This is a genomic window from Streptomyces sp. 17_S59, from assembly GCF_056930295.1.
In genome coordinates this window covers 3,694,736-3,807,950 of sequence record NZ_JBXOWD010000001.1, presented here as the reverse complement: position 1 = coordinate 3,807,950, position 113,215 = coordinate 3,694,736, and the positions used below count along the sequence as shown (strand labels likewise).

Genomic DNA, 113,215 nt, shown 5'->3' with positions numbered 1-113,215 from the left:
CCCGCAGGCACCCCGGCGCGCCGCCTTGCACGATGGCCGCAGGGCCGCGCGGCCGACGGAGCCCGGATCGCCGGCAGCAGCGCGCGGTCCGGCAACCACCGCACCGCCAGACCCCAGGGCAGGACGTGTCATGACCCTCAGTCTCGATCAGCTGAGCCGCTGCACCGTCGCCGTCGACCTCGGAGCGGCCAGGACCCGCGTCTACCTCAAGGACACCGGCCTGATCGTCGACGAACCGAGCCTCGCCGCCGTCAACACCAAGAACGGCTCGCTGATCGCGGTCGGCTCGCTCGCCGAGGGCATGGCCGGCCGTACGCCGGGCCACATCAGGGTCGTACGGCCCATCTCCGGCGGCACGGTCGTCGACATCGACATGGCCCAGCGGATGCTCCGCTTCCTGGTGGGCAACAAGATCCGCCGTACCTGGCGGCGCAAGCCGATGCTGCGGGCGGCCGTGTGCCTGCCGCACGACGCCAAGCCGATCGCCCAGCGCGCGGCCATGGAGACGCTCAGCGCGCTCGGCACGCGCCGCGTGGAGCTGGTGGACACGCTCATCGCGGCCGCCGTCGGCTGCGGGCTGCCCGTCGAGCGGCCCGAGGCCACCATGATCCTTGTGTGCGGGGCCGCGTCCACGCAGGTCGCGGTCCTGTCGCTGGGCGCGATCGTGGCGGCGGAGAAGGTCCAGGTGGGCGGCGACGCCATCGACTACGCCGTCGTCCAGCACCTGCGCAGCGAGCACGAGCTGATGCTCCCCTCGCAGGGGCTGCACCCGCTGCACCTGGCCCTCTACGACCGCTCGGGGAGCAGCATGGAGACCGAGGTCCGCGGCCGGGACGTGGCCACCGGACTCTCCCGCACGGTCCTGGTCAACACCGCCCACGTCCGCGAGGCGATCCACACCCCGCTCACCGCCGTGCTGGACGCCATCGGGCGCGTCCTGCGGGAGTGCCCGCCCGATCTGGTGGCCGACCTGGCCGAGCGCGGGGTCATGCTGGCCGGCGGCAGCGCGCGGCTGCCGGGCCTGGACGTCATGATCGAGGAGGCGACGGGCATGGTCGTACAGGTCGCGGAACAGCCCGACACCTGCTCGGTCATGGGCCTGGGCGCAATGATGGAGGGAAAGATCAAGCCCATGCACCTGGACCCGCTGGCGAGTTGACCTCGGCAAACACCCGGGCCGCAATCACTTACGCTCTCTTGGGAACTTCTTTACCCTCCGCATCAGTTCTCCTCGTGCACCCCCAATGACGAGGAGAAACACACATGGCGCTCTGGGACCGGCTCAAGGAATCGGCCACGACGATGCAGGGCCAGCTGATAGCCAAGAAGAACGACCTGAAGAGCGGGGCGTTCCGTGACGCGAGCATGGCAATGTGTGCTCTGGTAGCAGCGGCTGACGGTTCGATCGACGCCTCCGAGCGGCAGCGCGTCGCCTCGCTCATCGCCACGAACGACGTCCTCCAGAACTTCCCGGCCGACGATCTTCAGGCGCGCTTCAACGACTATTGCCAGAAGCTGACGACCGATTTCGACTTCGGCAAGGTCAGCGTCATGCAGACCATCGGCAAGGTGCAGAAGAAGCCGACCGAGGCACGCGCCGTGATCCAGATCGGCATTGTCATCGGCGGCGCCGACGGCGATTTCGACAAGTCGGAGCAGGCCGTCGTCCGCGAGGTGTGCTTTGCACTCGGCATCAATCCCGCTGAGTTCGATCTCTGAAGGCTTTCGGTCTCGCACGGTGGGAGCGGGCCCCGTCGGAGCCCGCTCCCACCGCTCACGGCTTGAAAACCCGCGTATCGGACCCCATGAAGAACCTCAGGATGGTCAGCAACGCCACCACCTGCACCAGCACGTATCCCACCTGTGCCGAAAACCCTCGCATCTGGTAGATCGAAAGCAGCAGCCGGACGCGGTTGGGCCAGAAGCGCCGCTCGGAACGGAAGGTGTCCGCGTCCATCGCGAGGCCGGTGAGGGTCAGCACAAGGAGCATCAGACAGATGGCAAGGGCCACATTGCCGGGCCCTTGATCGGTGATGAGGTTGCCCAGAATGCCCAGGGCGATCAGCAGCGCATAGGCGACCACGAGCCCCAGGGCACGCTCCAGACCGCGTCGGCCCGGTAGCAGGCGCCAGAGCGCACCCAGCACCAGACCCGCACCGGCCCAGGCCAGTTCCCACGTCACGAACAGCCGCAGCATCTCCGGCATGCCGAAGGTGTTCTGCCCCGTGCGCATCCACTGCTCCGCCGACGCATTGGCCAGCCAGGCCATGATGACGCTGCCCGGGAGGCCGAAGACCAGCGCGAGAAGAGCGGCCCGGCGTGCGTTGTCCCACCACTTGGGATGAGGCCCCCAACTCAGGGCGACATCCACGACAGTGACCTTGTTGGGCAGCCACGGCTGCACCTCGTCGCCGTCGCCCGTTCCGCCCACCGGCCGCCAGCGGTGCAGCAGGCTCAGCTCCTGCTCCACATCGTGCCTGCTGACACCGTCCTTCTCACTCCCCTCCTCCATGCCGCGCAGCTTGCTCACCAGCTCCCGGTAGCGGCGAGCACGCTCGATGAGTTCACCGCGCTCCTCCTCGGTGATCGATTCATACAGCGAGAGTGCGCCCTCGCATCCCTCGAAGCGCTGCGTCAGCACCGCCCACCGCCGCCCCACCGCAAGCAGGCCGTACAGCGCGGCGATGCCCAAGGCCAGCCAGAGGCTGGCGAGCACCTGGCTGCCCGCGTACGAGCCCTGGCGATAGGCCACCACGACGGCGAAGAACACGGCGAGCAGGAAGCAGGCCAGCTTGCTCGGGTTTGCATAGGGCACCCGCTGAGCCGCGTTTCTGACGTGCAGCAGGCCCACAATGGCAAGACCCGTCAGCATCCAGGTGAGGGAGTACCAGGCCGTGGGGATCTGCGCGGTGTAGAGCATCAGGCCATCGCCCAGATCGGCCAGGCGCCGAGCGGGGCCCGGATCGGGGCTGATCAGCCAGTTGACCCGTTCCCAGCGACGCTCAACCGCCCACACCGCCCACCCCAGGAACAGGACGGTGACCGCTGCGAGCTTCACCCCGAACCCACGTAGCCTCAGCGGTTCCACCGGTGACCGGAGCAATCCGCCCTCGTGCCCCAGTCGCCAGGTCCAGAGCACCAGCCCGACGAGCCACAGCCACGCCATCGCCCCCGCCATCGCCAAGGGCACGGCAACACCGGAGGCGGGGGGGGGTGCTTGAGGAGGCCGAGCTTCGGCGACAGCCCGAAAAACGACGGCAGGGCGGCCACCAGCTCCCCGCCCACCGCCACCAACGAGGCAGCGAACAGCACCGACCTCTTCGGGCGGGCAGCGGCCGTCAGGCCCCAGCCGGCCAGGAAGCCGGTCATGACATCCCAGCGGTTCTCGTAGCCCTTCAACCACCCGGCCGGGATCAGGAGCACTCTGTCGAGCAGCAGAATCAGCACGCCCATGCCGGCACTGAGCAGGCCCCAGTGCAGCAGGGCACTGCTGCTGCGCCTCTCCGGCTCGGTGAGCTCATCGCCGACGGGCCTGCGGCGGGCCTGGAGCGCAGCCACCACGACCACCACCGAGGTGCCCAGCCACCAGGTGGTCTCCCCGGCTGCGTTGGCGGCCAGCCACGGTGTGCTGTTCGCCTTCACCCCCGTCCAGGCGCGCTGCCACGGAGGGATCACCTCCACACTCAGCCCGTGGCCCGGCCCGGCCGGATGCAGATGTCCTGCCCACAGCAGGCGCCCACTGCCGACCGCCGTAGGACGAGGAGACACCTTGTCCGCGTCCAGGCCGCCCAGAGCGATCTGGGCCGCAATTCGAGCGTGAGCTGCTGACCCAGGCTGTACATGACGAAGGGTTCCGGCCATTCCCCGCCCGGAAATCCAGTCGCCCAACACCGGCCGGAACGACTGCGGGCACCCGCCGGGCACCGTCGGCGACCTGCGCTCATGCACCGCCGCCGACCCGGTGGACCGCCGCCGAGGCGTCCAATCCGCCTGCCTTGCCAGCCCCTTGATCCCCTTGCAGATTGGGGCCGACGCCATGAAGCGGAGCGGAGCCGTGGAGGCTGGCTATGGCTGATCGGCAGTGCCCGGGCCGCACACCGGGCGAGTGGGGTCCGGGCCCCGGCCCAGGCGGCGCAGGCTTCACCTATCTGCCCGCGGAGCGCGAACTCGTCGTGATCACGGAAGCGGAACCCCACCCGGACGGCGGCGCGGCGGCCCGCAGCACCGACACCGGCACCCCCGCCCTCGACCTGTTCCTCGCCGACGAGCAGCTGACCCTCGAACCACTCTTCGCCCGCACGGAAGACCCGGCCCTGGCCCGCTTCCACCGCATACGGGGCGCAGGCCGCCGGCGGCGGCGCCAGGAGGAGCTGGCCGCCCGGCTGACCGGCCTGCCCGGCATCGCCGCCGCATACGCCAAACCCGGCGCCCTGCCCGCCACCGCGGCGGCCATGAGCCCGTACGGCCCCCACGACGACGAGCCCCGCCACCACACCCACCCCGCGGGCACCGCCCGCACCCCGGACCTCACCGGCCGCCAGGGCTGCCTCGCCCCCGCGCCGGAGGGCGTGGACGCCCGCTGGGCCTGGACGCAGCCCGGAGGCACGGGCGAGGGCGTGGGCGTCGTCGGCGTGGAGGGCGCCTGGCAGCTGGGCCACGAGGGGCTGGGGCAGAAGCTCGCGGGGCTCGTCGCCGGCACTCCCGTGGAGGACCTGGCCTGGCGCAACCACGGCACCAACGCCCTCGGCGTCGTCGTCGGCGACGCCCACGACGGCTCGGGGACCAGCGGCATCGCACCCCGCACCCTGACCGCCGCCGCGTCGTTCCGCGGCATCGGCACCGCCCGGGCCGTGCAGGCGGCAGCCGACCGGCTCGCGCCGGGCGACGTCCTGCTCGTCGCACTGCACCGGCCCGGCCCCCGCTTCGACTACTGCGAACGCGACGACCAGCGCGGCTGCATCCCGCTGGAGTGGTGGCCCGACGACTTCGCCGCCGTCCGCCACGCGACCGCCAAGGGCGTGCTCGTCGTGGCCGCCGCGGGCAACGGCGCGGAGTCCCTGGACGATGCGCTGTACAGGACGCGGCCGACCGGCTTCCCGGCCTGGTGGCGCAGCCCCTTCCACCCCGCCGGGCCCCGCTCCGGCGCGCTCCTCGTGGGCGCGGGCGCCCCGCCGCCCGGCACCCACGGCCGGGACCACGGCCCGGACCGCTCACGCCTTGCGTTCTCCAACTTCGGCACGCGGCTGAACGCACAGGGGTGGGGGCGCGAGGTCACCACCACGGGCGGTGCCTGGGACGGGCCCGGCGAACTGCGCGGCGGCGCACGGGAGGGCGCCTGGTACACGGACGTCTTCTCCGGCACGTCCGCCGCCTCGGCGGTCGTCGCCGGAGCGCTCGCGGCCGTCCAGGGCATGCTCAAGGCGGCGGGCCGCGCGCCGCTGACGCCCGAGGGGGCGGGGGAGCTGCTGCGCGGGACGGGCTCGCCGCAGCAGGACGCGCCCGGCCGCCCGGCCGCCCAGCGGATCGGCAACCGCCCGGACATCCGGGCGGCGGCCGCCCGGCTGCTGCCGTCCCCGATCGCCTCCGGCGCCGCCGAACGGCTGTGGGACGAGCTGATCCCCTACCCACCGCAGCGCTCGCCCCGGCTCCGGCTGTACGTCGCGGGGGCCTGGCGCGGACTCGACAGCCCGGACCCGGCGGTCCGCCAGGCCGTGCACACCGCCTTCGCGAGCGGGCGCGCGGGCGGTGTGCACGTCTGGTACGCGGACGACAAGGTGGTGGGGCTGGTCGTCACGGACGACTGACGGCCGGCAGGGCACCCGTGCCTGGTCGTCACGGACGACTGACGGGCCGGCAGGGGACCCGTGCCGACCGGCCGGCCCGTCACGCCGGCAGTACCGCCCCCTGGCGCACCGGGATGTCGGCCGTGGCCTTCGCGCCCCGCCCGGAGCCGTTCTCCGTCCAGGTGCCCAGCGCGATCTCCGCGGTGATGCCCGGCCCGAAGCCCGCGATGACGCCCCGCGCGTCCGGCGGCGCCCCGCCGTCGACGAAGAGCCGCTCCAGCGCGTCGAAGATGACCGCGCTCGCGATGTTGCCCCGCTCGGTGAGCGTGGCCCTGCTGTAGCGGAACATCTCCTGCTCCAGGCCCAGGTAGCGCCCCAGGTCGTCGAGGATGCGCGGGCCGCCCGCGTGCACGATGTAGAAGTCCAGCTCCGAGACGTCCCAGTCGTGGGGCTCGGCCATGTCCCGCATGGCGGGCGCCAGCATCGCCATCGTGCCGGGGACGCGCTTGTCCAGAATGAAGTGGAAACCGGTGTCCCGGACCCCGTAGGAGATCCACGCCTCCGTGTCGGGCACCAGGTGCGAGCCGTTGCGCTCGATGCGCACCCCGGTGCCCCCCTCGCCCCGCACGACGGCGGCGGCCAGGGCGTCCCCGAACAGCCCGTTGGAGAGCAGGTTGCCGACTCCGAGGTCCGTCGGCTGGTAGAGGAGCGAACAGAATTCACAGGCCACGATCAGCACGTTGGCCTGCGGGTACGCCTGGCAGAAGTCATGGGCCCGGTTGATGGCGGCGCCTCCGGCGGCACAGCCCAGCTGCGCGATCGGAAGCTGCCGGGTCTCGGGCCGGAAGTCCATGGTGTTGATGAGCCAGGCGGTCAACGACGGCATCATGAAACCGGTGCACGAGACGTACACGATCATGTCGATGTCGCGGGTGGTCAGAGCCGCGTGATCCAGCGCCCGCCGCACGACCTCGGGCACCCGCGCCTTGGCCTCCCGCTCGTAGCGGGCGTTCCGCACGGTGAATCCGGGGTGTTTGAGCGTGTCCTCGATCGGCTGCACCAGGTGCCGGGTCTGTACACCCGTATTGCCGATCAGCCGGAGGGCAAGCTCCAACTGCGGATGGTCGGCGTGCAGGGTGCGCGCCAGCTCCAGGGTCTGTTCTCTTGTGATCACGTGCTCGGGGACGGCGATGGCCGGTCTGCACAGTGTCGCCATGGCGGCCTCCCAGTCTCACCGGGCTCAAGGCCCAGGGCCGCCGAAATGGCGTGCCAGTCTATGTCCAGTGCATGCCGCATTAGGGAGCGTGCCACACATATGCCCCGATAGTTCACTCAAAATGTGGACGCTTCAACACACATAGAACAGACATCCGTCGAACGGCGCAGAAGTTGTTCAGCCATTCGGGGGAAACCCGGCTGGCGGTCACGGAACGACACCGCGGAGGCGAGGCGACAGCAGCACACGAACACGGGGCCGGCGCACGGCTCGCAGTCCGTCCGCCGACCCCGTGAATCCTGCGTCTTTGCGTGTTACATCTTTCGCGTTACGCCTTTATGCATTTTTACGCCTTGCGGCCGCAGATCACCACGGTATCGGCCCCCAGCAGGACACGCCCCGTGGGCTCGAAGCCCGCCTCGGCGAACCACTCCTCGTATTCCTTGCCCGTGTACACGAAGCCCTCGCCGGAGGCGATGGTGTGGAAGTACGCCGAGAGGTAGGCCGCGCGCTCGGGACCGGTCTCCTCGTCGTTCTGGTAGGGGGTGACGACGAAGATGCCGCCGCCCTGGGGAAGGGCCCGGGCCGCCTTGGCCAGCAGGGCGCGGATGCGATCGGCCGACCATATCTCGAGGAAATGGGCGAAGAGCACGGAATCGCAGCCGGTGGGGAATTCGTCGTTGAAGGCGTCGAGGCTCACGGCCTGCACCCGGTCGGCCAGCCCCAGCTTCTCGAGCTTCTCGTTCGCGGCCGCCGCGACCGAGGGCAGATCGGCGATCGTGACCCGCATCTCCGGCCAGCGGCCCGCGATGTTGGACGCGTTGATGGCGGTTCCGCCGCCGATGTCGAGGAGGTGCGAGTACGCCGAGAGGTCGAGCTTCCGGGTGAGTTCCTCACCGACGAGGCGGCTCACCGAGCTCATCATCGTGTGGAACGTGGTCTCCAGGTCCGGGTTCTCGGCGAGGCGCCCGTACAGCGTGGGGGCCGACCCCTCGATCTCACGCTGCAGACCCACGTTGGTGTTGTCCTCGAGCGCCTCGGAGAACCACGCCATCGCCCGGTAAATACCCTGGTGCTCCCAGGGGATGAACGCCGCGGGCGACTGGTCGAGGTTGGCGCTGAGCGGCTCCGTGAGCGCGGTGTTGTGGTAACCGGCGCCCTCCTTGCGCAGCAGGCCGATCGCGGTGCAACCGAGCAGCAGAATGCGGGTCGGCTGCTCCTTCAGGCCCAGCCGTACCGCAATGTCCTTCGCCTCCAGGCCCGGCTCCTCGGCCAGCACCGCGAAGAGCCCGAATTTCAATGCCGCGCTCAGGAACTGGAAGTGGTAGTGGGCCTTGTAGTAGGGCCGGAGCTGTACCTCGACGGGCTTCTCGGTCTGTTCCATGTCCAAGCCTCCTGAATCGTCAACGTCATGGGGGCACCGCGGGACGGCGAACGGAAATCGGTCCTGCGGAGTGAGGAGTGAGGAGCAAGAGCGCGGTGGAGGTGGTGCTATTCGACGGCGGCCGTCCTCCTCCGTGCGGCGGCCGTGATCCGGGAATCGGCACAGGCCCACTCGAAGACCCGTCCGACAAGATGTGCCGCGGGCCGGTCCCAGCACGCGCGTACCGGGACCGGACGCCGCAGACCGAGTTCCGTACGGGCCCAGCCCGGCAGCAACTCGATCGCGCCGTTCATCAGCAAGGTGACAACGGCCTTCTCGTGCAGAGTGCGGCCGAAGCCGCGCAGAAAGCACACACAGTCCAGCGCGGCCCTCGTCGCCAGCAGCTCCGGGCGCATGCGGCGCAGGTAAAGCTCGACTTCGCGGGTGCTGCGCGGCACTTCCTGGGCACCCAATTGCTCGGCGACGACAGCGATTTCGGCGTAATAGCGGTCGCACTCCGCCGGGGAGAGCGGCTCACGCGCGAATTCCTGATAGCCCGCCAGGAAGGAGCGCACTTCCGCGACGTGCACCCATGTGAGCAGCTCGGCGTCGTCGGCGCGGTACGGGCGGCCGTCCGGCGCGGTCCCGCGGACGAAGCCGTGGATCCGCTTGACGTCCGCGATCGCGTCCAGCGCGGCCCGGGTCGAGCCGAAGGTGGTCGTGGTGACGAACCTGACCGTGCGGTTGAGCCGGCCGGACGGATCGGCGCGGAAGTCGGAGTGGTCGTCCACGCCGGCCATGGCCAACGGGTGCAGCGACTGGAGCATGAGCGCCGCGAAACCGCCCGTGAGCATCCCCGCCGGATGCCCGTGGACGCGCCAGGCCACGCTGTCCGGGCCGAGCAGACCCGGGTCGCCCAACGGCCCTTCGTACCGCTCCAGATGCAGATCGTCGCCGTGTGCCGTCCCGTTGATTTCGGCCAGGATCCGAGCGCGCAGTGAGGCGAGAGGAGTCATGCGGTGAGCATGACAGAGGGTTCGACCGGCCCCCTCTGACATTTCGTCCCTCCTCCGGATCGGCGTGCGCGCATGACCCTCGTCGGCCGGCCTCGCCGTCAGCTCGCCTGGATGATCTTCAGTTCGGGGTGGGCAGTGCCGCCCTCGATGGCCGTGGACGAGATGTGCGAGACCACACGGTCGTCCACCGGGTCGTTCGCCGGGTCCTCGTGCACCACCAGGTGCTCGTAGGTGGTGGCGCGCTGGGCGGGCACCCGGCCGGCCTTGCGGATCAGGTCGATGATCTCCATCCGGTTCGAGCGGTGCTTCGCACCCGCCGAGGAGACCACGTTCTCCTCCAGCATGATCGAACCCAGATCATCCGCACCGTAGTGCAGCGACAGCTGCCCGGCCTCCTTGCCCACCGTCAGCCAGGAACCCTGGATGTGCGCCACATTGTCCAGGAACAGCCGCGCAATCGCGATCATCCGCAGGTACTCGAAGATCGTCGCCTGCGTACGGCCCTTGAGATGGTTGTTCTCCGGCTGGTACGTGTACGGAATGAACGCACGGAAGCCGCCCGTGCGGTCCTGCACATCACGGATCATCCGCAGATGCTCGATCCGCTCCGCATTGGTCTCGCCCGTGCCCATCAGCATCGTCGAGGTCGACTCCACGCCCAGCTTGTGCGCCAGCTCCATGATCTCCAGCCAGCGCTCACCCGACTCCTTCAGCGGCGCGATCGCCTTCCGCGGACGCTCCGGCAGCAGCTCCGCACCCGCACCCGCAAACGAATCCAGACCCGCAGCATGGATACGGCGGATCGCCTCCTCCGCAGAGACACCCGAGATCCGCGCCATGTGCTCCACCTCGGACGCACCCAGCGAATGAATCACCAGCTGCGGGAACTCCCGCTTGATCGCCGCAAAGTGCTCCTCGTAGTACTCCACCCCGTAGTCGGGATGATGACCACCCTGGAACATCACCTGCGTGCCACCCAGCTCCACCGTCTCCGCACACCGGCGCAGAATGTCCTCCAGCGGACGCGTCCACACCTTCTCACTCTTCGGCGGCGCATAGAACGCACAGAACTTGCACGCCGTCACACACGCGTTCGTGTAATTGATGTTCCGCTCGATGATGTACGTCGCAATGTGCTCCGTACCGGCGTAACGGCGACGGCGCACCGTGTCGGCAGCCGCACCGAGGGCGTGCAGCGGGGCGAAACGGTAAAGGTCGAGGGCTTCCTCCGGGGTGATCCGCTCACCCGCGGCAGCACGGTCCAACGCGGCCTTCGCCTCGGGGTGTTCCTCTTCGAACGTCGGCATGTCGGCTCCCTTTCCGGAGTCGTTCGGCTTCGTACTGATCACTTCTTGTCCGATTCCGTTGTGCAGTGACCCAGCAGTTGCACGCGTACATCCGGAAGGAATCCCGACTCCTCACCCCCGGCACGACGGGCGAATTCGGCGATTCCGGCGAGCTGCCGATCGCCCAGGCCGTAGTCGAGCGCCGTGGTGAAGTAGCGTTTCAGCGCCTGGGCGTCGTACGTCTCCCAGCGGGCGGCACGCTCGCACACCTCGTCCACCTCGGCGAGGCCGAGATCCCGCGCGGCGAGCAGCGCCTGGTGGACGCGGTGCACGGTCTCGGGTTCCCGCTCGAGGAATTCACGGCGCACCGCGAAGACCGCGAAGACGAAGGGCAGACCCGTCCATTCCCGCCACATCTCACCGAGGTCGTGGACTTCCAGACCGTCCCTGGGCGCCTCCAGCAGCCGCGCCTTCAGCGCGGGGTCGCCGATGATCACGCCCGCGGAGGCGCCGGACAGCATCGTCCCCAGGTCCGGAGGAGAGACGAAGTAGTCCGGCTTGACACCGATCCGCTCGGAGAACAGCAGCCGCGCCAGCCGTACCGAGGTACGGCTCGTGGAGCAGAGGGCGACGGGCTCACCGTCGAGCCGTTCCAGCGGCACTTCGCTGACGATGAGGCAGGACATCACCGGGCCGTCGCTGCCCACGGCGATACCGGGAAGGGCGACCAGATCGTCGGCGTTCCGAAGGAACTCGACGAGGCTGATCGGCCCCATGTCCAGCTCGCCGGAGGCGAGAGCGGCATTCAGGTTGTCCGGCGTGTCCGAGGTCAGATCCAGATCGAGGAGACTTCCGGTCCTGGCCAATCCCCAGAAGACAGGGAGGCAGTTCAAGAACTTGATGTGCCCGACCCGGGGCCTGCGGCGCCGGCCGTGCGTGAGGGATATGTCCTGCGCTGCTGGTGGGGACGTCATGGTGGGGGCGTGCTCCTGATTGTTCCGTACGTACGCGTGACTGCTGTCCGGGGACGAGTGCCGGCTACCGCACCGCCTTCGCCCGTCCCGGGCCCGGACGGTCAGGCGTCCGGGCCGTAAACCTCGACGAGGTCGCGCTTACGGCGCACATGGATGCAATCGCCAGGGCAGTCCTTGGCGGAATCGATCACGTCCTGCAGCAGGGTCAATGGCACGGGCGCTGCCTCGGCCGGCTTCTGACACAGCTCGTCGTCCTCGTTCTTCACGTAGGCGAGCCCGTCGATGTCCAACTCGAAGACTTCCGGGGCGTACTGGGCGCAAATGCCGTCGCCCGTGCACAATTCCTGGTCGATCCAGACTTCGAGTTCTTCTTCGTCCGTATTCATGGTCATAACTGGAGCCTGCCGATCTGGGTCCTGTGGGGTATTGGCCGCTGCAGCACCGGCATCAGCCGGTCCGCATTCACACCCGCATGGGCTGGGGCGACTCGCGCAGGGAGGCATCCGGACCCGGGAACTCACGGATGACCTCGTACCGCGTGTTCCGCTCCACAGGGCGGAAACCCGCATCCCGGATCAGATCCAGCAGATCGTCACGGGTCAGCTTGTTCGGCGTGCCGTAGTTGTCCGCGTCATGCGTGATCTTGTACTCGACGACCGAGCCGTCCATGTCGTCCGCACCGTGCTGCAACGCCAGCTGCGCCGTCTGGATCCCGTGCATCACCCAGAACACCTTCACATGCGGCACATTGTCGAACAGCAGCCGCGAGACCGCGAAGGTCTTCAGCGCCTCGACACCCGACGCCATCGTCGTCCGCGCCTGCAGCCGGTTACGGACCTTGCCGTCCTTCATGTCCACGAAGTCGTGCTGGTACCGCAGCGGAATGAAGACGTGGAAACCGCCCGTCTCGTCCTGCAGCTCACGCAGCCGCAGCACATGGTCCACCCGGTGACGCGGCTCCTCGATGTGCCCGTACAGCATCGTGCACGGACCCTTCAAACCCTTCGAATGAGCCAGGCGGTGGATCCGCGACCAGTCCTCCCAGTGGGTGTCATGGTCGACGATGTGCTGACGCACCTCCCAGTCGAAGATCTCCGCACCACCACCGGTCAGCGACTCCAGACCCGCGTCGATCAGCTCGTCGAGGATCTCGTCCGCCGGCAGACCCGAGATCTTCTCGAAGTGCTTGATCTCCGTCGCCGTGAACGCCTTCAGCGAGACGTTCGGCAACGCCTCCTTCAACGCCCGCAGCGAGCGAGGGTAGTAGCGCCACGGCAGCGACGGATGCAGACCGTTGACGATGTGCAGCTCGGTGAGACTCTCGCTCTCCATGGCCTTCGCCAGCCGCACGGCCTCCTCGATGCGCATCGTGTACGCATCCTTCTCACCCGGCTTCCGCTGGAACGAACAGTACGCACACGACGCCGTGCACACATTCGTCATGTTCAGATGCCGGTTCACATTGAAATGAACGACATCGCCGTTCTTCTGCGTCCGCACATGGTTCGCCAGACCGCCCAGCCATGCCAGGTCATCCGACTCGTAGAGAGCAATCCCGTCCTCACGGGACAGCCGCTCCCCGGCGTAGACCTTCTGCTCCAACTCCCGCTTGAGCCCGGAGTCCATCCCCCGTATTCCCCCTCGGTCAGTGCCCGTGAGCACGGCGTTCAACTGTTCGCGACCAGGTGCAGATCGTTACTGCGGGAATAGCTCGGGGAGCCGCCCCAACCGGTCACAGGTGTCTCATCCTCCCGTTAGTAGGTTTGGGGTTCTCCCTATACCGGCAACCGCTTTGCTGGTCGTACCCCCGTCACTCGCGAGAAAGGCACCCAATGCTGCCTGAAACTTCCGAATCCTCGCTTTCCATCGCATACTCGCCCTGCCCCAATGACACCTTCGTCTTCCACGCCTGGACGCACGGCCTGATCCCCGGGGCGCCGTCCCTCGACGTGCAGCTCGCGGACATCGACATCACCAACGGGCTTGCCCAGCAGGGCACGTTGGACGTGCTGAAGATTTCCTACGCCTCGCTCCCCTATGTGCTGGACGAGTACGCGCTGCTGCCGTGCGGCGGCGCCATCGGCCGGGGCTGTGGACCGCTGGTGGTGGTGAAGGAGGAGAACGAGACGCAGTCGCTCGTCGGCCGACGGGTCGCCGTGCCGAGCACCGGGTCCACGGCCTACCTGCTCTTCCGGCTGTGGGCCGCCAAGACGGTGACCGCCGCCCCGGTCGGGACCGAGGGAGGCATCGGCGAGATCGTCGTTCTCCCCTTCGACGAGATCCTGCCCGCCGTGCGTGACGGAGCGGTGGACGCGGGTCTGATCATCCACGAGGCGCGCTTCACCTATCAGGAGTACGGGCTGCGCCGCCTCGCCGACATGGGCGAGTGGTGGGAGAAGGAGACCTCGCTGCCCATCCCGCTCGGAGCGATCATCGCCAAGCGGAGCCTGGGCACGGAAACCCTCAACAAGATCGCCGACGCGGCCCGCGCATCCGTCCGGTACGCCTGGAACGCCCGGGAGGCATCGCGCTCCTACGTCCTGGAACACGCCCAGGAAATGAAGCAGGACGTCGTCGAGCAGCACATCGCCGCGTACGTGACCGAGTACACCGCCGACATCGGCGACGAGGGCTACAACGCGGCGCGGATCCTCCTCGGCCGTGCCGCAGCGGAAGGGATCGTTCCGGAAATCGCGCCCGGCGCCCTGGAGTTCCCGCCCACGGACCCGGCCGCACGGTCCTGAGTCGGCGCCCGGGCGCTCTCAGGCGGCCGAGGAGGACTGCCGGGCCACCGGCTCGGCAGACCGCGCCGGGCTCTGCTTGGGGTGCTTGACGAACCGGGGCACCACGCGGGGCGGCCAGGTGCCCACGGTGAGCATGCCGAGCGAGTGGGCCCGGGCGACGAGGGCGGCGCGGTTCGGCGCCCTGAGTTCCCTGAGCATGCGGCCCACGTGGTACTCGATGGCCTGACGGCTGAGGTAAAGCCGGGTGGCGAGCTGGAGGTTGGAAGTGCCGCTGGCGATCCCCTCAAGGATCTTCGCATCGACCGGGGACAGCAGGATCCGGCTGCGGGACGACAGCGACATGTCGGCGGCGGTGGCCGGCTCGCCGTCCGGGCAGAGGGACACGAGGTAGGCGGGGGCGTCCGGGGTGCGAAGGCTGCTGTGGATGGCCACCCCGGTGATGTCCGCGGAGAACGGCGTGTGCTGGGGACTCAGGCCGACGATGCGCTCGGTGAAGCGCGAGTGGCTGCCGGTGGAGAGGCGGACGAAGTGCCGGTCGAGGAGCCGGGGTGCGCTGGGGTGGAGCAGCTCGTAGAGATTCCGCCCGCACAGCTCCGCCGCGGTGCCGTCGAACTGGCGGAGGAAGGCGGTGTCGGCGGCCAGGATGTTGAGGTCGGCGTCCAGTCCGGCGGTGCAGGTGCGTTGGGGAGAGGTGGGCCCGCATGCGGTGTCAGCGGCCTGGGGGTGGAGCGTCATGAGGCGTTCTTCTCCTTCGTGGGGCCCGGAGTTCCGACGCATCGGCTCCGGCCCCTCACCGACGGCCACGCACACACCGCCCCGGCCAGGGGCTGCGCGTTCGTGAAACTGACTCTCCTTCATCTGCCAGCCGACCGCCAAAACGAACCGCCAAACACTTGATCCCTGCCACGCTCCGTAATCACCGGTCCGGGGCAGCTCTTGGCAGATGGGCACGCGTTGGGCACGCACGAGGGCGTAAAGATCACCGAGTTCCGCCCCGCTTGACCCGGGTGCAAGAAAAAAACCCAGGTCACACAAGATGTGACCTGGGTCTCTCCGGAGCCGCCTTCGGGATTCGAACCCGAGACCTACGCATTACGAGTGCGTTGCTCTGGCCAACTGAGCTAAGGCGGCGCGCTGCGTGAACCGAGGTTGGCATCAGCAGCGGGGATAAGTCTACACAGTTTCCAGGGGTGCTCCGCACACGGTGCTGCGCGGGGGGACGCCGCAGGTCAGGTGCACTTCCGGGAGGCCGGGGGCACGGCGGCGGTCAGGAGGTAGTCGTTGATCGCGGTGTCCACGCAGGAGCTGCCCCGGGTGTAGGCGGTGTGGCCGTCGCCCTCGTAGGTCAGGAGGCGGCCGGAGGAGAGCTGGGCGGCGAGGGAACGGGCCCAGGGGTAGGGGGTGGCCGGGTCGCGGGTGGTGCCGACGACGAGGATGGGGGCGGCCCCGGGGGCAGGGATGCGATGGGGGGTGCCGGTGGCGGCCACGGGCCAGTATGCGCAGCTCAGAGCACCCCAGGCGAAGCTGTCGCCCAGGGCGGGCGACGCCTTCCGGAAGTCGGGGAGGGCGCGGTAGACGCCCGCCGGGCTTCGGAAGGGGGCAGGGAGGTCGAGGCAGTTCACGGCCGAGTTGGCGGGCATGAGGTTGGTGTAGTGACCGTTCTCGTCCCGCTCGTAGTAGAGGTCGGAGAGCCTCAGGAGGAGCGCGCCGTCGCCGTGCTGCGCGTTCTGCAGGGCCTTGCGGAGGACCGGCCAGGCCGCCTCGTCGTACATGGCGGAAATCACACCCGTGGTGGCGAGGCTCTCCGTGAGCGGGCGGGACTTGCCGGTGGGAAGGGGACGGCGGTCGAGCTGCTGGAAGAACGACTCGAGACGGGCGTTCGCCACATCGGCGCGGCCGCCGGCCAGAGGGCAGTCGGCGTGCCGGGCGCAGTCCTGCGAGAACGCGGCGAGGGCCGTCTGGAAGCCCGCCGTCTGGTCGCGGTTGACCTGCTCGGCGCTGAGGGACGGGTCCAGCGCCCCGTCGAGGACCAGCCGGCCGACGTGGGACGGGAAGAGCCCGGCGTAGGTCGCACCGAGGAAGGTGCCGTACGAGGCGCCGACGTAGTGCAGCTTGTCGTCGCCGAGGGCGGCCCGGAGGATGTCCATGTCGCGGGCCGCCTCGATGGTGGAGACGTGGCGCAGGAGCTTGCCCGAGTGGGCCGCGCAGCCCGCCGCGAACTTCTTGTAGGCGTTGACCAGCTCGCGGACCTCCCCGGCGTCGTCCGGGGTCTGGTCGACCTGGGCGTAGGCGTCCATCTCCGCGTCGGAGAGACAGGTGACGGGCTCGCTGGCGGCCACGCCGCGCGGGTCCATCGCCACCATGTCGTACCGGGCGCGGACTGCGGCGGGGTAGCTGGTGGCCGCGTACTGCTGGAGGAAGCCGACGGCCGAGCCGCCCGGGCCGCCGGGGTTGACCAGCAGCGAGCCCAGGTGCCGGCCGGTGCTGACGGCCTTCTTGCGGGAGACGGCGAGCCGCACGTCACCGCTGCGGGGTGCCGTGTAGTCCAGCGGGGCGCGCAGGGTGGCGCACTCGAAGCCCGACCGTTTGCCGGAACAGGCGTGCCAGTTGAGCTTCTGCCCGTAGTACGGGCGGAGCGCGGCGGGCAGCGCCGTGGGCAGCGGCACCAGGGACGGCAGCGCGCCCGGCTGGAGCGAGGCGGCGTACGAACCGGGGGCGGCGCCGGGGCCGGCGCCCTCGCCCTGCGGTCTCCCCGGCCGCGCCGCGTCCGGCGCCGCGCTTCCCGGGACCGCTGCGGAGATCAGCAGGGCTGCGGCCGCGACGAGCGTGCCGGAGGTACGGAGCAGGCGGCTGGTGTCCATCGGGCGGTCCCTCTGTGTGACAGCAGGCAGCTGGGCCGGCTGGGCATAAGACATACGTAGGACTACGCGGGCATACGGAGCGTATCCGGACGGACACCTGTCTTGGCCAGCCTTACGCCTCACTAGGCCTCGTACGAGTGAGGAATCACCCAAGTTGCGGTGTGCCCGCTCCCGGTCGTACTACTCACACGGACCGCACGTCACGTCATCCCGACGTCATCCCGCGCGCAGGGCCACCGCCATCGCCTCGACCGCCAGCAGAGGCGCCACGTTCCGGTCGAGCGCCCGGCGGCAGGCGACGATCGCCTCGATGCGGCGCAGGGTGCTCTCCGGCCGCGAGGAGGAGGCCACCCGCTCCAGGCTCTCGGACACGTCGGTGTTGGCCAGGTCGACGCGCGAGCCGAGCTGTATCGCCAGCACGTCGCGGTAGAAGCCGGTCAGGTCGGACAGGGCCAGGTCGAGGCTGTCGCGCTGGGTGCGGGTCGCACGGCGCTTCTGCCGGTCCTGAAGCTCCTTCATCGCGCCCGCGGTGCCCCGGGGGAGTCGGCTCCCGGCACCGGCCCCGGCGCCGAGCGCGGCACGCAGCTCCTCGGTCTCCTTGGCGTCGATCTCCTCGGCGACCTGCTTGGCGTCCTCCGCCGCCGCGTCGATCAGCTCCTGGGCCGCCTTGAGGCAGCCGCCCAGCTCCGCCACGCGCAGCGGCACCTTGAGCACGGCCGCGCGGCGGGCGCGGGCCCGCTCGTCGGTGGCGAGGCGGCGGGCGCGGCCGATGTGCCCCTGGGTGGCGCGGGCCGACCGCACGGCCAGCTCGGGCTCGATGCCGTCCCGGCGGACGAGGACGTCGGCCACCGCGGCGGCCGACGGCGTGCTCAGGGTCAGGGACCGGCAGCGGGAGCGGATCGTGGGCAGCACGTCCTCCAGAGAGGGCGCGCACAGCAGCCACACCGTGCGGGGGGCGGGCTCCTCCACGGCCTTGAGCAGGACGTTGCCGGCGCCTTCGGTCAGCCGGTCCGCGTCCTCCAGGACGATGACCTGCCAGCGGCCGCCCGCGGGCGAGAGCTGGGCCCGGCGGACCAGGTCACGGGTCTCCTTGACGCCGATCGACAGCAGGTCCGTGCGAACGATCTCCACATCCGCATGCGTGCCCACGAGGGTGGTGTGGCAGCCGTCGCAGAAGCCGCAGCCGGGGCCGCCGCCGAGCGCCCGGTCGGGGCTGACGCACTGAAGTGCGGCGGCGAAGGCGCGGGCGGCAGTCGCCCGCCCGGAGCCCGGAGGGCCCGTGAACAGCCACGCGTGCGTCATCCGGGACGCGCCGCCCTCCGGGGCGGCACCAGCCTCCGCCTCCGCGGCCGTGACCAGCGCGTCCGCGTCGCGCGCGGCAGCGGACAGCTGCTCGATCACCCGGTCCTGGCCGACCAGGTCGTCCCACACCGCCATGGCTGTCCTCCGCGCCGCGACCGTCGTTCCCTGCGGTTACCCATTGTGGGACACGCCACTGACATCGCGGGCAGGGCCGGTCCCGCCCCTGCCCGCTGCCCCGGACATCCGCTAGGGGCGGCCGCGGCCTTCCTCGCCCTCACGGGGGCCCAGCAGGTCGTCGGCGAGCGTGGAGTCGTCCGCCCACTCCGGGCGGCGCCGCGCCTTGCGGCCACGCCGGTCCGGCTCGACGGGCGGCAGCTCGCGCGTCCGCTCCGGCTCGGGGGCGGTCTCCGGGCCCGCATCCGTGCCCTCACCGCCCTCCTCCGGCCGGAAGAGCCAGGCCGGCACCCGGTCGGCCGGGTTCTCCGGCCTGGCGGAAGGCTTCGGCCTGACGGAAGGCTTCGGCAGCACGGCCGTCTCCTCCGACTCGGAACCGGCGGCCGGACCGGCCGCGGGCCGGGGCTCCGGCTCCGACTGCGGCTCGGACTCCGGCGCGGGCTCGCTCTGCGCGGGCTTCGCCGGGTCCGCCTTCGTCAGGTCCGCCTTCTTCGACCCGACACCCCAGGTGACGCGCTGGTTCAGCGGTCCGGGCGGGGATGCGGCGGCCCATACCGGCGGCAGGACCGCCGTCTCGTCCTCGGCCCCGAGAGCGCCGGAAGCATCGGGAACACCGGCAGCCTCGGCGTCGCCGGCCTGCTCCCCGACCCGCGGCCGTTCGACGGTCGGCGCCTCCTCCGCCCCGCTCACCACGGGCTGCTCGAACGTCCGGGTCTCCTCGGCGGCGGCCGCAGGGGACGGCGTCTCGACGGTCGGCGCGTCCCCGGCCGCGGCCCCGAGGGACGGCGTCTCGACCGTCGGTGCGTCCCCGGCCGCAGCAGCGGCGGCCTCCGCCGCCATCCGCGCCCGCTCCGCTTCCAGCAGGGCCTCCTCGGCCCGGCGCTGCTTCTCCAGGCGGCGCTCCTCGGCCTCGGCGCGCAGGCGCGCCTCCTCCTCCGCCTGCTTGCGCAGCCGCTCCTGTTCGGCGGCGCGGGTGCGCTCCTCCGCCTCGCGGCGCAGGCGCTCCTCCTCGGCCTTGCGGCGCTCCTCCTCGGCCCGCTGCCGGGCCTCCTCCGCCAGGCGCTCGGCCTCGCGGCGCTTGCGCTCCTCTTCCTCCGCACGCAGCCGGGCGAGCTGTTCCTGGCGCTCGCACTCCAGCCGCTCCTCCTCGGCCTTGCGGGCGGCGGCCTCCCTGGCGGCTTCCTCGGCCTTCCGGCGGGCCTCCTCCTCGGCCGCCTTGCGCGCGGCCTCGCGGGCCTCGATCTCGGCCGCGGAGAGCGGAAGCAGCTGGTCCAGGCGGTGCCGGACCACCTTGGTGACGGCCTCCGGCTCCTGGCCCGCGTCCACGACCAGGTAGCGCGCCGGGTCCGCGGCGGCCAGGGTCAGGAAGCCGGTCCGTACGCGCTGGTGGAACTCGGCGGGCTCGGACTCCAGCCGGTCGGGTGCCTCGGTGAACCGTTCGCGCGCGGTTTCCGGCGAAACATCGAGCAGCACCGTCAGATGCGGAACGAGTCCGTCCGTGGCCCAGCGCGAGATGCGGGCGATCTCGGTCGGCGAGAGGTCGCGCCCGGCGCCCTGGTAGGCGACCGAGGAGTCGATGTACCGGTCCGTGATGACGACCGCGCCGCGCTCCAGGGCGGGCCGGACGACGGAGTCGACGTGCTCGGCGCGGTCCGCCGCGTACAGCAGGGCCTCGGCGCGGTCGGAGAGTCCGGCCGACGAGACGTCCAGCAGGATCGCGCGCAGCCGCTTGCCGATGGCCGTGGCGCCCGGCTCCCGGGTGACGACCACCTCGTGGCCCTTGGCCCGGATCCACTCGGCGATCGCCTGGACCTGCGTGGACTTGCCGGCCCCGTCACCGCCCTCGAAGGCGATGAAGAAGCCGCTGCCGCTCGGGCGCTCCGCCGGGTCGCCGCCCCGCACCACGTCCAGCAGGTCGCGGTGGAAGGGCACGCCGTGCCGGTCGTCCGTGCGCCCCAGCAGCAGCGCGCCGACGGGCAGCAGCAGCGCGCCGACGAGCATCAGGGTGAAGGAGGCACCGCCGTGCTCGAATACGAAGCTCCCGCTCTCGAGGCGGTGCGGGCCGATGATCGCGGCGAGCACCGGCGTCGCGAGGGCGCCCAGCGCGATGCTGAGCCGGACGACGGCGTGCAGGTGCTCGGTCATCCGGGCCCTGCGGCCCTCCTCGGTCTCCTGGTCGAGCAGCGAGTGGCCGGTACTGGCGGCGATTCCGGCGGACACGCCCGCCAGCAGGGCGAGCAGCAGCACGGTCGTCGGGTCGGGCACCAGGCCCGCGGCCAGCAGCGCCAGGCCGGTCACGGCGAGCGCCAGCGCGAGCAGGCGGCGCCGCGAGAAGCCGGGCAGCACCTTCCGGGCGCTGCGGATGCCGATGACGGGGCCGCCCGTCAGCGCGAGGGCAAGCAGCCCGAAGGCGACGGGGCCGCCGCCGAGGTCCACGGCCTGGAGGGTGGTGACGCCGACGGCGCCGGCGATCGCGCCCGCGACGGCCGCACAGGCCAGGACGAGCACCGGGACCGCCCCGGTACGGCCCTTGTCGTGGGCGCCGTGCACGGTCTTGGGACGGCGCAGGCCCTCCAGCGGGGAGCGCGTACGCGGCGCGTGCACGCCCTCCGGGAGCACGGGCAGCCGAAGGCGGTACAGGATCGCGACGGACGTCGCGAAGAGCCCGGCCGCCAGGTACGAGGCGAGGGCCGTCTGGTGCTGGTGGAACCAGACGATGCCGGAGCCGAACAGGTTGCCGATCAGGGTGACGACCACCAGCGCGGCCGCCGCGGCGGGCAGCCCCAGGAAGGTCGTGCGCAGCGACAGCCGGTTCAGCGCCTCGTAGTGGTCCGGCAGCGGGCGCACGGCCGCGCCCTCGGGCGGCGGGGCCGGCAGCAGGCCGGGGACGGCGCCGTCCTTGGCGACGGTCCAGACCCGCTCGGCGACGCCCATGAGGAAGGCCGTGACCAGCAGCCACGCGAGCGCCTTGCTCTCGGTCCAGTCGATCCAGGTGGGTGCGACGGCGAGCAGGGCGAACCGCACCCCGTCCGCACCGATCATGGTCCAGCGGCGGTCGAGGGGACCGCCGGGCGCGAAGAGCGAGGAGAGCGGGTCGAGCAGGATCGCCCCGAAGAGCAGCGTGGCGAGCAGCCGCGCGCCGACGACCGCGGCGACGGCGAAGGCCGCGCCGCGGTAACCGCCGCCGAACGCATCCGCCGCGACCGCCGCCTGGAGCGCCAGCACCATCAGGACCAGCACGGCCAGGGCGTCCCCGGCGCTGCCGGCGAACTGGGCGCTCCACAACCGCCTGAGCGGACGGAAGCGCAGCAGGGCTCGTACGGCACGCTCGCGGGAGTCCGCGGCTAGGGCGCCTGATGTGGGGGTGTTCCCCGTTGGCTGCTCGGCTCGCGTCATCCTGCCAGCCTATCCGGAGTGCCCGAATGCCGACTGTCAATACGAACATACAAACGAACAGCATGCGAAGGGGCGATGCCCCGGAACCCGGTGCACCGCCCACATTCGATCGCCCGCGCCCGACAAGGGCGCACAAACGACCGCTTCGCTACCGCTTCTGCCGGCCGGTGTCAGCCGGACGGCCGAGCGCCCGGCCGACACCGCATCGGAGCCACTCCGCCGCCGTCACTCCGTGTCCGTCGACGAATTCGCCGCCGCGGCCGTCTTCTTCGCCGCGGTGGCCTTCTTCGCCGTCGTCGTCTTCTTGGCTGTGGTCTTCTTGGCGGCCGTCTTCTTGGCAGCCGTCGTCTTCGCGGCGGTCTTCTTCGCCGGAGCCTTCTTGGCCGTGGCCTTCTTCGCCGCCGTCTTCTTTGCGGCGGTCTTCTTGGCCGGACCCTTGGCGCGCTTCTCGGCGAGCAGCTCGTAGCCGCGCTCGGGCGTGATCGTCTCGACGTCGTCGTCGCGGCGCAGCGTCGCGTTCGTCTCGCCGTCGGTGACGTACGGGCCGAAGCGGCCGTCCTTGACCACGACCGGACGCTCGCTGACCGGGTCGGTGCCCAGCTCCTTCAGCGGCGGCTTGGCGGCGGCGCGGCCGCGCTGCTTGGGCTGCGCGTAGATCGCCAGGGCCTCGTCCAGCGTGATGCTGAAGAGCTGGTCCTCGCTCTCCAGCGAGCGCGAGTCCGTGCCCTTCTTCAGGTACGGGCCGTAGCGGCCGTTCTGTGCGGTGATCTCCACGCCCTCGGCGTCCGTGCCGACGACGCGCGGCAGCGACATCAGCCTGAGCGCGTCCTCCAGCGTCACCGTGTCGAGGGACATGGACTTGAAGAGCGACGCGGTACGCGGCTTCACCGCGTTCTTGCCGGTCTTCGGGGTGCCCTCGGGAAGGATCTCGGTGACGTACGGGCCGTAGCGGCCGTCCTTGGCGACGATCTGGTGGCCGGTCTCCGGGTCCTTGCCCAGCTCGAAGTCGCCGCTGGGCTTGGCCAGCAGCTCCTCCGCGTACTCGACGGTCAGCTCGTCCGGCGCCAGGTCGTCCGGCACGTCGGCGCGCTGGTGGCCCTCCGCGTCCTTCTCGCCGCGCTCCACGTACGGGCCGTAGCGGCCGACACGCAGCACGATGCCGCTGCCGACCGGGAACGAGGACACCTCGCGGGCGTCGATCGCGCCGAGGTCGGTGACCAGCTCCTTGAGGCCGCCGAGGTGGTCGCCGTCGCCGTTGCCCGCGTCGGCGGCGCCGCCCTCCGGCCCCTCGCCGAAGTAGAACCGGCGCAGCCACGGCACGGCCTGGGCCTCGCCGCGCGCGATGCGGTCGAGGTCCTCCTCCATGGACGCGGTGAAGTCGTAGTCGACGAGCCGTCCGAAGTGCTTCTCCAGCAGGTTGACCACGGCGAAGCTCAGGAAGGACGGGACGAGCGCCGTGCCCTTCTTGAACACGTAGCCGCGGTCGAGGATCGTGCCGATGATCGACGCGTACGTCGACGGGCGGCCGATCTCCCGCTCCTCCAGCTCCTTGACCAGCGAGGCCTCGGTGTAGCGGGCCGGGGGCTTGGTGGCGTGGCCGTCGGCCGTGATCTCCTCGGCCGTCAGCGCGTCGCCCTCGGCGACCTGCGGCAGCCGGCGCTCGCGGTCGTCCAGCTCGGCGTTCGGGTCGTCGGCACCCTCGACGTAGGCCTTCATGAAGCCGTGGAAGGTGATCGTCTTGCCGGAGGCGCTGAACTCGGCGTCACGGCCGTCGCTCGCCCGACCGCCGATCTTGACGGTGACCGAGTTGCCGGTCGCGTCCTTCATCTGGGAGGCGACGGTCCGCTTCCAGATCAGCTCGTAGAGGCGGAACTGGTCGCCGGTCAGGCCCGTCTCGGCGGGGGTGCGGAAACGATCACCCGAAGGGCGGATCGCCTCGTGCGCCTCCTGGGCGTTCTTGACCTTCCCGGCGTACGTGCGCGGCTTCTCCGGCAGGTAGTCGGCGCCGTAGAGCTGGGTGACCTGCGCCCGGGCGGCGGCGACCGCCGTCTCCGAGAGCGTGGTGGAGTCCGTACGCATATAGGTGATGAAGCCGTTCTCGTACAGCTTCTGGGCCACCTGCATGGTCGCCTTCGCGCCGAAGCCCAGCTTGCGCGAGGCCTCCTGCTGGAGCGTGGTCGTACGGAACGGGGCATACGGGGAGCGGCGGTACGGCTTGGACTCCACGGACCGCACCGAGAAGGCCGCGCCCTCGAGGGCGGCGGCCAGCGACCGGGCGTTGGCCTCGTCCAGGTGCAGTACCTGAGCGCCGTCCTTGAGTACGCCGTTGGAACCGAAGTCCCGGCCCTGGGCGACGCGGCGGCCGTCGACCGCGGCCAGGCGGGCGGTGAGGCTGTTCGGGTCGGCGGCGTCACCGGCACGGCCGGTGCCGAAGGTGCCGGTGAGGTCCCAGTACTCGGCGGAGCGGAAGGCGATGCGCTCGCGCTCCCGCTCGACGACGAGTCGGGTGGCCACGGACTGCACCCGGCCGGCCGACAGCCGGGGCATGACCTTCTTCCAGAGGACCGGCGAGACCTCGTAGCCGTAGAGGCGGTCGAGGATGCGGCGGGTCTCCTGGGCGTCGACGAGCTTCTTGTTCAGCTCGCGCGGGCTGGCCACGGCGGCCTGGATCGCATCCTTGGTGATCTCGTGGAAGACCATCCGGCGGACCGGGACCTTGGGCTTGAGGACCTCCTGGAGGTGCCAGGCGATGGCCTCGCCCTCGCGGTCCTCATCGGTGGCGAGGAAGAGCTCGTCGGACTCCGCCAGCAGCTCCTTGAGCTTCTTGACCTGCTCCTTCTTGTCGGTGTTCACGACATAGATGGGCTGGAAGTCCGCCTCGACGTTGACGCCGAGCCGGGCCCAGGGCTCGCCCTTGTACTTGGCCGGGACCTCGGCGGCCCCGTTCGGCAGGTCACGGATGTGCCCGACGCTCGCCTCGACGACGTATCCGGGGCCGAGGTAGCCCTTGATCGTCTTCGCCTTGGCAGGCGACTCGACGATGACGAGTCGGCGGCCGCCCTGTGCGGTCTCGCTGGTCGGGGACAACTTCGCTCTTCTTCCGGTCGACACTCGGTTGTGGGCGTTTCGGTGTGGGCGTTGCGTGACGCTGCGGAGTGTGACGGTACATCCCGCCCCCGTGTCAAACGGAAAAAGCCCGCAACGCCACTCGAACGGTAACCCGACAAGCGTCCTGTCTGCCGCCCGGACCGTCACACACTCGTGTGACGATTTCGACACGGGCAGTCACCGCCGGGGCGGGGCCGGGACGCGAGAGGGAACGGCGGGGAGGTGAATGTGACGCGAACACGACCCCTCCTTTCCCTTCTCTCATGAGTCTCGCGCCCCTCACCGGTACGCGTGTGCAACAGGCGGTACGAACCGGCCGCCACCGGTCCGCGTCGCGGCACCTCTCCCCCGTCAGCCCGCTACGGGGATCGGGTCCGTCACGGGCGCAGGCGTCAGACGGGCGCAGACGTCAGTCCGTCACGGGCGTCAGGAAGCCCTGCTCGACGAGCAGCCGGATGGCCTCCGGCGTGCGGTCCCGCAGGAGCACCGGGTCCTCGCCGACGAGCTGGGCGATGGCGTCCAGGATCCGGCCCGCCTCGAGGCTGCCGTCGCACACCCCCGCGAAGCCCGCGCCGACCGTGTCCACCTTGGTCGCCCGGCGCATGCCGCGGTTCTGCCGCAGCACCACGTGCTCGGGGTCCTCGGCGCCCGGGAGGCCCACCTGCTCCTGCACGACCTCGTCGGCCAGCCGGAACCGCGCGCCGAGCAGCGCCGCGTCGTCGTGCGTGCGCAGGAAGTCCTGCCGCTCGAAGTGCGCCCGCACGGCCGGGCCCAGCGGCTGCTCGACCGGGTGCGGCCATTCCTCCGCGACCACCGACGGCCGGCCGGATCCCGTCTTGCGCAGCGTGATCCAGCCAAATCCGATGCCCTTGGTCCGCCGCGCCTCGAACTCCGCCAGCCAGGCGTCGTAGCGGGCCGCGTACTCCTCCGGGGCGGACCGGTGGTCGCCCGCGTCCCGCAGCCACAGCTCGGCGTACTGGGCGACGTCCTGTACCTCGCGCTGGACGATCCAGGCGTCGCAGCCGCTCGGCACCCAGGACGACAGCCGCTCCCGCCAGTCCTCGCCCTCCACGTGCTGCCAGTTGGCGAGCAGCTGGCAGTAGCCGCCGTCGTTGAGCCGGTCGGCCGACTGCTGCACGAGCGTGCGGCACAGGTCGTCGCCGCCCATGCCGCCGTCGCGGTAGGTGAGCCGGGCGCCGGGGGAGATCACGAAGGGCGGGTTGGAGACGATCAGGTCGAAGGTCTCCCCCGCGACCGGCTCGAACAGGGAGCCCTGGCGCAGGTCCGCCTCGGGCGCGCCGGACAGCGCGAGCGTGAGCCGCGCGATGTGCAGTGCGCGCGGGTTGAGGTCGGTGGCCGTGACCTTGGTGGCGTGCTGGGCGGCGTGCAGCGCCTGGATGCCGGAGCCGGTGCCCAGGTCGAGGGCGCTCGCGACGGGTGTGCGGACGGTGATCCCGGCGAGCGTGGTGGACGCGCCGCCCACCCCCAGGACCAGCTCCGAGCGGTCGACCCCGGCCGGGCCCGCGCCGCCCCCGGCGATGCCGCCGGCCCCGCCGACCGCGCAGCCGAGGTCGGAGACGATCCACCAGTCCTGCCCCTCCGGGCCGCCGTACGGGCGCACGTCCACACTCGCCCGCACCGCTCCGGCGTCCGACGCGTCGCGCACCAGCCAGCCGCCGGCCAGGCAGTCCTCGACGGGGAGCGCGGCGGCCGCCTGCCCGTACGCGACGGGCCGCTGCAGCAGGAAGAGCCGGACCAGGGTCTCCAGCGGGCTGTCGCCCCGGGTGGCGCGCAGGGCGGGGACGGTCTCGCTGCGGGCGAGCGCGGCGTAGGCGGGGGCGCCGAGCAGCTCGAGGAGCCCGTCGGCGGTGAAGGCGGCGGCCAGCAGGGCCTCGCGCAGACGGGCGGTGCGCGCGGGGTCGGCGGCGGGGAGGTGCGTCGTACTCACGGGACCATTGTCGGGGGCGCCACCGGCAAATCGCGAAAGCCCGGCGCCGCGCCCTCGCGGGGCGCGGCGCCGGGCCGTGCCAACTGGGCCGAGGACGGGGTCACTTCCCCGGAACCCCGGCGGGCATCACGCCTTGGAGGGCGAGACGGAAGTGGACTTGCAGCCGGGCTGCTTCGCCATTGCCTTGCCGACGTCGCCGGACAGCAGGTTCTTGAGCGCTTCGTCGCTCTTGCCGCGCAGCTTGAGGATGTCCCCGGCGATGCCCTTGAGGCCGTCGGAGAACTTGGCCTTGTCCCCGGTGTCCAGCCCGTCCACGCGCTGCTTGAGGGCCCCGTAGGCCCCCGAGAGGTCGTTGAGCGCCTTGACCGCGTTCTTCTGGCTGCTCTCGCCGTCCTTGACCGGCGGCGCGCCCGCGTTCTGCACGGAGGCGGCGAGCGCCTTGAAGGCGTCGGCGTTGGCCTGGAAGGCCGTCGAGTCGGTCTGCTGGATCTTCTTGGAGTCCTCTTCGTTCTGGACCGAGGCGATCGACTGGTTGGCGTCCGTGATCTTCTTCACCTGAGACTGCATCTGGTCGCAGACCGTCTTGGCCCAGGCGTCCAGTTTCTTGTTGCCGCCTTCGTCCCCGCCGCAGCCGGTCAGCGCCAGGACGAGTGCCGCCCCGCCGGACAGTGCAGCCACAAGCTTCTTGTTCACCGGATTGGTCCCTTCAATGGCTCTCGGCCCGGGAACTTACACGGCCGGGCGAAAGGAGCCAGGAGCCAAGCACCCCGTACGTACCCTTTTGAAGCCATTTGCACCAAGCTTGGCGTGGCGTTCACCGCACCTCGCGGTGATGGGGAACCTCGCTGCCGGTGCGGCCGGGGACGTACGGGGTGCGCGCGGGGTGCGCACAGGCACTCCGCGGTGAACTGCCGTCAGCTGTGCGGTCGCGTCAGGACACCACCGCCGGATCCACGGGCTTCGCGGCCGGCTCGGCATTGCCGTCGTCGCCTTCCACGGCGACCCCGCGCCGCTTGGAGACGTACACCGCCCCGACGATGACGACGATCGCCAGCGCCGCCACACCGATCCGCAGCCCCTTGTTGGCGTCGTCGCCGTACGAGAACTTCACCACCGCCGGAGCGATGAGCAGCGCCACCAGGTTCATGACCTTCAGCAGCGGGTTGATCGCGGGACCGGCGGTGTCCTTGAACGGGTCGCCGACGGTGTCGCCGATCACCGTCGCCGCGTGCGCCTCGCTCCCCTTGCCGCCGTGATGCCCGTCCTCGACCAGCTTCTTGGCGTTGTCCCAGGCGCCACCGGAGTTGGCGAGGAACACCGCCATCAGCGTGCCGGTGCCGATGGCTCCGGCCAGGTACGAGCCGAGTGCGCCGACTCCCAGCGAGAAGCCGACGGCGATCGGTGCCATCACGGCCAGCAGCCCGGGCGTGGCGAGTTCGCGCAGCGCGTCCTTGGTGCAGATGTCCACGACCCGCCCGTACTCGGGCTTCTCGCTGTAGTCCATGATCCCGGGGTGCTCGCGGAACTGCCTGCGCACCTCGTACACCACCGCACCCGCCGACCGCGAGACCGCGTTGATCGCCAGCCCGGAGAACAGGAAGACGACGGCCGCCCCGAGGATCAGCCCCACAAGGTTGTTGGGCTGGGAGATGTCCAGGCTCAGCCCCAGCTCCCCGGTCTTGGCGTGGACATCGCCCACGGCGGTGGCGATCGCGTCGCGGTACGAGCCGAAGAGCGCCGACGCGGCCAGCACCGCCGTGGCGATCGCAATGCCCTTGGTGATCGCCTTGGTGGTGTTGCCCACGGCGTCGAGTTCGGTGAGCACCTGGGCGCCCGCGCCCTCGACGTCGCCGGACATCTCGGCGATGCCCTGCGCGTTGTCGGAGACCGGGCCGAAGGTGTCCATGGCGACGATGACGCCGACGGTCGTCAGCAGGCCCGTGCCGGCGAGGGCGACGGCGAACAGCGCCAGCATGATCGACGAGCCGCCCAGCAGGAACGCCCCGTACACGCCGAGGGCGATCAGCACCGCCGAGTAGACCGCGGACTCCAGGCCGATGGAGATGCCGGCGAGGACGACGGTCGCGGGGCCGGTGAGGGAGGTCTTGCCGATGTCCCGCACGGGCCGCCGGGCGGTCTCGGTGAAGTAGCCGGTGAGCTGCTGGATGAGCGCGGCCAGCACGATGCCGATGGCGACCGCCACCAGCGCGAGGACGCGCGGGTCGCCGTCGTGGCCGCGGATGGCCTCGTCGCCGATGCCCTTCAAGTCCGCGTAGCCGGAGGGCAGATAGGTGTAGACGGCCACGGCCACCAGGGCGAGGGAGATGACGGCCGAGACGAAGAAGCCCCGGTTGATCGCGGTCATGCCGCCGCGGTCGCTGCGGCGCGGGGCCACGGCGAAGATGCCGATCATCGCGGTGAGCACGCCGATGGCGGGGACGAGCAGGGGGAACGCGAGTCCGGAGTCGCCGAAGGCGGCCTTGCCGAGGATCAGCGCGGCGACGAGCGTGACCGCGTACGACTCGAAGAGGTCGGCCGCCATGCCCGCGCAGTCGCCGACGTTGTCACCGACGTTGTCCGCGATGGTCGCGGCATTGCGCGGATCGTCCTCGGGGATGCCCTGTTCGACCTTGCCGACGAGGTCGGCGCCGACGTCCGCGGCCTTGGTGAAGATGCCGCCGCCGACCCTCATGAACATGGCCAGCAACGCCGCGCCGAAGCCGAAGCCCTCCAGCACCTTGGGCGCGTCGGCCGCGTACACCAGCACCACGCAGGAGGCGCCCAGCAGGCCGAGGCCCACCGTGAACATGCCGACAACGCCGCCTGTGCGGAAGGCGATTTTCATGGCCTTGTGCGCCACGGCCGTCCGGTCCTTTTCCGGCTCGTCCTCGGCGGGAGTCGCCTCCCGCGCCGCAGCCGCCACGCGCACATTGCTGCGCACCGCGAGCCACATGCCGATGTAGCCGGTGGCCGCGGAGAAGACGGCGCCGACCAGGAAGAAGAGGGAACGGCCCATGCGCTGCGACCAGTTGTCGGCCGGGAGCAGCATCAGCAGGAAAAAGACGGCCACGGCGAAGACGCCGAGGGTGCGCAACTGGCGGGCGAGATAGGCGTTTGCGCCTTCCTGTACCGCCGCGGCGATGCTCTTCATGCTGTCGGTTCCCTCGCCGGCCGAGAGCACCTGGCGCACCAGCACCACGGCCACCACGAGCGCTGCTGCGGCAACGGCCGCGATCACGGCAACCAGGGTGCGATTGCCGTGGGTCAGCTCTGCCGCGAGTCTTTGAGTGAAGTCCACCTGTTCAGGGGTGAGAGGCCCCGCCATTCGTCCTCCTTGACGTTTGGCACATGGGCGCGCAGCTGCCCCGCGACCGCGGAACAGCCGCCACGCTCAGGCGTCCTGAGCTCAAGATGGACGGATTGTAGGGAGCATGGCGAGATCAAAACAGAGCACGGCAAACGGAATGAGTCTGCTTAAGTGAAGGAAGGTGGAGATCGGGAATACGAATCGCGAAGATCCGTATACCGTTTTCCGCGACCTGCACCATGCATTCCCGTCGGCGGCGCCGGGCGCATATCCGCAGCCCACCCACCGCGGCTACGGCATCTGCCGCAGGACCGGCTGCTGCAGGAGGACCGGGCGGCCTACGGCTGTCCGCGATCGCCCCCGGCGGCGGCGCACGGAAGGGCTACGGCAGGACCGAAAGGCTAGGCCAGGGTGGACGTGGAGGCCGTCGGCCAGCTCATGCGGATCAGACCCCCGCTCTCGCCCGCCGTCACCTCGACGTCGTCGACCAGGCCGCTGATCACGGCGAGGCCCATGTCGTCGTCGCCCTCCTCCGCCGTACCGGAGGCAGCTGGGGGCGCCGCGGAGGCGGACGCCGCGGCGGACCCGGCCGCACGCGCGGCCGCCACCGGAACGTGGTGCGGCGCATCGTCGCCGACCTCGATGGAGAACTTCTTCTCGTCCTCGACGAGGACCACCCGCACCGGGCTGGAGATCCCATGGCTGACGTGCAGGCCGACCGCGCGGGAGCACGCCTCGCCGACCGCCAGCCGGACCTCGTCCAGCACGGCCTCGTCGACCCCGGCCCGGCGCGCCACCGCGGCCGCCACGAGCCTGGCCGTCCGCACGTGCTCGGGAAGGGCGCTGAAGAGCAGTTCGACGGTGGCCATGCCATCCCCCTCGGTGTTACGTGCCCTCTCTTCCGTCACCGGAACAGGGCGGACTCGCAGAGGGGCCGGACCCTCGGGCCCGTCACCCCCGGCGCGGCTGTGTGACTGCGACGGCGGACGGCCGGCGGACGGCGGGCCCACCGCGCCATCCGTCAGTCGGTGGCCGACACCGCGTCCTCCACCGAGGTGTGGATGGGGAACACCTTGGTCAGGCCGGTGATACGGAAAATCTTCAGGATGCGCTCCTGGTTGCAGACCAGCCGCAGCGAGCCCTCGTGGGCCCGTACGCGCTTCAGCCCGCCGACCAGGACGCCGAGCCCGGTGGAGTCGAGGAAGTCGACGCCCTCCATGTCCACGACGAGGTGATAGCTGCCGTCGTTGACAAGCTCGACCAGCTGCTCACGCAGCTTGGGCGCGGTGTACACATCAATCTCGCCACCGACCCGGACAACCGTACGGTCGCCTACGGTCTCGGTCGACAGGGACAGGTCCACGGATCCTCCAGCACCTTGCATCGAGCGGTCGCCCCCCATGGATCGGCAGCCGCGATGGCATTCAATCACTTACCGGCAGGCGTGCACGACGCCTTGGCACCATTGTCCGTCAGCCCAGTGACACACTCGATGTCGATGGCCAACGATCAACTCCCGCCGGAGGCGGGCGTACATCCCTCTCCCCGGACGGTCCTCGACCGACTCACCGCCGGGGCAGCCCGGGCTGCACGCATCACTCATACGGAGCACTTGCCCCCTCGTCCCGGACGTCATGCCCCCTGGCCCGAGAAGATCCGGCCGGAAGTGATCGACGCCATCCGGGCCGCCGGAATCGAACGGCCGTGGGCCCACCAGGCCCGCACCGCCGAGCATGCGCTGCGCGGCGAGTCGGTGGTGGTGGCCACCGGCACCGCCTCCGGCAAGTCCCTCGCCTACCTCGCCCCGGTGCTGAGCACCCTGCTGGACGGCTCAGAGGCACCCAACGGCCGCGGCACGACCGCCCTGTACCTCGCCCCCACCAAGGCCCTGGCCGCCGACCAGCGACGCGCCGTACGGGCCCTGGCCGGACCCCTCGGCAAGGGCGTCCGGCCCGCCGTCTACGACGGCGACACCCCCGTCGAGGAGCGGGAGTGGGTGCGCCAGTACGCCAATTACGCGCTCACCAACCCGGACATGCTCCACCTCTCGATCCTGCCCGGCCACGCCAGGTGGGCCTCCTTCCTGCGCGCCCTGCGCTATGTCGTCATCGACGAGTGCCACACCTACCGCGGCGTGTTCGGCTCGCACGTCGCCCAGGTGCTGCGCCGGCTGCGGCGTGTCTGCGCCCGCTACGGCTCCGACCCCGTCTTCCTCCTCGCCTCCGCCACCGCCTCCGACCCCGCCACGGCCGCGAGCCGGCTCACGGGCGTGCCCGTCGCCCAGGTCACCGAGGACGCCTCGCCGCGCGGCGAACTGGTCTTCGCCCTCTGGGAGCCCCCGCTCACCGAACTCCACGGCGAACGCGGCGCCCCCGTCCGCCGCACGGCCACCGCCGAGACCGCCGGCCTCCTCACCGACCTTGCGGTGCAGGGCGTCCGCACCGTCGCCTTCGTACGCTCCCGGCGCGGCGCCGAACTGGTGTCCCTGATCGCTCAGGAACGCCTGGCCGCGGTCGACCGCTCCCTCCCCTCCCGCGTCGCCGCCTACCGGGGCGGATACCTCCCCGAGGAGCGCCGCGCCATCGAGCGTGCCCTGCACAGCGGGGAGCTGCTGGGGCTCTCCGCCACCTCCGCCCTGGAACTGGGTGTCGACGTCGCCGGCCTCGACGCCGTCCTCCTCGCCGGCTACCCCGGCACCCGCGCCTCGCTGTGGCAGCAGGCCGGGCGCGCGGGGCGCACGGGCCGCGGCGCGCTCGCCGTACTCGTCGCCCGGGACGACCCGCTGGACACCTACCTCGTCCACCACCCCGAGGCCCTGTTCCGGCAGCCCGTGGAGTCCACCGTCCTGGACCCGGACAACCCCTACGTCCTGGCCCCCCACCTGTGCGCGGCGGCCGAGGAGCTGCCGCTCACCGAGGCCGACCTGTCGCTGTTCGGCCCTGAGGCCATGGTCGTGATCAACCAGCTGGAGGCCCGCAAGCTGCTCCGCCGCCGCGCCGCCGCCTGGCACTGGACCCGCCGCGAGCGCGCCGCCGACCTCACCGACATCCGGGGCGGCGGCGGCCGCCCCGTCCAGGTGGTGGAGGAGGGCACGGGACGGCTGCTGGGCACCGTGGACGCCTCCGCCGCCCACACCACCGTCCACGAGGGCGCCGTCCACCTGCACCAGGGCCGCACCTACCTCGTGCGGGGGCTCGACCTGGAACAGTCGGTCGCCCTGGTCGAACAGGCCGACCCGCCCTACTCCACCACTGCGCGCGACACCACGGCCGTCTCCATCCTGGAGACCACCACCGAGGTCCCCTGGGGGGAAGCCCGGCTGTGCTTCGGCTCCGTCGAGGTCACCAACCAGGTCGTCTCCTTCCTCCGCCGCAAGCTGATCACCGGTGAGGTGCTCGGCGAGTCCAAGCTGGACCTCCCGCCGCGCACCCTGCGCACCCGGGCCGTGTGGTGGACGGTCACCGAGGACCAGCTGGACGCCGCCCGCATCACCCCCGAGGCCCTCGGCGGGGCCCTGCACGCCGCCGAACACGCCTCCATCGGCATGCTCCCCCTCTTCGCCACGTGCGACCGCTGGGACATCGGGGGCGTCTCCGTCCCCCTCCACCCCGACACGCTCCTCCCGACCGTCTTCGTCTACGACGGCCACCCCGGCGGCGCCGGCTTCGCCGAGCGCGCCTTCCACACCGCCGCCCGCTGGCTCACCGCCACGCGCGAGGCGATCGCTTCCTGCGAGTGCGAATCCGGCTGCCCCTCGTGCATCCAGTCCCCCAAGTGCGGCAACGGCAACGACCCTCTCGACAAGAGCGCCGCCATCCGCCTCCTGACCCGCCTCCTGGCCGGTGCCCCGGCTGCCGAGAAGGCGGAGGACGGCACGGAGGCGGGCTAGGGGTAGGAGGGACGACGGGGGCTACCCAGGCCCCTCGGCGCCACCCGCAGCCGCACCCGGCGCGTACGCCGCTTCCGGCGGCCCGGCACGGGCCCTCACCCGAACGGCGTACGGGCCCGCCCGGGCCTCGGCCGCCACGTCGGCGACCTCGCCGCTCACCGCACAGCGCACCACCGTCGCCCGCTGGGCCGCCGCTACCTCGCGGGCGAGCGCGCATGCCCTGTCGGGGCCCAGCAGGGCGTGGTCGGCGGCCGCCAGGGCCGCCAGATCCGCCGCGCCGCCCGCGCGGTGCCGGACCACGACGGCCTGCGCCATGGCCAGCAGCGCCGCGAAGACCGCGCACAGGGCCATTGCCGCCACGGCCGCCCACACCGACGCCGAGCCGCCGTCACCCCACCGTCTCCTCCGCAAGGGCCACCGCCTCTCCGCTCAACGGCACCGCCAGCGGGCCGGGACCGGCCGCACGTGCCTCGACGCGCACCCGCACCAGGTCTCCCTCCCGGGTCAGGCCGATCCGGGCTCCCCGGGGCGCCGCGGAGCGCGCCGCGGCCACGGCCGCCCCCGGGGGATCCGAACGGGCCGCCGAGCGCGCCCCCGCCCTGGCCGCGTCCACGCACTGGATCTGCGCGGCCGCCGCCATCAGCGCCCAGAGCAGCGCCAGGGCGATGAAGGTCAGCGTCGGCAGGACCACCGCGGCCTCGGCGGTGACATAGCCGCCGTCGGAACGACAGCGCACACCGCGAGGGCTCAACAGGCCGTCAGAAGGTCGCATGGAGCGCCTTCACGATCAGCTGCTGGAGCGCGGCACTGACCGGCCCACTGGTGACCACCTTGTAGAGCACCGCTGCGAGCGCACACGCCGCAAGGGTTCCCACGGCGTACTCTGCGGTCGTCATCCCGGCCTCGCCCGCCGCTGCCCGCAACCGGGCCCGGCGCCGCGGCCACCAGGATGCCGGGGGCGGTGCTGCCGTCTCCGCCTTCATCGCGGGCCTCAGCATCACCACGGTCGTTGCTGTCCCTGTCGTCGTTGCAGCCATTGCCGCTCCCCCATCTCGACTTTTCCGTTTTTCCGTCTGTCTTGGTGCTGCTTTGTGTTGGCGCTGCTTTGTGTTGGCGCTTCTTCGTTCGCCTTTTGCGCGTTGGGCGGGGCAGCCTGATCTCGTTGTGTCACTTGTCTTGCGACGGGCGCCCCTCCGCCCTTCTCGCCCCCTTCAGCCGCCTCGCACGAGCCCGCTCGCCAACCCGATCACCACGGGCACCACGCCGACCGTCAGGAACGCGGGCAGGAAGCACAGCCCCAGCGGGGCAGTGGCCAGGACCCCCGCGCGGCGGGCCCGTATGCCCGCCGCCCTGCTCCGTTCGGCGCGCAACCGCTCGGCCAGCCTCGACATGGGCTCGACCGCCGGAACTCCCGTGGCCTGGGCCCGTTCCAGGCACCGGGCCAACCCGGCGGTGCCGGGCAGAGCGCCCAGTCGGCCCCAGGCCGTGGCCGGGTCCCCGCCGAGCCGTACTTCCGCGGCTGCCCGGGCGAGCCGTTCGCCGACCGGGCCGCCCAGCGATCCCCCGACCGCCTCGGCGGCCTCCCGGGGTCCGGCACCGGCGACGAGGCAGGCGGCCAGGAGATCCGCCGCGAGCGGGAGTTGCCGGGCCACCTCCTCCGCCGACACCTCGTCGGCGGCCCGCTCCGACTTCCGTCGCCACCGCCACACGGCGTACGTACCGACGAGCCCCAGCACGCATCCCGTGACCCCCAGGGCAAGCCCGATGAGCACGACCCCGACGACCCCCACCGCCACCAGGGGCAGTCCCACACCACCCGCCGCCCCGTGCCTCGACCGAGGCCGGGCGCCGTCGGACGGGCCTGCGGCCACACGCCCGCCGAACAGCAACGCCACCCGGTGCCGTGCCGATCTCCTCGCGCGCGCTCCCCGCCCGACGACGGTCACACACCATCCCGCGGCCACCGCCAGCACTGCTGCCCACAGGCTGTGGACAAGCGCACCGCTCACGTTCCCCTCCTTCCGTTTCCTGCAGGCCGCCCTTCGGCGGCCCGTACGATCCGGCCCGTCCATGCGATGCCCGCCGCTTCGAGAAGACCTCCGAGAGCGAGACAGCCGAGCCCTGCCGGGGTGTGCAGCAGCACCCGCAGCGGAGCTGCACCGAGCGCGCTGCCCATCGCCAGCGCGAGCACCGGAAGCAGCGCGAGCATCACGGCAGTGGACCTGGTGCCCGCCAACTGGGCTCGCAGCTCCTCCCGTTGATCCCGCTCGGCAGCCAGAGCCGCGGACACCCGCTCCAGCCCGGTGGCGAGTCCGGCGCCGCCGTCGACCGCGACCCGCCAGCAGGCGGCCACACCGTTGAGCCCTTCGGCCCCCGGAGCACTCCCGGCCCTCCGCAGCGCGTCGCCCACGTCGCCGCCGAACCGTGCGGCGGCCGGCACAGCGGACCAGCCCGGGCCCAGTTCCGCGCCGCGCAGCCCCGCCACCGCCTCTCCGGGCTGCCGACCGGCCCGCAGCTCACCCGCGACCGTGCCGCACATGTCGATCACGGCGCCTTCGCGGCGCTCCTGCTCGTTCTGCAACCGCCGGGCAGTGAGCCACCGCCGGACGAGCGGCACGGCGAGCGCCGCCGCGATCAGCGGCAGCCACGACTCGCCCAGCAACGCCACCACGCATCCGATGGGCAAGCAGGCCAACTCACTTCTCTCCAGCCCTGCACGCCGCAGGCGCCCGGCCCACTCCCCCACCCACCGAGGCAGAACCGGACCGCTTCCCATCGACCCACCACCGGCGAACAGGAGCCTGGCCCGGCGCGCTTCGGGCCCGGCCCGTACCGCCGCGCCCACAGCGGCCACTGCACAGAGCAGCGCCGCGCACCACGACACCGCCTCCGGCAGCCGCACCGGAATCGGCATCCCCGACGAGGCGATCACAACGCACCCCCGCCCCGCTCGCACAGCTCCGCCAACCGCCCCCACCCGGGTGCCCGCTCGAAGCCCCCGGCACCCCATACGGCCGCCGGTACGGTCGTCACGAACCCGGCGCTGTCGCGGTCCAGCACGTGCACCTCCGCGACGCGCCGCAGCCCCGCGGGATCGCGGACCAGGTGGATCACCAGCGACAGCCCGGCCGCGAGCTGGCTGTGCAGCGCCGCGCGATCGAGCCCCGCCGTCGATCCCAGGGCCTCCAGCCGGGCCGGCACGTCCTGGGCCGCGTTGGCGTGTACCGTGCCGCATCCGCCCTCGTGCCCCGTGTTCAAGGCGGCGAGCAGGTCGGTGACTTCGGGGCCGCGCACCTCTCCGACGACCAGGCGGTCGGGGCGCATCCGCAGCGCCTGCCGCACCAGGTCCCGGAGGGTGACCAGGCCGGTGCCCTCCTGATTCGCCGGCCTCGTCTCCAGCCGTACGACATGCGGGTGGTCCGGGCGGAGTTCGGCCGAGTCCTCGGCCAGGACGATCCGTTCGTGCGGCGCCACCAGTCCCAGGAGGCTCGACAGCAAGGTGGTCTTGCCCGAGCCCGTACCGCCACTGATCACGAACGACAGCCGGGCGTCCAGCACGGCCCGCAGCAGCCGCTGCCCGCCCGGCGGCAGCGTCCCCGCGGCCTCCAGTTCCTCCAGCGCGAAGGCACGGGGCCGCACCACGCGCAGCGACAGGCACGTCGAGCCGACGGCCACGGGCGGCAGCACCGCGTGCAGACGGGTGCCGTCCGGAAGCCGGGCATCCACCCAGGGCCGGGCATCGTCCAGCCGCCGCCCGGCGATCGCGGCAAGCCGCTGGGCGAGCCTGCGCACGGCGGCCGCGTCGGGGAAGGCGACATCCGTCAGTTCAAGCCCCGCCCCGCGGTCCACCCACACCCGGTCGGGCGCGGTCACCAGCACATCGGTGACCCGCGGCTCGGCGAGCAGCGGTTCCAGCGGGCCGGAGCCGATCAGCTCGGAACGCAACCGGGCCACGACGCCCAGCACTTCGGCGTCCCCGAGCAGTCGGCCCTCCCGGCGCAGGGCTTCGGCGACGCGGGCGGGCGTCGGCTCCGCACCGCTCTCGGCCAGCCTCAGGCGCACCGCCTCCAGCAGTGCGGCGCTCATACCGGCGCCCCCTTGCCGCCGTCGAGCGCCAGGGCCCAGAACTCCGCGCAGAACCGGGCGAGCGGACCCCGCTCGCCGCCGCCCGGCGGCCGACCGGCGTGCAGTGCGTCGGCGAGGCCTTGATCCCAGGGCAGCTCGCCGGCCAGCGGCAGGCCCAGCAGGCGGGCGATCTCGTCCCCGTCGAGGCCCGAGGCGAACGGGCCGCGGGCCACGGCACGCAGGTCGCCCAGCATCATCCCGAGCGTCGAGGCGACCCGGTGCGCCGACGCGATGGCGCGCAGCTCGGCTGGGACGACCAGCAACCCCATGTCGAGCTGTTCGAGGGCTTCCATGGCCGTCTCGTCCAGCCTGCGCGGCAGGTCCACGACGACCACTCCGCCACGCCGGCGGGCAGCGGCCAGCACGGCCCGCATGGCCTCCGGCGGGACGGCGGCGCAATCGCCCCTGTCCCAGCTCAGGACGCGCAGCGCGTGCAGTTCCGGCAGAGCCTCCTCCAGGGCGTGGCCCGCCATCCGGCCCCGGGAGTCGGCGAAGGCGGGCCACCTCAGGCCTTCAGCCCGCTCCCCGCCGAGGAGCACGTCGAGCCCGCCGCCCAGCGGGTCGCCGTCGATCAGCATGGTGCGCTGCCCCGAACGGGCCGCGCCGACCGCGAGGGCACAGGCCAGGGTGCTCGCCCCCGCGCCGCCCCGGCCACCGACCACCCCCACCGTGAGCGCCGGGCGGCCCCTGCCCTCCACGGCGTCGGCGATGCGGTCGACCAGCCAGCTCTCACCGTCGGGCAGCAGCGCCACGTTGCGGGCGCCGATCCCGACGGCCCGCCGCCAGACGCCGGGGTCGTCGAGATCCTTGCCGACGAGCACCACCCCTTCCCGGCGGAGTGCGCCGCCCAGCCGGGGCGCACAGTCGTCCCCCACGAGAATCAGCGGTGCACCCTCCCATGCCCCTCTGTGCGCGGGCGTCCCATGCGCGACCTCGGGCACGGCCCCGGCCGCGGCGCACAGCCGCAGCAGATCGTCGAGCAGCCCTTCGTCCTCCGTGACGATGAGCGGCCCGCTCCGCCTTCCGTCCCCGGAAGTGGGCCTAACCGATGTGTGGGATCCGGTCACGGTGTCCTCCCTTCTCACTACGCGCTCTCGCATCCGCGGGCATCGCGGAACTCACGAGGAATCACCGTGCAGCGAACTGGGAAATCGTGTGGATCTTGGTCAAAAACTGTGGACAACTCAACGGTTGTGAATATCCCGCTCACCTATCCCGGTGACTTCCGGAGAGCAGCCCTGTGATTACCGTGAGTAACGGCCAAGATGGGGACAGGACGCGCGCCAACGACGGCGCGGAGCGGGAGGAGGACCCGATGGCGACGCCCGAAACGTATCCGGACATGCGACGACCCCCGCCGGGGGGGAGAGCGGGGGTCGTCCCCACGGCCGACTCGGGGGGGAGGAGTCGGACCGGGTTAGACACGGTCGCGAACGATCCGTGACTTCCATGGTGTACCCGAGAGCCTTCTCAGGCAAACCCACACGCCTCAGCTTACGCCGAATGGAGGGCCCCTATGCTCGGCGGAGTGGAAAACCACTCCTTGCCTCGGACCGCCGCGTTCTTTGATCTGGACAAGACGGTCATTGCGAAGTCGAGCACACTCACCTTCAGCAAGTCGTTCTACCAAGGCGGCTTGATCAACAGGCGTGCAGTGTTGCGTACCGCCTATGCGCAGTTCGTCTTCATGGCCGGCGGCGCCGACCACGAGCAGATGGAGCGGATGCGGCAGTATCTCTCCGCCCTCTGCCGAGGTTGGAATGTCCAGCAGGTCCGCGAGATCGTCGCCGAGACCCTGCACCAACTCATCGACCCGATCATTTACGACGAGGCGGCCTCCCTCATCGAGGAGCACCACGCCGCCGGGCGGGACGTCGTCATCGTCAGCACCTCGGGGGCGGAGGTCGTCGAGCCGATCGGCGAGCTTCTGGGCGCCGACCGGGTCGTCGCCACCCGCATGGTCGTCGAGAACGGCATCTTCACCGGGGAAGTCGAGTACTACGCCTATGGCCCAACCAAGGCCGAGGCCATCCGGGAACTCGCCGCCTCCGAGGGATACGACCTGGCGCACTGCTACGCCTACAGCGACTCGGTGACCGACATCCCGATGCTGGAGTCGGTCGGCCATCCGCACGCCGTCAACCCGGACCGGGCACTGCGTCGTGAGGCTGCTGCCCGAGACTGGCCGGTTCTCTCCTTCAACCGGCCGGTCCGGCTCAAACAGCGTGTGCCGTCCCTCTCCCTGCCCTCGCTTCCCCTGCCTTCGGCCCCGGCGCTCATGGCCGCCGCGGCCCTGGGTGCCGTCGCGGCCGCCGGCCTGTTCTGGCTCGTGAATCGCCACCGCACACCGGCGTCCGCCTTGCCCAATTTTGACGGTAAAAGCAATGAACTGCGACTCGGACTTCCGCTTCCGCCACAACAGGAGTAGAAAGGACTTGACGGCCCGCGAGACCAGGGACATCCGGGAGGACGCCCTTCACGCACCAAGGCCCCACGGACCGCGCACGAACGTCGGGCACCCACGCGACGCCGACCCGTCGATTACGGGCCAGCCGCACCAGGTGACGGGCAATGCCCCCGACCTGATGGGCAAATATCGTGCACGCATGGTAACTCGGCGAACGTGCCAGCGGCGGTACCAGAGCTTTATGGGTACCGCCGCACCCCTGTCCGCAGCCTTCTTCCGGCCATCCGCGGCGGAACCGCCACGACTTCCTTCCGGTTCCGCCTTTCAGCGGCCCGGCAGGCCCGGCGGACCCACCCGGGCATGTGTCAGGCCGCGCCGCGCTGAAGCGCCTCACAGACCGCCGTGCTCTCCCGCACGCCGAGTTCCACGGCCCGGCCGCAGTGCGCAATCCAGGCCGCCATTCCCTCGGGCGTCCCCGAGGCATAGCCGTCGAGCGCCGCCGCATAAGCGGCACGCCCCAGTTCCGCGTGCCCCACCTCGGCCGGACAGATCGACTTCGGGTCGAGCCCGCTCCCCACCAGGACGATCCGCTCGGCGGCCCGGGCGACCAGGCCGTTGTGCGAGCCGAACGGGCGAAGGGCGAGCAGCTCGCCGTGCACCACGGCCGCCGTCACGAGCGCGGGCGCCTCACTGCCCGCGATCAGCAGGTCGGCCAGCCCCTCCAGACGGCCCGACATCTCGTCCGCACCAGGCAGCGGCACCTCCACGAGCGGCTCCTCCACCGGCTCGCCGGGCAGCCTCGGCCGCCCGACGGTGTCGTCCGGCCGGTCCCCGCCCGCCGCCACCAGATGCAGCCGGGCCAGCACACGCAGCGGCGACTGCCGCCACACGCTGAGCAGTTGGCCCGCCTCGGCGGTCAGCCGCAGGGCCGCACCCACCGTGCGGGGCTCGCCCTCGACACCGAAGTCGGTGCGTCGGCGCACTTCTTCGAGCGCCCAGTCGGCGCCGGCCAGCGCGGCCGAGCCCCGCGCACCGCGCAGGGCCGCCTCGGAGGTGACCTCATTGCTGCGGCGGCGCATCACCCGGTGCCCGTACACCCGGTCCACCGCCTTGCGTACGGAGTCCACGGAGTCGGCAACGCCCGGCAGGGAGCCCAGGGCGGCAAGCGGATCGGCTGTCGTACTCATGAGTAAGACACTACGCACTTCCGCTCTACACCCCTCGAAAGAGTGGTCCTCTTCACTCACCACTCTCACTCAACGCACCCTCGCACCTACTCTTGGTGAACATGAAGATCGCTTTCGTAGGGAAGGGCGGCAGCGGCAAGACCACGCTGTCCTCGCTCTTCATCCGTCACCTCGCCGCCGAGTGCACCCCCGTCATCGCCGTGGACGCGGACATCAATCAGCACCTGGGCGCGGCGCTCGGGCTCGGCGAGGCCGAGGCGGCCGCGCTGCCCGCGATGGGGGCGCAGCTGCCCTTGATCAAGGACTACCTCCGGGGCGCGAACCCGCGCATCGCCTCGGCCGAGACCATGATCAAGACGACTCCGCCGGGCGAGGGATCCAGGCTGCTGCGCGTGGGCGAGGACAACCCGATCTACGAGGCATGCGCTCGCACCGTGCCGCTGGACGACGGCGCCTCCGTGCGGCTGATGGCCACCGGGCCGTTCACCGATTCGGACCTCGGGGTCGCCTGCTACCACTCCAAAGTCGGTGCGGTGGAGCTGTGCCTGAACCACCTCGTCGACGGGCCGGGCGAATACGTCGTCGTCGACATGACGGCGGGAAGCGACTCCTTCGCCTCCGGAATGTTCACGCGTTTCGACATGACCTTTTTGATCGCCGAGCCCACCCGGAAGGGTGTCTCCGTCTACCGCCAGTACAAGGAGTACGCCCGCGACTTCGGCATCGGCCTCAAGGTCGTGGGGAACAAGGTACAGGGCCAGGACGACCTCGACTTTCTGCGTACCGAGGTCGGCGAGGATCTGCTCACCGCCGTCGGCCACTCCGACTGGGTGCGGGCCATGGAGAAGGGCCGCCCGCCCCGGTTCGAACTGCTGGAAGAGGCGAACGAGCGGGCTCTTCGCACACTGCGCGAGGCGGCGGACGGCGCGTACGAGGGGCGCGACTGGCAGCGCTACACGCGCCAGATGGTGCACTTCCACCTCAAGAACGCGGAGAGCTGGGGAAACGCGAAGACGGGTGCCGATCTGGCCGCTCAGGTCGACCCGTCGTTCGTGCTGGACGAGCGGTTGCTGGCTACTCCGCAACCCGCCTGACCGCGGGCACGTCGTTTCCCCAGATCCAGGCTCCGTTCTTCTTCGAGTCGCCGTCCTCGTCCGTGTCGTCCTCGTGGTGGCCCCTCTCGCGGGAACCCTTCTCGCGGGGGGCCTCGTCCCGTTCCCCGGTCTTCCTCCCGTGCTCGTGGGCGCGGCCCTTCCGTTGCTCCCGGGGTCCCCGCTCGTGCGGACCCTTTCCCTGGGAATCCCGTCCGTGACCGTGGAAGTCCCGCTCGTCGGGCTCCTGTTCGTGGACGTCCCACTCGGACGACGCGTCCTCGAAGGGATCGCCGTCGGCCTCTTCGTCCTCGGCCCCTTCGGACTCGTCGGGGTCGTCCGCGTCGTCGGGCTGCCCGGTCGGTTCGCTCGATGCGGCCGGGCGGTCGCCGAGGAACCGGCCCCAGCCGCCCTTCGGCGCCTCACCGACGTCCAGTTCCCGCAATTTGGCGAGCACCTCGGGATCCTGTGCGTCCAGCCAGTCCGCCAGCTGCTTGAAGGAGACGCACCGGACGTCTTCCTTTCCGCAGACCTTTTTGATGACGCTCTCGACGGCCCGCATGTACGTGCCGCCGTTCCAGGACTCGAAGTGATCGCCGATGAACAGCGGTGCGCGGTTGGTGTGGTAGGCCCGGTTGAACCCGGCCATCAGGCCGTCGCGCATCTGCCTTCCCCATGCGTCGTATGCGTCCGGGTCGCCGTCGGTGTCCCCGGACTGGTTGGCGAGGAAGTTGTAGTCCATCGACAGGGTCTCGAAGTCCTCCCCGGGCACGGGGATGTCCTGGAGGGGGAAGTCCCAGATGCCGCGGATCTTCCTCGGCCAGACCTGGCGGCCGCCCGTCGAACTCGCGTCGTAGCGGAAGCCCATGGCCTTGGCGGCCGGGACAAGATTGCGCTGGCCCTCCAGACAGGGGGCCCGCCCGCCGACCAATTCCTTGCCGTAGTCGAAGGGCAGGGGCGGCTCGTTCTTCAGCCCGGCGTTCGTCCTCCAGTGCTGCACGAAGGACCGGGCCTGCCGGATCTCGCTCTTCCACTCCTTGCCGGACCAGGTGCCGACACCGCCGTCGGGGCCGCAGAAGTGGCCGTTGAAATGGGTGCCGATCTCGCTGCCCTCGAGCCAGGCGCCACGCATCTGCTCCAGGGTGTCGCGGACGCCCCGGAGGTCGTTGAAGCCGATGTCGGACGCCCCGCGGGGGTGCTTCGGCGGCCGGTAGATACCCCTCTTCTCCTCGGGGAGCATGTAGACGCCGCTGAGGAAGTACGTCATCGCCGCGTGGTACTTCCTGCCGACCCGGCGGAAGTGCGAGAACAGCTTCTGGCCGTCCTCGCCGGCGCCGTCCCAGGAGAACACGACGAACTGCGGCGGCTTTTCACCGGGTGCCAGCCGACGGGGCCGCGGCTGCCTGGGCTGGGGGCCGGTCTCGGCGGTGGAGCCGTCGCCGATGAGCCGGGCCGGGCGCGCGGCCGTGTGCGAGTCGGCCGCCGCGCCGTGCCGCGAGCCGCGGTGGCGGCCTTCTCCCGGCTGGCCGGAGCAGCCGGATGTCCCAGTGGTCAGCGCGACGGCCGTGAGGCCGCCGAGCGCGATCTTCCATCCAGCAGCCACCGGCCACCTCGTCCCTCGGCTCCTCGGCCGCTCCAGCGATCAGGCTCCACGCGCGCCAACGTCGCATGGGAGGAAAAGAGAACAAAGGAGGACAAGCTGATAAACATACAAGTTCACCCCATAGGGGGAAGCTCTCGCGTATCACCCCGGCACCCCTTCCCGGATCCCTTTACTCTCCATTACGATCCATTTACCGAGAGTTGAGAAACATCCCCGCCACAGCAGCCGCTCCCGCCGCTGCACGCCGTGACCCCGGCCGCCCCTCGAGCGCGGCCGTGCCGCCCCGACGAAGACGGGAACGACCATGCAAGCCCAGCCTGTTCAGGGGGCCCTGCCGCCCCCCGCGCGACCTCCGGACGCCCCCGGCACATCGGAAGGGCGCGCCCGCTCCACATGGCGAAGAGACCTCTCCGCCTCAGCCGTCATCTTCCTGATCGCCGTTCCACTCTCCCTGGGGATCGCGCTCGCGACCGGGGCGCCGCTCCAGGCGGGCCTGATCGCAGCGGCGGTCGGCGGCATCGTCGCCGGGGTTCTGGGCGGCGCGCCGCTCCAGGTCGGCGGGGTCGCCACAAGCCTCGTGGTGGTGATCGCGGAGCTGGTGCAGCGCTATGGCTGGCGGGCCACCTGTGCGATCGTCGCACTCGCCGGGCTCGCCCAACTCGCCCTCGGCGCCGCCCGCGTGGCCCGCGCTGCGCTGGCCATCAGCCCGGCCGTCGTGCACGGAATGCTCTCCGGCATCGGGGCCACGATCGCGCTGGGCCCGATGCACGTCGTCCTGGGCGGCAGCCCGTCCCACTCCGCCGTGGCGAATCTGGTCGCCCTGCCCCACCGTTTGCTGCACCCGCTCGTCCCGGCCCTGCTGATCGGCGCGGTCACCCTGGCAGTGCTGGCCGCCTGGCCCCGGCTGCCCGGCCGGGCCGGCCGCTGGGCCCGTACGCTCCCCGCGCCCCTGGCCGCCGTGGCCGTCGCCACTCCGGCGAGCCTCGCCATGACCATGCCCCGGGTCTCCCTGCCCCAGTGGGAGTTGCAGGCGCTGCCGACCCTGCCGGACGGCCCGGTGCTGGGGACGTTCGCGGCCGTGCTCACGGTCACGCTCGTCGCGAGCATGGAATCGCTGCTGTCGGCCGTGGCGATCGAGCGGATGCGGACCGCACGACCGGAAGGAGACGAGGGCGGCCTCGCCGGGCCGCACCCCGAGCAGGCTGAGCGGGGGGCAGCGAACGGCCTCTCCGGGCTGCTGGGCAGCCTGTCGATCGGTAGGGGCGCCGCCGGAGGAGCGCCGGACGACGCGGCCGGGCCCCCGTCCCGCAGGTCCACCGTCCTGCACGGTCTCCTGGTGCTGCTGTGTGCGGCGCTGCTCACCGCCGCACTGGAGCTGATCCCGCTGGCGGCACTGGGCGCGATCGTCATGGCGGTCGGCGTGCGGATGGTGGGGTTCGCGCACATCAAGCACGTCCGGCGGCACCGGGAGTTCCCGATGTACGCCGCAACGCTGGGGTCCGTGGTCCTGCTCGGCGTGCTGCAGGGGGTCGCGGTCGGCGTCGTGATCGCCGGCCTCCTGTCCCTGCGCCGGCTGACGCACACACGGATCAGCGTGATCGAGCAGAAGGACGGTCACCGGCTCTGCGTCAACGGCCAGTTGACCTTCCTGTCCGTGCCGCGGATGGCCCGGGCCCTCGACCGGATCCCGGACGGAGCGAGCACGGTCGTCGAGCTGGGCGGCTCCTTCATGGACCATGCGGCGTACGACGCCCTGCAGAGCTGGTCCAACGCCCACCGGGCCCGGGGCGGCCGGGTGACCCTCCGGGGCCGGCACGGGCGGCCGATCGCCGAGCCGGCAGGCTCCCATGCCTGCCGGCCGTGGACGCCGTGGCGCAACCACCACTGCACCCGCCCCACAGCTCCGGACACCGCCGGACCGGCCGCCGATGCGGCCGACCGGGGCGGCCAACTGCTGGGCGGGGTGAGCGCGTTCCAGCGCAACACCGCCCCGCTGGTGCGCGACGAGCTGGCGCGCCTCGCCCGCGAGGGGCAGAGCCCCAGCCAGCTCTTCCTGACCTGCGCCGACTCCCGGCTGGTGACGAGCATGATCACCTCCAGTGGTCCCGGCGACCTGTTCACCGTGCGCAATGTCGGCAATCTGATGCCCAGGCCCGGCGGCGACACCTCGTGCGACTCCGTCGGGGCGGCCGTGGAGTACGCCGTGGAGGTGTTGAAGGTCGGAAGTATCACCGTGTGCGGGCACTCCGGCTGCGGGGCGATGCAGGCCCTGCTGGACAGCGCCGACACCCCGGCCGGCCACGGCCTGGCTCTCGAGAGCCAGACCCCGCTCACCCGCTGGCTGCGCCACGGGCGGCCGAGCCTGGCCCGGATGCAGCGGATCGGCCACCTCGGGCGGGGCGAGGTGGCGCTGGCCGACCGGCCCGTCGCGGACGACCTCGAACGGCTCGCGCTCGTCAACGTGATGCAGCAGCTCGACCACCTCATGGCGCACTCCTGTGTCGCCCGGCGCGTGGCCGAGGGCTCGCTCCATCTCCAGGGCATGTACTTCCATGTGGGCGAGGCCCAGGCCTATGTCCTGGACCAGCGCTCGCGCACCTTCAGCGCCGTCCGCCCCGAGGTGCTCGATGCCGTCTGACCTCGATCGACACCCGAACGACAGGTCTAAACCACTATTTGGCCAGACCCCTTGTCAGGGTGCGCCCCGGGCTGATGAGCTATGGCCGGGACGCAACGGGCACCCTGGGAAAGGGAGAAGTCGTGAGCAACGAAAGCCTGGCCAACCTCCTCAAGGAGGAACGCCGCTTCGCACCGCCTGCCGGCCTGGCCGCGCAGGCCAACGTCACCGCGGAGGCGTACGAGCAGGCGAAGAGCGACAGGCTTGGCTTCTGGGCCGCGCAGGCCCGCCGCCTGAGCTGGGAGACCGAGCCGACCCAGACCCTGGACTGGTCCAACCCGCCCTTCGCCAAGTGGTTCGCCGACGGCCGGCTCAACGTCGCCTACAACTGCGTCGACCGCCACGTCGAGAACGGCCTGGGCGACCGCGTGGCCCTCCACTTCGAGGGCGAGCCGGGCGACTCCCGCTCGATCACCTACGCCGAGCTGCAGCGCGAGGTCTCCAAGGCCGCCCACGCCCTGACGGAGCTGGGGGTCCGGGCCGGCGACCGGGTCGCCATCTACCTGCCGATGATCCCCGAAGCGGTCGTCTCCATGCTGGCCTGCGCCCGCATCGGCGCCCCGCACTCGCTCGTCTTCGGCGGCTTCTCCGCCGACGCGCTGGCGACGCGCATCAACGACGCCGACGCCCGGGTGGTCATCACCGCCGACGGCGGCTTCCGGCGCGGCAAGCCCTCGGCGCTCAAGCCCGCCGTCGACGAGGCTCTCACCCGGCCCGGCACGGAGAACGTCCGCAGCGTGCTCGTCGTGCGCCGGACCGGCCAGGAGGACATCGCCTGGACCGAGGGCCGCGACGTCTGGTGGCACGACCTGGTCGAGCGGCAGCCCGACCAGCACACCCCCCAGGCCTTCGACGCCGAGCACCCGCTGTTCATCCTCTACACCTCGGGCACCACGGGTAAGCCGAAGGGCATCCTGCACACCTCCGGCGGCTACCTCACCCAGGCCTCGTACAGCCACCACGCCGTCTTCGACCTCAAGCCCGAGACGGACGTCTTCTGGTGCACCGCCGACGTCGGCTGGGTCACGGGCCACTCGTACATCGTGTACGGCCCGCTGAGCAACGGCGCCACCGAGGTGCTCTACGAGGGCACGCCGGACAGCCCGCACCAGGGCCGCTGGTGGGAGATCGTCCAGAAGTACGGCGTCACGATCCTCTACACCGCCCCCACCGCGATCCGCGCCGCCATGAAGTGGGGCGACGACATCCCGGCCAAGTTCGACCTCAGCAGCCTGCGCATCCTGGGCTCGGTCGGCGAGCCCATCAACCCCGAGGCCTGGGTCTGGTACCGCAAGCACATCGGCGCGGACACCACGCCCGTCGTCGACACCTGGTGGCAGACCGAGACCGGCAGCATCATGATCAGCCCGCTGCCGGGCGTGACGGACACCAAGCCCGGCTCCGCCCAGGTGCCGCTGCCCGGCATCGCCGCCACCGTCGTGGACGACGACGGCCGCGAGGTGCCCAACGGCTCCGGCGGCTACCTCGTCCTCACCGAGCCGTGGCCGTCCATGCTGCGCACCATCTGGGGCGACGACCAGCGCTACATCGACACCTACTGGTCCCGCTTCGAGGGCCGCTACTTCGCCGGTGACGGCGCCAAGAAGGACGACGACGGCGACATCTGGCTGCTCGGCCGCGTGGACGACGTGATGCTGGTCTCCGGCCACAACATCTCCACCACCGAGGTCGAGTCGGCCCTCGTCTCGCACCCCAAGGTCGCCGAGGCGGCGGTGGTCGGCGCCACCGATCCGCAGACGACGCAGGCCATCTGCGCCTTCGTCATCCTGCGCGGCAACGTCGACGCCGAGGAGGAGGGCCTCGTCGAGGAGCTGCGGGCACACGTCGCCAAGGAGCTGGGCCCCATCGCCAAGCCCAAGCGGGTCCTGCCGGTCGCCGAGCTGCCCAAGACCCGCTCCGGCAAGATCATGCGCCGCCTCCTGCGCGACGTGGCCGAAAACCGCACCCTCGGCGATGTGACGACCCTGACCGACTCCTCGGTCATGGACCTCATCCAGGCCAAGCTCCCCGCCGCCTCCGCCGAGGACTGATCAACCGGAATTGACCGTTCGGATCTACTGGCCGCACGATCCCCACCCCACAAGCCCGCCCGGCGCCGCCAAAACCCCGCTGAGCAGGCACAAAGGCCCCTGAGCCCCGAAGGGCACCCGGCGACTCGCCGGGTGCCCTTCACTCTTTTTGGTTAAGGTAAGGAGAAGTCGCGTAAAAATCGCGACAAGAATCAAGGGCGCGCCGGGAAGTCTGGTCGGCACACACGACACGTGTAAGCACAGCACGTGCGGGTGTTTTCAGTCGACAGCCGACCCCAGGAGGTCCACCGCCGTGGCCGCGCCCAAGAATCGCCGTTCCGTCTTCCTCGGCAGGCTTCCGCTGCCCGAGCGGAACTTCCTCGCGGACGCGCTGCGCACCGAGACCGTGGGCGGCGTCCTGCTGCTCGCGGCCGCCGTCGCCGCCCTGATCTGGGCGAACACCCCGCTGCGCGAGAGCTACGAATCGGTCCGCTCGTTCCACCTGGGCCCGGACTCCCTCGGGCTGAACCTCTCCCTCCAGCACTGGACGGCCGACGGCCTGCTGGCCGTGTTCTTCTTCGTCGCCGGCATCGAGCTCAAGCGAGAGCTGGTGGCAGGCGAGCTGCGCAACCCCAGGGCCGCGCTCCTCCCGGTCATCGCCGCGCTCTGCGGCATGGCCGCCCCCGCGCTCGTCTACACGGCCACCGCCGCGAGCGGCGGCGGATCCCTGGGCGGCTGGGCCGTGCCCACCGCCACCGACATCGCCTTCGCCCTCGCCGTACTCGCCGTCATCGGCACCGCGCTGCCGTCCGCGCTGCGCGCCTTCCTGCTGACCCTGGCCGTCGTCGACGACCTCTTCGCGATCCTGATCATCGCGATCTTCTTCACCTCGAAGATCAACTTTGCGGCCCTCGGCTTCGCCGTGGTGGGCCTGGTGGTCTTCTGGGTGCTGCTCCGCAAGGGCGTGCGCGGTTGGTACGTCTACGTACCCCTGGCGGTGTGCAACTGGGCGCTGATGTACAACAGCGGGGTCCACGCGACCATCGCGGGCGTCGCCATGGGCCTGATGCTGCGCTGCACCCGCCGCGACGGCGAGCAGCGCTCCCCCGGCGAGCACATCGAGCACCTCGTGCGGCCGCTGTCCGCGGGCCTGGCCGTGCCCCTCTTCGCGCTCTTCTCCGCGGGCGTCGCGATCTCCGGCGGGGCCCTGTCGGACGTCTTCCGCAGGCCCGAGACGCTCGGCGTCGTGCTCGGCCTGGTGCTCGGCAAGGCCGTCGGCGTCTTCGGCGGCACCTGGCTGGCGGCCCGGTTCACCAGGGCCGAGCTGAATCCGGACCTGAAGTGGCCCGACGTGCTGGCCGTCGCCACGCTGGCCGGCATCGGCTTCACCGTCTCCCTGCTGATCGGCGAGCTGGCGTTCGGCGGCGACGCGGTCCTCGAGGGCGAGGTCAAGGCGGCCGTGCTGGTCGGCTCCCTCATAGCCGCCGTCCTCTCCGGCACTCTTCTGAAGCTGCGCGACAACAAGTACAAGAAGCTCTGTGCCGAAGAGAACCGCGACGACGACGAGGACGGCATTCCGGACATCTACCAGCAGGACAATCCGGAGTACCACCTGCGCATGGCCGCCAAGTACGAGGCGAAGGCCGCCGAGCACCGCAGGCTTGCCCAAGTGGCCGCCGGGCGCGGCACCACCGAGGACGACGGTCCGGCATGATCTAAGGGTCTGACGACGAAGCTGACGAAAAGCTGACGAAGAAGCTGATGACGAAGAGGGAGCAGTCGATGAGCGCAGCCGACGACGGTGCGAACCGCAGCCTCGGCCAGCTGGTGGCGGCCGCCACCACGGAGCTGTCCGCGCTGGTGCACGACGAGATCGCGCTGGCCAAGGCCGAACTGCGGGAGGACGCCCGGCGGCTCGGCTTCGGCGGCGCCGCCGTCGCCGGAGCGGGCGTCCTGGCGCTCTTCTCCCTCCCGGTGCTGAGCTTCGCGGCGGCCTACGGCATCCACAGCCTCGGCCTCGGGCTCGCCTGGTCCTTCCTGATCACCGGGGCGGCGTTCCTGCTGCTCGCAGGGGTGCTCGTGCTGCTGGCCGTGGCCAAGTTCAAGAAGATCAAGAAGCCCGAGAAGAGCATCGCCTCCGCCAAGCAGACGGCTGCCGTGCTGAGCACTGTCAAGCCGCACCCGCGTTCTTCGGCCGACACGAGCCAGACGGACGCATCTGTGACACGCTCGTCCGTATGACGGTGCCCGACACTCCCGCAGCGCCCGCGTCCCCCGACCGCGATCCCGTCGACCCGCCCGCGCCGCACCCGGCACCAGCGGGCTCCCCGGGCCCGTCGACGGCCTCGCCCACCGCGGTCGTACGGCCGGACGGGCCCTGGACCCACCGGGACGTCGCGGCGAACGGGGCCCGGTTCCACATCGCCGAGATGGGCGAGGGGCCGCTGGTGCTGCTGCTGCACGGCTTCCCGCAGTTCTGGTGGACCTGGCGGCACCAACTGCCGGCGCTCGCGGAGGCGGGCTTCCGTGCCGTGGCGATGGACCTGCGGGGAGTGGGCGGCAGCGACCGCACGCCGCGGGGCTACGACCCGGCGAACCTCGCCCTCGACATCACCGGAGTGATCCGCTCCCTGGGCGAGCCGGACGCGGCGCTCGTCGGTCACGACCTGGGCGGCTACCTGGCCTGGACCGCGGCCGCCATGCGGCCCAAGCTGGTGCGCCGGCTCGCGGTGTCCTCGATGCCGCACCCGCGCCGCTGGCGGTCGGCGATGCTCGCCGACCCCAAGCAGAGCGCCGCGGCCTCGTACGTCTGGGGCTTCCAGCGCCCCTGGCTGCCCGAGCGGCGGCTGGTCGCGGACGACGCGGCGCTGGTCGGCCGGCTGATCAGGGACTGGTCCGGGCCCCGGCTGCCGGACGACGCCGCGATCGACGCCTACCGGGTCGCCATGTCGATTCCCTCGACGGCGCACTGCTCGATCGAGCCGTACCGCTGGATGGTGCGGTCGATGGCGCGTCCGGACGGCATCCAGTTCAACCGCCGCATGAAGCTGCCGGTGCGCGTGCCGACGCTCCACCTGCACGGTTCGCTCGATCCGGTGTTGCGCACCCGGAGCGCCGCGGGCTCCGGCGAATACGTGGAGGCGCCCTACCGCTGGCGGCTCTTCGAAGGGCTGGGCCACTTCCCCCACGAGGAGGATCCGGAGACGTTCTCCGGGGAGCTGATCGGCTGGCTCAAGGACACCGAGCCGGACCGGTAGGCGACGCGCACGGGAATCGGCTGGGGGTCCGGGGGTCATCCCCCGGGAAATGCAGCCCCCACGAGGAGGATCCGGAGACGTTCTCCGGGGAGCTGATCGGCTGGCTCAAGGACACCGAGCCGGACCGGTAGGCGACGCGCACGGGAATCGGCTGGGGGTCCGGGGGTCATCCCCCGGGAAATGCAGCCCCCACGAGGAGGATCCGGAGACGTTCTCCGGGGAGCTGATCGGCTGGCTCAAGGACACCGAGCCGGACCGGTAGGCCGCGGCCCGGGGCCCGGGGCCCGGGGAAAACGCCTCCGCCGTTCGGGGGAACGCCCGTCCACCGAACGGCCAATTGCCCCGCGCATAGGCCAATTGCCGGACCCGGAGGCGATTACCGACCACTGGGCCCGGGCAGAGCTTCTGGTATGGGCTGGACGCACGACTACCGTGACGTGACCGATGTGACTCAGGAGCACGGCGCCGAGGGTGATGCCGCGCTGGTGGTGACGGAGGTGTCCGAGCGCGGCGAATACCGGCCGGAGGCCGGAGCCGACCCCCGGGTCGGCATTCCGCGCATCATCCACCGTCGCGCCCGCTGGGTGTCGGCGCGGTTGCGCCATCCGCGCAGCCGCTGAGGCCCGCCCCCGCTCAGCCTCCAAGTCCCCGCGCAGGCACGCGCGCATCTGCACGACGCCCTGCGCGGTCCTGCCGTGTGCCGGGCCGGCTCAGAGGGCGCAGCCCTGGGTGTTGACCCGGGCCGCGGCCGTACGGCCCGTCTCGGCGTCGCCGCGCACTTCGTCGGCCGTCAGGGCGTATCCCGTGTCCGGGTCGTCGAGGGACTTGGCGAAGACCACGCCGTAGACCTTGCCGTCCGGCGTCAGCAGCGGGCCGCCGGAGTTGCCCTGCCGCACGGTGGCGTAGAGGGAGTAGACGTCGCGGCGGACGTTGCCGCGGTGGTAGATGTCCGGGCCGTTGGCCTGGACCCGGCTGCGGACGCGGGCGGCGCGCACGTCGTACGAGCCGTTCTCGGGGAAGCCGGCGACGATGGCGCTCTTGCCGGTCTCCGCGTCGGCCGGAGCGAAGCGCAGCTCGGGCGCCTCCAGCGACGGCACGTCGAGGATTGCGATGTCCCGCTTCCAGTCGTAGAGCACAACCCTGGCGTCGTGCAGCTTGCCCTGGCCGCCGATCTGCACGGTCGGCTCGTCCACGCCGCCGACGACATGGGCGTTGGTCATCACCCGGTGCCGGGCGAAGACGAAGCCCGTGCCCTCCAGGACCTTGCCGCAGCTGGGCGCGTTGCCGACGACCTTGACGATGCTGCGCTGGGCGTCGGTGGCGACAGGGCTGCCCGCGAGCTGCGGGTCGGGCGGGGGCACCGAGGTGATGGGCTCGGTGGCGAACGGCGCGAAGACCTGCGGGAAGCCGTTCTGCGCGAGGACCGTGCTGAAGTCGGCGAACCAGGTGTTGGCCTGCGGCGGAACGACCCTGGCGACACCCAGCAGCACCTTGGAGCCGCGGACCTCCTTGCCGAGGGTGGGCAGGGACGTACCGGCGAGGGCCGAGCCGATCAGCCAGGCGACCAGCAGCATTGCGACGACGTTGACAAGCGCGCCGCCGGTGGCGTCCAGGGCGCGCGCCGGGGACCAGGTGATGTGGCGGCGCAGCTTGTTGCCGAGGTGGGTGGTGGCGGCCTGGCCCACGGAGGCGCAGACGATGACGATGGCGACGCCCGCGATGGCCGCGACCGTGCCCGGCCGGCCGCCGTCGGTGGCGCTGTCCCAGATCACGGGCAGTGCGTAGACCGCGGCGAGGCCGCCGCCGAGGAAGCCGATCACCGAGAGCACGCCGACGACGAACCCCTGGCGATAGCCGACGACCGCGAACCACACGGCGGCGATCAGCAGCACGATGTCCAGCACGTTCACCGAAAGATGCCTCGCATTGCAGTCGTCATGTTGCGGCAGTCGTCATGGTGCGGCAGCCGTCATGTCGCGGTCGTCATGACGCGGTGCTCACCCTTGCCGGGGGCCACCGTCTCATGCCCGTCAGGCGCTCCAGTCCAGCGGGACCCGCCGCTCCGTGTCCCAGGGGCGCTCCCAGCCGGCGTAGTGCAGGATGCGGTCGATCACTCCTGCCGTGAAACCCCACACCACGGCCCGGCCCACCCGGAACGAGGGGCCGATGTGGCCGCTGGGGTGGACGGACGTCGCCCTGTTCGCCGGGTCGACGAGGTCGGCGACGGGGACCGTGAAGACCCGGGCCGTCTCCCTCGGGTCGACCGGCGTGACCGGGCTGGGCGTGCGCCACCAGCCGAGCACGGGCGTCACGACGAAGCGGCTGACGGGGATGTAGAGCCGGGGCAGCACGCCGAAGACCTGGACCCCGGACGGATCGAGCCCGGTCTCCTCCTCGGCCTCGCGCAGCGCGGCCCGCACCGGACCCTCGCCCTCCGGGTCGCCGTCCTCCGGGTCGAGCGCGCCGCCGGGGAAGGACGGCTGGCCGGCGTGCGAGCGCAGGGTGCCGGCCCGCTCCAGGAGCAGCAGCTCGGGGCCCTGCTCGCCCTCGCCGAAGAGCACGAGCACGGCGGACGGACGGCCGCCGCTGTCCGGCGGCAGGAAGCGGCTGAGCTGGTGCGGCTCGACGGTCCGCGCGGCCCGCTCGACGGGCCCGAGCCACTCGGGCAGCCCCTCGGCCGTGACCACGGCTCCCCGGTGGCCTGCGGGGAGGACGTCCTCGCGGCCGTTCTGCCCGTGCTTGCTCGTCATGTGCTTCCCCCGACTCTCCTCTTGGCGGTTCCCGGCCGCGCGCTGCGGCCCGGCCCCGTGGTGTCTCCCGGCGTCACTCGGCTCCCAAGGGGCGCGCGGGCAGGCCCGGGTAGTCCGGCGGCGGCTTCAGGCGCTGGCCGGGCTGGCCGCCCATCTCGTACTTGAGCAGCTTCTCCGCCTTCTCCGGGTCGGTCTCGCCCTCGCCGTAGGACGGGCAGAGCGGGGCGATCGGGCAGGCGCCGCAGGCCGGTCTGCGGGAGTGGCAGACGCGGCGGCCGTGGAAGATCACGCGGTGCGAGAGCATCGTCCACTCGCTCTTGGGGAAGAGGGCGCAGACCTCCGCCTCGACCTTCTCCGCGTCCTCCGCGTCGGTCCACTTCCAGCGCCTGACGAGCCGCCCGAAGTGGGTGTCCACCGTGATGCCGGGGACGCCGAAGGCGTTGCCCAGGACGACGTTGGCGGTCTTGCGGCCAACGCCGGGCAGGGTGACCAGATCGGCTATCCGCCCGGGCACCTCGCCGTCGAAGCGGTCGCGCAGGGCGGCGGAGAGGCCGATCAGGGACTTGGCCTTGGCCCGGAAGAAGCCCGTGGGCCGGATCAGCTGCTCCAGCGTCTCGGGGTCGGCGGCCGCCATGTCCTCGGGCGTGGGGTAGGCGGCGAAGAGGGCGGGGGTGGTCTGGTTGACCCTCAGGTCGGTGGTCTGGGCCGAGAGCACGGTGGCGACCAGGAGCTGGAAGGGGTTCTCGAAGTCCAGCTCGGGGTGAGCGTAGGGATAGACCTCGGCCAGCTCGCGGTTGATGCGGCGGGCCCGGCGGACGAGCGCGGCCCGCGATTCCGCCTTCGCGGGCTTCGCGGCGCGCTTTGCGGGCTTTGCAGTCTTCGCAGCCTTTGCAGGCTTTGCGGTCTTCACAGGCTTTGCGGCGGCGGAATCGGCAGCCGCCTCGCCGTCCAGCAGTTTTTTCCTATTTGCCGCTTTTGCCTTCGCTGCGGCGGGGCGTTCGCCCACAGCGGAATTACGGGCCCCGGTCACCCTCCCGGCCCCCTTGCCCTGTGCTCTCACCGGCGTATTGGACACCCGGCCAGACTAAGGCCCTGCACTGACATCCGCCCCGAGCGCGGGAAAACCACAGCCCAATCGGACCCCTGCCGTAGGGCTTCGGTCGACGATGCGCCACACTTGTGTTTGATCACACAGTTTTACCGACGGGCATCATGGGGACCACGGTCCCCTGTGCATGTCGACAAGGAGAGAACTCGTGGACGACGTTCTGCGGCGCGCCCCGCTCTTCGCGGCGCTCGATGACGAGCAGGCCGCTGAGCTGCGCGCCTCCATGGGCGAGGTCACTCTCGCGAGGGGCGACGCCCTGTTCCACGAAGGTGACCCGGGCGACCGCCTCTACGTGGTCACCGAGGGCAAGGTGAAGCTCCACCGCACCTCCCCCGACGGCCGCGAGAACATGCTGGCCGTCCTGGGCCCGGGTGAGCTGATCGGCGAGCTGTCCCTCTTCGACCCCGGACCGCGCACCGCCACCGCCACCGCCCTCACCGAGGTCAAGCTGCTCGGCCTCGGCCACGGCGACCTCCAGCCCTGGCTCAACGCGCGCCCCGAGGTGGCCACCGCCCTGCTGCGCGCGGTCGCCCGCCGTCTGCGCCGGACCAACGACTCGATGTCGGACCTCGTCTTCTCCGACGTCCCGGGCCGTGTCGCCAAGGCGCTGCTGGACCTGTCCCGCCGCTTCGGCGTCCAGTCCGAAGAGGGCATCCACGTGGTGCACGACCTCACGCAGGAGGAGCTGGCCCAGCTGGTCGGCGCCTCCCGCGAGACCGTCAACAAGGCCCTCGCGGACTTCGCCGGCCGCGGCTGGCTCCGCCTGGAGGCCCGAGCCGTGATCCTGCTCGACGTGGAGCGCCTCGCCAAGCGCTCCCGCTGACGGGAGGCGCGCGTCCCGGACGCGCGCGACATCGCGAACAACGCGGCAGGGCCCCCGCCGGAGCACCGGCGGGGGCCCTGCCCTGCGTCCGGACCGCCCCCAGGGCAGGCCCTAGATCAGCCCGTGCTCGTCCAGGTAGTCCAGCTGGGCCCGGACCGACAGCTCCGCCGCCGGCCACAGCGAGCGGTCGACGTCCGCGTAGACGGCGGCGACGACCTCCTCCGGGGTGCGGTGGCCGTTCTCGACCGCCGTCTCCACCTGGGCCAGGCGCTTGGCCCGGTGCGCGAGGTAGTACTCGATGGCGCCCCGGGCGTCGTCCAGCACCGGGCCGTGCCCCGGCAGCACCGTCTCCACGCCCTCGTCGACCGTGAGCGCGCGCAGCCTGCGCAGCGAGTCGAGGTAGTCGCCGAGCCGCCCGTCGGGGTGGGCCACGATCGTGGTGCCCCGGCCGAGGACCGTGTCCCCCGTGAGGACCGCGCGGTCCGCCGGGAGGTGGAAGCACAGGGAGTCGGCGGTGTGGCCGGGAGTGGAGACGACGTGCAGCTCCAGGCCGCCGGTCGTCACGACGTCGCCCACGCCCAGCCCCTCGCCGCCCAGCCGCAGCTTCGGGTCGAGCGCCCGCACCTTCGTCCCCGTCAGCTCGGCGAAGCGGGCCGCGCCGTCCGAGTGGTCGGCGTGCCCGTGGGTGAGCAGGGTCAGGGCCACGCGGTTGCCCGCCGCCTCCGCGGTGGCGACGACGTGCCGCAGGTGGTCCTCGTCCGCGGGCCCCGGGTCGACGACCACGGCGAGGCCCGAACCCGGCTCGGCGAGGATCCAGGTGTTGGTGCCCTCCAGCGTCATGGCGGACGGATTCGGCGCGAGCACGCACGTCGCGCGGGCCGTCACGGGGCCGGTCGCGACCGCACCGCGCGGCCGTCCGGGAAGATCGGTTGCGTACGTCATGCGTCGGCTCCCGCAGGTCCTGAAGCATCGGGCTCGGTGAAGGGCGTGGGCGTGGGCGTGGGCGCGGCAGGGACGTGCCTCGTGAACTCGTCGTGCCCCGGCCAGCTCAGCACGATCTCTTCCCCGTCCAGCCGCGCCCGAGCGAGCACGGGCGTGAGATCCCGGTCACCTGAGACGGCCAGCACCTCGGGGACGGTGGCGTACGGGCCCAGGGAGCGCAGCGTGGAGATCGTCGGGGGCATCATCAGCAACTCCCCCCGGTCGTAGGCGGCCGCGGCCTCTCCCGGTGCGGCCCATACGGTGCGGTCGGCCTCCGTGGAGGCGTTGCGGGTGCGCTGCCCCTCGGGCAGGGCGGCGACGAAGAACCAGGTGTCGTAGCGGCGCGGCTCGAACTCGGGGGTGATCCAGCGCGCCCAGGCGCCGAGCAGGTCGCTGCGCAGCAGCAGGCCCCGGCGCTCCAGGAAGTCGGCGAAGGCCAGCTCGCGGCTGACGAGCGCGGCCCGATCGGCCTCCCAGTCGGCGCCCGTGGTGTCCGCGACGACCGTGTCCGGCGCCGGGCCCGCGAGCAGCACGCCCGCCTCCTCGAAGGTCTCGCGGACGGCCGCGCAGACGATGGCCTGTGCGGCGGCGGCATCGACGCCGAGGCGGGCCGCCCAGTCCGCCCGGGAGGGGCCTGCCCAGGGCACGTCCCGCTCGTCGCGCGGGTCCACGGAACCGCCCGGATACGCGTACGCGCCTCCGGCGAAGGCCATGGAGGCGCGTCTGCGCAGCATGTGAACGGCGAGCCCGCCGGCCGCCGGGCGCAGCAGCAGCACGGTCGCGGCACGGCGGGGCGCCACGGGCTTCAGCTCCCCGCGGGCGAGCGCTCTGATCCGGTCCGGCCACTCCGGCGGGTACCACTGGCCGTTCGAAGGTGACATGGCCGGATGCTATGCGCTCACGCGCGGATGTTCGAGAGCGCCGGGCCGGAGCCCTCGCCGAACGGCCCCGGCGAGCGTGCCGGAGCCAGGAGTGTCCCGGAACCTCAGTCCCGGACCTCCACGAGGATCTCGACCTCGACCGGCGCGTCCAGCGGCAGCACCGCCACGCCCACGGCCGAGCGCGCGTGCACGCCCTTCTCGCCCAGCACCTCGCCCAGCAGCTCGCTCGCCCCGTTGAGGACGCCCGGCTGGCCGGTGAAGTCGGGAGCGGAGGCCACGAAGCCGACCACCTTGACCACCCGGACGATCCTGTCCAGGTCGCCGATGACGGACTTCACGGCGGCCAGTGCGTTGAGCGCACAGGTGGCCGCCAGCTCCTTGGCCTGCTCGGCGCTGACCTCGGCGCCGACCTTGCCGGTCAGCGGGATGGCGCCCTTGACCATGGGCAGCTGCCCGGCGGTGTGGACGTACGCCCCGGAGCGCACGGCCGGCTGGTAGGCGGCCAGCGGCGGAACGACCTCCGGCAGCGTCAGACCCAGCTCGGCGAGCCTGTCCTCGACGGCGCTCACGCCCCTGCTCCTTCGTTCGCTTCTCCGCCCGCACGGCGCAGAGGTGCGGGCATCGTCTGCGTCTGCGACCCGGTGGCCGCGCGGGCGACGCTCACTGCTTCGCCCGCTTCAGGTAGGCCACCAGCTGCTCGGGGTTGTTCGGACCCGGCACGACCTGGACCAGCTCCCAGCCGTCCTCGCCCCAGGTGTCCAGAATCTGCTTGGTCGCGTGCACGAGGAGCGGCACGGTGGCGTATTCCCACTTCTTGGTCATGGGCCCGACTGTAATGCCTGATACCGGCAGCCTCGTGCGTAGCCCGCCAGGCGACTGGTTAGGCTCCAAATCATGAGCAGGCTCCATGTCGTCAGCGGCAAGGGCGGAACCGGCAAGACCACGGTCGCCGCGGCCCTCGCACTCGCGCTCGCCGCCGAGGGGAAGCGCGCCCTGCTGGTAGAGGTCGAAGGCAGACAGGGCATAGCGCAGCTCTTCGAAACGGAGGCGCTTCCCTACGAGGAGCGCAAGATCGCCGTCGCCCCGGGCGGCGGCGAGGTGTTCGCCCTCGCGATAGACGCCGAACAGGCCCTCCTCGACTACCTCCAGATGTTCTACAAACTCGGCGGCGCCGGCCGGGCGCTGCGGAAGATCGGCGCGATCGACTTCGCGACGACCATCGCGCCGGGCCTGCGGGACGTCCTGCTGACGGGCAAGGCCTGCGAGGCAGTGCGCCGGAAGGACCGTACGGGCCGCTTCATCTACGACTACGTGGTCATGGACGCCCCGCCGACGGGCCGTGTCACGCGCTTCCTCAACGTCAACGACGAAGTGGCCGGGCTGGCCCGGATCGGTCCGATCCACAACCAGGCGCAGGCGGTGATGCGCGTCCTCAAGTCCCCCGAGACCGCGGTGCACTTCGTGACGCTGCTGGAGGAGATGCCGGTCCAGGAGACCGTCGACGGCATCGCGGAGCTGCGCGCCGCGCGGCTGCCGGTGGGCGGCGTGGTCGTCAACATGGTGCGGCCCGGGATCCTCGGCGAGGAGGCCGTCGAGGCCGCCGCCAACGGACGGCGCACGGAGGTGGCGCACGCCCTCGCCCACGCCCTGGAGCGCACGGGGCCAGGCGGCGCACGGCGCACGGGACTCGTCGAACCGCTCGTCGAACCCCTGCTCCAGCAGGCGCGCGAGCACACCGAGCGGCTGGCGCTCGAGCACCGGGGCCGCACCGAGGTGGCCCGTATGGGCCTGCCCACCTACGAACTGGGGCTGCTCGGCGACGGGGTCGACCTGGCCGGGCTGTACCGCATGGCGCGCGCACTGCGGACGCAGGGCGTGACGGAGCAGGGAGTGACCGCGTGAGCCTGGATCCGGCAACGGCACCGCTCGACATAGACCCCGTCCTGGACAACCCGCGCACCCGCATCGTGGTGTGCTGCGGCTCCGGCGGCGTCGGCAAGACCACCACGGCGGCGGCCCTGGGCCTGCGGGCGGCGGAGCGCGGCCGGAAGGTCGTCGTCCTCACCATCGACCCGGCCCGCAGGCTGGCGCAGTCGATGGGCATCGAGGAACTCGACAACGTGCCGCGCCGGGTGCCCGGCATCGACGGCGCCGCGGGCGGCGAACTGCACGCGATGATGCTCGACATGAAGCGGACCTTCGACGAGATCGTCGAGGCCCACGCGGACCGGGAGCGCGCCCGGGCGATCCTGGAGAACCCCTTCTACCAGTCGCTTTCGGCCGGTTTCGCGGGCACGCAGGAGTACATGGCCATGGAGAAGCTCGGCCAGCTCCGCGCCCGCGACGCATGGGACCTGATCGTCGTGGACACGCCGCCCAGCCGCTCGGCGCTGGACTTCCTGGACGCCCCGGGGCGGCTGGGGTCCTTCCTGGACGGGAAGTTCATCAAGGTGCTGATGGCCCCCGCGAAGCTCGGCGGGCGGGCCGGGATGAAGTTCCTGGGCGCCGGCATGGCGGTGATGGGCGGCTCCCTGAGCAAACTGGTGGGCACTCAGCTCCTCCAGGACGTACAGACCTTCATTGCCGCGATGGACACCATGTTCGGCGGCTTCCGTACCCGCGCCGACGCCACCTACCGGCTGCTCCAGGCGCCCGGCACGGCCTTCCTGGTGGTCGCCGCGCCGGAGCGGGACGCGCTGCGGGAGGCCGCGTACTTCGTCGAGCGGCTGGCCGCGGAGCGGATGCCGCTGGCGGGACTGGTGCTGAACCGGGTGCACGGCAGCGGTGCGGCGCGGCTGTCGGCGGAACGGGCACTCGCCGCGGCCGAGGCCCTGGCGGACGCCGGGACGCCGCCGGAGGCCGGGAATCCGGATCGCGGCACCGGGGAACCGGATTACACAGAAAATCTTGCCGGTTCCGGCATTGTGGATCGTGGCAGCGGGCAGGCTGGCTCACGTACCGCTGACGGCCCCGGCACTCCCACCCATACGTCCTCTCCCGGCGTTCCCCGGAGCGGCTTCCCCCAGCCCACGCTCCCGGGTGTCACGGCCTCAGGAGTGGTGGCGGAGGTCGCGACAGGGGTCGCAAAAACACCCGTGGAATCCGACATGGAATCCGGCGTGGAATCCGGGAAGACCGTGCCGTCGCAGCCTGCGCCGTCCGCCGGACCGGCCGGGGACTCCCTGCCGAACTCCGCGGAGCAGGAGCCGGAACCGGAATCAGCCGCACGGATCGCTGCCGGGCTGCTGCGGCTGCATGCCGAGCGCATGCAGGTGCTGGCTCGCGAGCAGCGCACGCGCGACCGCTTCACCGCACTGCACCCCGAGGTCCCGGTGGCGGAGGTGGCCGCACTGCCCGGCGACGTGCACGACCTGGCGGGACTGCGGGCCATCGGCGAGCGGCTCGCCGACCAGCGGCGCGAGGGCGTGACGGGTAAGACCGACCGGCAGGGCCGACCGGCTGCCTCGCCGCCCGCCTAGCCGACGGCCGCGTACTCGTCGTATCCGGGGTCGCCCAGCGGCAGGATGCCGGCGCCGCGCTCGTACTCCGTCCGCGCCGTCTCCAGGAGCCGGCGCCAGGAGGTGACCGTGGGCCGGCGGCGCAGCAGCGCGCGCCGCTCCCGCTCGGTCATCCCGCCCCACACGCCGAACTCGACGCGGTTGTCCAGCGCGTCGGCCAGACACTCGGTACGCACGGGGCAGCCGGTGCAGACCGCCTTCGCCCTGTTCTGCGCTGCGCCCTGAACGAACAGTTCATCCGGATCGGTAGTGCGGCAGGCGGCCTGCGCACTCCAGTCGGTTACCCAGCCCATGCTGGCGCCGTCCTCTCCCGAATCGGGGCTCCCCCACGGCGGCAGCGGCATATTCACCGTTGCCAGTTGAGGACGTTACGGAAGGCGGACAGGGGGCAACACCCCCTTCGGGCCCAATCTTGAATGGCCCGAACGGACTATGCGTACGCGGCAGATCACCCAACGGAGTGACCTGGCGACATCAGCGACTTTTCCCTGCACAGCGGGGTAGTTCACCCGGCTTACGACGGGCAGCAGGTGACACTCGCGGCAATACGGACACGTCTCATCACCCACAAGAGTGAGGGCGGAGATGAGACGAGATGGCATCGCTGTGACTGGCGTGAAACAGCGTAGGCGAACACACCTGCGTCTGTCCGCCGAATGAGAACGTAGGCTTCCTTCCATGGCTATGAAGCGCTCGGGCGGGGGTCCCACGGTGACCCGGCAGGCCGCGAAGTTCCTCGGCGTCAGCATGCTCTCCGGAGTGGTGCTGGCGGGTCTGGCCCTGCCGGGCATCGGCGCGTTCGGCCTGGCGGCCAAGGGGTCGGTGGAGGGCTTCGACGAGATTCCGGCGAACCTCAAGACTCCGCCGCTCAGCCAGCGCACCACGATCCTGGACGCCCAGGGCGGCGAGATAGCGAAGGTCTACTCGCGCGACCGCACGGTGGTGCCGCTGAACGAGATCTCCCCCTACATGCAGAAGGCGCTCGTCGCGATCGAGGACTCGCGCTATTACGAGCACGGTGCGGTCGACCTCAAGGGCGTGCTCCGCGCGCTCAACAAGAACGCCCAGTCCGGCGGCGTCTCGGAGGGCGCCTCCACGCTCACCCAGCAGTACGTCAAGAACGTCTTCATCGAGGAGGCCGGCGACGACCCCGACAAGGTCGCCGTGGCCACGCAGCAGACCCTCGGCCGCAAGGTCAAGGAGCTGAAGTACGCCATCCAGGTCGAGAAGGAACTCGGCAAGGAGCGGATCCTCAACAACTACCTGAACATCACCTTCTTCGGGCAGCAGGCCTACGGGGTCGAGGCCGCCTCCCAGCGCTACTTCAGCAAGCACGCCAAGGACCTCACCCTCGGCGAGTCCGCGCTGCTGGCCGGCATCGTCCAGTCCCCGAGCCGCTACGACCCGGTCAACGCCCCCAAGGAGGCCACCAAGCGCCGCAACACCGTGCTCCAGCGGATGGCGGAGCTGAAGAACATCACCCCGGAGGAGGCCGCCGCCGAGCAGGCCAAGCCGCTGACCCTCAAGGTCAGCCGGCCCAAGAGCGGCTGCATCACGGCCGTCGACGGCGCGGGCTTCTTCTGCGACTACGTCCGCGAGACCTTCCTCCAGGACCCGGCCTTCGGCAAGACCAAGGAGGCCCGGGCCAAGCGCTGGAACGAGGGCGGCATGACCATCCGCACCACCCTCGACCCACAGACCCAGAAGTCGATCCAGAAGTCGATCACCGACCACGTCTACCAGAGCGACTCGGTGGCGACCGCCGTGACGATCGTCGAGCCCGGCAGCGGCAAGATCCTCGGCATGGGCCAGTCCCGCCCGTACGGCTTCGGCGAGCACCAGACGCAGATCAACTTCTCCGCGGACCACGCCATGGGCGGATCCAACTACGGCTTCCAGGTCGGCTCGACCTTCAAGCCGATCCTCGCGGCCGCCGCCCTGGAGGAGGGCATCTCGCCCGGCAAGACGTACTCCTCGCCGTACTCGATGCCCTACCCGAGCCAGGTCGACACCTGCGGCAAACCCTGGAAGAACAGCGGCGGCGAGACCGTCAACAACGAGAACAGCAGCGAGCACGGCCCGTACGGGATGAAGGAGGCGACCGCGAAGTCGGTCAACACCTACTTCATCCAGATGATCGAGGACATCGGCATCTGCCCGGTGACCAAGATGGCGGACAAGCTGGGCGTGAAGCCCGCCGACGGCAGCAAGCTGGAGCAGGTGCCGTCGATCGCCCTGGGCACCGAGGGCATGTCCCCGCTCACCATGGCCTCCGCCTACGCCGCCTTCGCCAACCACGGCACGTACTGCACGCCCGTCATCGTCGAGTCGGCCACCGGCCCCGACGGCAAGGCGCTGCGGGTGCCGAAGACGAAGTGCTCGCAGGCCATGTCCGAGCAGACCGCCGACACCGTCAACAGCCTCCTCCAGGGCGTGATCGAGGACGGCACCGGCAAGGAGGCCGGGCTCTCCGGCCGCGACAGCGCCGGCAAGACGGGCACGACGGACGAGCGCAAGGCCGCCTGGTTCGTCGGCTACACCCCCAACATGGCGGGTGCGGTCTGGGTCGGCGGCCCGGGCAGCAAGAAGGTGGAGATGGAGAACATCACCATCGGCGGCGTCTACCACGACAAGGTCTACGGCGCCGACACCCCCGGCCCCATCTGGCGCGACGCCATGACCGGCGCGCTCGACGGGAAGGACGCGCCGACGTTCGGCGGCGGGGCGGTCACCGACCCGGACCGGGCCACCGGCGCGGACAAGGGCGGCGACAAGACCGGTGACAAGCGGGATCCGGGCCGGGGCAACCGCAAGCCCGGCACGAACAAGCCGGGCTCCGGCAGGACCGGCAACGCCAAGCCCGACGGCAGCAAGCCCGACCAGGACCAGCAGGGCGGCATCTCGCTCCCGCCGGGCCTGATCGGCGGCGAGACCAGCGGCAACAAGCAGCACTAGCCGCACACCGCGCACAAACGAGGGGCGCCCGGACCGTCACGGTCCGGGCGCCCCTCCTCGTTCGTACGCTCGTCAGCCCGCGAGGAGCCGCTTGACCTCACCGGCCACGCGGCCGCCCTCGGCGCGGTCGCCGACCTTGGGCTTCACGATCTTCATGACGGCGCCCATGGCCTGAGGCCCCTCGGCACCGCCGGCCTTGGCCTCGGCCACCGCCGCCGCGACGATCGCGGTCAGCTCCTCGTCCGACAGCTGCTGCGGCAGGTACCCGGCGAGGATCTCGCCCTCGGCGCGCTCGCGCTCGGCGGAGTCGGCCCGGCCGCCCTTGTCGAAGGCCTCGGCGGCCTCGCGGCGCTTCTTCGCCTCGCGCACGATGACCTTCAGCACCTCGTCGTCGGACAGCTCACGGGCCTGCTTGCCCGCGGTCTCCTCGTAGGCGACGGCGGACAGGGTGAGACGGAGGGTGGAGGAGCGCAGCTCGTCGCGCGCCTTGATGGCGGCCGTGAGGTCGTCGTGGAGCTTGGACTTCAGCGTGGTCATGCCGCAATCTTCGCATCCCGCCCCGCGGGGTGCCTCGTATTAACGGCCGGGACGCGGCCCGCGCAGCACCGTACGGACCTTCCGCGGGCACCCGGCGGGCAGCCGGCGAGGACCTTGCGGAGGCCTTGCGGATGCCTTGCGGATGCCCTGCGGATGCCCTGCGGAGGCAACTCCCTTGTACGCCCCGGCCGGTGGCCCGGCACCCCGTGCGATCTGCGACGATGGCAGCATGCGAGCGCGATACGGAGTACCCCTGGGCATCACGGCGGTCGGCGCGGCCGGCCTCGCCTATGCCGCCGGCATTGAAGTCCGTTCCTTCCGGCTGCGCCGGATCACCGTGCCGGTGCTGCCCTCCGGCATGCGGCCGCTGCGGGTGCTCCAGGTCTCCGACATCCACATGGTCGGCGGTCAGCGCAAGAAGCAGCGCTGGCTCCAGTCGCTCGCCGGGCTCCGCCCCGACTTCGTCATCAACACGGGCGACAACCTCTCCGACCCGGAGGGCGTGCCCGAGACCCTCGACGCACTCGGCCCGCTGATGCGCTTCCCGGGCGCCTACGTCTTCGGCTCCAACGACTACTACGGCCCCAGGCTGCGCAACCCCGCCCTCTACCTGCTGGAGCGGGCCACCGGGCGGCACGGCCTGAACGGCAACGCCCCGGTCGTCGGCGCGATCCACAACCCGTGGGAAGAGCTGCGCGACGGCTTCGACGCGGCGGGCTGGGTCAACCTCACCAACACCCGCGGCACCCTCAAGATCGACGGCATGGAAATCGCCCTCACCGGCCTCGACGACCCGCACATCAAGCGGGACCGGTACGAGCACGTGGCCGGCGGCCCCAAGGCCGGCGCCGACTTCTCCATGGCCGTCGTGCACGCCCCCTACCTGCGGGTTCTGGACGCCTTCACGGCCGACCGCTACCCGCTGATCCTCGCCGGGCACACCCACGGCGGCCAGCTGTGCATCCCCTTCTACGGGGCGCTGGTCACCAACTGCGACATCGACGCCCGGCGGGTGAAGGGCCTCTCCACCCACCTCGCCGGCGGCCACCGCTCCTATCTGCACGTCTCAGCGGGCTGCGGCACCAACCGCTACACCCCGGTCCGCTTCGCCTGCCCGCCCGAGGCCACGCTGCTCACGCTCGTCCCCCGCGACTGACCTGAGGGCTCCTTGGAGCCCACACGTACGGTGGGGGGATGACCGACCCGATTTCCCCCACCACCACGCGGACCGGCCTGCCCGATACGGAGCACACCCCCGCACCGGCGGCGGCCCCGACGGGCCGCCGCCCCTTCGCAGCGGCCTTCCGCGCCTGCGTGGCCCTGGCAGCGCTCACCGGCATCGTGCTGGACTCGATCGACTCCACCGACCTGGGCCGGCTCTTCAGCTACTTCACGATCCAGTCCAACATCCTGCTGGCCGCCGCCTTCGCCTGGTCCGCCCACCGCGCCTGGACCGGACGCCCCGCCCTCTCCCCGCGGATCACGGGCGGCGCGCTGCTCTACATCTCCATCACGGGTCTCGTCTTCCACTTCGTGCTGTCGAACGACGCCAGCGGCTTCGCCATGACGAGCCAGCGCACCCCGCTCGAATCGATCGCCAACCACCTCCTCCACACCGTGACCCCGCTCGCGGCCGCCCTCGACTGGCTCCTGCTCACCGCCCCCGGCGGCTTCCTCCTGCGGCACGCCGGGCAGTGGCTGGTCTACCCCCTCCTCTACCTCCCCTTCGCCCTGCTCCGCGGCGCCCTCCTCGACCCGGGCACCGACGGCCGCTACCCGTACCCCTTTCTGGACGTCGACCTCCACGGCTACGCGGGCATCCTCGGCAACGCCGTCGTCTTCGGTCTGGCCTTCTACGGACTGGCCCTCACGCTCGTCCTCCTCGACCGCATACGCCCCCGGCCGCTCGGCCGCCCGAATCGGATTTCGCCTACAGGCCCCGGTCGGCTAAAGTAGTCCTCGTTGCACCGGGGCCCGGGAAAAACGGGAACCGGCCGCACATCGGGGTGTAGCGCAGCTTGGCAGCGCGCTTCGTTCGGGACGAAGAGGTCGTGGGTTCAAATCCCGCCACCCCGACAGCTGAAACAGCAGGTCAAGGGCCTGGCTCTCTCTGAGAGCCAGGCCCTTCCTGTATTTCCGGCGATCATTCGGGAGAGACCCGGGAGAGGATCCTGGAATCCGTCTCCCGGCCGGGCAAGCGATCGAGCGCCGCGGCCTGTGACGCAGGGCACATCGCCCGCCGGGTATTCAGGGCTTCGCGCCGTCGGTGGTCTCCGCGTGGCTTCGGTTTCAGATGAACACCATGCCGGCCAGACCGAGGTAGATGCCGCTGGTCAGGTAGGACAGGCGGCGGGCGCGGCGTGAGGTCCCGCGGAGGGGGCCGGCGAGTGCGGCGCCGACGAGGGCGTAGCAGAGGTCCAGGGCGAGGGCGATGGACAGGAAGACCACGCCGAGCACCAGCATGCGGGCCCGGGTGTCCGCAGGGGCCAGGCCGGTGGGCAGGAACTGCGGGAGGAAGGCCAGGAAGAAGAGGACGACCTTGGGGTTGAACAGGTTGACGAGGACCGCGTCGCAGTAGACCCGGAGCAGCCGGCGTCGAGCGGGACGGCCAGCGGCGTCGGCGGCGCCGTCAGCGGGGGGCGGACGGCGGAGCAGCGCGCGTACGCCCAGACAGGCGAGGTAGCCGGCGCCCGCGTAGCGCAGGACGGTGAAGACGAGCGGGTGGTCGGCGATGAGCGTCGCCAGTCCGCAGACGGCGGCCACGACGTGGAGGAGCGTGCCGGTCTCCACGCCGAGGGCCGAGACGATGCCTGCCCGCCGCCCGTCCTGCGCGCTGCGCGTGACGATGTAGATCAGGTTGGGCCCGGGCACGGCGATCAGGATCAGCGAGGCCAGGACGAAGGCGGCGAGTGAGGTCATCCGCGTTCCAGTGCCGTGTGCAGCAGGCCGAGGGGCGGGGCCCCGAGGTCGAACAGGGCACTGTGGAAACGGCGGAGCGAGAAGTCGCCGCCCCAGCGCGCCACGGCCTGCTCGCGCAGGTCGAGGATGGCGAACTTGCCCCAGGTGTAACGGCCGTAGGTGGGGTCGAACAGCCCGCGCTGGGCCTCGTGCAAGGCTGCGGGACCGGCCAGCGAGACGTCCTCGGTGAACCGCGCCGCCGCATCCGCCAGGGTCATGGATCCGGTGTGCAGTCCGATCGCGCAGGCGAAGCGGGTGACCCTGCGCAGCGCGTCCTGGGCGACCGCGACGGCGACACGGGGGTCGCCGTCGCGGAAGCCCTCTTCCAGGGCCAGTTCCTCGCAGTAGTGGGCCCAGCCTTCGATGAAGGCATCGGAGTGGAGCGTGCGGCGGACATCGGTCGCCGCCCGGCGCAGTGCCCTGCCGTGGCTGGCGTGCCCGGGTGCCACCTCGTGGATGGCCATGTTGGGCATCAGGGTCCGGTTGAAGCCGGTCGACAGCCACTGGTCGCTCTCCGCCTTCGTCCAGCCGGTGTCCGGGAGGGTGACGCGGAAGCTGCTGGGTGCGTCGGCCTCGTGGGGCGCGGCTGCGAAGAGGCCGGCCAGTGCCCGGCGCTGGGATTCGGGCATCGGCTGGACGTCCACCTCGACGTCGTGGTGGGGCACCAGATCGTGCCGGGCGGTCCAGGCGACCGTCTCGTCGACGAGCACTGCGAACTCGTCCAGCAGGTTGTCGGCGTCGGGGTGGTCGGCCTGGAGGGCCCGCAGGGTGCCGGCGGGCGTGGCCTTGGGGTCGATGCGGCGCAGCGACTCGTCGAGCAGCGCACGCAGACGGTCCCGTTCCGCGTCCACCCTGGCGGACGTGGCGGCGAGGTCGACGGTGCAGGCATCGGCCGCGCCGAGGAGCCGGGCGAGAGCGGGGCCGCCGAGCGCCGCCGACGCCGGGCCTTCGGCGGCGGCCCGCTCCAGGTGGGTCAGGAGCCGGGCGTGCGCCCGGCCGGCGGCGGCGTGGTCGGGGCCGCCCTGGGGGTCGAGAAAGGCGGCCAGTCCACGGGCGAGCGGCAGCGCGGCACCGGCCAGCGCCGCGGGCACCCGGTCCAGCGCCTCGACCGCCGCGTCCACGGCGTCCGGCCACTGGCGCAAGTGGGCCGACCGGGCGACGTCCCGCTCGGGCTGAGGCGCGTAGGAGCGGTCGTAGCCGGACAGGTCCAGGTTCTCGATGTGCCACAGGGGGTTGCTGCGGTGCAGTTCGAGCTCGCCGAAGCGGACTCGGAGGGCTTCCTCGGCAGCCGCTGCGTGGGCCTCGTCGTGCGGGTCCGGGTAGGGCTCGGTGCAGGCGGGGCCGCCGAGGGCGGCGAGACCGCGGCGCACTCCGTCCGGGGACAGGTCCTGAACGGTTCCGTCGTACTCGTGCCGTCCCGCGCTGTCTCTCGCGGCGACGACGGAGAGGTCGCAGATGGCTGCCAGCCGAGGGTCAAGGGATGCGGTGGATGTCATGCCGTTAGCCTCTGGCCTCGGCGGTTCGTACTCCCGTGCCAATGGAGGGAAAAGTGGACCGGAATCGTGAGACGTCCGAGCCGGCCGAGCTGATCGACCTGCTGGGCGACTGGAGTTCGGCCGAGGGGCCGCTGTACCGGCGGCTCACCGAAGCGTTCGTCCGAGCCGTACGGTCCGGGGACCTGCGCACCGGTGACCGCCTGCCGCCCGAACGGCGGCTCGCCGACGCCCTCTCCGTCAGCCGGGCGACGGTGGTCGCCGCCTACGACGCGCTGCGCGGGTCGGGCCTGGTCGAGACCCGCCGGGGCAGCGGCACGCGGGTGTCGGGAGGAGCCGCGGCCCAGCGGGCCCCGGTGGACGGGCGGGTGCGCGGCGGCCAGGCCACCGCGGTGATCCAGCGGCTGGTGGCACAGCCGCCGGACGTCATCTCGCTGGGGCAGGCGGCCGAGGCCGGGGGGCCGGACCTGGCCGGGGCGCTGCTCGACCTCGTCCGCGAGGACCTGCCCGGGCTCCTCCTCGACGCGGGCTACCACCCGGCCGGACTCCCCGCGCTGCGGGCGGCGATCGCCGCCCACCACACCGCGCACGGCCTGCCGACCGTGCCCGGCCAGGTGGTGGTGACGACCGGTGCCACGCAGGCCGTCACCCTGAGCGCCCAGCTGTCCCTCGGACGAGGGTCGACCACGATCGTGGAGTCCCCCGGCTGGCCGGGCTGCCTGGACGCCCTCAGAGCGGCCGGCTCACGGCTGGTCGGCGTCGAGCTCGACTCCGACGGCATCCGGATCGACCGGCTCGCCGCCGCGCTCGCCGCACACCGGCCCGCGCTGCTCTACCTCATGCCGACCTACCACAACCCCACCGGCACCCTGATGTCCGCCGGACGCCGCCGCCGGGTGGCCGAACTCGCCGCCGAACACGGCGTCACCATCCTCGAGGACAGCGCCCACGCAGCGGCTCTCGCGCCCGGGCAGGCTCCGCCTCCGATCGCCGCACACCCTGCCGGGGGCACCGTGCTGACGGTGGGTTCGCTGGCCAAGGCGGTATGGGGCGGTCTGCGGATCGGCTGGATCCGCGCGCCGCAGGACGCCGTGGCGCGCCTGGCCCGGCTCAAGGCGCTCGACGACCTCGGCAGCCCGCTCCTCGACCAGGCCCTCGCCGCCCGGCTCCTCCCCGCGCTCCCGGCCCTCGCACCCGAGCGGGACCGCATCCTCCGCGAGCGGCTCGCCACCATGACCCGGCTGCTGGCCGAGCAGCTTCCGGACTGGCGCTGGCAGGCACCGCAGGGAGGCTCCGTCCTGTGGGTCCGGTTGCCTCCGGGCACGGACGCCCGGATCTACGCGCAGGTGGCACTGCGCCATGGCGCGGAGGTCATCCCGGGCGCCACGACGGATGCGACCGGCGCCCACGACGACTACATCCGCCTCCCCTACTCCTTCGCCCCGGAGACCGCGGCAGAACTGGTCGGCCGCCTCTCGGCGGCCTGGGCCGCACTGCCTCGGAGCGGTGGCTGCTGAGGCGGCCGATCCGGGTCGAAGAAGCGACGGAGAAGCGACGAAGAAGCAGGGGGAGCGGCGAGGATCGCCCAACACTTGCTACATTGCGCAACTATGCAACCCGGAATGCCCACGGCAGACCAGCGGGCCGCCTCTCCGCGCGACGGTGCGCGGCCCCCGGAAGAACCGGCCGCGCCGCGGCCGCTCGCGCAGGGAGCGCCGCGGGTGCCGGCCCCGCGGGGCCGGGCGGCGGCCCGCGGCAGGAGAAGCGGAAGATCGCGGGCGCAGGCCCGCAGGGCGGCCCTGACCGCTCTGGTCGCCCTGGTGCTGCCGGTGGCCGGGATCGCCGTGGACGAGCTGACCGGCTCCTCGCCCGGGTGGGCCTTCGTGGTCACGGCGGCCGCCGGGGCGGCCCTGGCGGCCACGACCTGCTCGCGGGCGGGCGCCTGGTGGGTGGCGTACGCCCCGCCGCTGGTGGTGGCGCCGGTCACGGTGATCGCCGAGCAGCTGTCCGGCGGGGCCGGGGCCCACGGCAAAAAGCTCGCAACCGCGGCGGTGCACTGGGCGGTTGACGCCTTCCCGGCCATGGCGGCGGCCGAGGCCGCCGTCCTCGCGGTGCTGGTCGTCCGGGGGATCCGGTCCCGGCGGAGTTCGAGGAGGAACGGTGCGTGAGGAACAGGGCGCCCGGAGGCGCGGCAGGGCGGGGCGGCGCCGGGGCGGCGGGCGGACGCCGAAGGCAGTCGTCACCGGGCGGATCGTGGCCGGTCTCGCCTCCGCCGCCGTCCTGGCGACCAGCGGGGTCTCCTGGGCCGCGTACCACTGGATCACCAACGGCTTGAACACCTCCGACGCCCTCGACAAGGTCCGGCGGAACGCGCCCAAGCACCTCGACGACTCGGTCAACCTGCTGCTCATAGGTCTCGACTCCCGCAAGGACATGAACGGCAACGACCTGCCGAAGGAGTTCGTCCAGGACCAGCTGCACGCGGGGTCGAGCGACATCGGGTACTACAACACCAACACCCTGATCCTGATGCACATCCCCGCCGACGGCGGAAAGGTGCAGGCGTTCTCCATCCCCCGGGACGACTACGTCCAGACCTTCAACGGCGACGGCTCGTCCCAGGGGCACTACAAGATCAAGGAGGCCTACTCCAACGCCTACACCGGCGCCCGCGAGCGGCTCTACAAGCAGGGCGTCCGCGGGGACGGGCTGGAGGCGCAGAGCCGGGAGGCGGGCAGGGAGGCGACGCTGGCGACCGTGCAGAGCTTCCTCGGGGTGCCGATCGACCACTTCGCCGAGGTCAATCTGCTGGGGTTCTACGACATCGCCAAGGTGCTCCAGCCGATCCAGGTGTGCCTGAAGCACCCGGTCCACGACCGCTACTCCGGTGCCGACTTCCCCGCCGGGCTGCAGGAGGTGAACCCCAAGCAGGCACTGGCCTTCGTCCGTCAGCGGCACGGGCTGGACGGCGGCGACCTGGACCGGACCCACCGGCAGCAGGCGTTCCTCTCCTCCGTCACCCACAAGCTCAGGACGCAGGGCGTCTTCGACGACCTGGGCAAGCTGCAGGGCCTGTTCGGGGTGGTGAAGAAGGACCTGGTCATCGACAGCAGGCTGAACGTGATCGACTTCGCCCAGCAGGCCACCAACCTCACCGGCGGCAAGGTCGAGTTCAACACCCTGCCGACCGAAGGGTCCGCCACGCGCAACAACGAGGACGTGGAACTCGTCGACCAGGACAAGGTCCGGGCCCTCGTGCAGGCGAAGATCGGCCGCGGCGGCCCGCCCCCGGCGCCGGGCACGAGCAGCGCGCAGCCGTCCGCTTCGGCGCAGGCGGCGCAGGCGGCGCAGGCCACCGTGGACGTCCTCAACGGCTCCGGCAGGACGGGGGCCGCCGCCGACGAACTCAAGGCCCTGGCGGCCGCGGGGTACACCGCGGGCCGGACGGACAACACCGCGGCGCAGGACCGGACCACCGTCGTCTACGGCGAGGGCGCGCAGGACGCGGCGCGGCGGATAGCGAGCGGCCTGGGCGTCACCGCCGCTCCCCTCACCAGCTCGTCCGTCCCGGCCGGGCACGTCCAGGTCGTCCTGGGCCGGGGCTTCACCGGACCCACCGCCGGCCCGGCCGGCTCCCCGGGCCCGGAGGCCTCCCCGTCCGGCCCGCCGCCGTCGGTGTCGGTGTCGGACGGCGACTTCGCGGGCGAGCCGGTGAAGGAAGGCGGCATTCCCTGCGTCAACTGAACGCCGTGCCGCGCACAGCGGCCCCTTGATCACCCATCGGTCGCTCGCCTGATCACTCATCCGAGGTCGTGATCGTGAACTCTTCGTTCGTACGTACGCCCGTCGTCCGCCCGGCGATCCGCCTGTGGGACCGTTCCTCGCCGCTGCGGCGCCTGGACTGGGTGATGCTGGGCGCGATACTGCTCCTGGGCGGCACGGGCGCGCTGCTGGCCTGGTCGGCGACCCGCTACCGGCAGGAGGCCCTGGGCGCGGACCCGGAGTTCTTCCTCGAGCGGCATCTGCTCAACCTGGGCCTCGGGCTGGCCCTGTGCGCCGCCGTCTCCGCGGTCGACTACCGCAGGCTGCGCGGGTACGCGCCGTTTCTCTACGGGGCGGCCCTGCTGTTCCTCGCCACGGTGCTGACTCCGCTGGCCAGCACGGTCAACGGAGCCCACTCCTGGATCGTTCTCGGCGGCGGCTTCTCGCTCCAGCCCTCGGAGTTCGTCAAGCCGGCCCTGGTGATGGTGCTGGCGGCACTGCTGGCCGAGCCGGGCGAGAACCACGATGCGGGCGCACCCGCCACCCGCCGGGTGCCGGCCGTCCTGGCCCTGGTGGCGCTGCCCGCGGCCGTCATCATGGCCAGCCACGAACTCGGCACCAGTCTGGTCCTGATGGCCATTGCTGCGGGCATGCTGTTCGCGTCCGGGGTGTCCGGCCGCAAGCTGGCCGTTCTGGGTGCCCTCGCGGGGGCAGCCGCCGTCGTGGCGGTCGAGCTGCACCTGCTCAGCACATACCAGCTCAATCGCTTCGCGTCCTTCGCCGACCCCGCGCTCGACCCGGCGGGGGTCGGGTACAACACCCATCAGGCCCGGATCGCGATCGGCTCGGGCGGTCTGCTCGGCCAGGGGCTCTTCCACGGCTACCAGACCAACGGCGGCTTCGTTCCCGAGCAGCAGACCGACTTCGTCTTCACGGTCGCCGGTGAGGAACTCGGCTTCCTGGGGGCGAGCGCGGTCATCGCCCTCCTCGGTCTGGTCCTGTGGCGCGCACTGCGCATCGCGCGGCGCGCGGGCGACACGTACGCCACGCTGCTGGCCGTCGGCGTCGTGTGCTGGCTGGCCTTCCAGTCGTTCGAGAACATCGGGATGACGCTGGGCATCATGCCCGTCGCCGGCATTCCCCTGCCGTTCGTGTCCTACGGCGGGTCCTCGATGTTCGCCGTCTGCATCGCGGTCGGGCTCCTGCAGTCCGTACGGATGGTCTCGTCCCGCCCCCGCAGCATTTGAGCCAACCGCCGGGCCAACCGTCAAGAATTGGCCACCACTTGGGCAAGCGGCGGCCATGCGACGGCAAGAAGACGGTGCGGTCGCCGAGTGTTCACCTTTCACACCTCCCGCACAGCCGTTCGGCAGTGATGTCATGTCCGCGTCTGCCCGGAATCGGTCCGGGTCCACCACGCGGAGCCCCCCATGAACTCCATACCCCCGCGCCTTCCGCGGCGCCTCGCCGCGACGGCGGCCTCCCTCGCCCTCACCACCGTCACGCTCGCCGTGACGGGCACCGGCACCGCCCACGCGACCGTCCGGCCCCACCCGCGCTCCCTGGCGAGCTGCAGCCAGGACCGTCTGCCGCTGCCCGACCCCACGTGCCAGCCCGGCGCGTACAACCCCGACGTCACCCAGGACACCATCGACAGCACGATCTGCGTCCCCGGATGGACCAAGACCGTGCGTCCGCCGGTCTCGTACACCACACCGCTGAAGATCCGTCAGATCGGCGAGTACGGCTACAGCGACACCGACACCGCCGATTACGAGGAGGACCACCTGGTGCCCCTCGAACTGGGCGGGGCGCCCAAGGACCCGAAGAACCTCTGGCCCGAGCCCCGCTACGCCGATCAGCCCGCCGCCGACAAGGACAGCGTCGAGAACCGGCTCAAGACCGCCGTCTGCAACCGCACCGTCACCCTGGACGCGGCCCGCAGCGCCATCGCGACCGACTGGACCACCGCGCTGGACAAGCTCGGGCTCGGCTGACCCGCACGGCACGCCCTTCGTTGCGCCCTTCGTCGCGCCCTTCGCCCGGGACCGGCTCAGTGGACCGCCTGGCGGCGCAGCCGGCCGGGGGTCGTGGCGAGGCGCTCCTTCAGGAGCGTGGCGAGCGTCGTCGCGTTCTCGTAGCCCACGCGGCGGGCCACCGCGTCGGTCGGCAGGTCCGTGGTGCGCAGCAGGTGTGCGGCCTGTTCGAGGCGGACGCTCTGGGCGAACCGCAGGGGTGAGACGCCCAGCACGCGGTCCAGGGAGCGCTGGAGGGTGCGCTCGCTGGTGCCGAGTGCACGGGCCGCATCGGCGATGCGCAGGGGGCGGTCGAGGTGCTTGCGCAGCCAGCGCTCGTAGGAGCCGACGGTGGGGTCGGCGCGGGCCAGGTGGCTGGGCAGGGCGTAACTCGCCTGCGTGGGGCGGCTGTCGGCCACCAGATAGCGCGCCGTGAGGTCGGCGAGGGCGGGGCTGACGCGCCGGACGAGACAGAGGGCGAGGTCCAGGTGGGCCATGGCGGCTCCGGCCGTGGTGATGCCGTCGGCGTGGGCGAGCAGGCGGGTCTCGTCCAGGTCCACCCGGGGGTAGCGCTGCCGGAAGGCCGGTGCCAGCCACCAACTGGTGGTCGCCAGCAGCCCGTCCAGCACTCCGCTCTCGGCGAGCACGAAGGTGCCCGTACAGGCGGCGGCCAGCGGCACGCCCTCGGCGCGGGTGCGCGCGACCGCCTCGCACACCTGCCGCTGCGCGGGCGCGCCCAGCCACTCGGCGAGCGACTTCGGCGGCCTGCGGCCGACGCCCGGGACGACCAGCAGGCCCAGGCTGCCGACCGTGCCGGGGTCGACGGTCTCCACGACGTGCCCGGCGGCCGTGCGCACCGGGCCGCGCGGGGCGACGCAGCTCACCCGCCACGGCGGCGGAGGCTGCGGAAGCTCGCTGCGCAGCTCGTTGGCGGTCCGAAGGACGTCCAGTACCGAGGCGAGGCCGGAATCGAAGACTCCGTCGACGACCAGCACCGAGATCTTCATGCCGGGAACGGTATGGCGCGCGCCGTCCGCGCCACCGGGGCGCCACTCCGGCCGTCCATAAGTTGATCACATCGGCCGACATTCCGGCCGGTCGTCGCTCACCCGGGGTCCGGCCATCGGCGGGAGCCCGCCCCTCGACCGGGTGAGCGAGTTGTTCACAACCGCCGGGTAATCCACAGGCTGTGGCGCTCACCCACGAGCTGTCAGCCATTCGGCGCAGAATGGGGGGCATGACTGAGAGCAACGGGTCCCCGCGGGGCGATACGGCCATGCCCGACTGGGAGATGCGCTTCCGGGCGCCGCGCGTGGGGCTGCCGAAATGGGCGGAGGACGCGCCGGACCGGGCGCTGTTCACGTCGAACGCCACGGGCACCTTCGAGTTGTACGCCTGGGACCGGGCCACCGGCGGGCAGCGGCAGGTCACCGACCGGCCGAACGGCACGACGGGCGGGGTGCTCTCGCCCGACGGCGAGTGGATCTGGTGGTTCTCGGACACCGACGGGGACGAGTTCGGCGTCTGGGTGCGGCAGCCGTTCCACGGCGGGGAGGACGAGCCGGCCACGCCCGGCCTCGAGCCCTCGTACCCGGACGGGCTGGCCCTGGGCCGGGACGGCACGGCGGTCGTCGGACGGTCCACGGACAAGGGCGGCTCGTCGGTGCACGTCGTGCGGCCCGGGCACGAGCCGGTGGAGATCTACCGGCACCCGCAGTCCGTGGGCGTCGCCGACCTCTCCCGTGACGGCTCGCTCATAGCGATCGAGCACACCGAGCACGGCGACGCGATGCACTACGCGATCCGGGTCGTCCGGACGGACGGCACCACGGTGGGCGAGCTGGACGACACCCGGGGCGGCACCGAGGAGCTGGGCCTGTCCGCGATGGGCTTCGCCCCGGTCGAGGGGGACTCCCGGCTGCTCGTCGGGCACCAGCGGCGCGGCCGCTGGGAGCCGATGCTGTGGGACGCGGTGACGGGCGAGGAGACCACGCTCGCCATCGACCTGCCCGGCGACCTGGACGCCGACTGGTATCCGGACGGCACCGCCCTGCTGATCGACCACAGCCACCAGGCACGCAGCGAGCTGTGGCGGTACGAGCTGGCCGGCGGCGAGCTGACCCGCCTCGACACCCCCTCGGGCACGGTCTCCGGGGCGCTCCCCCGCCCGGACGGGACGGTGGAGTTCCTGTGGTCCTCCGCCGCCAAGCCCCCGGTGGTGCGGTCCACGGCCGGGCACGTCGTACTGGACCCGCCGGCGCCGCCGCACGGCACGGCGCAGGCCCCGGACTCCGTGCCGGTGACCGACGCCTGGGTCGAGGGGCCGGGCGGCAAGGTGCACGCGCTGGTGCAGAAGCCCGCGGGCGAGGGCCCGTTCCCGACCGTCTTCGACATCCACGGCGGCCCGACCTGGCACGACAGCGACGCCTTCGCCGCCGCCCCGGCGGCCTGGGTGGACCACGGGTACGCGGTCGTGCGCGTCAACTACCGCGGCTCCACGGGCTACGGGCGCGCCTGGACGGACGCCCTCAAGCACCGCGTCGGCCTGATCGAGCTGGAGGACATCGCGGCGGTGCGGGAGTGGGCCGTGGCCTCCGGCCTCGCCGACCCCGAGCGGCTGGTGCTGGCGGGCGGCTCGTGGGGCGGCTATCTGACGCTGCTGGGCCTGGGCACCCAGCCCGGAGCCTGGGCGCTGGGGCTGGCCGCGGTGCCGGTCGCGGACTACGTCACGGCCTACCACGACGAGATGGAGGCGCTGAAGGCCCTGGACCGCACCCTGCTGGGCGGCACGCCGGAGGAGGTGCCCGAGCGCTTCGCGGCCTCGTCACCGCTGACGTACGTCGACCAGGTCCGGGCGCCCGTCTACATCTCCGCCGGGGTGAACGACCCGCGCTGCCCGATACGCCAGATCGAGAACTACGTGGAGCGGCTCGAGCAGCGCGGCCACCCGCACGAGGTGTACCGGTACGACGCGGGCCACGGCTCGCTGGTGGTGGAGGAGCGGATCAAGCAGCTCCGGATGGAGATCGCGTTTGCCGATCGCCATCTGGGCCGTCACCGGGACGGCCGGGGCCTTCCAGGTCCTCGGGGCTGATCCCCAGCGCGAGATCCCGGGCGGCCTCGGCCTCTCGGCGGAACAGCCGGAACCACATGAAGACGACGAAGCCCGCGAAGACGAACCACTCGCCGGTGTAGCCGAGGTTCTGGAACGCCTTGAGGTCCAGGCCGCTGTTGGGGGCGGCGGCCGCGGGCACCGCGGTCAGGGGCGCCGCGGCCTTCGACACGGTGACCCACGCGTCGTACACGTCGTACGGCACGAGGTTGACCAGCGAGGCGGCGCTGATCACACCGAGCTGGCCGGCGGGCAGCCCGCCCGCCGCCCGCACGCCCTTGGAGGTGGGGCTCTCCGAGGACTGCAGCGCCCCGGTCACGGTGACCCGGCCGGCCGGCGGGGCCGGGATCCCGGCGGTGTCGGCCCTGGACCCGGCGTCGCCGGGCAGCCAGCCCCGGACGACGGGCAGCGCCTTGCCGCCGTCGGTGCGCAGCATGGTCAGGACGTAGAAGCCCTTGCGCTCGTCCAGGTCCCGGTCGGGGACGAGCAGTTGGTGCTCGGTGTCGTACCGCCCGGACGCACTGGCCTGCCGGCCGGAGGTCTCGGTGCTCACGGGCAGCAGGTCGCCCAGCGGTGCCGCGGCGGAGGTGCGGGCGTCCTCGGCCTGGGTCTGCTGCTCCCGGTGCGAGTCGACCCGCGTCTCGAAGCGACCGAGCTGCCAGCTGCCCATGAACAGGCAGAACGGGATGGCCAGCACGGTGAACACGTTGATCCCCCACCAGCGGGGAGTCAGCAGGAACCGATACACACCACCACGGTACGGGCACGCCGACGACGGCAGTCCGGCGGGGCGGGGGCGGGGGGCAGGGGGAGGGGCGGGAGGGGGGTGGGGGCGGGGGGAGCCCCCCCCAAGGCCCGAGGAATGCCCGAGGCCCGAGGCCCAAGGCCCAGAGCCCCAAGTTCCCGTGAGCCCTACTTCTCCGGTGCCTCCGTCAGGGGGCCCGTGCGGTAGACCGTGCCTGCGCAGGCGTCCGGGATGGTCGTCTCCACGGCCTTGGGCTCGCCCACGTCCGGGGTGTGGCTGAGGACGACGCTCGCCGGGGGGCTGGGCGGAGGGGTGTCCTGCGGCTGCGGCTTCTCCGCGGCCGCCGTTCCGGGGGCCGCCGAGGGGGAGGCCGACGCCGGGGTGGCGGAGGTGACGCCCGCGGGCCTGGAGCAGCCGCTGGGGCCGCCGTTGGCGGACGGGATCCAGGCGAACTTGATCTCGTACGCCTGGCCGGGCTGCAGGATCACCTGGCTGGGCTCGGTGGCCGGGTCGGGCAGGCCGGGGGCGGCGTCGCCCGCCGTGTGGTCCACGACCGAGACCCGCGAGCTCTCCGCACCGCCCTTGGGGTGGGCGATGACCTCGCCGGGGCCGCCGACCGTGCAGACGGACCGGGAGACGTTGACGACCCGGAAGGCGCCGTAGACGCGGCCGTTCTTGTCGGCGGGGCCGACCGAGCCGACGCCCTGGCCGAGCTGGTCGCGGTCGCACGTCGGCGAGGCCGCGGCCAGGGTCGGGCCGGGGTCGGCCGTCGTGCCGCCGCCCGCCGAGCCCATGGGGCCCGAGGTGCCGCCGTCCTGCTTGCGGTCCTTGCCCTTCGGCTTCTCGCCGTGCCTGCTCTCGCCCGGGCCGGCGGCGTCGCCGTCCCCCGTGCCGGAGTCGTCCGTGCCGACCGGGTCCCGGGGGTGTCCGTCGACCGTGTCGTGCGGGTGCCGGTGGCTGCTGGCGGCGTTGGCCGGGCGGTCCTCGGCGGTGCTGCTGCCGGTGGTGGCGGCGTGGATGAGGACGGGCAGCGCGCTGGCACCCAGGAGCACCGCGGCAGCGGCTCCCACGACGGCCTGCCGCCGCCGGGTGCGCCGGGCCGGGACGGCGCTCCGCAGCCGCTCCAGCGCATCGGCGGAGGGCTCCAGGTCGCCGACGGCCCCCTGGAGGAGCCGGCGCAGCGCCTGCTCGTCGAGCGCCCGCTCGTCCAGCCGGTCGGCATCACCGGGCACGCCGGTCACGCCGGGCTCGCCGGGTCCGTCGAAGCTCCCGGATCCGGCGAAGAGCCCGGACTTGTCGAAGTGCTCGAAGGGTTCGAAGGGTTCGGGGCGGCGGCCGTCGCGGCCCTCGCCGTCCCGGTGGCCGTACCCGCCGTCGGACCCGTCTGCGTCCCGGTTTTCGGGCATGCCGGAACCGCCCGGTTCGCGGTGGCTCATACCGGCGCCTCCATGGCGATCCGGAGCGCAGCGATGCCCCGCGAGCCGTATGCCTTGACCGAGCCCAGCGAAAGGCCCAGGGTCTCGGCGACCTGGGCCTCGGTCATGTCGGCGAAGTAGCGCAGGACCAGGACCTCACGCTGGCGACGCTGCAGTCCACGCATCGCTTTGATCAATTGGTCGCGCTCCAGCTGTTCGTACGCCCCCTCCTCGGCACTCGCCATGTCGGGCATCGGCTTGGACAGCAGCTTCAGTCCGAGGATGCGGCGGCGGAGGGCGGAGCGGGACAGGTTGACGACAGTCTGCCGCAAGTAGGCAAGGGTCTTCTCCGGGTCCCGCACGCGGTTGCGCGCGGAGTGCACCCGGATGAACGCCTCCTGCACCACGTCCTCGCAGGAGGCGGTGTCGTCGAGGAGGAGAGCGGCGAGGCCGAGCAGCGACCGGTAGTGGGCGCGGTAGGTCTCGGTGAGGTGGTCGACTGTGGTGCCCGCTGCCATCGCCTCGTCAGCGCCCCGACGATGCGCGGGCGCCTGCGGAGGCACATGGGGGGACACGCCGGGAGCCGTCTGCGGGGGCGGCGAGACCTGCCCGGGGCGTGCGGCGGACCAGGGGGCGATCACCGGCATACCGCCCGTCGATCCGGAACGCGGACGCACCGGGGCGCTGCTGCGCCTCGGGACGGTTGCGATGCTGATGACCTCTGCCACGCCTGTTGGACACGCTTCCCCCCGTCAGGGTTGTACGCGCAAGGCATCGCGGTGGCGATTGATGACGCGTCGGTCGACTTCGCGCCATGTGCCCTCATGCGTACCAGCTCTTCCTCAATGCCCCGTATTTGGTACCGCCGCGAGAGACGGCAACAAAGACGCTCCCCGCCCGGGCTGCGGTTGCAGATGGGCGGGGAGCGAATCCTCGAACAGATCGTCTGCCCAGTTCAAGAGGTCTGGACCAACGAGTTGATCACAACAAGTTGGTCACAGCTCCTTCACGCTTCCTCCAAGTATTACGGAGGGCTCAGCTCTGCCGCCACGGCTTCCGCGATCTGCGCCGCGTTGAGGGCCGCGCCCTTCCGGAGATTGTCTCCGCAGACGAAGAAGTCGAGCGCGGCGGGGTCGTCCGGCGCGCGCCGCACCCGCCCCACCCACGCCGGATCGGTGCCCACCGCGTCCGCGGGCGTGGGGAACTCCCCCTCGGCCGGGCTGTCGCACAGCACCACGCCCGGCGCGTTGGCCAGGATCTCGTGCGCCCGCTCGACCGTCACCTCGTTCTCGAACCGCGCGTGCACGCTGAGCGAGTCGGTGGTGATCACGGGCACGCGCACACAGGTCGCGCTCACGCGCAGGTCCGGCAGTCCGAGGATCTTGCGCGACTCGGCGCGGATCCCCAGCTCCTCGGAGGACCAGCCGTCCGCCTCGAGCGAGCCCGCCCAGGGCACGACGTTCAGCGCCACCGGCGCCGGGAACGGCCCCGTGCCGTCGCCCACCGCCCGCCGGACGTCCCCGGGCTGCGTGCCCAGCTCCGTACCGGCGACCGCCGCGAGCTGCGCGCGGAGCGCCTCCACACCCGCCCTGCCCGCACCCGAGACCGCCTGGTACGAGGAGACGACCAGCTCGCTCAGCCCGAACGCGGCGTGCAGGGCGCCCACCGCGACGATCATCGGCAGCGTCGTGCAGCCGGGGCCGGCGACGATCCCGCGCGGGCGGACCCGGGCGGCGTGCGCATTCACTTCGGGCACGACCAGCGGGACCTCCGGGTCCATCCGGAACGCGGCCGAGTTGTCCACGACCACCGCGCCCTTGGCCACGGCGATCGGCGCCCACCGCGCGGAGACCTCGTCCGGCACGTCGAAAACCGCGACGTCGACGCCCTGGAACACGTCCTCGTCCAGCGCGAGGACCTCGGTCTCCTCGCCCCGGACGGTCAGCTTCCGGCCCGCCGAACGCGGGGAGGCAATCAGCCGGATCTCGCCCCATATGTCTGCGTGCTGGGAGAGGATCCCCAGCAGCACGCCGCCGACGACGCCGGTCGCCCCGACGACGGCGAGCGTGGGCCGGCCGGCCCGGTCGGCACCGGGCCCGCCGGCCGCGGGGGCACCACCCGGCAGCCCCGGCACCCCGCCCGCAGGGCGGCTGCCGGAGCCGTCCGGATGGCCGGCCGTCATCGGCCGGTGCCTCCGTAGACGACCGCCTCGTCGTTCTCGCTGTCCAGGCCGAAGGCCGTGTGGACGGCGCGGACGGCTTCGTTCACGTCGTCGGCACGGGTGACGACCGAGATGCGGATCTCGGAGGTCGAGATCAGCTCGATGTTCACCCCGGCGTTCGACAGCGCCTCGAAGAACGTGGCCGTGACGCCCGGGTTGGTCTTCATCCCGGCACCGACCAGCGAAATCTTGGCGATCTGGTCGTCGTAGCGCAGCGAGTCGAAGCCCACGCCCGGCTTCGTCTTCTCCAGCGCCTCGATCGCCTTGTGGCCCTCGGTCTTCGGGAGGGTGAAGGAGATGTCGGTCAGCCCGGTGGACGCCGCCGAGACGTTCTGGACGACCATGTCGATGTTGATGTCGGCGTCCGCGATCGCGCGGAAGATCGTCGCGGCCTCGCCCGGCTTGTCGGGCACACCGACGACCGTGACCTTGGCCTCGGAGGTGTCGTGCGCGACACCGGAGATGATCGCCTGCTCCATCGGCTGGTCCCCTTGCGGCTCGTTGCTGACCCAGGTGCCCTTCAGCCCGGAGAAGGACGAACGGACGTGGATCGGGATGTTGTAACGGCGTGCGTACTCGACGCAGCGGTGCAGCAGCACCTTGGAGCCGGAGCTGGCCAGCTCCAGCATGTCCTCGAACGCGATCCAGTCGATCTTGCGGGCCTTCTTCACGACCCGCGGGTCGGCGGTGAAGACGCCGTCGACGTCCGTGTAGATCTCGCAGACCTCGGCGTTCAGCGCGGCCGCCAGGGCGACGGCGGTGGTGTCGCTGCCGCCCCGGCCCAGGGTGGTGATGTCCTTCTTGTCCTGGGACACACCCTGGAAGCCGGCCACGATCGCGATGTTGCCCGCGTCGACGGACTGCTGGATCCGGCCCGGCGTGACATCGATGATGCGCGCTTTGTTGTGGACCGAGTCGGTGATGACCCCGGCCTGGCTGCCGGTGAACGACTGTGCCTCGTGACCGAGGTTTTTGATCGCCATCGCCAGCAGGGCCATGGAGATCCGTTCTCCGGCGGTCAGCAGCATGTCGAACTCGCGCCCGGCAGGAATCGGGGAAACCTGCGCGGCGAGATCGATCAACTCGTCCGTCGTGTCGCCCATCGCGGAAACCACGACGACCACCTGGTGGCCGTTCTTCTTGGCTTCCACGACTCGCTTGGCGACCCGCTTGATGCCCTCGGCATCGGCAACGGAGGAGCCTCCGTACTTCTGCACGACAAGGCCCACGTGCGCTCCTCGCAGCTATACGTATGCGTAAATGCGGTCGGGACCGAGTCTAACGAGGGCCGGGAATCGGCCCCGGGCATACCGCATGGTGAGACCGGCGGCCCCGGAACCGGGGGCCGGTCAGCCGAGCCAGGTCGGCCCGGGTCGGGACGCGGTCCGGATCAGGACGTGGCCCGGATCAGGACCCCTTCGTCTTCGCCTTCGCCTTCGTCTTCGTTTTCGTCCGCAGCCCCATCGGCCCGCCGATCTCCGCGGCCATGACCCGCCCGGCCTCCTCGGCCAGCTGCTCCTCCGTGCCGACCGCGTCCGTGTCCAGCCCGTCCAGCTCGTCCAGCGGCTGGTCGAGGCGGACGTGCGCGACGAGCGACTGGAGGGCGCGCAGACAGGCGGAGGCCGTCGGGCCCCAGTTCGACAGGTAGGAGAACTGCCACCACCACAGGGCCTCGGTGACCCGGCCGTCGCGGTAGTGGGCCATGCCGTGCCGCAGGTCGGTGATGATGTCCGCGAGGTCGTCGGAGATGCGCGACGCCACGGGCATGGTCCGCGGGACGTACGGGTCGAAGACCTCCGAGTAGACGTCGACCGGGTCGAGCATGGCCGCGAAGCGCTCGCGCAGCTCGTCGACGTCCGGCTCGGGGCCGACGTCGGGCTCGTACCGCTCGTCCGGGACGAAGTCCTCGTGCGCACCCAGCCGGCCGCCGGTCAGCAGCAGCTGCGAGACCTCCAGCAGCAGGAAGGGAACGGCGCTGGCGGGCTCGTCACCGCGGGACACCTCGGTGACGGCCACGATGAAGCTCTCGATCGAATCCGCGAGAGAGACCGCGAAGTCGTCCGGGTCGCGCTTCGCATCGTGCAGGGTTGCGTCAGACATCGAGAAGTCTTCTCCCTTCGAAGGCACGCCCGAGCGTGACCTCGTCGGCGTATTCGAGATCCCCGCCCACAGGCAGCCCGCTGGCCAGCCTGGTGACCTTCAGCCCCATGGGCTTGACCATACGCGCGAGGTACGTGGCCGTGGCCTCGCCCTCGAGGTTGGGGTCCGTGGCCAGGATCAGCTCGGTGACCGAGCCGTCCGCCAGCCTGGCCAGCAGCTCACGGATGCGGAGGTCGTCCGGGCCCACGCCCTCGATGGGGCTGATCGCCCCGCCGAGCACGTGGTACCGGCCACGGAACTCCCGCGTCCGCTCAATCGCGACGACGTCCTTGGGCTCCTCCACGACGCAGATGACGGCAGGGTCGCGGCGCGGGTCCTGGCAGACCCGGCACCGCTCCTCCTGCGCCACGTTGCCACAGACCGCGCAGAACCGGACCTTCTCCTTCACCTCGGTCAGCGCGTGAGCCAGCCGACGGACGTCGGCCGGTTCGGCCTGGAGGATGTGGAAGGCGATCCGCTGCGCGCTCTTGGGACCGACGCCGGGCAGCCTGCCCAGCTCGTCGATGAGGTCCTGGACCACGCCTTCGTACACGGACCGGGTTCTCCTTCGGGGTCAGAGGTCTGCGGAGGGATTCGGGAGGGTCAGAACGGCAGACCGGGGATGCCGCTGCCGCCGCCCAGGCCCTGTGCGAGCGGGCCGAGCTTCTGCTGCTGGAGCTGCTGGGCGGTCGCATTGGCGTCGCGCACGGCCGCCAGGACCAGGTCGGCGAGGGTCTCGGTGTCCTCCGGGTCCACTGCCTTGGGGTCGATGACCAGGCCCTGAAGCTCTCCGGCGCCACTGACCGTGGCCTTCACCAGACCACCGCCCGCGGTGCCCTCGACGAGGGTCCGCGCCAGCTCCTCCTGGGCCTGCGCGAGGTCCTGCTGCATCTTCTGGGCCTGCTGAAGCAACTGCTGCATGTTGGGCTGGCCACCACCGGGAAACACGGTTTCGCTCCTGCTGTCGACAACTCTTGCACTTTTGCTTCGTACTGCTTCGGTAGCCCGAGCCTACGTGCTCCCCGGGCGGCGCGCCCTACGCCGCAGGAAGGAGAACGGGGACGGGGGCCGGGCCGCCCGGAGGCACCCCGGCCCCCGTCCCCGCCGACTGCTTGCCCTGCTGCCCGCCCTATTCGTTGGCGATCTCTTCGATGACCGTCGCGCCCAGCTCGCGCACGATCAGGTCGTGGCCGCTCAGGGCGGTGTCGTCGAGGTCGGGATCGTCCTCGGCGGGGACGTCGTCCTCGAGCGGGACGGGCGGGGGCTCCGGCTCCCGGTACTGCTGCGCGGGGGCGGCAGGGGGGCCGGACGGGGCCGGGTGCTGCTGGGGCGCGGGCGCGGCGGGCGCCTGCCGGGAGGCGGGCGCCGGGGCCGGTGCCTGGGGCGCCGGGGCCTGGGGACGGGCGTAGGCGGGCGCCGCGGGGGCGCCGCCGCCGAAGCCGCCGCCGGGCGGGGTGGCGCCGCCGGAGGGGTCGACGACCAGTTCCGTCTTCCACTGCAGGCCGAGGTCGCCGAGCGCCTGGCGCAGGACGTCCTCGCTGCCGCCGTTGGCAAAGCTGTCCCGCGCTCCGGGGTTGGAGAAGCCGATCTGGAGGGTGGTGCCGTCGAAGCCGGCGACCTGGGCGTTCTGGCTCAGCAGGATCCACGTGAAACGGCGGCGGTTCTTGACCGCCTCCAGGAGGTTCGGCCACAGCTGACGGGCCTGGGCGGCATCGCCCCGCGGCGCCACGGGGGCGGAACCGGCGGGGGCGGCAGGAGCTTGCGCGGGGGGCGCGGCGGCGGTGGGCCAGGCACCGGCCTGCGGGGCCGGGGCCGGAGCGGGGGCGGAGGCGGTCTGCGCGGCGGCAGGCCAGGCGCCGGGCGCCGGGGAAGCGGGCGCTGCGCCGGGGGCGGCGGCCGCGGGCCAGGCACCGGGGCGGGAACCGCCTGCAGCGGGGGCCTCCGGAGCGGGAGCGGCCGCGGGCACGGGTGCAGCCGGTACCGCGGCGGCGGGGGCCTCCACGGGCACCGGCGGTGCGGCAGGGGCGGCCGGGGCGGCACCGGCCACTGCGGCCCGGGCCGCGGCGGGCCCGGACAGCCCGGCGGCGGGCCCCGCGGCGGGCGCGTGCCCCTCGGGCCCCGGTACGTACCCCATGGCCGGGCCGACGGGCGGACCGGCGAGGGCGGCACCGCGCTCCAGGCGGTCCAGCCGGGCCCGTACGGAGCGCTCGTCGTCGAAGGCGGCGGGCAGCAGCACCCGCGCGCAGATCAGCTCCAGCTGGAGGCGCGGGGACGTGGCGCCGCGCATCTCGGTCAGGCCCTCGTTGACCAGGTCGGCGGCCCGGCTCAGCTCCCCGGCGCCGAAGACGGACGCCTGGGCCTGCATGCGCTCGACGACGTCCACGGGGGCGTCGATGAGGCCCTTCTCGGCCGCGTCGGGCACCGCGGCGAGGATCACCAGGTCACGGAGCCGCTCCAGCAGGTCGGCCACGAACCGCCGGGGGTCGTTGCCGCCCTCGATGACGCGGTCGACGACCTCGAAGGCCGCTGCCCCGTCGCCGGCCGCGAAGGCATCGACGACGGAGTCCAGCAGCGAGCCGTCCGTGTAGCCGAGGAGGGACGTCGCCATGGCGTATGTCACACCGTCCTCGGCGGCACCGGCGAGCAGCTGGTCCATGACGGACATCGAGTCACGGACGGACCCGGCGCCGGCCCGCACGACGAGCGGCAGCACGCCGTCCTCGACCGGGATCTTCTCCCGCTCGCACACCTCGCCCAGGTATTCGCGCAGGGTGCCCGGCGGCACCAGCCGGAACGGGTAGTGGTGAGTGCGCGACCGGATCGTGCCGATGACCTTCTCGGGCTCGGTGGTCGCGAAGATGAACTTGAGGTGCTCCGGGGGCTCCTCGACCACCTTCAGCAGGGCGTTGAAGCCCGCCGAGGTGACCATGTGGGCCTCGTCGATGATGTAGATCTTGTACCGGCTGGAGGCGGGCCCGAAGAAGGCCTTCTCCCGCAGCTCACGGGCGTCGTCGACACCACCGTGCGAGGCGGCGTCGATCTCGATGACGTCGATGGAGCCCCGGCCGTTGCGCGCGAGGTCGAGGCAGGACTGGCACTCCCCGCAGGGCGTCGGCGTCGGCCCCTGCTCACAGTTCAGACAGCGCGCGAGGATGCGCGCACTGGTCGTCTTGCCGCAGCCGCGCGGCCCGCTGAACAGGTACGCGTGATTGACCCTGTTGTTCCGCAGCGCCTGCTGCAACGGGGTGGTGACATGCTCCTGCCCGATGACCTCGGCGAAGGACTCGGGGCGGTAACGGCGGTAGAGCGCGAGGGACGACACACCTACGACGATATCGGGCCCCACTGACAAGTGGCCTCGGTCACAGATTCCGGACCCCGGCCCCCACGCGGCCCGCCGCAAGAACAGCCGCGGAACAGCCGCAAAAACAAGGGCCCCCCACGCACCCGCCAGAGCCCACTTACCCTTGCTGCCTTCCGGCCCTGGGGGAGTTGGGTGAGATAGCGCCACGTGAGGGGCTTGCCCCCACCCTAGCGGATCCCCGGGGGTGCTCGGGTACTCCCGGACCCCTTCCCCGGGACCGGGGGAGCACGGGTTCGCGAGCACTGCTCCGCGTCTTGTATTGTTTGCGGCGGAGGATTCGCCTAGAGGCCTAGGGCGCACGCTTGGAAAGCGTGTTGGGGGCAACCCCTCACGAGTTCGAATCTCGTATCCTCCGCCAGTGCCTCACCGGGCACGTTGTCGAAGGGCCCCACCGTTCGCGGTGGGGCCCTTCGACGTTCTGCGTCCCACTCGCCGGCCCAGCCACCGGTCGGCCGACTCCGCCGGATTCCTCGCTCTCCGCCCCGGGCAAGGCGGTATGGGGAGCGACACGGGGAGTATGGTCTGTTATATGGCGACCAAGAAAGTAACGGTGACGATCCCCGAGGATCTCCTGGACGAGATCCGCCCGGAGGCAGCCGAGCGGGGCCTGTCGGCGTACGTCGCCGAGGCGCTGCGCTTCAAGCGCGACCGGGACCGGCTGCGGGAGCTGTCCGACTGGCTCCAGGAGGAACACGGCCCGGTAGCCGAGGACGAGCGCGCGGCAATGCTCGAGGAGCTGGATGATCTCGACGCCGAGCACGATCGCCGCCGCGTCGCCGGAGGGCGCGACGCCGGGGAAGCCGCGTGAAGAAGCGGACGGGGGAGCACAGGCAGCGGCCACTGCGCGTCTTCGTACTCGACTGCGAGGCACTGTCCCTGGCCGTGCGCGGCGACAGGAAGATGATCGCCTGGATCGACCTCGCAGCCCGGGGGGAGGCCGAGGTGGTGACGTCTCCGATGGCACTGGTCGAGGCGTACGACGGCAGAACCACCGGACAGCGCTGGGACTGGGTGCTGTCCCGGCTCCAAGTCGCCGATATCGGAAAGGACGAGGCCCGACAGGCCCGGAGGCTCCTGGCCGACGCCAAGTTGCACGGCCACAAGTACGCGATCGACGCGGTGCTGGCGGTCATCGCGCGGCAGCAGAAGGGCCAGGTCACCGTCTTCACCTCGGATGTGGATGATCTGGAGAAGCTGGTACCCGAGTCCATCGTCGTCAAGAGGGTGTGACCCCGCACTCCCGGTTTCGGTTCCGGTCTCATTCACGTACGTCCGCGGCCGTTCGGAAGGTCAACCTGCCTCGGGGCCACGCAGGTCAGGACTCCCCCGTACATGGCTGTACCCCAAGACGAAGACCTGGAAAGCGTGTTGGGGGCAACCCCTCACGAGTTCGCATCTCACATCCTCCGCCTCTGCCCGTCAGGGCAAACGAAGGCCCGGACCGCTCAGCGGTCCGGGCCTTCGTCATACCCGCGATTTCACCGTCCGGGACAAGCCGCCGGGACGGCTCAGCGCGGAGCGTCCTTACCCGGGACGCGATGACGGAGGGCGTCCTGGGAGTCGACGTACTTGAGCATGAGGCGGGCGAACTCCAGGCGCTCCTGCTCGGTCCAGTCGGCGGTGATGTACTCGAAGGCCGAGCGCTGGTGGCGGCTGAAGCGGGCCATCAGCTGGCGGCCTTCGGGGCTGAGGTGGAGGACGGTGCGGCGGCCGTCCTGCTGGGAGGCCGCACGGATCAGATAGCCGGCCGAGATGCAGTCGGAGACCATGCGGCTGGCCACCGACGGGTCCACGCCCAGATGCCGGGCGACCTCACCAACGGTGATCTCAGCGGCACCCGGCTGCCCGGCCGGCCCGTTCTCCGGGACCTCCCTCTCGGCCTCCAGGACGATTCTGAGCACCAGCGTGCGGCTCAGGTCCTTCTGGGAGATCGGGTCCTCGACCTCCAGGAGCGAGGAGCGCCGCAGTTTCCCGAAGGCCGGACCCACAGCGTCCAGCAGTTCGTCCGCCGTCTTCGGCTCGCGCTTCGTCATGCCGCCATCGTACAGACATGGATGACAGCGCGAAGGCATGTGTTGACTCTCAAATGTGTGCATGCAAGCATGCATATGTTGTCACGCAGCGAAGCAGCGAATGGAGCACTCCATGACCACCCTCATCACCGGCGCCCGCGGCAAGGTCGGCCAGGCCGTCATCGACCGCCTGCACTCCGCCGGTCTCACCGTCCGCGCCGCCAGCGCCAACCCCGCCGAACTGACCGTCCCGGCGGGCGTCGAGGTCACCGAACTCGCCCTCGACCGGCCCGAGACCTTCGAGACCGCGCTCCGCGGCGTCCGCCAGGTCTTCCTCTACCCCCAGCCCGCCGGCATCCACGAGCTGGTCAAGGCCGCCGAAGCCGCGGGCGTCGAGCATGTCGTTCTGCTCTCCTCGTCCTCCGTTCTGGGCGCCGACGCCGCGAACGACCCGCTCGCGAGCCACAGCCTCCAGGTCGAGCAAGCCCTCACCGACTCCGGCCTCACCTGCACGTTCCTGCGCCCGGACGCCTTCGCGAGCAACGCTCTCGGCTGGTCCCACCTCATCGGCCGGTCGATGCCGGTCCAGCTCGCCTACCCGGACGCGAACATTGCGCCCATCCACCCCGAGGACATCGCCGACATCGCCGTCGAAGCCCTGACCGGCACCTCCCTCACCGGCCGCTCGGTCACCCTGACCGGTCCCGAGTCGCTCACCTTCCGCGAGCAGCTCGCCCTCCTCGCCGACACCCTCGGCCGTGAGATCCCGGTCGAGCAGATCACCCGCGTCGAAGCCGAGCAGCAGATGGCCGACTACATGCCCGCGCCGATGGTCTGCTCACTGCTCGACCTGTGGGAGGCCGCCGACCGTGGCCCCGCAGCCATCGCCGACACCACCCAGACCCTCCTCGGCCGTCCGGCCCGCACCTTCCGCCAGTGGGCCCGCGAGAACGCCGCCGCCTTCACCCAGCACTGATCCGGACCGGCCCGTCCCCAAGGGCCCGTCCCCTCCACCCGAGGGATTCCATGTCCACGGCCTTGACCCAGGCCCCCGCCACTCCCCGGACCACGACCGACCGCCGCCGATGGGCCGTCCTCGCCGTCGTCGTCCTCGCCGCAGTCCTCGACCTCCTCGATGCAACGATCACCAACATCGCCGCGCCGACCATCGCCGCCGACCTGAACGGCGACGACGCCCTCGTCCAGTGGCTGGGCGCCGGTTACGCCCTGGCCATGGGCGTCCTGCTGGTGATAGGCGGCAGGCTCGGCGACAAGTTCGGACGCCGCCGCCTGTTCCTGATCGGCCTCACCGGCTTCACGCTCGCATCCGCCGGCTGCGGCCTGGCCTTCGACCCCGCTTCCGTCATCGGGTTCCGCCTGCTCCAGGGAGCGTTCGGCGCCCTTGTGATCCCACAGGGCTTCGGCATTCTCGGCGCGGTCTTCCCCCCACGCGAACTCGGCAAGGCGTTCGGTGTGTTCGCCCCCTGCCTCGGCCTGTCGGCGATCAGCGGCCCGGTCCTCGCAGGGGTCCTCATCGACGGCTTCGGCTGGCGCTCCATGTTCCTGATCAACATCGCGCTCGGCGGCCTCGCGATCGCGCTGGCCGCCCGGCTGCTGCCCCGCGACACCGGCGACCGGACGGTCACCGTCGACGGTCCGGGCTCCGGACTGCTCGCCGCCACGATGCTCGGCCTGCTCTACGGCCTGATCGACGGCTCCAGCCACGGCTGGACGCTCGTCCCCTTCCTCTCCCTCGTCCTCGGCGGCCTGGTCTTCGCCCTGTTCTGCCGGCGCCAGCGAAACGCCACCAGCCCGCTCATCGAGCCCTCACTGCTGAAGAACCGCGGCTTCACCTCCGGCCTGATCCTCGGCCTCGTCTTCAACGCGGGGGTCGCCGGCCTGCTCCTCCTCCTGTCCCTCTTCTTCCAGGACGGGCTGCACCGCACCCCGACCCAGGCCTCGCTCGGCCTCGCCCCGATCGCCGCCGGCATCATCCTCGCCTCGATCGCCGCTCACCGTCTGATGGCCCGCCTCGGCCGCACGCTCATCCTCGTCGGCCTGCTGCTCACCCTGGCCGGCACGCTGTCGCTGCTTGCCCTGGTCCACGCCGGCGACCCGACCACATGGACCCTCATCGCCCCGGTCCTCGTCACGGGCCTCGGACTCGGCACCTGCTTCGGCACCCTCTACGAGGTAACCCTGGGCGGCGTCGGCCCGAAGGAGTCGGGCAGCGCCGGCGGATCGCTCTCCGCCGTCGCACAACTCGCCAACAGCATCGGCGCCGCAGCCATCACCACCGTCTACTTCAACACGCCCGGTGGCTCCGCAACCGCAGCCGTCCACAGCCTCGCCGTGGTCGCCGCAGCCACCCTCGCTTGCTGTGCCCTCGTGTGGCTGCTGCCCCGCAAGGCCCGGCCCCGGCACCACTGACTCTTCCAGGAGCACGACATGAAGCCCATCGGCTACTGGCTCAACCGCACCGACCAGGCCCTCACCCGCTGCATGAACTCCATGCTGGCCGAGTTCGGTATCACCCGGATCGCCTGGCAGATCCTCAACGCCGTCGAGGACGATCCTCAGGCCACCGACACCGGCGTACTGACCGTCCTGGCCGCCAACGCCGATGTCTCCGCCCTGACCGGCGCCATCGGGACGGTCGTCGCCGACGGCTGGGTCGCCCGCCCGGAGCCGGGCCGCCTCACCCTGACCTACGACGGCCGCGCCCGCCTCGCCGAGGTCACCGAACGCGTCAACGCCTTCCGCGAGCTGTCGACGGCCGGCATCACCCGCGAGGAGTACCGGATCGCCGTCACCGTCCTGGAAAGGATGACCCACAACCTGGAAAGCGGGCAGGACAACGAGTTCGCCCAAGCCGCAGCCTCGTAACCGGTAGCAGACATCCTGACGGCAGCGGGCCCAAGGGCACCGAGGTCGCCCCGTGATCTGGCAAAGGTTGTCGATCACGGGCTTCCCGCCGTGCCGCGAGCGGCCGCCGAAGTACCACGGGTCAGGCCGTCCGGCCGGGTGCCGGGCGAGCCGCCCGGCGGCGGACCGCCCACACCGCCGCGGCGAGGGCGAACCCGTAGACGGACACCAGCCCGTGGCCGTTGTCCTGGGCGATCCACATCGCGAGGCCGAGCGCCGGGACGCCGACCGCCAGGGTGATCTCCTTGGGCAGACGGGTGCGGGTGAGGAAGGCGAGGGCGAGGGTGGCGCCGAGGAAGTAGGTGGCGCCGGAGCTGCCGGCGAAGTTGCGCGGATCGGTGCTGGGGCCGTCGCCGAAGCCGAGCAGGGTATCGATCCGGCCGGGCAGCAGGATGCCGGCGAGGAAGAAGCCGAGGGTGAGCGGGCCGCCCCAGTACCACTGGGCGAGCGCGGCGACGGCGGCGAGGGTGACGAGGTTCCACAGGCCGCCGAAGAGGCCGCCGTTCTGCATGAACACCGAGGTGAACTCGCGCCACCAGCCGGACTTGGCGGGGTCGGCGTCCAGCGCGTCCATGGCGCCGGACCAGACCAGCTGGAGCAGGACGCCGCCGACGGCGAGCGCGGTCAGGGCGATGGCCGTCCACGGGAGCGGCCGTCCGCGCAGGGTGTCACGGCCGACCGCGCCGAGCCCGCAGTTGACCATCATGACCATCAGCGCGGCCGTGGTCACGTTGAAGACGATCGCCCCCATGTCCGGCCCCTCCCCCCGCTCGCGGCGTTTTCCAACACCGTTCGAAAACCTGATGGCGCAAACTTAGCACAGCTTTCGAACAGTGTTGGAAAACGCTGTACGGTGGGATGCATGAAGCTCACCAAGGAGCGCATCGTCGACGCGGGCATGGCCGTCTTCGCCGAGGTCGGCTACCAGAACCTGTCCATGCGCCAGGTCGCCGACCGCCTGGACGCCCACGCGGGCAGCCTCTACTACCACGTGCGCGGCAAGGACGAGCTGCTCGCCCTGATGGCCGACCGGGTCTGCCGCCGGGCCTACGACGCCGGCACCGAAGCCCTCGCCGCCCTCCCGCCCACCGCCACCTGGCAGGACCGCATCGAGGCCCAGGCCACCACCCTGCGCCTGGGCATCAAACAGCACCCCGGCGGCGCCCAACTCCTCGCCGAGAGCCCCGGCATGCTCAGCACCGGCGCCCTCTCCCTGATGGAACGCCTGCTGCGCACCCTCCTCGACGCCGGCCTGCCCGCCGACCACTGCGGCATCGCCGCCGACACCCTGCTCAGCCACGTCACCGGCTTCGTGCTCCAGGAACAGAACCAGCCGACGACGCCACCGACCGTCACCGCCGAGCTCCACGCCGCCCTGTGCGCTCAGTTCCCCCTGGTCATGGGCCCGTTGATCCAACGACTGAGCCAGGACGAGAAGTTCGCACGGAGCGTCCGTCTGCTCTGCACCGGCTTCGCAGCATCTGCCTAGCCATCGGCGCGACCCGCATCGAGATCGTTTCAAACGATGCTCGAATGGGCGGAAGTGCCGGCACGCCATCTGTCACCAGGGAGGGGAAACCATGTCGAAGGACATGTACAAGGAGTTCTCGGACAACGTCGACCGCGAGGTTGCCAAGCTCGTGGACCGGACCAACCGGGAGGCCGCGCAGGCCGTCGACCGGGCGCTGGGCAGGACGGGTACCGCGGCGGCGTTCGACACCGCCCGCTGGCAGCGCCGACTCGACGACCTGCTCACCACCCACCGCATCCCCGGCGCCGTGCTGGCCGTCCTCACCGGCGGGGAAATCCACGAACTGGCCAGTGGCGTCCTGCACACCGGCACCGGCGTCGAGACCACCACCGACTCGGTGTTCCAGATCGGCTCGGTCAGCAAGGGCTACACCGCCGCCCTCGTCCTGAGCCTCGCCGACGCCGGCAAGCTCGACCTGGACGCACCGGTCGCGGCGGTCCTGCCGGGCTTCGCCCTCGCCGACACCGAGGCCGCCCGCATCATCACGCCACGTCAACTCCTCAACCACACCAGCGGAATCGAGGGCGACTACGTCAACGACACGGGCCGCGGTGACGACTGCCTGGCCCTCTACACCGACGGCACTCGCGACGTCGGCCTCACCAACCCGCCCGGCGCCACCATGTCCTACTCCAGCACCGCCTACAACGTCCTCGGTCGGATCGTCGAGGTGGTCACCGGCCTGACCTGGGATGAAGCGCTCAAAGAGCTGATCTGCGACCCTCTCGGACTCGAGCACACCATGACGCTGCCCGAGGAGGTGCTGCGCTTCCGCGCCGCGATGGGGCACATGGGCGAGCCCGGCGAGGACCCGACGCCCACCCCGCTGTGGAACATGCTGCCCCGCTCTGCCGGACCGTACGGCGGCATCAGTGCCACCGCGGCCGACGTGGTTCGCTTCGCCCGGCTGTTCATCGACGGCGGCACTGCGCCGAACGGCACCCGGGTGCTCTCCGCAGCGGCCGTGGAGGCGATGCTCACCCGCGAGGTCGACATGCCCGACCAGTGGTTCCTCGGCGCACACTGGGGCCTCGGCTGGGGTCTCTTCGAATGGGACGGCGCTCGCGGCTTCGGCCACGACGGCAGCACTTTCGGCCAACTCGCCTATCTGCGGGCCATCCCGGAGAAGGGCCTCGCCGTCGCCCTGCTCACCAACGGCGGAGGCGCCGCACCGAAGGTCCACGAGGCCCTCTGCCGCGAACTGAGCGCCGAACTTGCCGGAGTCACCATGCCCGCGTTCGGACCGGCCGACAACCCCCCGGCCGTCGACACAGCGCCCTTCACCGGCCGCTACAAGCGCGAGGGCTTCCTCATGACCATCACCGCCCGTGCCGAAGGCGAAGGCGAAGGCGTGCTTGACCTGCGCTACGAAGGCGCCGATGGCCTCGCCGGTACTTTCGACCCGCTCGTCTGGCACCTCACCCCCGTCTCCGACACCCCCGCCAAGACCGTCTTCGCCGGCCGCCGCAACGACAGGGACGCCTGGATCCCCGTCGTCTTCTACGCCCTCCGCGACGGCACCCGCTACGTCCACTTCGGCGTCCGCGCCACTGCCAAGTCCGCCTGACCCCACCACAACCGCGGGAACAGCCGATCGGTCAGCCGGTCTCGGTTCTGGTCTCGTTCACCCAGGAACAACAGGGTTCAGGCCCCGCCCCCCCGGCCCCGCTTCGTCGCGGGCACTCAGCCCTGGTCCGCCGGCTGCTTCGGCAGAAGGAAGACGGCAATGCCCGCAATGACGGCGATGACGAACACCCCGAAGGACGCGACGGCAAAGGCGTGGCCGGCGGCGGCAACCCTGCCGGCTGCCGCGGGACGGAACGAGCTGAAGAAGACCGCTCCGACAACGGCAACGCCCAGCGCTCCGCCGCACTGCTGGGCCGTGGACAGGACCCCTGACGCGACACCGGCCGACTCCGGCCTGACGCGGCTCAGCACCGTGTTGAGCGCCGGCGTGATGACCAGTCCGCCGCCGACGCTCTGCAGAACGAGGGTGGGGATCACGAGCAGCGGAGTGATCCGCGGGCCGGACACCAGCAAGACGCCGGTCGCCAGGTATCCGCTCGCCAGGACGACCGCCCCGATCTCGAGGACACGTCGTCCGTATTTCGGGATGGTCCGGCTCGCCACCATGCTGAACACGAAGAATGCGGTGGCTGCCGGCGCCTGGACCAGGCCCGCGCCGAGCGCCGACATGCCGAGGCCTTGCTGCATCGTTACCGACAAGGCCAGGTAGTACGAGTAGATCAGCGCGTACAGGGCGAGGACGAGAACGATCCCGAGCGAGAACGAGCGCTGCCCGAACAGCGTCAGCGGTACCAGCGGATCCCCGCCCCGCCGTTCCAGGCGCCGCTCGATCGCGACGAACAAGCCGAACGCGACCGCGCTGCCCGCGAAGCAGGCCCAGACCCACCATGGCCAGCCTGCCTCCTGCCCCTGAATCAGCGGGAGCACCAGGAGGAAGAGGGCCGCGCTGAGCACCAGGACGCCGGGCATGTCCAGGATGGGGGTACCTCCCGTGCCGTTCAGGCAACGGGGGAGGGTGGCGGACGAGCCCGTCTCCGGCACGTAGCGCACGGCGAGCAGGAACATGGCGATTCCGATCGGCGCGTTCACCCAGAACACCAGGCGCCAGCCGGAGTCGAACAGGTTGGCGCCGATCAGCAGTCCGCCGATGACCTGTCCGCCGATGGTGGCCATCCCCATGACGATGCCGAGCACGCCGTAGACGCTGTGCCGCCTCGCCGCCGGCACCAGCACCGTGACGTACGCGAACACCTGGGGAACCATCAGGGCGGCTCCCAGGCCCTGGACGACCCGCGCGGAGATAAGGCTGCCTGCGCTCGGTGAGAGCGCGCAAGCGACTGACGACAGAGTGAACAGGGCCACCCCGAGAAGGAAGATCCGCTTGCGGCCGTACAGGTCGGCCAGGCGAGTAGCGGTGATGATGAAGACCGCGTAACTCAGCTGGTAACCCGCCAGAACCCACTGGACATCGCCGGCGGAGGCATGCAGATCCGCCACGATCGAGGGGCCGGCGACCACCACGATGAACGAGTCGAGGACCGCCATGAACAGGGCGGCCAGGACGACCGCTATCGTCGTCCACGGAATGGCGTCGGCTTTCGCGGCCACTGCCGGCGGGCTGGCTGATTGCTGACTGCTTGCCACGATAAGAAGCCTCTTTGTCGCCGAAGTCGAAGTACGGTCACGATGACGTTCGTCAGTCGACGGTGAGGACCAACTTCCCCGTGGTCCGGCCGGTTTCGCCGAGCTCGTGGGCCTTGGCCGCGTCCGCCAGCGGGAAGACGGCGTCGACGTGGACCTTCAGCCTGCCGGTCTCGACCAGCTCCGTGACGGCCAGCAGCGCTCGCCGGTCGGGCTCGACCACCATGAAGCCCGAGCGGATGGAGCGCGCGGCCGCAGCCGAGGCGAGCGCCTCGGTCTGGCGGGCCGAGAGAGTGATCAACGTGCCACCGTCCCGCAGCACCGACAGCGAGCGCTCCTGGTAGTCCCCGGCGATCGAGTCGATCACCACATCCGCATCGGAGACCACCGAGGCGAAGTCGACCGCCGTGTAGTCGATCACCTCGTCCGCGCCCAGCCCCCGCACGAACTCGTGCTTGCCCGCGCTGGCCGTACCGATGACGTACGCGCCGTACGCCTTGGCGATCTGCACCGCCAGGTGCCCCACGCCGCCTGCCGCGGCGTGCACCAGGACCCGCTGCCCCTCCTGCAGGGCCGCCATGTCCACCAGGGCCTGCCAGGCCGTCAGCGCGGCCAGCGGCAGGGCCGCCGCCTGTACGTGGTCGAGTCCGGCCGGCTTGGGGGCGAAGTGGCGTGCCGGAGCGGCCACGTACTGCGCGTAGGCGCCGACCATCCGCGGAAAGTCCGCCATGCCGTACACCTCGTCACCCGGCCGGAAGAGCGTCACGCCGAGGCCGACGGCCTCCACCACACCCGAGACGTCCCACCCCACGATGCCGTCGCCGGGGACGTACAGGACACCGACCGCCCGGGTCTTCCAGTCCACCGGGTTGACGCCGGCCGCGTGCACCCGGACCAGGATCTCCGTCGGACCGGGTACCGGCCGCTCCCGTTCCACGACCTTCAGGACCTCCGGCCCGCCCGGCTCTTCGAAGGCCACGGCCGTCATCTTCTCCGCCATTCGGATTCACTCCCCCGTCTCGTTCGCGGTTGATCAACAGCCTGATGCCGCCCGGCAACCGGAACGAGTGGCCAGATTGCCAATAAGTGAGAGAATCCGGCCATGCAGCAGGCCGTGCACCGCGTCGTCGTCCTCGCCCTCCCCGGCGTCGTCCCCTTCGAACTCGGCATCCCCGCCAAGGCCTTCGGCCTCGCCCGCGGCCCGGGCGGCGACCGGCTCTACGAGGTGCTCACCTGCACCCCGGACGGCCGGCCGGTGCGTACCAGCGAGGACTTCTCGATCGCCGTCGAGCACGACGCGAGCGTGATCGCCACCGCCGGCACCCTGATCGTGGCGGCCATCGACGACCCGATCGGCGGCAGCGACCCGCTGCCCGCGCCGGTCGCTGCCGCTCTGGGCCGGCTCCGGCCCGGCACCCGTCTGGTGTCGATCTGCACGGCCTCCTTCGTCCTCGCCGCCGCCGGGCTGCTCGACGGCCGGCCCGCCACCACGCACTGGGCGCACAGCGAGCGCTTCCGCGGGCTGCACCCGCAGACCCCGCTCGACCCCGATGTGCTCTACGTGGACGACGGCGACGTCCTCACCTCGGCCGGCGCCGCCGCCGGGATGGACCTCTGCCTGCACCTGATCCGCCGCGACCACGGCAGTGAGATCGCCAATCGGGTCGCCCGCCTGTGCGTCGTTCCGCCATGGCGCGACGGCGGACAGGCCCAGTACATTGCCCGGCCCGTCCCCGATGCGACCGGCAGCGACACCGCCGGGGCCCGCGAGTGGGCCCTCCGGCAGCTCCACCAGCCCATCAAGCTCGCCCAGTTGGCCACCCAGGCGGGCATGAGCGTGCGCACCTTCAGCCGTCGTTTCCTCGCCGAGACCGGCCAGACCCCCGGCCAGTGGCTCACCACCCAGCGGCTCGAACTCGCCCGCAGGCTGCTGGAGTCCAGCGACCTGCCGGTGGACCGGGTCGCCGAGCACGCCGGGTTCGGCAGCGCCTCCTCGCTGCGCCAGCACCTGGCCGCCGCAATCGGCGTCTCACCCGCCGCGTACCGCCGCACCTTCCAGGGCCGGGACCACGATCCGGCCCGCCGTCAGCCTGTCGACGCTGCCGGCTGACCGTGGCTTCTCGGCCGGAAAGCGTGCCAGAGGCAACCAAAACACGAGTTCGAATCTCATATCCTCCGCCAGCTCGGAGGGCAAGCCCAGGCGATCAAAGCCATATATCCCTATTGTGTCGATATGCTATCTGCTGTGATCAAGCTTGGACGGCCGGACGGACGGTCGCGCCTCCCTCGCCCCCACAGCCGGTGGTCCCCTGTTCAGCTGTCCCCGGTGTTCCTGACCGTGCTCATCGCCGGCCTGGCGTACAACACGCCCAGGCGCATGGCCTTCAGCCGCCTCCTGCCCGCGGCGCCCGCCCTCGCCGCCTCCATGTGGCCCGTGCTCCCCACCGTCCTGCTGGGGACGGTCTGCTTCATGCTCATGTTCGGCCTCGGCATCGTCTTCCCCGGGCTGGGGATCTGGTGGACGTCGGCGGGGATCGTCGCGGTCACCGTGGCGGCCGCGTACGGAAGCCACGTCCGGCTCCAGCGGGAGCAGACGCTCCTCCAGGTGCGGCTCGTCGCCGACGCGGCGCAGAAGGTCGTCATGAGCCCGATGCCGCGCTGCTTCGGGGGCATCGAGATCGACTCGCTCTACCTCGCGGCCGCGGCGGAGGCCCGCATCGGCGGCGACTTCTACGAGGCGGTCGACACGCCGTACGGGATCCGGCTGCTCATCGGCGACGTGCGGGGCAAGGGCCTGCCCGCGGTGGGGTCGGCCGCGACGGTGGTCAACTCCTTCCGGGAGGCGGCCCACGACGAGCCCGGCCTGGACGGCATCGCACGCCGCCTGGAGGCCAGCAGCACCCGCTACGGCGCCGCCTTTCCCCCCGAAGACCTGATGGAGCGCTTCACCACCGCCCTCCTCGTCGAGATCCCGCACGAGGACGGCCGGATCCGGGTCCTCAACTGCGGACACCCGCCGCCGCTGCTCCTGAACCGCGGGGAACTCCGCGTCCTGACGCCCACGGCCCCCTGTCCGCCGCTCAACCTCGCGGAGCTGATCGGCGGCGACTACCGCGTCGACACCTTCGACGTCGCCCCCGGCGACCAGCTGCTCCTCCACACCGACGGGGTCACCGAGACCCGCAACCGCAACGGCGAGTTCTTCCCCCTGACGGACTGGATGCGGCAGCAGCCCCCCTCGCCGCCCCACGAGCTGCTCTACGGGCTCCACCGCGACCTCCTGCTCTACAGCGGCGGAGGCCTCAACGACGACATCGCCGCCCTCGCCGTGCGCCTGCGGCAGCATCCGGCAACGCTCGGCGGCCGGACGGCTCCGTCCGTGTGACCGAGGCGGCCCCCGAACGGGCACTCGAACACCAGCGCAAGGCCGCGAGCACGCCGCCGACGACCGAAGCCCCAGGGCTTCGGCGCTCGCGCGCCGTCGCCGCGCCGTACAACTGAATGCCCGCGTTCGCCCTGCGCCCGCGACACGGAAACGATGCACGGGGAGGGATCCGGAGGCATCAACCGCCACTTCTTGCCTCGTAGTTGCCTTGCACCACTCATCGGTCGAACCTTCAACTACCGGTAAAGAGTGAGCAGATGGCTCATATCGGGCACTTGACCGGCCGAAACCCGTCGACGACGATCCGGCCTACATGATCTTGTGAAACACAGCTGCCTGCAGCTGATGAACGGGGGATACGCCAGATGCACTCACCGGGCATCCGAGCGGAGACGGACCGGGGAGCAGGTGCCACGGTCGCCAGGCTGGCCCACGGGCACATGGCCACACAGGTGGTACGGGTCGCGGTCCGGCTCTCCCTGGCCGATCTGCTGGGGGACACCACACGCTCCTCCGCCGATCTGGCGCAGGAGTGCGGCACCCACCCGCAGGCCATGCACCGGCTGCTGCGCGCCATGGCAGGACTCGGGCTCCTCTCGGAGGACGGATCCGGCCACTTCTCGCTCACGGAGGCCGGGGCGCTGCTGCGGACGGATCACCCCCATTCGCTGCATGCGCTGGTCCACATGCTCACCGACCCCACCCACGTGCGCGCCTGGGAGGACCTGGAGGGGAGCGTCCGCACCGGAGAGACGGGTTTCGACAGGGTCTTCGGGCAGGACTTCTTCTCCTACCTCGGCGAAGCGCCCGAGCTCTCCGGGCAGTTCAACGCCGCCATGAGTCAGGGCACCCGGCTGGTGGCGGACCTGGTGGCGGAGCACTACGACTTCGGGCCGGCCACCACGGTGGTCGACATCGGAGGCGGCAACGGCACGCTCCTGGCCGCCGTCCTGCGGGCCCACCCGCACCTGAAGGGCATCCTCTTCGACGCCCCCGAGGGGCTCACGGACGCCGGGCGGACGCTCGCGGAGGCGGGTGTCGACGGGCGCTGCTCCCTGGCGCCGGGGGACTTCTTCACGGCCGTCGCGAGCGGCGGCGACGTGCACCTCCTCAAGAGCGTCCTCCACGACTGGAACGACGAGCAGTGCATCACCATCCTCCGGCACTGCCGGGAGGCGCTGCCCGAGCACGGCCGCGTCGTGCTCGTCGAGAGGGTGCTGCCCCCCACCGGGGCCACCGGGGGCGCCAACGAACTCATGTTCCTGAGCGACCTCAACATGATGGTGCAGGTGGGCGGCCGGGAGCGGACCCGTGCCGACTTCGACGCGCTGTTCCGGGCAGCGGGCTTCCGCCTCGCCTCCGTCACGCCGCTGCCCCGCCCCCACCCCTTCTCGCTCATCGAGGCGGTGCCCGCCGGGCACCACGCGGACGAGTCCGCCTGAGCCGGGGGCACGGCTTCAGTCCGGCACCGCGAACCGCTCCGTCCCCACCACCTCGAGGAGCGCGAGCCGGCTCGCCGTGTCCGTGCCCGGCGGCGGGGTGAACAGGACGAGGCGCTGGTCCCCCTCCGGGGCGAGGAGCACCTGGCAGTCGAGGTCGACGGGGCCGATCACGTCGTGGAGCACCCGCATGCGGGTGCGGCGGCGGACGGCGACCTCGTGCAGCTCCCAGAGCGCGGCGAACTCCTCGCTGGCGCCCCGCAGGCGCTCCACCAGGCGGGCGGCCGCGGGGTCGGTGCCGCGGCGGCCCGTGGCCGCGCGCAGGTCGGCCACGTGGACGCGGCTGTAGTGGTCGTGCTCCTCCGCCGGGTACGCGCGGCGGACGGCCGGGTCGGTGAACCAGCGCCAGACCACGTTGCGGCCGTGCTCGGAGACCGTGCACACCCCGCCGAGCAGGGCGCGGGCCACGGCGTTCTGCGCAAGGACGTCGCCGAGATCGCTGAGGACCTGCGCGGGCGTGGCGGGGAGCTGGTCGAGCAGGTGCAGCAGCCCGGGGGCGACGTGGTCGCCGGTGGTGCGGCCGGCGGGCGGCCGGTGGCCCGCGAGCAGGTGGAGGTGGTCTCGTTCGTCCGCGCTCAGGCGCAGGGCGCGGGCGAGGGCGGCGAGCATCTGCGGCGAGGGCTGCGGGCCGCGGGCCTGCTCCAGCCGGATGTAGTAGTCGGCCGACATCCCGGCGAGCTGGGCGACCTCCTCGCGCCGGAGCCCCGGAGTACGGCGGCGCGGGCCCGCGGGCAGGCCCACGTCCTGGGGGCCGACCCGGTCGCGGTGGCGGCGCAGGAAGTCGGCCAGCTCTCGGCGGTTGATCATCGTCATGGCGTCATCCTGCACGAGGGCCCGCAGCCGAACCAGGGACCGGCAGTCCCAGGGTCGGCGGGGCTCTCCCGCCCCTTTCCGGGCGGCGGCAGTGTTGTCGGTGCCGGAGCGAGCGCCCCGGCCCCAGCACCGTCTGGAGAGTTGCGAAAGAGGTCCGTCATGGCCACCGTTTCCGTCGCCGGCGCCCAGGTCTCCTACGAGCGTTCCGGTTCCGGTCCCGTCCTCGTCCTCGTCCACGGCACCGGGTCCGCGGGTGCCGGGCTCACCTGGGGGCAGGTGGCCCCGCGCTTCGCCGAGGGCCGCACGGTCGTCACCCCGGACCTCTCCGGCACCGACCGCACCACGGACGACGGCGGGCCGCTGACCGTCGAGGGCCTGGCCGCCCAGGTGATCGCCGTCATCGAGGACCTCGAGGACCTCGGGGACGGCCCGGACTCCGCGGCGGGCCCGGTCGACCTGCTCGGCTTCTCCATGGGCGCCCCGGTCGTCGCGGCCGTGGCCGCGCTCCGCCCCGACCTGGTGCGGCGGCTGATCCTGGTGTCCGGCTGGGCCCACACCGACGGCGACGAGTACATGCGCAACCTGTTCACGCTCTGGCAGCGCCTGGGGCAGGTCGACGCCGAGGGGTTCGGGCGGAGCGTGACGATGACCGGCTTCAGCCGCGGCTTCCTCAACGCCATCGGCCGCGAGCAGGTGGAGCAGCTGATCCCCAACATGCCGCCCACCCCGGGCACCCTGCGCCACGTCGACCTCGACACCCGCGTCGACATCCGCGCCCTGCTCCCCCGCATCCAGGCGGAGACCCTCGTCATCGGCGCCGCCCAGGACGCCACCGTGCCCGTCGGGAACAGCAGGGCGCTGCACGCGGCGATCGCGGGCAGCTCGTACGCCGAGATCGACGCCGGGCACGTGGTGTTCTTCGAGAAGCAGGACGAGTTCGTCAAGATCGTGAGCGACTTCACCGCCGCTCCGTGACCGTTTTCCGCCGGTCCTCGCGCATGCTGTCACATCGGTGGGGTCCCGTCCGTCAGTGCTGTGACGGACAGGCCGGAACAACGGAGAAGGACCGAGGGCGGGACCATGAACGGCGACGAACTGCTGGCAGAGCACTTCGAGGAGCACCGCGGGCATCTGCGCTCGGTGGCCTACCGGATGCTCGGATCGCTGAGCGAGGCGGACGACGCCGTGCAGGAGACCTGGTTCAGGCTCCAGCGCTCCGGGGCCGACGGCGTGGGGAACCTGGGCGGCTGGCTGACGACGGTGACCGGCCGGGTCTGCCTGGACATGCTCCGCTCCCGCACCTCGCGGCGCGAGGAGCCGCTGGAGGGCGGGGTGCACCTGCCCGACCCGGTCGTCAGCGGCGCCGGGGGCGTGGACCCCGAGCAGGAGGCGCTGCTCGCGGACTCGGTCGGCCTCGCCCTGCTCGTGGTCCTCGAGACGCTGGCCCCCGCCGAGCGGCTCGCCTTCGTCCTGCACGACCTGTTCGCCGTGCCCTTCGACGAGGTCGCGCGCATCGTCGACCGCACCCCGGCCGCGGCCCGGCAGCTGGCCAGCCGCGCCCGGCGCCGGGTCCAGGGCGCGGCCCCGGCCCCGGACGCCGACCTCGCCCGCCAGCGGGAGGTCGTGGACGCCTTCCTGGCCGCCGCCCGGAGCGGCGACTTCGACGCGCTCGTCGCCGTCCTGGACCCGGACGTCGTGGCGCGGTCCGACAGCGGTGCGCTGCGCCCGGGCTCCGTGACGCGCGGTGCGGCCGCGGTGGCCGGTCAGGCGATCACCTTCGCGCGGTTCGCGGCGGCCGCGCGCCCCGCCCTGGTGAACGGGGCGGCGGGCGTCGTCGCGATGGCCGGGGGCCGGCCGATGTCGGTCATGGCGTTCACGATCAGCAACGGGAAGGTGGCCGCGCTCGACGTCCTCGCCGACCCCGAGCGGCTGGCCCGTCTGGACCTGACGGTCCTCGACGACTGACATGCCCCTGGTTCGCGCTACTTCCTGAGGGTGCAGGTCGCCTCGGCCGTCCGGCTCGGGTCGCTCTCCGAGCGGGCGGTCAGGGTGATCCTGCCGCTGCGCTCGGCGCCCGGCTTCGCGGTCACGGCGACGGGCACGGTGACCGAGGCGCCGGAGGTTGCGGTGGTCAGCCGGTTGGGGAGCCAGGCGGACCAGCCGCGCCCGGCGGCCGTGGCCGACAGCCGGTAGACGTCGGAGGCGGTGCGGGGGTCGCCGCCAGGGGCGGCCCGCCCGGTGTTGGCGAGCGCGAAGGTGCACACGGCCCGGCCGTCGGCCGGCTTGCCCCGCGCGGTGCCGCGGCCGAGGGCGAGCCCGCGGACCTGCTGGCCCGCGCCGTCCAGGGAGCGCACCCCGAGGTCGTAGGAGAGCACCCCGGCGGCGTCGCGCCGCACGTCGAGGACGTAGAAGTGCAGCCGGTTGGCCTCGTCGACGTACTCGTACGAGCTGCCGGAGTCGGCCCCGGCGTGGAAGAGGGCGTCGCTGAGCTGCCGGTAGTCGCCCATGGTGATCTTCTGCGGGGTGCCGTCGGGGCGGGTGAAGTCCACCAGGCCGATGTCCTCGGGGTGGGCGTCGATCACCCAGGCGAACGGGGCCCGGTCCGCGTTCTTGGTCTTGGTGATGAGCACGCCGCTGTCCGGGGTGAACGAGTCCATGCCCATGCGGTCGACGACCTCCAGCGTGTAGTTCTCGTAACCGCCGCCGTCGCACAGGGGGTTGGTGTCGCGGTCGCAGGCCGGGGAGAGGTCGCGGGCCATGGTGACGTTCACCCCGGCAAGCCCCTTCTCGCCGGGCGGAGCGGAGCGCGCGGTGACGCGGGCGACGACGAGACCGGAGTCCTTGAGGGCGTCGCGGTCGAGGCGCAGGACGTTCTTCTCGTCGACGATGCCGAGCTGGATCTTGTCCCGCAGCACGTGCTGGGCGCCCATCGAGCCGCCGCCGGTCGCGGGTATCCGCCACCGGGAGTGCGGGCCTCCGGGGCCGTTGAACGTGCCCCGGGAGAGCATGCCCCAGATGCCGGTGTAGGCGCGGCTGAGGGGCGTGCCGTAGGGGTTGTTGTAGTTGTCGCCGATGCCCAGGATGTGGCTGAGTTCATGGGCGTACGTGGCCATGCCGGAACTCTCCGCCTGGGTGGAGGAGCCGTTCGCCGCGTTGGGCCAGATGCGGGCGGCGGCCTGCCAGGACGTCCACGGCACGTAGCGGGTCCGGGCGGCGTTGCCGCCGCCGGGGATCGGCGACGGCGGGCCCCAGACGGGCGGCACGTCCGCCGCCGTGCCGAACTTCATCTGGCCGAACTCCTGCCAGGCGGAGGACTCGTCCACCCCGGCGGTGAGGTAGAAGACGAAGTCGAACGCGCCGGCCCGGTCCGCCCCCACGTCGGCGACCCAGGCGCGCTTGCCGTCGGCGCGGATGTCCTTGCCGCAGACGTCCCCGACGGGGCAGGCGCCGGGGTTCATCCCGGGCTCGATGCCGTACTGGTAGGACTGCCACGGCATGCGGTACACGCCGAACGGGGTCAGGTCGACGCCGACGCGGCCGCCGGAGTCCTCCATCCAGTACTCGTTGATGGTGTGGCCGTGGTTGAGCGTGCCGGGCTTGTTGAGGAAGTCCCGGTAGAACGTGGGTAATTGGTCGCGCGGTATTCCCGAGGCGGCGGGCTGGGGGTTGCCGAACGGGCCCGTCCCGGCAGGCTTGGTGACCGAGAACTCCTCGTCGGGGTAGTCGAGGAGCACGAGGGCCCCTTTGAACGTGCGCTTGGTGGGCTTCACCGCCGGGTCGGCCCAGTCGGTGCCGGGGACGTGCCGGTACTCGGCCCAGGTCATGTCGTCGGGGTTGCGCCAGCGCTGCGGGTCGATGGGCTGGACGAGGGGCGGCCGCGGCCGGCCCGCCGCGCCGGGCACCGCCCGCGCGGGGCCGGCCGCGAGCACGGCCAGGATGCCGAGGAGCAGGGCGGCGACGACCGGCCGTCCCGGGCGGGACGGCCGGACGGCGTGTCTGCGACGGAGGAACATGACTCACCTCTTGTCTGACGTGACGTGAAGTCATCGGACGAGGGTGTGGCAAGCCGTTCGTTGGATGCGCAGTGTGGGCGGGGTGTGCCGTGCGCCCACCGCGGTCACGGTAGGGGCGAGGGGCACGAGGCGCCAGAGTGTCGGCACGCCGCCGGTGAGGCGGTCACTTCGCCGCGGCGGCGGTGGAGGGGGTGGGTGCGGGCGGCTGATGGGACGCAGCCGGTCGGCGCGGCGCAAGGACGGCGGCGACCGCCGCCCCGGCCAGCCCGACGACCGCCGCCGCGATCAGCACCCGGTCCAGCCCCTGCGCCGGGGTGCCGCCCTGGCGGTACAGCACGCCGAACGCCGCGACGCCCAGCGTCTGGCCCAGCTGACGGAACGTCATCATCGCCCCCGTCGCCATGCCGCCCCGCTCGGGCGGCAGCGCCGACAGCACCGCGGCGCCCATGGCCGGGCCCGGCAGGCCCACGCCGATGCCGGTGAGGGCGAGGCCGGCGGGCAGGGAGACGGTCTGCAGGGCGCAGCCGGCGCCGCTCAGCAGGAGGCCTGTGGCGAGGAGCGCGCGCGGCGAGCGGCCGTGCAGCCTGCGGCCGCTCACCAGTGAGGTGACGAAGGACGCCAGGGCGAGCGGCATCAGCGCGACGCCGGCCGCCACCGGGCCGAGGTCCCGGTCCGACTGGAGCCGCACCGAGGTGTACACCAGCGCCGCGAACGAGGCAGTGGAGGCGAGCACGCACATCATGACGGCGGAGAAAGTGGCGCGGCGGAAGAGGCGGACGTCCAACAGTGGCTCGGGAGCGCGGAGTTCGATGCGGACGAAGGCGAGGAACGACAGCGCAGCGAGCGTGAGCAAGGCCGAGGCGGTCGATGAGAGCCCGTCGCCTCCGTCCGCCGTCAGGACGTACGTCAGCGAGCCCGCGGCCAGCGCGAAGGCGGCCATGCCCGGGACGTCGATGCGGGCGGTGCGGGCCGGGGCCGGGCGGCGCCGGGCCGCGGGCAGGGCGCGCAGTGCCAGCGCGATCGTGATCATCACCATCGGCGCGTTGAGGAAGAACACCGCGCGCCAGCCCAGGAATTGGGTCAGCGCGCCGCCGAGCAGCGGACCGGCCGCCGCGCCCAGCCCCGTGACCGCACCGAACACGCCCATCGCCCGGCCCATGTCGGGCCCCCGGTAGACCGCGCCGATCAGGGCGAACCCGGTCACCGCCATCGCCGCACCGCCGACGCCCTGCACTCCACGCGCCGCAATCAGTACCCCGGCGCCGGGCGCCAGGCCGCAGCCGAGCGAGGCCAGGCCGAAGACGCCCAGCCCGGCCACGTACAGCGTCCGGGCGCCGAAACGGTCCGCGAGCGAGCCCATGGTGAGCATCAGCACCGCCAGCACCAGGGTGTAGACGTTCACGACCCACTGCAGGGAGGCCAGCGAGGCCGACAGGTCGTCACCGATGGCGGGCAGGGCCACCGACAGCACGGTCGTGTCGAGCAGGAAGAGGAAGGTGCCGAGGCAGACGGCCGCCAGCGGCCGCCACTTGCCCCGCTCGGAAGAGGTTGAGGTCATGCGCCCACCGTCCGGGCCGGTCGCACGGAACCACCAGTCGATCGCCTCTGGGCGCCGGATACTGGCATGCTCGGCGCCATGAAGACGGATACCGTCACCCTCGACGACGTCGACCGGGGGCTCGTCCACGCCCTCCAGATCGACGGCCGCGCCCCGCTGCGCCTCGTCGGCGAGGTCCTCGGCGTCTCCGAGAGCACCGTCGCGCGCCGCTACCGCAGGCTCCGCTCCGCCGGAGTGCTGCGCGTCGTCGGGACCGTCAACGGCGCCCGCCTGGGCCACAGCGCCTGGACCATCCGGATCCAGTGCACTCCGGACGCGGGCGGCGCCATCGCCGAGGCGCTCGCCGCCCGGCCCGACACGTCGTACGTCCACCTGCTCTCCGGCGGCACGGAGATCTCCTTCAGCACCCAGACCCGCACCGCCGACGAGAGCCAGGCGCTGCTGCTGCACAAGCTGCCGCGCACCGGCCGCATCACCGCCGTCTCCGCCCACCTGCTGCTCGGGCAGTACGCGCTCCCCAGCACCTGGGCGGGGGCGGCCCGGCTCACCCCGGAGCAGGCCGCGGCGCTCGCCCCGCCCCCCGCCGAGCCCGGCGGCGGCGAGATCCTCGACGACCCCGCCCTCGGCACCCTCGGCGACATCACCCTCGACGACCTCGACCGCGGGCTCCTCGACGTCCTCTCCCACGACGGCCGGGCGAGCCACGCCGAACTCTCCTCCGCCACCGGCCGCCCCGAGTCCACCGTCCGCCGCCGGCTGGCGGCGCTCCGCCGGGCCGGGGTCCTCGTCCTCCTGGTCGACATCCCGCCGGCCGCGCTCGGCTTCCCCACGGAGGCCCGGCTCTGGATGTCCGTGCAGCCCTCGCGGCTGGCCTCCGTGGCGGCCTCGATGGCGGAGCACCCCGAGGTCTCCCTGGTCGCCATGACCACCGGGCCGACCAATCTCCTCGCAGCCGTCAACTGCCGCGGCCCGCAGGGGCTCGCCCGCTACCTCACCGAGCGCATCGCCTCGCTCGACGCCATCCGGACCCTGGAGACCGCCCCGGTGATCCGCACCGTGAAGCGGGCGGGCACGCCGCTCCCCTGGCAGACCCCGCGCGTCCGCCGGCCGTGAAGCCCGGCACATACGGAATCCCCGGCTCCGGGCACCGGGGAGCGCGGGCTGGACCCCCGTACCTGCCCGCACTCCCCTCGGCCGGCCGGGGAAGTCTTCTCGGCGTTTCACGGGCCACGGGGAGGCGGCCGGCATGCCCTGACCGGGAGCCGAAGCGATTTCAGCATCATGCGCGCCGGTGCTGAGAGAAAGGACACAAGGCGCCACCTTCGGCACAAGGCATGCCACAAATGGGGTGATCATGTCGTCATGACACAGCCGTGCCCCGAGAACAATCGGCACGAATCCGTCGCCGTGGCCCAGTTCCTCCTGGTGGCGGCGACCGCAGCCGGCGCCGACCCGCAGCACATCGTCCGGGACGCGGGCCTCCCCGACTGGGCGCTGACCACCCCCGACGCCCGCATCCCCTCCAGCTGCACCTTCGCCGTCTGGGAGCAGACCGAGCGGGCGGCCGACGTCGCGGACGTCGCGATGGCCCTGGCACGTGAATACCAGCTGGGGGCGCTGGATCTCTACGACTATCTGCTCACCAGCTCCGCCACCGTGGGCGAGGCGCTGGAGATCAGCGCCCGCTATCTGCACCTGATCAGCACCAACTGCCATCTGGAGCTGACCGAGCAGAACGACCGGGAGACCACCTACACCTTCCGCCACTTCCAGGACGGCGGACCGGCCATGGACCTGTCCGAGCGGTTCTCGATGGCGCTCTTGTCCGCCCGCCTCAGCGGGGCCGCCCGGCGCCCCGTCCGGCCCCTGCACGTGGGTTTCCGGCAGGCGGCCCCGCGCCTGCACACCGAGCTGAGAGAGGCCTTCGACCCCCGGCGGCGGCTCGACTTCGGGCAGGCCACCGGCACCATGACCTTCAGCACCGCCGACCTGCTGCTGCCCATCCCCACCGGCGACCCCCGCCTCGCCGCGATCCTCCGCCGCTACGCCGACACGCTGGCCCCGGCAGCACCGGAGACCTGGGAGGAGCGGTTCCGCCGGCTGCTGGGCGAGAGCCTCACCGACGGCAGCGCCGCCCTCGCCACCATGGCCCGCCGCCTCTCCGTCAGCCCCCGCACGCTCCAGCGCCGGCTCTCCGACGCGGGCACCACCTGGCGCGCCGAGCTGGACGCGGCCCGCCGGACACAGACCGAGCGGGCGCTGCAGCACGGCGGCACCCCGGCGTCGGTGCTCGCCGACCGGCTCGGCTACTCCGACCCCCGCTCGCTGCGCCGCGCCCAGCGCCGCTGGGACGACACGCCCGCCACCGCGGAGTGATGCCGCCGCCCGGCCGACCCGCGATCCTGAGGGGGTAGCCACCCGGCCGCCGCGCGAAGGGGAACCACCATGCGGATCGAGGGTTCGGTCGTACTCGTGACGGGCGCCAACCGAGGCATCGGGCGCGCCCTCGTCACCGAGTTCCTGGAGCAGGGAGCCGCGCGCGTCTACGCCGCGGCCCGGCGGCCGGAGTCGCTGGAGCCGGTGACCGCCCAGGACCCGGGCCGAGTGGTCCCGCTCCGCGTGGACCTCACCGACCCGGACAGCATCACCGCCGCCGCGGGCGCGGCGCCCGACGTGACCGTCCTGGTCAACAACGCGGGCGCGCACGGGGTGGGCCACCTGCTCGACATGGACCTCGACCTCGTCGAGACCGTCATCTGGACCAACTGCCTGGGCACCCTGCGCGTCATG

Annotated in this window: 96 protein-coding genes, 3 tRNA genes and 1 other RNA gene (1 of these 100 only partly in view); 42 read left to right on the top strand and 58 right to left on the bottom strand. The window is 71.8% G+C overall.

What is annotated here, in order from left to right; translation table 11 throughout:
• Window positions 1-130: 130 nt before the first annotated feature.
• Window positions 131-1,159, top strand: coding sequence for a rod shape-determining protein (locus AC1Z4A_RS16965; protein WP_483679793.1), 1,029 nt, complete (start codon window positions 131-133; stop codon window positions 1,157-1,159).
• Between the two features lie 104 nt (window positions 1,160-1,263).
• Entirely contained in the window at window positions 1,264-1,719 is a 456-nt protein-coding gene (locus AC1Z4A_RS16960) for a tellurite resistance TerB family protein (RefSeq protein ID WP_483679792.1), read from the top strand.
• Between the two features lie 55 nt (window positions 1,720-1,774).
• Here the strand turns inward: AC1Z4A_RS16960 and AC1Z4A_RS16955 are convergent, their stop codons facing one another.
• Window positions 1,775-3,166, bottom strand: coding sequence for a DUF6185 family protein (locus AC1Z4A_RS16955; protein WP_483679790.1), 1,392 nt, complete (start codon window positions 3,164-3,166; stop codon window positions 1,775-1,777).
• Window positions 3,076-3,861, bottom strand: a complete 786-nt coding sequence (locus AC1Z4A_RS16950) for a DUF6185 family protein (protein ID WP_483683615.1) — start codon at window positions 3,859-3,861, stop codon at window positions 3,076-3,078. The genes AC1Z4A_RS16955 and AC1Z4A_RS16950 overlap by 91 nt, the downstream gene beginning before the upstream one ends.
• Window positions 3,862-4,067: 206 nt before the next feature.
• Here AC1Z4A_RS16950 and AC1Z4A_RS16945 point away from each other — a divergent pair, with 206 nt between their 5' ends.
• A complete protein-coding gene (locus AC1Z4A_RS16945) occupies window positions 4,068-5,804 on the top strand; it encodes a S8 family serine peptidase (protein WP_483679789.1) in 1,737 nt (578 codons plus the stop codon).
• Between the two features lie 79 nt (window positions 5,805-5,883).
• Here AC1Z4A_RS16945 and AC1Z4A_RS16940 read toward each other — a convergent pair whose 3' ends face one another.
• The 7 genes from AC1Z4A_RS16940 to mqnE form a co-directional block, all read right to left on the bottom strand.
• Entirely contained in the window at window positions 5,884-6,999 is a 1,116-nt protein-coding gene (locus tag AC1Z4A_RS16940) for a type III polyketide synthase (RefSeq protein ID WP_483679788.1), read from the bottom strand.
• Between the two features lie 346 nt (window positions 7,000-7,345).
• Window positions 7,346-8,383: a methyltransferase gene (locus AC1Z4A_RS16935; RefSeq protein WP_483679787.1), complete on the bottom strand. Its 1,038-nt coding sequence runs from the start codon at window positions 8,381-8,383 to the stop codon at window positions 7,346-7,348.
• 107 nt (window positions 8,384-8,490) lie between these two features.
• Complete coding sequence (locus tag AC1Z4A_RS16930; protein WP_483679786.1) at window positions 8,491-9,378, bottom strand: oxygenase MpaB family protein; 888 nt, start codon at window positions 9,376-9,378, stop codon at window positions 8,491-8,493.
• A gap of 98 nt (window positions 9,379-9,476) precedes the next feature.
• Entirely contained in the window at window positions 9,477-10,685 is a 1,209-nt protein-coding gene (mqnC, locus tag AC1Z4A_RS16925; RefSeq protein WP_483679785.1) for a cyclic dehypoxanthinyl futalosine synthase, read from the bottom strand.
• A 38-nt stretch (window positions 10,686-10,723) separates the two neighbouring features.
• Window positions 10,724-11,638 (bottom strand): menaquinone biosynthetic enzyme MqnA/MqnD family protein, encoded by a 915-nt coding sequence (locus AC1Z4A_RS16920; protein WP_483679784.1) that lies wholly within the window; start codon window positions 11,636-11,638, stop codon window positions 10,724-10,726.
• A gap of 101 nt (window positions 11,639-11,739) precedes the next feature.
• Window positions 11,740-12,030, bottom strand: coding sequence for a ferredoxin (locus AC1Z4A_RS16915; RefSeq protein WP_483679783.1), 291 nt, complete (start codon window positions 12,028-12,030; stop codon window positions 11,740-11,742).
• Window positions 12,031-12,100: 70 nt separating this feature from the next.
• Entirely contained in the window at window positions 12,101-13,264 is a 1,164-nt protein-coding gene (mqnE, locus tag AC1Z4A_RS16910) for an aminofutalosine synthase MqnE (RefSeq protein WP_483679781.1), read from the bottom strand.
• Window positions 13,265-13,470: 206 nt separating this feature from the next.
• Between mqnE and AC1Z4A_RS16905 the strand changes: the two genes are divergently transcribed.
• Window positions 13,471-14,382 carry a 1,4-dihydroxy-6-naphtoate synthase gene (locus tag AC1Z4A_RS16905; RefSeq protein WP_483679779.1) on the top strand — a complete coding sequence of 304 codons (912 nt, stop codon included), beginning with the start codon at window positions 13,471-13,473 and terminating at the stop codon, window positions 14,380-14,382.
• 18 nt (window positions 14,383-14,400) lie between these two features.
• Here AC1Z4A_RS16905 and AC1Z4A_RS16900 read toward each other — a convergent pair whose 3' ends face one another.
• From AC1Z4A_RS16900 to bldG, 11 genes are all read right to left on the bottom strand, one after another.
• Complete coding sequence (locus tag AC1Z4A_RS16900) at window positions 14,401-15,117, bottom strand: helix-turn-helix transcriptional regulator (RefSeq protein WP_483679778.1); 717 nt, start codon at window positions 15,115-15,117, stop codon at window positions 14,401-14,403.
• Between the two features lie 322 nt (window positions 15,118-15,439).
• Window positions 15,440-15,513 (bottom strand) — tRNA-Thr (locus AC1Z4A_RS16895).
• 98 nt (window positions 15,514-15,611) lie between these two features.
• Window positions 15,612-17,243 carry an alpha/beta hydrolase gene (locus tag AC1Z4A_RS16890; RefSeq protein ID WP_483679777.1) on the bottom strand — a complete coding sequence of 544 codons (1,632 nt, stop codon included), beginning with the start codon at window positions 17,241-17,243 and terminating at the stop codon, window positions 15,612-15,614.
• 216 nt (window positions 17,244-17,459) lie between these two features.
• Window positions 17,460-18,680, bottom strand: coding sequence for a DNA polymerase III subunit delta' (locus AC1Z4A_RS16885; RefSeq protein WP_483679776.1), 1,221 nt, complete (start codon window positions 18,678-18,680; stop codon window positions 17,460-17,462).
• Window positions 18,681-18,791: 111 nt separating this feature from the next.
• Window positions 18,792-22,115, bottom strand: a complete 3,324-nt coding sequence (tmk, locus tag AC1Z4A_RS16880) for a dTMP kinase (RefSeq protein ID WP_483679775.1) — start codon at window positions 22,113-22,115, stop codon at window positions 18,792-18,794.
• A gap of 225 nt (window positions 22,116-22,340) precedes the next feature.
• Window positions 22,341-25,202, bottom strand: coding sequence for a type I DNA topoisomerase (topA, locus tag AC1Z4A_RS16875; protein ID WP_483679774.1), 2,862 nt, complete (start codon window positions 25,200-25,202; stop codon window positions 22,341-22,343).
• Between the two features lie 430 nt (window positions 25,203-25,632).
• On the bottom strand, window positions 25,633-27,171 hold the full coding sequence (locus tag AC1Z4A_RS16870) for a DUF7059 domain-containing protein (RefSeq protein WP_483679773.1): 1,539 nt from the start codon (window positions 27,169-27,171) through the stop codon (window positions 25,633-25,635).
• A 126-nt stretch (window positions 27,172-27,297) separates the two neighbouring features.
• Window positions 27,298-27,864: a small secreted protein gene (locus AC1Z4A_RS16865; protein WP_483679772.1), complete on the bottom strand. Its 567-nt coding sequence runs from the start codon at window positions 27,862-27,864 to the stop codon at window positions 27,298-27,300.
• Between the two features lie 238 nt (window positions 27,865-28,102).
• Window positions 28,103-30,496, bottom strand: coding sequence for a sodium-translocating pyrophosphatase (locus AC1Z4A_RS16860; RefSeq protein ID WP_483679770.1), 2,394 nt, complete (start codon window positions 30,494-30,496; stop codon window positions 28,103-28,105).
• 383 nt (window positions 30,497-30,879) lie between these two features.
• A complete protein-coding gene (locus AC1Z4A_RS16855) occupies window positions 30,880-31,347 on the bottom strand; it encodes an ATP-binding protein (protein ID WP_483679769.1) in 468 nt (155 codons plus the stop codon).
• A gap of 152 nt (window positions 31,348-31,499) precedes the next feature.
• On the bottom strand, window positions 31,500-31,841 hold the full coding sequence (gene bldG, locus AC1Z4A_RS16850; RefSeq protein ID WP_483679767.1) for an anti-sigma factor antagonist BldG: 342 nt from the start codon (window positions 31,839-31,841) through the stop codon (window positions 31,500-31,502).
• 54 nt (window positions 31,842-31,895) lie between these two features.
• Here bldG and AC1Z4A_RS16845 point away from each other — a divergent pair, with 54 nt between their 5' ends.
• Window positions 31,896-34,367, top strand: coding sequence for a DEAD/DEAH box helicase (locus AC1Z4A_RS16845; protein ID WP_483679766.1), 2,472 nt, complete (start codon window positions 31,896-31,898; stop codon window positions 34,365-34,367).
• A 21-nt stretch (window positions 34,368-34,388) separates the two neighbouring features.
• Here the strand turns inward: AC1Z4A_RS16845 and AC1Z4A_RS16840 are convergent, their stop codons facing one another.
• From AC1Z4A_RS16840 to ssd, 7 genes are all read right to left on the bottom strand, one after another.
• Window positions 34,389-34,778, bottom strand: coding sequence for an Rv3654c family TadE-like protein (locus AC1Z4A_RS16840; protein WP_483679765.1), 390 nt, complete (start codon window positions 34,776-34,778; stop codon window positions 34,389-34,391).
• Entirely contained in the window at window positions 34,756-35,139 is a 384-nt protein-coding gene (locus AC1Z4A_RS16835; RefSeq protein ID WP_483679764.1) for a TadE family type IV pilus minor pilin, read from the bottom strand. The genes AC1Z4A_RS16840 and AC1Z4A_RS16835 overlap by 23 nt, the downstream gene beginning before the upstream one ends.
• Entirely contained in the window at window positions 35,126-35,365 is a 240-nt protein-coding gene (locus AC1Z4A_RS16830; protein ID WP_483683614.1) for a DUF4244 domain-containing protein, read from the bottom strand. The genes AC1Z4A_RS16835 and AC1Z4A_RS16830 overlap by 14 nt, the downstream gene beginning before the upstream one ends.
• 213 nt (window positions 35,366-35,578) lie before the next feature.
• On the bottom strand, window positions 35,579-36,376 hold the full coding sequence (locus AC1Z4A_RS16825; protein WP_483679763.1) for a type II secretion system F family protein: 798 nt from the start codon (window positions 36,374-36,376) through the stop codon (window positions 35,579-35,581).
• Window positions 36,373-37,281: a type II secretion system F family protein gene (locus AC1Z4A_RS16820; protein WP_483683613.1), complete on the bottom strand. Its 909-nt coding sequence runs from the start codon at window positions 37,279-37,281 to the stop codon at window positions 36,373-36,375. Before AC1Z4A_RS16820 ends, AC1Z4A_RS16825 begins: the two co-directional genes overlap by 4 nt.
• A gap of 14 nt (window positions 37,282-37,295) precedes the next feature.
• A complete protein-coding gene (locus tag AC1Z4A_RS16815; protein WP_483679762.1) occupies window positions 37,296-38,453 on the bottom strand; it encodes a TadA family conjugal transfer-associated ATPase in 1,158 nt (385 codons plus the stop codon).
• Window positions 38,450-39,559, bottom strand: a complete 1,110-nt coding sequence (ssd, locus tag AC1Z4A_RS16810; RefSeq protein ID WP_483679761.1) for a septum site-determining protein Ssd — start codon at window positions 39,557-39,559, stop codon at window positions 38,450-38,452. The genes AC1Z4A_RS16815 and ssd overlap by 4 nt, the downstream gene beginning before the upstream one ends.
• Before the next feature lie 449 nt (window positions 39,560-40,008).
• Here ssd and AC1Z4A_RS16805 point away from each other — a divergent pair, with 449 nt between their 5' ends.
• Complete coding sequence (locus AC1Z4A_RS16805) at window positions 40,009-40,920, top strand: HAD family hydrolase (protein WP_483679760.1); 912 nt, start codon at window positions 40,009-40,011, stop codon at window positions 40,918-40,920.
• Window positions 40,921-41,264: 344 nt separating this feature from the next.
• Here AC1Z4A_RS16805 and AC1Z4A_RS16800 read toward each other — a convergent pair whose 3' ends face one another.
• Window positions 41,265-42,086 carry a Fic family protein gene (locus AC1Z4A_RS16800; protein ID WP_483679758.1) on the bottom strand — a complete coding sequence of 274 codons (822 nt, stop codon included), beginning with the start codon at window positions 42,084-42,086 and terminating at the stop codon, window positions 41,265-41,267.
• A 101-nt stretch (window positions 42,087-42,187) separates the two neighbouring features.
• Between AC1Z4A_RS16800 and AC1Z4A_RS16795 the strand changes: the two genes are divergently transcribed.
• Entirely contained in the window at window positions 42,188-43,180 is a 993-nt protein-coding gene (locus tag AC1Z4A_RS16795) for an ATP-binding protein (protein ID WP_483679757.1), read from the top strand.
• On the opposite strand, the gene AC1Z4A_RS16790 is transcribed toward AC1Z4A_RS16795, so the two are convergent.
• Complete coding sequence (locus AC1Z4A_RS16790; RefSeq protein ID WP_483679755.1) at window positions 43,161-44,780, bottom strand: polysaccharide deacetylase family protein; 1,620 nt, start codon at window positions 44,778-44,780, stop codon at window positions 43,161-43,163. The genes AC1Z4A_RS16795 and AC1Z4A_RS16790 overlap by 20 nt on opposite strands.
• Before the next feature lie 304 nt (window positions 44,781-45,084).
• Between AC1Z4A_RS16790 and AC1Z4A_RS16785 the strand changes: the two genes are divergently transcribed.
• The 6 genes from AC1Z4A_RS16785 to AC1Z4A_RS16760 all read left to right on the top strand — a co-directional run bounded on the left by AC1Z4A_RS16785 (window position 45,085) and on the right by AC1Z4A_RS16760 (window position 53,364).
• Window positions 45,085-47,418, top strand: a complete 2,334-nt coding sequence (locus tag AC1Z4A_RS16785; RefSeq protein WP_483679753.1) for a SulP family inorganic anion transporter — start codon at window positions 45,085-45,087, stop codon at window positions 47,416-47,418.
• Between the two features lie 122 nt (window positions 47,419-47,540).
• Window positions 47,541-49,508, top strand: coding sequence for an acetate--CoA ligase (acs, locus tag AC1Z4A_RS16780; RefSeq protein WP_483679752.1), 1,968 nt, complete (start codon window positions 47,541-47,543; stop codon window positions 49,506-49,508).
• Between the two features lie 292 nt (window positions 49,509-49,800).
• Window positions 49,801-51,201 carry a Na+/H+ antiporter NhaA gene (gene nhaA, locus AC1Z4A_RS16775; protein ID WP_483679750.1) on the top strand — a complete coding sequence of 467 codons (1,401 nt, stop codon included), beginning with the start codon at window positions 49,801-49,803 and terminating at the stop codon, window positions 51,199-51,201.
• A 68-nt stretch (window positions 51,202-51,269) separates the two neighbouring features.
• Window positions 51,270-51,728 carry a phage holin family protein gene (locus AC1Z4A_RS16770; protein ID WP_483679749.1) on the top strand — a complete coding sequence of 153 codons (459 nt, stop codon included), beginning with the start codon at window positions 51,270-51,272 and terminating at the stop codon, window positions 51,726-51,728.
• Window positions 51,725-52,744 (top strand): alpha/beta fold hydrolase, encoded by a 1,020-nt coding sequence (locus AC1Z4A_RS16765; protein ID WP_483679748.1) that lies wholly within the window; start codon window positions 51,725-51,727, stop codon window positions 52,742-52,744. The genes AC1Z4A_RS16770 and AC1Z4A_RS16765 overlap by 4 nt, the downstream gene beginning before the upstream one ends.
• A 410-nt stretch (window positions 52,745-53,154) precedes the next feature.
• Window positions 53,155-53,364 carry a hypothetical protein gene (locus AC1Z4A_RS16760; RefSeq protein WP_483679747.1) on the top strand — a complete coding sequence of 70 codons (210 nt, stop codon included), beginning with the start codon at window positions 53,155-53,157 and terminating at the stop codon, window positions 53,362-53,364.
• 90 nt (window positions 53,365-53,454) lie between these two features.
• On the opposite strand, the gene AC1Z4A_RS16755 is transcribed toward AC1Z4A_RS16760, so the two are convergent.
• From AC1Z4A_RS16755 to nth, 3 genes are all read right to left on the bottom strand, one after another.
• Window positions 53,455-54,654 (bottom strand): MarP family serine protease, encoded by a 1,200-nt coding sequence (locus AC1Z4A_RS16755; RefSeq protein ID WP_483679745.1) that lies wholly within the window; start codon window positions 54,652-54,654, stop codon window positions 53,455-53,457.
• A gap of 120 nt (window positions 54,655-54,774) precedes the next feature.
• Window positions 54,775-55,494 carry an NUDIX hydrolase gene (locus AC1Z4A_RS16750; protein WP_483679744.1) on the bottom strand — a complete coding sequence of 240 codons (720 nt, stop codon included), beginning with the start codon at window positions 55,492-55,494 and terminating at the stop codon, window positions 54,775-54,777.
• A gap of 73 nt (window positions 55,495-55,567) precedes the next feature.
• Window positions 55,568-56,524, bottom strand: a complete 957-nt coding sequence (gene nth, locus AC1Z4A_RS16745) for an endonuclease III (RefSeq protein WP_483679742.1) — start codon at window positions 56,522-56,524, stop codon at window positions 55,568-55,570.
• A gap of 226 nt (window positions 56,525-56,750) precedes the next feature.
• Here nth and AC1Z4A_RS16740 point away from each other — a divergent pair, with 226 nt between their 5' ends.
• Window positions 56,751-57,425 carry a Crp/Fnr family transcriptional regulator gene (locus tag AC1Z4A_RS16740; protein ID WP_004939715.1) on the top strand — a complete coding sequence of 225 codons (675 nt, stop codon included), beginning with the start codon at window positions 56,751-56,753 and terminating at the stop codon, window positions 57,423-57,425.
• 111 nt (window positions 57,426-57,536) lie between these two features.
• Here the strand turns inward: AC1Z4A_RS16740 and AC1Z4A_RS16735 are convergent, their stop codons facing one another.
• The 4 genes from AC1Z4A_RS16735 to sp36 form a co-directional block, all read right to left on the bottom strand.
• Window positions 57,537-58,367, bottom strand: a complete 831-nt coding sequence (locus AC1Z4A_RS16735; RefSeq protein WP_483679739.1) for an MBL fold metallo-hydrolase — start codon at window positions 58,365-58,367, stop codon at window positions 57,537-57,539.
• A complete protein-coding gene (locus AC1Z4A_RS16730; RefSeq protein WP_483679738.1) occupies window positions 58,364-59,287 on the bottom strand; it encodes an NUDIX hydrolase in 924 nt (307 codons plus the stop codon). Before AC1Z4A_RS16730 ends, AC1Z4A_RS16735 begins: the two co-directional genes overlap by 4 nt.
• A 104-nt stretch (window positions 59,288-59,391) precedes the next feature.
• Complete coding sequence (locus AC1Z4A_RS16725; protein WP_483679737.1) at window positions 59,392-59,856, bottom strand: RidA family protein; 465 nt, start codon at window positions 59,854-59,856, stop codon at window positions 59,392-59,394.
• 91 nt (window positions 59,857-59,947) lie between these two features.
• Window positions 59,948-60,109: a Sp36 family protein gene (gene sp36 / locus AC1Z4A_RS16720; RefSeq protein ID WP_483679736.1), complete on the bottom strand. Its 162-nt coding sequence runs from the start codon at window positions 60,107-60,109 to the stop codon at window positions 59,948-59,950.
• Window positions 60,110-60,181: 72 nt separating this feature from the next.
• Here sp36 and bagA point away from each other — a divergent pair, with 72 nt between their 5' ends.
• Complete coding sequence (gene bagA / locus AC1Z4A_RS16715) at window positions 60,182-61,189, top strand: ATPase BagA (protein WP_483679734.1); 1,008 nt, start codon at window positions 60,182-60,184, stop codon at window positions 61,187-61,189.
• Complete coding sequence (gene bagB / locus AC1Z4A_RS16710) at window positions 61,186-62,766, top strand: ATPase BagB (protein ID WP_483679733.1); 1,581 nt, start codon at window positions 61,186-61,188, stop codon at window positions 62,764-62,766. The genes bagA and bagB overlap by 4 nt, the downstream gene beginning before the upstream one ends.
• On the opposite strand, the gene AC1Z4A_RS16705 is transcribed toward bagB, so the two are convergent.
• Window positions 62,763-63,098, bottom strand: coding sequence for a WhiB family transcriptional regulator (locus AC1Z4A_RS16705; RefSeq protein WP_483679731.1), 336 nt, complete (start codon window positions 63,096-63,098; stop codon window positions 62,763-62,765). The two genes, bagB and AC1Z4A_RS16705, sit on opposite strands and share 4 nt — an antisense overlap.
• A 385-nt stretch (window positions 63,099-63,483) precedes the next feature.
• Between AC1Z4A_RS16705 and AC1Z4A_RS16700 the strand changes: the two genes are divergently transcribed.
• Window positions 63,484-65,760, top strand: a complete 2,277-nt coding sequence (locus AC1Z4A_RS16700; RefSeq protein ID WP_483679730.1) for a transglycosylase domain-containing protein — start codon at window positions 63,484-63,486, stop codon at window positions 65,758-65,760.
• A gap of 72 nt (window positions 65,761-65,832) precedes the next feature.
• Here AC1Z4A_RS16700 and AC1Z4A_RS16695 read toward each other — a convergent pair whose 3' ends face one another.
• Entirely contained in the window at window positions 65,833-66,297 is a 465-nt protein-coding gene (locus tag AC1Z4A_RS16695; protein ID WP_483679729.1) for a GatB/YqeY domain-containing protein, read from the bottom strand.
• Window positions 66,298-66,526: 229 nt separating this feature from the next.
• Here AC1Z4A_RS16695 and AC1Z4A_RS16690 point away from each other — a divergent pair, with 229 nt between their 5' ends.
• From AC1Z4A_RS16690 to AC1Z4A_RS16680, 3 genes are all read left to right on the top strand, one after another.
• Entirely contained in the window at window positions 66,527-67,453 is a 927-nt protein-coding gene (locus AC1Z4A_RS16690; protein ID WP_483679728.1) for a metallophosphoesterase, read from the top strand.
• A 38-nt stretch (window positions 67,454-67,491) separates the two neighbouring features.
• Window positions 67,492-68,253: a Pr6Pr family membrane protein gene (locus AC1Z4A_RS16685; RefSeq protein ID WP_483679727.1), complete on the top strand. Its 762-nt coding sequence runs from the start codon at window positions 67,492-67,494 to the stop codon at window positions 68,251-68,253.
• Between the two features lie 46 nt (window positions 68,254-68,299).
• Window positions 68,300-68,373 (top strand) — tRNA-Pro (locus AC1Z4A_RS16680).
• 213 nt (window positions 68,374-68,586) lie between these two features.
• On the opposite strand, the gene AC1Z4A_RS16675 is transcribed toward AC1Z4A_RS16680, so the two are convergent.
• Complete coding sequence (locus AC1Z4A_RS16675) at window positions 68,587-69,216, bottom strand: LysE family translocator (protein WP_483679725.1); 630 nt, start codon at window positions 69,214-69,216, stop codon at window positions 68,587-68,589.
• Complete coding sequence (locus tag AC1Z4A_RS16670; protein WP_483679724.1) at window positions 69,213-70,751, bottom strand: DUF885 family protein; 1,539 nt, start codon at window positions 70,749-70,751, stop codon at window positions 69,213-69,215. Before AC1Z4A_RS16670 ends, AC1Z4A_RS16675 begins: the two co-directional genes overlap by 4 nt.
• 53 nt (window positions 70,752-70,804) lie before the next feature.
• On the opposite strand from AC1Z4A_RS16670, the gene AC1Z4A_RS16665 reads away from it, so the two are divergent.
• The 5 genes from AC1Z4A_RS16665 to AC1Z4A_RS16645 all read left to right on the top strand — a co-directional run bounded on the left by AC1Z4A_RS16665 (window position 70,805) and on the right by AC1Z4A_RS16645 (window position 76,507).
• Window positions 70,805-72,265 carry an aminotransferase-like domain-containing protein gene (locus AC1Z4A_RS16665; protein WP_483679722.1) on the top strand — a complete coding sequence of 487 codons (1,461 nt, stop codon included), beginning with the start codon at window positions 70,805-70,807 and terminating at the stop codon, window positions 72,263-72,265.
• A 105-nt stretch (window positions 72,266-72,370) separates the two neighbouring features.
• The gene (locus AC1Z4A_RS16660) at window positions 72,371-72,916 is read left to right on the top strand and encodes a DUF6542 domain-containing protein (protein WP_483679721.1); all 546 of its coding nucleotides are present in this window, start codon (window positions 72,371-72,373) and stop codon (window positions 72,914-72,916) included.
• The gene (locus AC1Z4A_RS16655; protein WP_483679720.1) at window positions 72,909-74,492 is read left to right on the top strand and encodes an LCP family protein; all 1,584 of its coding nucleotides are present in this window, start codon (window positions 72,909-72,911) and stop codon (window positions 74,490-74,492) included. The genes AC1Z4A_RS16660 and AC1Z4A_RS16655 overlap by 8 nt, the downstream gene beginning before the upstream one ends.
• Before the next feature lie 74 nt (window positions 74,493-74,566).
• Complete coding sequence (gene rodA, locus AC1Z4A_RS16650) at window positions 74,567-75,757, top strand: rod shape-determining protein RodA (protein WP_483679718.1); 1,191 nt, start codon at window positions 74,567-74,569, stop codon at window positions 75,755-75,757.
• 183 nt (window positions 75,758-75,940) lie between these two features.
• Complete coding sequence (locus AC1Z4A_RS16645) at window positions 75,941-76,507, top strand: hypothetical protein (RefSeq protein WP_483679717.1); 567 nt, start codon at window positions 75,941-75,943, stop codon at window positions 76,505-76,507.
• A 56-nt stretch (window positions 76,508-76,563) separates the two neighbouring features.
• Here AC1Z4A_RS16645 and AC1Z4A_RS16640 read toward each other — a convergent pair whose 3' ends face one another.
• The gene (locus AC1Z4A_RS16640) at window positions 76,564-77,532 is read right to left on the bottom strand and encodes a GlxA family transcriptional regulator (protein WP_483679715.1); all 969 of its coding nucleotides are present in this window, start codon (window positions 77,530-77,532) and stop codon (window positions 76,564-76,566) included.
• A 269-nt stretch (window positions 77,533-77,801) separates the two neighbouring features.
• On the opposite strand from AC1Z4A_RS16640, the gene AC1Z4A_RS16635 reads away from it, so the two are divergent.
• On the top strand, window positions 77,802-79,619 hold the full coding sequence (locus AC1Z4A_RS16635; protein WP_483683612.1) for a S9 family peptidase: 1,818 nt from the start codon (window positions 77,802-77,804) through the stop codon (window positions 79,617-79,619).
• Here the strand turns inward: AC1Z4A_RS16635 and AC1Z4A_RS16630 are convergent.
• The 10 genes from AC1Z4A_RS16630 to ffs form a co-directional block, all read right to left on the bottom strand.
• The gene (locus AC1Z4A_RS16630; RefSeq protein WP_483679713.1) at window positions 79,531-80,385 is read right to left on the bottom strand and encodes an SURF1 family protein; all 855 of its coding nucleotides are present in this window, start codon (window positions 80,383-80,385) and stop codon (window positions 79,531-79,533) included. The genes AC1Z4A_RS16635 and AC1Z4A_RS16630 overlap by 89 nt on opposite strands.
• Before the next feature lie 164 nt (window positions 80,386-80,549).
• The gene (locus tag AC1Z4A_RS16625; RefSeq protein ID WP_483679711.1) at window positions 80,550-81,818 is read right to left on the bottom strand and encodes a hypothetical protein; all 1,269 of its coding nucleotides are present in this window, start codon (window positions 81,816-81,818) and stop codon (window positions 80,550-80,552) included.
• Window positions 81,815-82,525, bottom strand: a complete 711-nt coding sequence (locus AC1Z4A_RS16620) for a SigE family RNA polymerase sigma factor (RefSeq protein WP_483679709.1) — start codon at window positions 82,523-82,525, stop codon at window positions 81,815-81,817. The genes AC1Z4A_RS16625 and AC1Z4A_RS16620 overlap by 4 nt, the downstream gene beginning before the upstream one ends.
• Before the next feature lie 296 nt (window positions 82,526-82,821).
• Window positions 82,822-83,979 carry an aspartate-semialdehyde dehydrogenase gene (locus AC1Z4A_RS16615; protein WP_483679707.1) on the bottom strand — a complete coding sequence of 386 codons (1,158 nt, stop codon included), beginning with the start codon at window positions 83,977-83,979 and terminating at the stop codon, window positions 82,822-82,824.
• Window positions 83,976-85,247, bottom strand: coding sequence for an aspartate kinase (locus AC1Z4A_RS16610; protein ID WP_483679705.1), 1,272 nt, complete (start codon window positions 85,245-85,247; stop codon window positions 83,976-83,978). Before AC1Z4A_RS16610 ends, AC1Z4A_RS16615 begins: the two co-directional genes overlap by 4 nt.
• 178 nt (window positions 85,248-85,425) lie before the next feature.
• Complete coding sequence (locus AC1Z4A_RS16605; RefSeq protein WP_483679704.1) at window positions 85,426-86,118, bottom strand: DUF5063 domain-containing protein; 693 nt, start codon at window positions 86,116-86,118, stop codon at window positions 85,426-85,428.
• Complete coding sequence (gene recR / locus AC1Z4A_RS16600; RefSeq protein ID WP_483679702.1) at window positions 86,111-86,710, bottom strand: recombination mediator RecR; 600 nt, start codon at window positions 86,708-86,710, stop codon at window positions 86,111-86,113. The genes AC1Z4A_RS16605 and recR overlap by 8 nt, the downstream gene beginning before the upstream one ends.
• A gap of 50 nt (window positions 86,711-86,760) precedes the next feature.
• Entirely contained in the window at window positions 86,761-87,105 is a 345-nt protein-coding gene (locus AC1Z4A_RS16595; protein ID WP_483679701.1) for a YbaB/EbfC family nucleoid-associated protein, read from the bottom strand.
• 181 nt (window positions 87,106-87,286) lie between these two features.
• Entirely contained in the window at window positions 87,287-89,479 is a 2,193-nt protein-coding gene (locus AC1Z4A_RS16590) for a DNA polymerase III subunit gamma and tau (protein WP_483679699.1), read from the bottom strand.
• Between the two features lie 106 nt (window positions 89,480-89,585).
• Window positions 89,586-89,680: signal recognition particle sRNA small type (gene ffs / locus AC1Z4A_RS16585), an RNA gene on the bottom strand.
• 111 nt (window positions 89,681-89,791) lie between these two features.
• Between ffs and AC1Z4A_RS16580 the strand changes: the two genes are divergently transcribed.
• The 3 genes from AC1Z4A_RS16580 (at window position 89,792) to AC1Z4A_RS16570 (ending at window position 90,751) form a co-directional block, all read left to right on the top strand.
• Window positions 89,792-89,879: transfer RNA gene (locus AC1Z4A_RS16580), tRNA-Ser, on the top strand.
• 171 nt (window positions 89,880-90,050) lie between these two features.
• The gene (locus AC1Z4A_RS16575; RefSeq protein ID WP_483679697.1) at window positions 90,051-90,329 is read left to right on the top strand and encodes a CopG family transcriptional regulator; all 279 of its coding nucleotides are present in this window, start codon (window positions 90,051-90,053) and stop codon (window positions 90,327-90,329) included.
• Window positions 90,326-90,751, top strand: a complete 426-nt coding sequence (locus AC1Z4A_RS16570) for a hypothetical protein (RefSeq protein WP_483679696.1) — start codon at window positions 90,326-90,328, stop codon at window positions 90,749-90,751. Before AC1Z4A_RS16575 ends, AC1Z4A_RS16570 begins: the two co-directional genes overlap by 4 nt.
• A 278-nt stretch (window positions 90,752-91,029) precedes the next feature.
• Here AC1Z4A_RS16570 and AC1Z4A_RS16565 read toward each other — a convergent pair whose 3' ends face one another.
• Window positions 91,030-91,554: a MarR family winged helix-turn-helix transcriptional regulator gene (locus tag AC1Z4A_RS16565; RefSeq protein ID WP_483679694.1), complete on the bottom strand. Its 525-nt coding sequence runs from the start codon at window positions 91,552-91,554 to the stop codon at window positions 91,030-91,032.
• A gap of 112 nt (window positions 91,555-91,666) precedes the next feature.
• Between AC1Z4A_RS16565 and AC1Z4A_RS16560 the strand changes: the two genes are divergently transcribed.
• From AC1Z4A_RS16560 to AC1Z4A_RS16550, 3 genes are read left to right on the top strand one after another with little or no spacing between them, the layout of a single operon-like run.
• Complete coding sequence (locus tag AC1Z4A_RS16560; RefSeq protein ID WP_483679693.1) at window positions 91,667-92,509, top strand: NAD(P)H-binding protein; 843 nt, start codon at window positions 91,667-91,669, stop codon at window positions 92,507-92,509.
• A 50-nt stretch (window positions 92,510-92,559) separates the two neighbouring features.
• On the top strand, window positions 92,560-93,963 hold the full coding sequence (locus AC1Z4A_RS16555) for an MFS transporter (protein WP_483679691.1): 1,404 nt from the start codon (window positions 92,560-92,562) through the stop codon (window positions 93,961-93,963).
• A gap of 18 nt (window positions 93,964-93,981) precedes the next feature.
• Entirely contained in the window at window positions 93,982-94,419 is a 438-nt protein-coding gene (locus AC1Z4A_RS16550) for a MarR family winged helix-turn-helix transcriptional regulator (protein WP_483679690.1), read from the top strand.
• Between the two features lie 121 nt (window positions 94,420-94,540).
• On the opposite strand, the gene AC1Z4A_RS16545 is transcribed toward AC1Z4A_RS16550, so the two are convergent.
• The gene (locus AC1Z4A_RS16545) at window positions 94,541-95,209 is read right to left on the bottom strand and encodes a hypothetical protein (RefSeq protein WP_483679689.1); all 669 of its coding nucleotides are present in this window, start codon (window positions 95,207-95,209) and stop codon (window positions 94,541-94,543) included.
• A gap of 111 nt (window positions 95,210-95,320) precedes the next feature.
• Between AC1Z4A_RS16545 and AC1Z4A_RS16540 the strand changes: the two genes are divergently transcribed.
• Both AC1Z4A_RS16540 and AC1Z4A_RS16535 read left to right on the top strand, forming a co-directional pair.
• The gene (locus AC1Z4A_RS16540; protein ID WP_483679688.1) at window positions 95,321-95,947 is read left to right on the top strand and encodes a TetR/AcrR family transcriptional regulator; all 627 of its coding nucleotides are present in this window, start codon (window positions 95,321-95,323) and stop codon (window positions 95,945-95,947) included.
• Window positions 95,948-96,038: 91 nt separating this feature from the next.
• On the top strand, window positions 96,039-97,556 hold the full coding sequence (locus AC1Z4A_RS16535) for a serine hydrolase domain-containing protein (protein WP_483679686.1): 1,518 nt from the start codon (window positions 96,039-96,041) through the stop codon (window positions 97,554-97,556).
• Between the two features lie 116 nt (window positions 97,557-97,672).
• On the opposite strand, the gene AC1Z4A_RS16530 is transcribed toward AC1Z4A_RS16535, so the two are convergent.
• Together AC1Z4A_RS16530 and AC1Z4A_RS16525 are read right to left on the bottom strand one after the other, a co-directional pair.
• A complete protein-coding gene (locus AC1Z4A_RS16530; protein ID WP_483679685.1) occupies window positions 97,673-99,160 on the bottom strand; it encodes an MFS transporter in 1,488 nt (495 codons plus the stop codon).
• Window positions 99,161-99,212: 52 nt separating this feature from the next.
• Window positions 99,213-100,157: an NADP-dependent oxidoreductase gene (locus AC1Z4A_RS16525; protein ID WP_483679683.1), complete on the bottom strand. Its 945-nt coding sequence runs from the start codon at window positions 100,155-100,157 to the stop codon at window positions 99,213-99,215.
• Between the two features lie 102 nt (window positions 100,158-100,259).
• Here AC1Z4A_RS16525 and AC1Z4A_RS16520 point away from each other — a divergent pair, with 102 nt between their 5' ends.
• The 3 genes from AC1Z4A_RS16520 (at window position 100,260) to AC1Z4A_RS16510 (ending at window position 103,984) form a co-directional block, all read left to right on the top strand.
• The gene (locus AC1Z4A_RS16520; protein WP_483679682.1) at window positions 100,260-101,267 is read left to right on the top strand and encodes a GlxA family transcriptional regulator; all 1,008 of its coding nucleotides are present in this window, start codon (window positions 100,260-100,262) and stop codon (window positions 101,265-101,267) included.
• Between the two features lie 216 nt (window positions 101,268-101,483).
• Window positions 101,484-102,542 (top strand): PP2C family protein-serine/threonine phosphatase, encoded by a 1,059-nt coding sequence (locus AC1Z4A_RS16515; protein ID WP_483679681.1) that lies wholly within the window; start codon window positions 101,484-101,486, stop codon window positions 102,540-102,542.
• A gap of 365 nt (window positions 102,543-102,907) precedes the next feature.
• Complete coding sequence (locus AC1Z4A_RS16510) at window positions 102,908-103,984, top strand: methyltransferase (protein WP_483679680.1); 1,077 nt, start codon at window positions 102,908-102,910, stop codon at window positions 103,982-103,984.
• Window positions 103,985-103,999: 15 nt separating this feature from the next.
• Here AC1Z4A_RS16510 and AC1Z4A_RS16505 read toward each other — a convergent pair whose 3' ends face one another.
• Window positions 104,000-104,854, bottom strand: coding sequence for a helix-turn-helix transcriptional regulator (locus AC1Z4A_RS16505; protein ID WP_483679679.1), 855 nt, complete (start codon window positions 104,852-104,854; stop codon window positions 104,000-104,002).
• 159 nt (window positions 104,855-105,013) lie between these two features.
• Here AC1Z4A_RS16505 and AC1Z4A_RS16500 point away from each other — a divergent pair, with 159 nt between their 5' ends.
• Both AC1Z4A_RS16500 and AC1Z4A_RS16495 read left to right on the top strand, forming a co-directional pair.
• A complete protein-coding gene (locus AC1Z4A_RS16500; RefSeq protein ID WP_483679678.1) occupies window positions 105,014-105,829 on the top strand; it encodes an alpha/beta fold hydrolase in 816 nt (271 codons plus the stop codon).
• Window positions 105,830-105,934: 105 nt separating this feature from the next.
• Entirely contained in the window at window positions 105,935-106,819 is an 885-nt protein-coding gene (locus AC1Z4A_RS16495) for a sigma-70 family RNA polymerase sigma factor (protein ID WP_483679677.1), read from the top strand.
• A gap of 17 nt (window positions 106,820-106,836) precedes the next feature.
• Here the strand turns inward: AC1Z4A_RS16495 and AC1Z4A_RS16490 are convergent, their stop codons facing one another.
• Complete coding sequence (locus tag AC1Z4A_RS16490) at window positions 106,837-108,867, bottom strand: M6 family metalloprotease domain-containing protein (protein ID WP_483679676.1); 2,031 nt, start codon at window positions 108,865-108,867, stop codon at window positions 106,837-106,839.
• Between the two features lie 163 nt (window positions 108,868-109,030).
• Entirely contained in the window at window positions 109,031-110,425 is a 1,395-nt protein-coding gene (locus tag AC1Z4A_RS16485) for an MFS transporter (protein ID WP_483679674.1), read from the bottom strand.
• Between the two features lie 78 nt (window positions 110,426-110,503).
• On the opposite strand from AC1Z4A_RS16485, the gene AC1Z4A_RS16480 reads away from it, so the two are divergent.
• From AC1Z4A_RS16480 to AC1Z4A_RS16470, 3 genes are all read left to right on the top strand, one after another.
• A complete protein-coding gene (locus AC1Z4A_RS16480; RefSeq protein ID WP_483679673.1) occupies window positions 110,504-111,538 on the top strand; it encodes an Lrp/AsnC family transcriptional regulator in 1,035 nt (344 codons plus the stop codon).
• A 249-nt stretch (window positions 111,539-111,787) separates the two neighbouring features.
• The gene (locus tag AC1Z4A_RS16475; RefSeq protein ID WP_483679671.1) at window positions 111,788-112,801 is read left to right on the top strand and encodes an AraC family transcriptional regulator ligand-binding domain-containing protein; all 1,014 of its coding nucleotides are present in this window, start codon (window positions 111,788-111,790) and stop codon (window positions 112,799-112,801) included.
• Window positions 112,802-112,870: 69 nt separating this feature from the next.
• Window positions 112,871-113,215, top strand: partial view of an SDR family NAD(P)-dependent oxidoreductase gene (locus AC1Z4A_RS16470; RefSeq protein ID WP_483679669.1) — the 5' end (the start) only. It continues 408 nt past the right edge of the window; 345 of the gene's 753 nt are visible here — the first part of the coding sequence; the start codon lies at window positions 112,871-112,873; the stop codon falls past the right edge of the window.

Coding starts and splice junctions, on each gene's coding strand:
- AC1Z4A_RS16965 (WP_483679793.1), top strand. CDS start 131: ATGACCCTCAGTCTCGATCAGCTGAGCCGCTGCACCGTCGCCGTCGAC.
- AC1Z4A_RS16960 (WP_483679792.1), top strand. CDS start 1,264: ATGGCGCTCTGGGACCGGCTCAAGGAATCGGCCACGACGATGCAGGGC.
- AC1Z4A_RS16955 (WP_483679790.1), bottom strand. CDS start 3,166: ATGGCGTGGCTGTGGCTCGTCGGGCTGGTGCTCTGGACCTGGCGACTG.
- AC1Z4A_RS16950 (WP_483683615.1), bottom strand. CDS start 3,861: ATGGCCGGAACCCTTCGTCATGTACAGCCTGGGTCAGCAGCTCACGCT.
- AC1Z4A_RS16945 (WP_483679789.1), top strand. CDS start 4,068: ATGGCTGATCGGCAGTGCCCGGGCCGCACACCGGGCGAGTGGGGTCCG.
- AC1Z4A_RS16940 (WP_483679788.1), bottom strand. CDS start 6,999: ATGGCGACACTGTGCAGACCGGCCATCGCCGTCCCCGAGCACGTGATC.
- AC1Z4A_RS16935 (WP_483679787.1), bottom strand. CDS start 8,383: ATGGAACAGACCGAGAAGCCCGTCGAGGTACAGCTCCGGCCCTACTAC.
- AC1Z4A_RS16930 (WP_483679786.1), bottom strand. CDS start 9,378: ATGACTCCTCTCGCCTCACTGCGCGCTCGGATCCTGGCCGAAATCAAC.
- mqnC (WP_483679785.1), bottom strand. CDS start 10,685: ATGCCGACGTTCGAAGAGGAACACCCCGAGGCGAAGGCCGCGTTGGAC.
- AC1Z4A_RS16920 (WP_483679784.1), bottom strand. CDS start 11,638: ATGACGTCCCCACCAGCAGCGCAGGACATATCCCTCACGCACGGCCGG.
- AC1Z4A_RS16915 (WP_483679783.1), bottom strand. CDS start 12,030: ATGACCATGAATACGGACGAAGAAGAACTCGAAGTCTGGATCGACCAG.
- mqnE (WP_483679781.1), bottom strand. CDS start 13,264: ATGGACTCCGGGCTCAAGCGGGAGTTGGAGCAGAAGGTCTACGCCGGG.
- AC1Z4A_RS16905 (WP_483679779.1), top strand. CDS start 13,471: ATGCTGCCTGAAACTTCCGAATCCTCGCTTTCCATCGCATACTCGCCC.
- AC1Z4A_RS16900 (WP_483679778.1), bottom strand. CDS start 15,117: ATGACGCTCCACCCCCAGGCCGCTGACACCGCATGCGGGCCCACCTCT.
- AC1Z4A_RS16890 (WP_483679777.1), bottom strand. CDS start 17,243: ATGGACACCAGCCGCCTGCTCCGTACCTCCGGCACGCTCGTCGCGGCC.
- AC1Z4A_RS16885 (WP_483679776.1), bottom strand. CDS start 18,680: ATGGCGGTGTGGGACGACCTGGTCGGCCAGGACCGGGTGATCGAGCAG.
- tmk (WP_483679775.1), bottom strand. CDS start 22,115: ATGACGCGAGCCGAGCAGCCAACGGGGAACACCCCCACATCAGGCGCC.
- AC1Z4A_RS16860 (WP_483679770.1), bottom strand. CDS start 30,496: ATGGCGGGGCCTCTCACCCCTGAACAGGTGGACTTCACTCAAAGACTC.
- AC1Z4A_RS16855 (WP_483679769.1), bottom strand. CDS start 31,347: ATGGCCACCGTCGAACTGCTCTTCAGCGCCCTTCCCGAGCACGTGCGG.
- AC1Z4A_RS16845 (WP_483679766.1), top strand. CDS start 31,896: ATGGCATTCAATCACTTACCGGCAGGCGTGCACGACGCCTTGGCACCA.
- AC1Z4A_RS16835 (WP_483679764.1), bottom strand. CDS start 35,139: ATGCGACCTTCTGACGGCCTGTTGAGCCCTCGCGGTGTGCGCTGTCGT.
- AC1Z4A_RS16830 (WP_483683614.1), bottom strand. CDS start 35,365: ATGCTGAGGCCCGCGATGAAGGCGGAGACGGCAGCACCGCCCCCGGCA.
- AC1Z4A_RS16820 (WP_483683613.1), bottom strand. CDS start 37,281: ATGCCGATTCCGGTGCGGCTGCCGGAGGCGGTGTCGTGGTGCGCGGCG.
- AC1Z4A_RS16815 (WP_483679762.1), bottom strand. CDS start 38,453: ATGAGCGCCGCACTGCTGGAGGCGGTGCGCCTGAGGCTGGCCGAGAGC.
- AC1Z4A_RS16805 (WP_483679760.1), top strand. CDS start 40,009: ATGCTCGGCGGAGTGGAAAACCACTCCTTGCCTCGGACCGCCGCGTTC.
- AC1Z4A_RS16800 (WP_483679758.1), bottom strand. CDS start 42,086: ATGAGTACGACAGCCGATCCGCTTGCCGCCCTGGGCTCCCTGCCGGGC.
- AC1Z4A_RS16795 (WP_483679757.1), top strand. CDS start 42,188: ATGAAGATCGCTTTCGTAGGGAAGGGCGGCAGCGGCAAGACCACGCTG.
- AC1Z4A_RS16785 (WP_483679753.1), top strand. CDS start 45,085: ATGCAAGCCCAGCCTGTTCAGGGGGCCCTGCCGCCCCCCGCGCGACCT.
- AC1Z4A_RS16770 (WP_483679749.1), top strand. CDS start 51,270: ATGAGCGCAGCCGACGACGGTGCGAACCGCAGCCTCGGCCAGCTGGTG.
- AC1Z4A_RS16765 (WP_483679748.1), top strand. CDS start 51,725: ATGACGGTGCCCGACACTCCCGCAGCGCCCGCGTCCCCCGACCGCGAT.
- AC1Z4A_RS16760 (WP_483679747.1), top strand. CDS start 53,155: ATGGGCTGGACGCACGACTACCGTGACGTGACCGATGTGACTCAGGAG.
- AC1Z4A_RS16750 (WP_483679744.1), bottom strand. CDS start 55,494: ATGACGAGCAAGCACGGGCAGAACGGCCGCGAGGACGTCCTCCCCGCA.
- AC1Z4A_RS16735 (WP_483679739.1), bottom strand. CDS start 58,367: ATGACGTACGCAACCGATCTTCCCGGACGGCCGCGCGGTGCGGTCGCG.
- AC1Z4A_RS16730 (WP_483679738.1), bottom strand. CDS start 59,287: ATGTCACCTTCGAACGGCCAGTGGTACCCGCCGGAGTGGCCGGACCGG.
- sp36 (WP_483679736.1), bottom strand. CDS start 60,109: ATGACCAAGAAGTGGGAATACGCCACCGTGCCGCTCCTCGTGCACGCG.
- bagA (WP_483679734.1), top strand. CDS start 60,182: ATGAGCAGGCTCCATGTCGTCAGCGGCAAGGGCGGAACCGGCAAGACC.
- AC1Z4A_RS16705 (WP_483679731.1), bottom strand. CDS start 63,098: ATGGGCTGGGTAACCGACTGGAGTGCGCAGGCCGCCTGCCGCACTACC.
- AC1Z4A_RS16700 (WP_483679730.1), top strand. CDS start 63,484: ATGGCTATGAAGCGCTCGGGCGGGGGTCCCACGGTGACCCGGCAGGCC.
- AC1Z4A_RS16695 (WP_483679729.1), bottom strand. CDS start 66,297: ATGACCACGCTGAAGTCCAAGCTCCACGACGACCTCACGGCCGCCATC.
- AC1Z4A_RS16690 (WP_483679728.1), top strand. CDS start 66,527: ATGCGAGCGCGATACGGAGTACCCCTGGGCATCACGGCGGTCGGCGCG.
- AC1Z4A_RS16685 (WP_483679727.1), top strand. CDS start 67,492: ATGACCGACCCGATTTCCCCCACCACCACGCGGACCGGCCTGCCCGAT.
- AC1Z4A_RS16675 (WP_483679725.1), bottom strand. CDS start 69,216: ATGACCTCACTCGCCGCCTTCGTCCTGGCCTCGCTGATCCTGATCGCC.
- AC1Z4A_RS16670 (WP_483679724.1), bottom strand. CDS start 70,751: ATGACATCCACCGCATCCCTTGACCCTCGGCTGGCAGCCATCTGCGAC.
- AC1Z4A_RS16660 (WP_483679721.1), top strand. CDS start 72,371: ATGCCCACGGCAGACCAGCGGGCCGCCTCTCCGCGCGACGGTGCGCGG.
- AC1Z4A_RS16645 (WP_483679717.1), top strand. CDS start 75,941: ATGAACTCCATACCCCCGCGCCTTCCGCGGCGCCTCGCCGCGACGGCG.
- AC1Z4A_RS16640 (WP_483679715.1), bottom strand. CDS start 77,532: ATGAAGATCTCGGTGCTGGTCGTCGACGGAGTCTTCGATTCCGGCCTC.
- AC1Z4A_RS16635 (WP_483683612.1), top strand. CDS start 77,802: ATGCCCGACTGGGAGATGCGCTTCCGGGCGCCGCGCGTGGGGCTGCCG.
- AC1Z4A_RS16625 (WP_483679711.1), bottom strand. CDS start 81,818: ATGAGCCACCGCGAACCGGGCGGTTCCGGCATGCCCGAAAACCGGGAC.
- AC1Z4A_RS16615 (WP_483679707.1), bottom strand. CDS start 83,979: ATGACGGCCGGCCATCCGGACGGCTCCGGCAGCCGCCCTGCGGGCGGG.
- AC1Z4A_RS16605 (WP_483679704.1), bottom strand. CDS start 86,118: ATGTCTGACGCAACCCTGCACGATGCGAAGCGCGACCCGGACGACTTC.
- AC1Z4A_RS16575 (WP_483679697.1), top strand. CDS start 90,051: ATGGCGACCAAGAAAGTAACGGTGACGATCCCCGAGGATCTCCTGGAC.
- AC1Z4A_RS16565 (WP_483679694.1), bottom strand. CDS start 91,554: ATGACGAAGCGCGAGCCGAAGACGGCGGACGAACTGCTGGACGCTGTG.
- AC1Z4A_RS16560 (WP_483679693.1), top strand. CDS start 91,667: ATGACCACCCTCATCACCGGCGCCCGCGGCAAGGTCGGCCAGGCCGTC.
- AC1Z4A_RS16555 (WP_483679691.1), top strand. CDS start 92,560: ATGTCCACGGCCTTGACCCAGGCCCCCGCCACTCCCCGGACCACGACC.
- AC1Z4A_RS16550 (WP_483679690.1), top strand. CDS start 93,982: ATGAAGCCCATCGGCTACTGGCTCAACCGCACCGACCAGGCCCTCACC.
- AC1Z4A_RS16545 (WP_483679689.1), bottom strand. CDS start 95,209: ATGGGGGCGATCGTCTTCAACGTGACCACGGCCGCGCTGATGGTCATG.
- AC1Z4A_RS16540 (WP_483679688.1), top strand. CDS start 95,321: ATGAAGCTCACCAAGGAGCGCATCGTCGACGCGGGCATGGCCGTCTTC.
- AC1Z4A_RS16535 (WP_483679686.1), top strand. CDS start 96,039: ATGTCGAAGGACATGTACAAGGAGTTCTCGGACAACGTCGACCGCGAG.
- AC1Z4A_RS16525 (WP_483679683.1), bottom strand. CDS start 100,157: ATGGCGGAGAAGATGACGGCCGTGGCCTTCGAAGAGCCGGGCGGGCCG.
- AC1Z4A_RS16520 (WP_483679682.1), top strand. CDS start 100,260: ATGCAGCAGGCCGTGCACCGCGTCGTCGTCCTCGCCCTCCCCGGCGTC.
- AC1Z4A_RS16510 (WP_483679680.1), top strand. CDS start 102,908: ATGCACTCACCGGGCATCCGAGCGGAGACGGACCGGGGAGCAGGTGCC.
- AC1Z4A_RS16505 (WP_483679679.1), bottom strand. CDS start 104,854: ATGACGATGATCAACCGCCGAGAGCTGGCCGACTTCCTGCGCCGCCAC.
- AC1Z4A_RS16500 (WP_483679678.1), top strand. CDS start 105,014: ATGGCCACCGTTTCCGTCGCCGGCGCCCAGGTCTCCTACGAGCGTTCC.
- AC1Z4A_RS16495 (WP_483679677.1), top strand. CDS start 105,935: ATGAACGGCGACGAACTGCTGGCAGAGCACTTCGAGGAGCACCGCGGG.
- AC1Z4A_RS16490 (WP_483679676.1), bottom strand. CDS start 108,867: ATGTTCCTCCGTCGCAGACACGCCGTCCGGCCGTCCCGCCCGGGACGG.
- AC1Z4A_RS16485 (WP_483679674.1), bottom strand. CDS start 110,425: ATGACCTCAACCTCTTCCGAGCGGGGCAAGTGGCGGCCGCTGGCGGCC.
- AC1Z4A_RS16480 (WP_483679673.1), top strand. CDS start 110,504: ATGAAGACGGATACCGTCACCCTCGACGACGTCGACCGGGGGCTCGTC.
- AC1Z4A_RS16475 (WP_483679671.1), top strand. CDS start 111,788: ATGACACAGCCGTGCCCCGAGAACAATCGGCACGAATCCGTCGCCGTG.